108 protein-coding genes and 3 pseudogenes (1 of these 111 only partly in view) are annotated in these 111,679 nt (G+C 65.3%); 47 read left to right on the top strand and 64 right to left on the bottom strand.

The window, feature by feature from the left end; translation table 11 throughout:
• Positions 1-921, top strand: partial view of an IS110 family transposase gene (locus tag AB7M16_RS36380; RefSeq protein ID WP_453944235.1) — the 3' portion only. The gene continues 51 nt to the left of window position 1, outside the view; only the last 921 of its 972 coding nucleotides appear in the window; its start codon lies off the left edge, out of view; it ends in the stop codon at positions 919-921.
• 191 nt (positions 922-1,112) lie between these two features.
• Here the strand turns inward: AB7M16_RS36380 and AB7M16_RS36375 are convergent, their stop codons facing one another.
• The 8 genes from AB7M16_RS36375 to AB7M16_RS36340 form a co-directional block, all read right to left on the bottom strand.
• Entirely contained in the window at positions 1,113-2,369 is a 1,257-nt protein-coding gene (locus tag AB7M16_RS36375) for a TCR/Tet family MFS transporter (protein ID WP_453946956.1), read from the bottom strand.
• Positions 2,366-3,748, bottom strand: a complete 1,383-nt coding sequence (der, locus tag AB7M16_RS36370; RefSeq protein ID WP_453946954.1) for a ribosome biogenesis GTPase Der — start codon at positions 3,746-3,748, stop codon at positions 2,366-2,368. Before der ends, AB7M16_RS36375 begins: the two co-directional genes overlap by 4 nt.
• A gap of 51 nt (positions 3,749-3,799) precedes the next feature.
• Positions 3,800-4,339: a hypothetical protein gene (locus AB7M16_RS36365; RefSeq protein WP_439400721.1), complete on the bottom strand. Its 540-nt coding sequence runs from the start codon at positions 4,337-4,339 to the stop codon at positions 3,800-3,802.
• 31 nt (positions 4,340-4,370) lie between these two features.
• Positions 4,371-5,024, bottom strand: a complete 654-nt coding sequence (locus AB7M16_RS36360) for a tetratricopeptide repeat protein (RefSeq protein ID WP_453946951.1) — start codon at positions 5,022-5,024, stop codon at positions 4,371-4,373.
• 165 nt (positions 5,025-5,189) lie between these two features.
• A complete protein-coding gene (locus tag AB7M16_RS36355) occupies positions 5,190-6,782 on the bottom strand; it encodes a class I adenylate-forming enzyme family protein (RefSeq protein WP_453946949.1) in 1,593 nt (530 codons plus the stop codon).
• 143 nt (positions 6,783-6,925) lie between these two features.
• Positions 6,926-7,510: an NnrU family protein gene (locus AB7M16_RS36350; RefSeq protein ID WP_453946947.1), complete on the bottom strand. Its 585-nt coding sequence runs from the start codon at positions 7,508-7,510 to the stop codon at positions 6,926-6,928.
• 68 nt (positions 7,511-7,578) lie between these two features.
• On the bottom strand, positions 7,579-8,154 hold the full coding sequence (locus AB7M16_RS36345; protein ID WP_453947319.1) for a hypothetical protein: 576 nt from the start codon (positions 8,152-8,154) through the stop codon (positions 7,579-7,581).
• 249 nt (positions 8,155-8,403) lie between these two features.
• Positions 8,404-10,026: a peptide chain release factor 3 gene (locus tag AB7M16_RS36340; protein WP_172786423.1), complete on the bottom strand. Its 1,623-nt coding sequence runs from the start codon at positions 10,024-10,026 to the stop codon at positions 8,404-8,406.
• A gap of 174 nt (positions 10,027-10,200) precedes the next feature.
• On the opposite strand from AB7M16_RS36340, the pseudogene sugE reads away from it, so the two are divergent.
• Positions 10,201-10,514, top strand: a pseudogene (gene sugE, locus AB7M16_RS36335) (quaternary ammonium compound efflux SMR transporter SugE).
• Between the two features lie 45 nt (positions 10,515-10,559).
• Here the strand turns inward: sugE and AB7M16_RS36330 are convergent.
• The 8 genes from AB7M16_RS36330 to AB7M16_RS36295 form a co-directional block, all read right to left on the bottom strand.
• Positions 10,560-11,597, bottom strand: a complete 1,038-nt coding sequence (locus AB7M16_RS36330; protein ID WP_453946945.1) for a hypothetical protein — start codon at positions 11,595-11,597, stop codon at positions 10,560-10,562.
• Positions 11,598-11,672: 75 nt separating this feature from the next.
• Positions 11,673-12,677, bottom strand: coding sequence for an anion permease (locus AB7M16_RS36325; RefSeq protein ID WP_453946943.1), 1,005 nt, complete (start codon positions 12,675-12,677; stop codon positions 11,673-11,675).
• A 9-nt stretch (positions 12,678-12,686) separates the two neighbouring features.
• A complete protein-coding gene (locus AB7M16_RS36320) occupies positions 12,687-13,331 on the bottom strand; it encodes a DUF47 domain-containing protein (RefSeq protein WP_166816744.1) in 645 nt (214 codons plus the stop codon).
• A gap of 155 nt (positions 13,332-13,486) precedes the next feature.
• Complete coding sequence (locus AB7M16_RS36315) at positions 13,487-14,455, bottom strand: branched-chain amino acid ABC transporter permease (RefSeq protein ID WP_172786420.1); 969 nt, start codon at positions 14,453-14,455, stop codon at positions 13,487-13,489.
• A 1-nt stretch (position 14,456) separates the two neighbouring features.
• Positions 14,457-15,320, bottom strand: coding sequence for a branched-chain amino acid ABC transporter permease (locus AB7M16_RS36310; RefSeq protein WP_036000843.1), 864 nt, complete (start codon positions 15,318-15,320; stop codon positions 14,457-14,459).
• A gap of 75 nt (positions 15,321-15,395) precedes the next feature.
• Positions 15,396-16,616, bottom strand: a complete 1,221-nt coding sequence (locus AB7M16_RS36305) for an ABC transporter substrate-binding protein (RefSeq protein WP_260383390.1) — start codon at positions 16,614-16,616, stop codon at positions 15,396-15,398.
• Positions 16,617-16,671: 55 nt separating this feature from the next.
• Positions 16,672-17,418 carry an ABC transporter ATP-binding protein gene (locus AB7M16_RS36300; protein WP_212257518.1) on the bottom strand — a complete coding sequence of 249 codons (747 nt, stop codon included), beginning with the start codon at positions 17,416-17,418 and terminating at the stop codon, positions 16,672-16,674.
• Positions 17,411-18,166, bottom strand: coding sequence for an ABC transporter ATP-binding protein (locus AB7M16_RS36295; RefSeq protein WP_172786417.1), 756 nt, complete (start codon positions 18,164-18,166; stop codon positions 17,411-17,413). Before AB7M16_RS36295 ends, AB7M16_RS36300 begins: the two co-directional genes overlap by 8 nt.
• Positions 18,167-18,503: 337 nt before the next feature.
• Here AB7M16_RS36295 and AB7M16_RS36290 point away from each other — a divergent pair, with 337 nt between their 5' ends.
• Positions 18,504-19,151, top strand: coding sequence for a hypothetical protein (locus AB7M16_RS36290; RefSeq protein WP_453946941.1), 648 nt, complete (start codon positions 18,504-18,506; stop codon positions 19,149-19,151).
• A 3-nt stretch (positions 19,152-19,154) separates the two neighbouring features.
• Here AB7M16_RS36290 and AB7M16_RS36285 read toward each other — a convergent pair whose 3' ends face one another.
• A complete protein-coding gene (locus AB7M16_RS36285) occupies positions 19,155-19,514 on the bottom strand; it encodes an ArsC family reductase (protein WP_172786415.1) in 360 nt (119 codons plus the stop codon).
• Positions 19,515-19,620: 106 nt separating this feature from the next.
• Here AB7M16_RS36285 and AB7M16_RS36280 point away from each other — a divergent pair, with 106 nt between their 5' ends.
• Positions 19,621-19,992, top strand: a complete 372-nt coding sequence (locus tag AB7M16_RS36280; protein WP_453946939.1) for a tRNA-binding protein — start codon at positions 19,621-19,623, stop codon at positions 19,990-19,992.
• 7 nt (positions 19,993-19,999) lie between these two features.
• On the opposite strand, the gene AB7M16_RS36275 is transcribed toward AB7M16_RS36280, so the two are convergent.
• Together AB7M16_RS36275 and AB7M16_RS36270 are read right to left on the bottom strand one after the other, a co-directional pair.
• Positions 20,000-20,704, bottom strand: a complete 705-nt coding sequence (locus tag AB7M16_RS36275) for a glutathione S-transferase N-terminal domain-containing protein (protein ID WP_453946937.1) — start codon at positions 20,702-20,704, stop codon at positions 20,000-20,002.
• Between the two features lie 75 nt (positions 20,705-20,779).
• Positions 20,780-20,926, bottom strand: a complete 147-nt coding sequence (locus AB7M16_RS36270) for a hypothetical protein (protein WP_175424029.1) — start codon at positions 20,924-20,926, stop codon at positions 20,780-20,782.
• A gap of 164 nt (positions 20,927-21,090) precedes the next feature.
• Between AB7M16_RS36270 and AB7M16_RS36265 the strand changes: the two genes are divergently transcribed.
• Complete coding sequence (locus AB7M16_RS36265) at positions 21,091-21,294, top strand: hypothetical protein (RefSeq protein WP_453946935.1); 204 nt, start codon at positions 21,091-21,093, stop codon at positions 21,292-21,294.
• Between the two features lie 6 nt (positions 21,295-21,300).
• Here the strand turns inward: AB7M16_RS36265 and AB7M16_RS36260 are convergent, their stop codons facing one another.
• Entirely contained in the window at positions 21,301-21,972 is a 672-nt protein-coding gene (locus tag AB7M16_RS36260; protein WP_453946933.1) for a DUF429 domain-containing protein, read from the bottom strand.
• Positions 21,973-23,138: 1,166 nt separating this feature from the next.
• On the opposite strand from AB7M16_RS36260, the gene AB7M16_RS36255 reads away from it, so the two are divergent.
• Together AB7M16_RS36255 and AB7M16_RS36250 are read left to right on the top strand one after the other, a co-directional pair.
• Positions 23,139-24,464, top strand: coding sequence for a TROVE domain-containing protein (locus AB7M16_RS36255; RefSeq protein ID WP_453946930.1), 1,326 nt, complete (start codon positions 23,139-23,141; stop codon positions 24,462-24,464).
• Between the two features lie 108 nt (positions 24,465-24,572).
• A complete protein-coding gene (locus AB7M16_RS36250; protein ID WP_453946929.1) occupies positions 24,573-25,913 on the top strand; it encodes an RtcB family protein in 1,341 nt (446 codons plus the stop codon).
• Between the two features lie 228 nt (positions 25,914-26,141).
• Here the strand turns inward: AB7M16_RS36250 and AB7M16_RS36245 are convergent, their stop codons facing one another.
• From AB7M16_RS36245 to AB7M16_RS36230, 4 genes are all read right to left on the bottom strand, one after another.
• Complete coding sequence (locus AB7M16_RS36245; protein WP_453946926.1) at positions 26,142-26,834, bottom strand: GNAT family N-acetyltransferase; 693 nt, start codon at positions 26,832-26,834, stop codon at positions 26,142-26,144.
• A gap of 4 nt (positions 26,835-26,838) precedes the next feature.
• Positions 26,839-27,186 (bottom strand): Lin0512 family protein, encoded by a 348-nt coding sequence (locus AB7M16_RS36240; protein WP_172786405.1) that lies wholly within the window; start codon positions 27,184-27,186, stop codon positions 26,839-26,841.
• Positions 27,187-27,391: 205 nt separating this feature from the next.
• Complete coding sequence (locus AB7M16_RS36235; protein ID WP_453946924.1) at positions 27,392-29,056, bottom strand: acetolactate synthase large subunit; 1,665 nt, start codon at positions 29,054-29,056, stop codon at positions 27,392-27,394.
• 79 nt (positions 29,057-29,135) lie between these two features.
• Entirely contained in the window at positions 29,136-29,348 is a 213-nt protein-coding gene (locus AB7M16_RS36230) for a hypothetical protein (RefSeq protein WP_453946923.1), read from the bottom strand.
• A 58-nt stretch (positions 29,349-29,406) separates the two neighbouring features.
• Here AB7M16_RS36230 and AB7M16_RS36225 point away from each other — a divergent pair, with 58 nt between their 5' ends.
• The 5 genes from AB7M16_RS36225 to AB7M16_RS36205 are packed head-to-tail and all read left to right on the top strand — an operon-like array spanning position 29,407 to position 36,711.
• Positions 29,407-30,795: an SWIM zinc finger family protein gene (locus AB7M16_RS36225; RefSeq protein WP_453946921.1), complete on the top strand. Its 1,389-nt coding sequence runs from the start codon at positions 29,407-29,409 to the stop codon at positions 30,793-30,795.
• Positions 30,788-32,218: a DUF5691 domain-containing protein gene (locus AB7M16_RS36220; protein WP_453946919.1), complete on the top strand. Its 1,431-nt coding sequence runs from the start codon at positions 30,788-30,790 to the stop codon at positions 32,216-32,218. The genes AB7M16_RS36225 and AB7M16_RS36220 overlap by 8 nt, the downstream gene beginning before the upstream one ends.
• The gene (locus AB7M16_RS36215) at positions 32,215-33,291 is read left to right on the top strand and encodes an ATP-binding protein (protein WP_453946917.1); all 1,077 of its coding nucleotides are present in this window, start codon (positions 32,215-32,217) and stop codon (positions 33,289-33,291) included. The genes AB7M16_RS36220 and AB7M16_RS36215 overlap by 4 nt, the downstream gene beginning before the upstream one ends.
• Positions 33,292-33,307: 16 nt before the next feature.
• The gene (locus AB7M16_RS36210) at positions 33,308-35,533 is read left to right on the top strand and encodes a DUF5682 family protein (RefSeq protein WP_453946914.1); all 2,226 of its coding nucleotides are present in this window, start codon (positions 33,308-33,310) and stop codon (positions 35,531-35,533) included.
• Positions 35,530-36,711 (top strand): VWA domain-containing protein, encoded by a 1,182-nt coding sequence (locus AB7M16_RS36205; protein WP_453946912.1) that lies wholly within the window; start codon positions 35,530-35,532, stop codon positions 36,709-36,711. The genes AB7M16_RS36210 and AB7M16_RS36205 overlap by 4 nt, the downstream gene beginning before the upstream one ends.
• A 53-nt stretch (positions 36,712-36,764) precedes the next feature.
• Here AB7M16_RS36205 and AB7M16_RS36200 read toward each other — a convergent pair whose 3' ends face one another.
• Together AB7M16_RS36200 and AB7M16_RS36195 are read right to left on the bottom strand one after the other, a co-directional pair.
• On the bottom strand, positions 36,765-37,508 hold the full coding sequence (locus AB7M16_RS36200; protein ID WP_453946910.1) for a 2-keto-4-pentenoate hydratase: 744 nt from the start codon (positions 37,506-37,508) through the stop codon (positions 36,765-36,767).
• 80 nt (positions 37,509-37,588) lie between these two features.
• Positions 37,589-38,047 (bottom strand): MarR family winged helix-turn-helix transcriptional regulator, encoded by a 459-nt coding sequence (locus AB7M16_RS36195; RefSeq protein ID WP_212257500.1) that lies wholly within the window; start codon positions 38,045-38,047, stop codon positions 37,589-37,591.
• 147 nt (positions 38,048-38,194) lie between these two features.
• Here AB7M16_RS36195 and AB7M16_RS36190 point away from each other — a divergent pair, with 147 nt between their 5' ends.
• The 4 genes from AB7M16_RS36190 (at position 38,195) to AB7M16_RS36175 (ending at position 40,453) form a co-directional block, all read left to right on the top strand.
• Positions 38,195-38,596 (top strand): Ohr family peroxiredoxin, encoded by a 402-nt coding sequence (locus AB7M16_RS36190; RefSeq protein ID WP_453946909.1) that lies wholly within the window; start codon positions 38,195-38,197, stop codon positions 38,594-38,596.
• A gap of 77 nt (positions 38,597-38,673) precedes the next feature.
• Positions 38,674-39,087: a cupin domain-containing protein gene (locus AB7M16_RS36185; protein WP_453946907.1), complete on the top strand. Its 414-nt coding sequence runs from the start codon at positions 38,674-38,676 to the stop codon at positions 39,085-39,087.
• A 54-nt stretch (positions 39,088-39,141) separates the two neighbouring features.
• Complete coding sequence (locus AB7M16_RS36180; protein ID WP_453946905.1) at positions 39,142-40,014, top strand: bifunctional helix-turn-helix transcriptional regulator/GNAT family N-acetyltransferase; 873 nt, start codon at positions 39,142-39,144, stop codon at positions 40,012-40,014.
• Between the two features lie 52 nt (positions 40,015-40,066).
• On the top strand, positions 40,067-40,453 hold the full coding sequence (locus AB7M16_RS36175; protein ID WP_172786394.1) for an ester cyclase: 387 nt from the start codon (positions 40,067-40,069) through the stop codon (positions 40,451-40,453).
• A gap of 21 nt (positions 40,454-40,474) precedes the next feature.
• Here the strand turns inward: AB7M16_RS36175 and AB7M16_RS36170 are convergent, their stop codons facing one another.
• The 3 genes from AB7M16_RS36170 to AB7M16_RS36160 all read right to left on the bottom strand — a co-directional run bounded on the left by AB7M16_RS36170 (position 40,475) and on the right by AB7M16_RS36160 (position 42,694).
• Entirely contained in the window at positions 40,475-41,698 is a 1,224-nt protein-coding gene (locus AB7M16_RS36170) for an MFS transporter (protein WP_453946903.1), read from the bottom strand.
• Positions 41,699-41,978: 280 nt separating this feature from the next.
• Positions 41,979-42,410: a PIN domain-containing protein gene (locus AB7M16_RS36165; RefSeq protein WP_453947318.1), complete on the bottom strand. Its 432-nt coding sequence runs from the start codon at positions 42,408-42,410 to the stop codon at positions 41,979-41,981.
• The gene (locus tag AB7M16_RS36160) at positions 42,407-42,694 is read right to left on the bottom strand and encodes a hypothetical protein (protein ID WP_172786391.1); all 288 of its coding nucleotides are present in this window, start codon (positions 42,692-42,694) and stop codon (positions 42,407-42,409) included. Before AB7M16_RS36160 ends, AB7M16_RS36165 begins: the two co-directional genes overlap by 4 nt.
• A gap of 87 nt (positions 42,695-42,781) precedes the next feature.
• On the opposite strand from AB7M16_RS36160, the gene AB7M16_RS36155 reads away from it, so the two are divergent.
• Positions 42,782-43,237, top strand: a complete 456-nt coding sequence (locus tag AB7M16_RS36155; RefSeq protein ID WP_453946902.1) for a cupin domain-containing protein — start codon at positions 42,782-42,784, stop codon at positions 43,235-43,237.
• A 13-nt stretch (positions 43,238-43,250) separates the two neighbouring features.
• On the opposite strand, the gene AB7M16_RS36150 is transcribed toward AB7M16_RS36155, so the two are convergent.
• Positions 43,251-43,826 carry a DUF308 domain-containing protein gene (locus AB7M16_RS36150; RefSeq protein WP_453946901.1) on the bottom strand — a complete coding sequence of 192 codons (576 nt, stop codon included), beginning with the start codon at positions 43,824-43,826 and terminating at the stop codon, positions 43,251-43,253.
• A 78-nt stretch (positions 43,827-43,904) separates the two neighbouring features.
• Complete coding sequence (locus tag AB7M16_RS36145) at positions 43,905-44,489, bottom strand: TetR/AcrR family transcriptional regulator (RefSeq protein ID WP_453946899.1); 585 nt, start codon at positions 44,487-44,489, stop codon at positions 43,905-43,907.
• A 79-nt stretch (positions 44,490-44,568) separates the two neighbouring features.
• On the opposite strand from AB7M16_RS36145, the gene AB7M16_RS36140 reads away from it, so the two are divergent.
• Positions 44,569-45,069 (top strand): peptide deformylase, encoded by a 501-nt coding sequence (locus AB7M16_RS36140; RefSeq protein ID WP_453946898.1) that lies wholly within the window; start codon positions 44,569-44,571, stop codon positions 45,067-45,069.
• A 95-nt stretch (positions 45,070-45,164) separates the two neighbouring features.
• On the opposite strand, the gene AB7M16_RS36135 is transcribed toward AB7M16_RS36140, so the two are convergent.
• The 4 genes from AB7M16_RS36135 to AB7M16_RS36120 all read right to left on the bottom strand — a co-directional run bounded on the left by AB7M16_RS36135 (position 45,165) and on the right by AB7M16_RS36120 (position 49,385).
• Positions 45,165-46,493 carry an IS1182 family transposase gene (locus AB7M16_RS36135; protein WP_212257604.1) on the bottom strand — a complete coding sequence of 443 codons (1,329 nt, stop codon included), beginning with the start codon at positions 46,491-46,493 and terminating at the stop codon, positions 45,165-45,167.
• Positions 46,494-46,761: 268 nt separating this feature from the next.
• A complete protein-coding gene (locus AB7M16_RS36130; RefSeq protein ID WP_172789764.1) occupies positions 46,762-48,015 on the bottom strand; it encodes an IS110 family RNA-guided transposase in 1,254 nt (417 codons plus the stop codon).
• 345 nt (positions 48,016-48,360) lie between these two features.
• Positions 48,361-48,723 (bottom strand): ArsR/SmtB family transcription factor, encoded by a 363-nt coding sequence (locus tag AB7M16_RS36125; protein WP_453946896.1) that lies wholly within the window; start codon positions 48,721-48,723, stop codon positions 48,361-48,363.
• On the bottom strand, positions 48,723-49,385 hold the full coding sequence (locus tag AB7M16_RS36120) for an SRPBCC family protein (RefSeq protein ID WP_172786385.1): 663 nt from the start codon (positions 49,383-49,385) through the stop codon (positions 48,723-48,725). Before AB7M16_RS36120 ends, AB7M16_RS36125 begins: the two co-directional genes overlap by 1 nt.
• 186 nt (positions 49,386-49,571) lie before the next feature.
• Between AB7M16_RS36120 and AB7M16_RS36115 the strand changes: the two genes are divergently transcribed.
• Positions 49,572-49,922, top strand: a complete 351-nt coding sequence (locus AB7M16_RS36115; protein ID WP_172786384.1) for a cupin domain-containing protein — start codon at positions 49,572-49,574, stop codon at positions 49,920-49,922.
• 163 nt (positions 49,923-50,085) lie between these two features.
• On the opposite strand, the gene AB7M16_RS36110 is transcribed toward AB7M16_RS36115, so the two are convergent.
• The 4 genes from AB7M16_RS36110 to guaA form a co-directional block, all read right to left on the bottom strand.
• Entirely contained in the window at positions 50,086-51,336 is a 1,251-nt protein-coding gene (locus tag AB7M16_RS36110) for a serine hydrolase domain-containing protein (protein ID WP_453946893.1), read from the bottom strand.
• A 90-nt stretch (positions 51,337-51,426) separates the two neighbouring features.
• Positions 51,427-51,864, bottom strand: a complete 438-nt coding sequence (locus tag AB7M16_RS36105; RefSeq protein WP_172786383.1) for a type II toxin-antitoxin system VapC family toxin — start codon at positions 51,862-51,864, stop codon at positions 51,427-51,429.
• A 3-nt stretch (positions 51,865-51,867) separates the two neighbouring features.
• Positions 51,868-52,110 carry a type II toxin-antitoxin system Phd/YefM family antitoxin gene (locus AB7M16_RS36100; protein WP_172786382.1) on the bottom strand — a complete coding sequence of 81 codons (243 nt, stop codon included), beginning with the start codon at positions 52,108-52,110 and terminating at the stop codon, positions 51,868-51,870.
• Between the two features lie 305 nt (positions 52,111-52,415).
• Positions 52,416-54,014 carry a glutamine-hydrolyzing GMP synthase gene (guaA, locus tag AB7M16_RS36095; RefSeq protein WP_453946891.1) on the bottom strand — a complete coding sequence of 533 codons (1,599 nt, stop codon included), beginning with the start codon at positions 54,012-54,014 and terminating at the stop codon, positions 52,416-52,418.
• 147 nt (positions 54,015-54,161) lie between these two features.
• On the opposite strand from guaA, the gene AB7M16_RS36090 reads away from it, so the two are divergent.
• From AB7M16_RS36090 to AB7M16_RS36080, 3 genes are all read left to right on the top strand, one after another.
• On the top strand, positions 54,162-54,533 hold the full coding sequence (locus AB7M16_RS36090; RefSeq protein WP_453946889.1) for a nuclear transport factor 2 family protein: 372 nt from the start codon (positions 54,162-54,164) through the stop codon (positions 54,531-54,533).
• Between the two features lie 185 nt (positions 54,534-54,718).
• Positions 54,719-55,051, top strand: a complete 333-nt coding sequence (locus AB7M16_RS36085; protein WP_453946888.1) for a DHCW motif cupin fold protein — start codon at positions 54,719-54,721, stop codon at positions 55,049-55,051.
• 264 nt (positions 55,052-55,315) lie between these two features.
• Positions 55,316-55,525, top strand: coding sequence for a cold-shock protein (locus tag AB7M16_RS36080; RefSeq protein ID WP_008141931.1), 210 nt, complete (start codon positions 55,316-55,318; stop codon positions 55,523-55,525).
• Positions 55,526-55,734: 209 nt separating this feature from the next.
• Here the strand turns inward: AB7M16_RS36080 and AB7M16_RS36075 are convergent, their stop codons facing one another.
• The 3 genes from AB7M16_RS36075 to AB7M16_RS36065 are packed head-to-tail and all read right to left on the bottom strand — an operon-like array spanning position 55,735 to position 58,209.
• A complete protein-coding gene (locus tag AB7M16_RS36075) occupies positions 55,735-57,036 on the bottom strand; it encodes an RsmB/NOP family class I SAM-dependent RNA methyltransferase (protein WP_453946887.1) in 1,302 nt (433 codons plus the stop codon).
• Between the two features lie 35 nt (positions 57,037-57,071).
• A complete protein-coding gene (locus AB7M16_RS36070) occupies positions 57,072-57,494 on the bottom strand; it encodes an MAPEG family protein (protein WP_453946886.1) in 423 nt (140 codons plus the stop codon).
• Positions 57,495-57,543: 49 nt separating this feature from the next.
• The gene (locus AB7M16_RS36065) at positions 57,544-58,209 is read right to left on the bottom strand and encodes an NUDIX hydrolase (RefSeq protein ID WP_453946885.1); all 666 of its coding nucleotides are present in this window, start codon (positions 58,207-58,209) and stop codon (positions 57,544-57,546) included.
• Between the two features lie 130 nt (positions 58,210-58,339).
• Here AB7M16_RS36065 and AB7M16_RS36060 point away from each other — a divergent pair, with 130 nt between their 5' ends.
• The 11 genes from AB7M16_RS36060 (at position 58,340) to AB7M16_RS36010 (ending at position 68,131) form a co-directional block, all read left to right on the top strand.
• Positions 58,340-59,344: a radical SAM protein gene (locus AB7M16_RS36060; RefSeq protein WP_453946884.1), complete on the top strand. Its 1,005-nt coding sequence runs from the start codon at positions 58,340-58,342 to the stop codon at positions 59,342-59,344.
• Positions 59,345-59,500: 156 nt separating this feature from the next.
• Positions 59,501-60,115: an acriflavin resistance protein gene (locus AB7M16_RS36055; protein WP_453946883.1), complete on the top strand. Its 615-nt coding sequence runs from the start codon at positions 59,501-59,503 to the stop codon at positions 60,113-60,115.
• 69 nt (positions 60,116-60,184) lie between these two features.
• Positions 60,185-61,027, top strand: a complete 843-nt coding sequence (locus AB7M16_RS36050) for a metallophosphoesterase family protein (RefSeq protein WP_453946882.1) — start codon at positions 60,185-60,187, stop codon at positions 61,025-61,027.
• Between the two features lie 143 nt (positions 61,028-61,170).
• A complete protein-coding gene (locus AB7M16_RS36045; RefSeq protein WP_453946881.1) occupies positions 61,171-62,466 on the top strand; it encodes an alanine racemase in 1,296 nt (431 codons plus the stop codon).
• A 10-nt stretch (positions 62,467-62,476) separates the two neighbouring features.
• A complete protein-coding gene (locus tag AB7M16_RS36040) occupies positions 62,477-63,136 on the top strand; it encodes an amino acid ABC transporter permease (RefSeq protein ID WP_453946880.1) in 660 nt (219 codons plus the stop codon).
• An 11-nt stretch (positions 63,137-63,147) separates the two neighbouring features.
• Positions 63,148-63,798: an amino acid ABC transporter permease gene (locus AB7M16_RS36035; RefSeq protein WP_453946879.1), complete on the top strand. Its 651-nt coding sequence runs from the start codon at positions 63,148-63,150 to the stop codon at positions 63,796-63,798.
• The gene (locus AB7M16_RS36030) at positions 63,785-64,513 is read left to right on the top strand and encodes an amino acid ABC transporter ATP-binding protein (protein WP_453946878.1); all 729 of its coding nucleotides are present in this window, start codon (positions 63,785-63,787) and stop codon (positions 64,511-64,513) included. The genes AB7M16_RS36035 and AB7M16_RS36030 overlap by 14 nt, the downstream gene beginning before the upstream one ends.
• Before the next feature lie 26 nt (positions 64,514-64,539).
• Positions 64,540-65,337, top strand: coding sequence for a transporter substrate-binding domain-containing protein (locus AB7M16_RS36025; protein WP_453946877.1), 798 nt, complete (start codon positions 64,540-64,542; stop codon positions 65,335-65,337).
• A gap of 55 nt (positions 65,338-65,392) precedes the next feature.
• Entirely contained in the window at positions 65,393-65,737 is a 345-nt protein-coding gene (locus AB7M16_RS36020) for a RidA family protein (protein WP_212257473.1), read from the top strand.
• A 62-nt stretch (positions 65,738-65,799) separates the two neighbouring features.
• Complete coding sequence (locus AB7M16_RS36015; protein WP_453946876.1) at positions 65,800-66,828, top strand: succinylglutamate desuccinylase/aspartoacylase family protein; 1,029 nt, start codon at positions 65,800-65,802, stop codon at positions 66,826-66,828.
• A 238-nt stretch (positions 66,829-67,066) separates the two neighbouring features.
• Positions 67,067-68,131, top strand: coding sequence for a LacI family DNA-binding transcriptional regulator (locus AB7M16_RS36010; protein ID WP_453946875.1), 1,065 nt, complete (start codon positions 67,067-67,069; stop codon positions 68,129-68,131).
• A 10-nt stretch (positions 68,132-68,141) separates the two neighbouring features.
• Here AB7M16_RS36010 and AB7M16_RS36005 read toward each other — a convergent pair whose 3' ends face one another.
• From AB7M16_RS36005 to guaB, 3 genes are all read right to left on the bottom strand, one after another.
• The gene (locus AB7M16_RS36005; RefSeq protein WP_453946874.1) at positions 68,142-68,435 is read right to left on the bottom strand and encodes a hypothetical protein; all 294 of its coding nucleotides are present in this window, start codon (positions 68,433-68,435) and stop codon (positions 68,142-68,144) included.
• 170 nt (positions 68,436-68,605) lie between these two features.
• On the bottom strand, positions 68,606-69,628 hold the full coding sequence (locus tag AB7M16_RS36000) for an NADP-dependent oxidoreductase (protein WP_453946873.1): 1,023 nt from the start codon (positions 69,626-69,628) through the stop codon (positions 68,606-68,608).
• A gap of 280 nt (positions 69,629-69,908) precedes the next feature.
• A complete protein-coding gene (guaB, locus tag AB7M16_RS35995; RefSeq protein WP_172786362.1) occupies positions 69,909-71,402 on the bottom strand; it encodes an IMP dehydrogenase in 1,494 nt (497 codons plus the stop codon).
• A 450-nt stretch (positions 71,403-71,852) separates the two neighbouring features.
• Here guaB and AB7M16_RS35990 point away from each other — a divergent pair, with 450 nt between their 5' ends.
• Positions 71,853-73,343 carry a DHA2 family efflux MFS transporter permease subunit gene (locus AB7M16_RS35990; protein ID WP_453946872.1) on the top strand — a complete coding sequence of 497 codons (1,491 nt, stop codon included), beginning with the start codon at positions 71,853-71,855 and terminating at the stop codon, positions 73,341-73,343.
• A 102-nt stretch (positions 73,344-73,445) separates the two neighbouring features.
• Here the strand turns inward: AB7M16_RS35990 and AB7M16_RS35985 are convergent, their stop codons facing one another.
• Positions 73,446-74,132 (bottom strand): RlmE family RNA methyltransferase, encoded by a 687-nt coding sequence (locus tag AB7M16_RS35985; RefSeq protein ID WP_172786360.1) that lies wholly within the window; start codon positions 74,130-74,132, stop codon positions 73,446-73,448.
• Between the two features lie 2 nt (positions 74,133-74,134).
• The gene (locus AB7M16_RS35980) at positions 74,135-75,220 is read right to left on the bottom strand and encodes a Ppx/GppA phosphatase family protein (RefSeq protein ID WP_172786359.1); all 1,086 of its coding nucleotides are present in this window, start codon (positions 75,218-75,220) and stop codon (positions 74,135-74,137) included.
• A gap of 210 nt (positions 75,221-75,430) precedes the next feature.
• Here AB7M16_RS35980 and AB7M16_RS35975 point away from each other — a divergent pair, with 210 nt between their 5' ends.
• Complete coding sequence (locus tag AB7M16_RS35975) at positions 75,431-77,803, top strand: xanthine dehydrogenase family protein molybdopterin-binding subunit (protein ID WP_453946871.1); 2,373 nt, start codon at positions 75,431-75,433, stop codon at positions 77,801-77,803.
• 177 nt (positions 77,804-77,980) lie between these two features.
• On the opposite strand, the gene AB7M16_RS35970 is transcribed toward AB7M16_RS35975, so the two are convergent.
• Positions 77,981-78,781, bottom strand: a complete 801-nt coding sequence (locus AB7M16_RS35970; protein ID WP_260383343.1) for a hypothetical protein — start codon at positions 78,779-78,781, stop codon at positions 77,981-77,983.
• A gap of 106 nt (positions 78,782-78,887) precedes the next feature.
• On the opposite strand from AB7M16_RS35970, the gene AB7M16_RS35965 reads away from it, so the two are divergent.
• The 3 genes and pseudogenes from AB7M16_RS35965 to AB7M16_RS35955 all read left to right on the top strand — a co-directional run bounded on the left by AB7M16_RS35965 (position 78,888) and on the right by AB7M16_RS35955 (position 82,290).
• Entirely contained in the window at positions 78,888-79,391 is a 504-nt protein-coding gene (locus AB7M16_RS35965; RefSeq protein ID WP_453946870.1) for a YaiI/YqxD family protein, read from the top strand.
• Between the two features lie 3 nt (positions 79,392-79,394).
• Positions 79,395-81,207: pseudogene (locus tag AB7M16_RS35960) on the top strand (ABC-F family ATP-binding cassette domain-containing protein).
• A gap of 3 nt (positions 81,208-81,210) precedes the next feature.
• Positions 81,211-82,290: a D-TA family PLP-dependent enzyme gene (locus AB7M16_RS35955; protein WP_453946869.1), complete on the top strand. Its 1,080-nt coding sequence runs from the start codon at positions 81,211-81,213 to the stop codon at positions 82,288-82,290.
• A gap of 112 nt (positions 82,291-82,402) precedes the next feature.
• On the opposite strand, the gene AB7M16_RS35950 is transcribed toward AB7M16_RS35955, so the two are convergent.
• The 8 genes from AB7M16_RS35950 to AB7M16_RS35915 all read right to left on the bottom strand — a co-directional run bounded on the left by AB7M16_RS35950 (position 82,403) and on the right by AB7M16_RS35915 (position 91,705).
• Entirely contained in the window at positions 82,403-83,620 is a 1,218-nt protein-coding gene (locus AB7M16_RS35950; protein ID WP_453947316.1) for an NAD(P)/FAD-dependent oxidoreductase, read from the bottom strand.
• On the bottom strand, positions 83,617-84,534 hold the full coding sequence (locus tag AB7M16_RS35945) for an SDR family NAD(P)-dependent oxidoreductase (protein WP_453946868.1): 918 nt from the start codon (positions 84,532-84,534) through the stop codon (positions 83,617-83,619). Before AB7M16_RS35945 ends, AB7M16_RS35950 begins: the two co-directional genes overlap by 4 nt.
• 232 nt (positions 84,535-84,766) lie before the next feature.
• Entirely contained in the window at positions 84,767-85,246 is a 480-nt protein-coding gene (locus AB7M16_RS35940) for a MaoC family dehydratase (protein WP_453946867.1), read from the bottom strand.
• Positions 85,247-86,965 (bottom strand): AMP-binding protein, encoded by a 1,719-nt coding sequence (locus AB7M16_RS35935; RefSeq protein WP_453946866.1) that lies wholly within the window; start codon positions 86,963-86,965, stop codon positions 85,247-85,249.
• The gene (gene mmsB, locus AB7M16_RS35930; protein ID WP_453947315.1) at positions 86,965-87,885 is read right to left on the bottom strand and encodes a 3-hydroxyisobutyrate dehydrogenase; all 921 of its coding nucleotides are present in this window, start codon (positions 87,883-87,885) and stop codon (positions 86,965-86,967) included. Before mmsB ends, AB7M16_RS35935 begins: the two co-directional genes overlap by 1 nt.
• Positions 87,881-88,945: an enoyl-CoA hydratase/isomerase family protein gene (locus AB7M16_RS35925; protein WP_453946865.1), complete on the bottom strand. Its 1,065-nt coding sequence runs from the start codon at positions 88,943-88,945 to the stop codon at positions 87,881-87,883. Before AB7M16_RS35925 ends, mmsB begins: the two co-directional genes overlap by 5 nt.
• Positions 88,942-90,087, bottom strand: a complete 1,146-nt coding sequence (locus tag AB7M16_RS35920; RefSeq protein WP_453946864.1) for an isobutyryl-CoA dehydrogenase — start codon at positions 90,085-90,087, stop codon at positions 88,942-88,944. Before AB7M16_RS35920 ends, AB7M16_RS35925 begins: the two co-directional genes overlap by 4 nt.
• Before the next feature lie 121 nt (positions 90,088-90,208).
• Positions 90,209-91,705, bottom strand: a complete 1,497-nt coding sequence (locus AB7M16_RS35915) for a CoA-acylating methylmalonate-semialdehyde dehydrogenase (protein ID WP_453946863.1) — start codon at positions 91,703-91,705, stop codon at positions 90,209-90,211.
• A gap of 102 nt (positions 91,706-91,807) precedes the next feature.
• Here AB7M16_RS35915 and AB7M16_RS35910 point away from each other — a divergent pair, with 102 nt between their 5' ends.
• Positions 91,808-92,716 (top strand): LysR family transcriptional regulator, encoded by a 909-nt coding sequence (locus tag AB7M16_RS35910; protein ID WP_453946862.1) that lies wholly within the window; start codon positions 91,808-91,810, stop codon positions 92,714-92,716.
• A 207-nt stretch (positions 92,717-92,923) separates the two neighbouring features.
• Here AB7M16_RS35910 and AB7M16_RS35905 read toward each other — a convergent pair whose 3' ends face one another.
• The 3 genes from AB7M16_RS35905 to AB7M16_RS35895 all read right to left on the bottom strand — a co-directional run bounded on the left by AB7M16_RS35905 (position 92,924) and on the right by AB7M16_RS35895 (position 95,741).
• Positions 92,924-94,177: an IS110 family RNA-guided transposase gene (locus AB7M16_RS35905; RefSeq protein ID WP_172789764.1), complete on the bottom strand. Its 1,254-nt coding sequence runs from the start codon at positions 94,175-94,177 to the stop codon at positions 92,924-92,926.
• Positions 94,178-94,522: 345 nt separating this feature from the next.
• Positions 94,523-95,143: a TetR/AcrR family transcriptional regulator gene (locus AB7M16_RS35900; RefSeq protein WP_172786345.1), complete on the bottom strand. Its 621-nt coding sequence runs from the start codon at positions 95,141-95,143 to the stop codon at positions 94,523-94,525.
• Positions 95,144-95,207: 64 nt separating this feature from the next.
• On the bottom strand, positions 95,208-95,741 hold the full coding sequence (locus tag AB7M16_RS35895; protein ID WP_453946861.1) for a PaaI family thioesterase: 534 nt from the start codon (positions 95,739-95,741) through the stop codon (positions 95,208-95,210).
• Between the two features lie 154 nt (positions 95,742-95,895).
• Here AB7M16_RS35895 and AB7M16_RS35890 point away from each other — a divergent pair, with 154 nt between their 5' ends.
• The 4 genes from AB7M16_RS35890 (at position 95,896) to AB7M16_RS35875 (ending at position 101,168) form a co-directional block, all read left to right on the top strand.
• On the top strand, positions 95,896-96,666 hold the full coding sequence (locus AB7M16_RS35890) for an enoyl-CoA hydratase (protein ID WP_453946860.1): 771 nt from the start codon (positions 95,896-95,898) through the stop codon (positions 96,664-96,666).
• 262 nt (positions 96,667-96,928) lie between these two features.
• On the top strand, positions 96,929-98,125 hold the full coding sequence (locus AB7M16_RS35885; RefSeq protein WP_453946858.1) for an acetyl-CoA C-acyltransferase: 1,197 nt from the start codon (positions 96,929-96,931) through the stop codon (positions 98,123-98,125).
• Positions 98,126-98,237: 112 nt separating this feature from the next.
• Entirely contained in the window at positions 98,238-99,527 is a 1,290-nt protein-coding gene (locus AB7M16_RS35880; RefSeq protein WP_212257453.1) for an MFS transporter, read from the top strand.
• 165 nt (positions 99,528-99,692) lie between these two features.
• Entirely contained in the window at positions 99,693-101,168 is a 1,476-nt protein-coding gene (locus tag AB7M16_RS35875; protein WP_453946857.1) for an FAD-binding oxidoreductase, read from the top strand.
• Between the two features lie 96 nt (positions 101,169-101,264).
• Here AB7M16_RS35875 and AB7M16_RS35870 read toward each other — a convergent pair whose 3' ends face one another.
• The 3 genes from AB7M16_RS35870 to AB7M16_RS35860 form a co-directional block, all read right to left on the bottom strand.
• A complete protein-coding gene (locus tag AB7M16_RS35870; protein ID WP_172786339.1) occupies positions 101,265-101,858 on the bottom strand; it encodes a hypothetical protein in 594 nt (197 codons plus the stop codon).
• Between the two features lie 216 nt (positions 101,859-102,074).
• Entirely contained in the window at positions 102,075-103,634 is a 1,560-nt protein-coding gene (locus AB7M16_RS35865) for an acyl-CoA carboxylase subunit beta (RefSeq protein ID WP_260383329.1), read from the bottom strand.
• Complete coding sequence (locus tag AB7M16_RS35860; RefSeq protein ID WP_172786337.1) at positions 103,564-104,538, bottom strand: IclR family transcriptional regulator; 975 nt, start codon at positions 104,536-104,538, stop codon at positions 103,564-103,566. Before AB7M16_RS35860 ends, AB7M16_RS35865 begins: the two co-directional genes overlap by 71 nt.
• A gap of 95 nt (positions 104,539-104,633) precedes the next feature.
• On the opposite strand from AB7M16_RS35860, the gene AB7M16_RS35855 reads away from it, so the two are divergent.
• The 4 genes and pseudogenes from AB7M16_RS35855 (at position 104,634) to glsA (ending at position 110,512) form a co-directional block, all read left to right on the top strand.
• Positions 104,634-104,855, top strand: a complete 222-nt coding sequence (locus AB7M16_RS35855) for a biotin/lipoyl-containing protein (RefSeq protein WP_453946856.1) — start codon at positions 104,634-104,636, stop codon at positions 104,853-104,855.
• A 166-nt stretch (positions 104,856-105,021) separates the two neighbouring features.
• Positions 105,022-106,189, top strand: a pseudogene (locus AB7M16_RS35850) (TAXI family TRAP transporter solute-binding subunit).
• Between the two features lie 243 nt (positions 106,190-106,432).
• Complete coding sequence (locus AB7M16_RS35845; protein WP_453946855.1) at positions 106,433-108,643, top strand: TRAP transporter permease; 2,211 nt, start codon at positions 106,433-106,435, stop codon at positions 108,641-108,643.
• 21 nt (positions 108,644-108,664) lie between these two features.
• Positions 108,665-110,512 (top strand): glutaminase A, encoded by a 1,848-nt coding sequence (gene glsA / locus AB7M16_RS35840; RefSeq protein ID WP_453946854.1) that lies wholly within the window; start codon positions 108,665-108,667, stop codon positions 110,510-110,512.
• A gap of 134 nt (positions 110,513-110,646) precedes the next feature.
• On the opposite strand, the gene AB7M16_RS35835 is transcribed toward glsA, so the two are convergent.
• On the bottom strand, positions 110,647-110,949 hold the full coding sequence (locus AB7M16_RS35835) for a nucleoside triphosphate pyrophosphohydrolase family protein (RefSeq protein ID WP_172786333.1): 303 nt from the start codon (positions 110,947-110,949) through the stop codon (positions 110,647-110,649).
• Between the two features lie 26 nt (positions 110,950-110,975).
• A complete protein-coding gene (locus AB7M16_RS35830; protein ID WP_453946852.1) occupies positions 110,976-111,503 on the bottom strand; it encodes a carboxymuconolactone decarboxylase family protein in 528 nt (175 codons plus the stop codon).
• Between the last annotated feature and the right edge of the window lie 176 nt (positions 111,504-111,679).

Raw genomic sequence — 111,679 nt, 5'->3', positions numbered from 1 at the left:
CTCGACGTGGCGGTCGACGGCAGCTCGGAGCAATGGCAGGTCGACAACACGGTAGAAGGCCACCAGGCGCTGGTGGAGTGGCTGAAGCGCCGCAAGGTCAAGCGGATAGGGATCGAGGCCAGTGGAGGCTACGAGCAGGCGGTGGTCGCCGAGCTGCGGCGCAAGCGGTTCGTCGTCATCCTGTTTCAGCCGAAGCAGGTCTGTGCCTATGCCACGTTCCATCAGCTGCTGGCCAAGAACGACAAGATCGACGCGGCGCTGATCGCGATGTGCACTGCTGCGGTCAAGACGATCCATCCCGCTCCGGATCCGCGCCTGCAGCCCTTTGCCGAGCATCTGACGATGATCGACCAGATCACGGAGGACATCGCAAGACTGAAGAACCGGCTCGAGAGTTGCCGCGACACGCGGATTCAAGGGATTTGGAAGGCGCAGATCGCGCTCCTGGCCAAGTCCAAACGAGCCGAACTCAAAGCGCTGCTGGCGGCGATCCGCCAGCACCCTGATCTGGCCGCACGGCTCGATCTGATCTATAGCGTCGCCGGCTGCGGCCTGCCGACCGCCGTTGCCGTCCTGGTCAGGATGCCCGAGGTCGGCAACATCACGCGCGGGCCCGCTGCAGCTCTCGGCGGGCTGGCGCCTTATGACGACGACAGCGGCAATCACGCCGGCGCCCGTCACATCGAGGGTGGCCGCGAACGCCTGCGCCGGGCGCTCTACAACGCGGCTCTCGCGGCATCCTTCCGCTGGAATCCGCAGCTCAAGGCTCTGTACGCCCGCCTGATCGCAGCCGGCAAACGCCACAAATGCGCGCGCATCGCCTGCGCCAGAAAGCTGCTCGTCACCATCAACGCCGTCGTCGCCCGCGGAACTCCCTGGGTGGCCGAGGTGCCTCAACGCGCCAAGCTGCCCGCCGTCTGACCGCGTTTCTTTGTTCGATCAGGCGACCGTTTCTTCGTCCCGACCTGCCGCCACAACGACGCCGCGCGCAGCGGCCGTCAAGGCTGGCCGTCGCTCTGCTCTCGCCTCACACCCGCTGCTGAAAGGCCACGCCTTGACGGTCGCAAGCGCGGCGTCATGCTCAAGGCAATCGGGCGCCGCTTTAATGGTTGCTACGAGACCGTCTTCGTAACGCCCAGCGAGCGCACCGCGATCGCAACGCACACCACCATCAGCACCGCGGCGAGCAGGAACGGCGCGCCGGGCAGATGCAGCGGTGCGCTGGCGCCGATGAAGTAGGAAAACGTCAGCGTGAACAGGAACGGGCCGACGAGCTGCGACACGCTCTGCACGCTCGCGGTCGCGCCCTGCAGCTGGCCCTGCTGCTCCGGCGCGACGAGCCGCGTCATCAGCGCTTGCGAGGCGGCACCGGAGATGCCCCACAGCGCCAGAACGGGAATCCCGAGCCACGACAGCGGTCCGGTCGGCGCAGCGCCGAGCACCACGAAGCCGACCGCGCCACAGCAGAGGCCGAGCAGCAGCGCGTTCCGCTCGCCGAGCGCGCGCACGATGGGGCCGATCGCAAACCCCTGCACCACCATGGCGCAGATGCCGACCATGGCGAGCGTCAAGCCGACCGTCTTGGAATCCCAGCCATAGCGATAGGTCGCATAGAGCACGAAGGTCGAGGGCAGCACGACGTGGGCGACCTGCGCGATGAAGTTGACGATCGACAAGGCGGCCAGCACCGCGTTGGAGCGCAGCAGCTGCAGCGCCCCGAGCGGATTGGCGCTGCGCCAGTGGAACGGCGCGCGCTTGTCGGGCGCAAGCGACTCCGGCAGCACGAACAGGCCATAGAGCGCGTTGGCGAAGCTCAGGGCCGCCGAGGCCCAGAACGGCAGGCGCGGATCGATATCGCCGAGCAGGCCGCCAAGCGCCGGCCCTAAGATGAAGCCGGCGCCGAAGGCCGCCCCAATCCGGCCGAAGACCGCCGCACGCCGTTCCGGCGGCGTGATGTCGGCGATATAGGCGAAGGCGGTCGAGATGCTCGCCGAGGTGATGCCGGAGATGACGCGGCCGACGAACAGCCACGCAAGCGACGGCGCTAGCGCCATCAAGACGTAATCGGCCGCGAGCCCGAAATTCGACAGCAGCACCACCGGCCGCCGTCCGAAACGATCCGACAGCGCCCCTAACACCGGCGAGAACACGAACTGCATCAAGGCCCAAGCGGTGCCGAACACGCCGAATATGCGCGCGGCATGTGCGGTGTCGTTGTCGACGAAACTTTCGATCAGCTTCGGCAGGATCGGCATGATCACGCCGAGCGCGAGCATGTCGAGGAGGATGGTGACGAAGATGAAAGCGACGGCGCCGCCCCTGGCCGGCGCTGCGCCGTGCACCACCGCTTCGCCCGCGCCGTCGCTCACGACGGCCGCTTGCGCTTGTGCGCGAAGGGATTGGCCTTCTCGCGCAGCGTGATGCGCACCGGCGTGCCCGGCAGCTCGAAGGTCTCGCGCATCGAATTGGTGAGATAGCGCAAGTAGGATTGCGGCACGGCGTCCGCGCGCGAGCAGAACAGCACGAAGCTCGGCGGGCGCGCCTTGGTCTGGGTGATGTAGTTCAGCTTCAGCCTGCGGCCGGAGACCGCGGGCGGCGGGTTGGCCTGGATCGCCTGCTCGAACCAGCGATTGAGCGCTGAGGTCGGCACGCGCCGGTTCCAGATCGCATAGGCGTCCTGGATCGCCTGCATCAGGCGGTCGATGCCCTCGCCCATCAGGCCCGAGACGGCGACGATGGGCACGCCCTTGAGCTGCGGCAGCCAATGATCGGCATCGCGGCGCAGACCCGAGATCGCGCCGCCGCCCTTGGTCTCCATCAGATCCCATTTGTTGACGGCCAGCACCTCCGCCCGTCCCTCGCGCTCGATCAGGTCGGCGATGCGCAGGTCCTGCTCCTCGAAGCGGTTCTGCGAATCCATCATCAGCACGACGACTTCGGCAAAGCGCACCGCGCGCAAGGCATCGGCTACCGAGAGCTTTTCCAGCTTCTCCTCGATGCGCGAGCGCCGGCGCAGGCCCGCGGTGTCGAACACGCGGAAGTCGCGGCCCTTCCAGTTGATCTCGACGGCGATGGAGTCGCGCGTGGTGCCGGCCTCGGGGCTGGTCAGCAGGCGCTCCTCGCCGAGCAGATGGTTGATCAGCGTCGACTTGCCGGCATTGGGCCGGCCGACGATGGCGACCCGGATCGGGCGCGTCGCGGCCTCTTCCTCGGTGAGCGGCGCGTCGTCCTCATCCTCGTCTTCCTCGACGCGCTCCGGCATCAGCCCGGCGAGCGCGTCGTAGAGCTCACCCATGCCCTCGCCGTGCTCGGCCGAGATCTGGATGGGATCGCCGAGGCCGAGCGCGAACGCTTCCATCGCACCGGCATCACCGTGCTTGCCCTCGCTCTTGTTGGCGACGAGCAGCACCGGCTTGTTGGCCTTGCGGGCGAAATCGGCGAAGGCGCGATCGGTCGGCGTCAGGCCGATGCGGGCGTCGACGACGAAGAACAGCGCGTCGGCCTGCGCGATCGCGGTCTCGGTCTGCTCCTGCATGCGCGCCGTCAGCGAGCCCTTGGCGCCCTCGTCGAGGCCGGCGGTATCGATGATGGTGAAGCGGAGATCACCGAGCCTGGCCTCGCCTTCCCGGCGGTCGCGGGTGACGCCGGGCAGATCATCGACCAGCGCGAGCTTCTGCCCAACCAGGCGGTTGAACAGCGTCGATTTGCCGACATTGGGCCGGCCGATGATGGCGATCGTGAAGGACATCGGTCATTCGTGCGCTGCCGGGGCTGCGCCTGTCAATGCAACGGGAAAATATCAGCGCGAGAAGCTGCCGCTCGGCAGCGGCGCCGGGAAGGCGCTCTGCGATTGCTGCTGCGTGGCCGGGGCGGGTTGCGTCGGCTGCGCCGGCTGATCCGGCGCGGTGGTGCGCCTGCGGACGATCTTGTGCTTGGGCGGCGGAGCGGATGTCGCTGGCGCGGCCTCCGGCTGGGCCTCGCCATCGACCTCGCCGGCGGGTGCTGCGGCTGGCGCGGCCGCCGCGGCGGGCTGCTTGGTATGCTTTGCCTTGGCCCCCTTCGCCGGCTTGGCCGGCTCCGGCTCCGCGGGCAATGCCGCCACGGCAGGTGCGTTCGGGTCGGGTTGCTGCTGCTGCGCGCCCTTGTACAGATCCCTCGGCACGCCCTGCTCGAGCCCCGGCACGCCTTCGGGGAAGACCGGCTTGCGGTCGCCCGGCAGCTTCTTCTTGGTGTCGAGGAAGTCGAGCAGGTCGCTCGGATCGAAGCTGGAGCAGCCGCCCAGGGCGCCGGTGAAGGCGATCAGGACGGCGGCTGCGATCAAGCGGGGCGTGCGGCGCATCTTGGTGTCTCGTTACGTCAGAGAACCGTCGTCAGCTTTTGGCGACGGGTGGCAACAAAGCCTGGAGCGCCTCGGCGCGCGAGCGCAGGCCGGGCGGCGTTTCGCCGTCTCCGTCAATCGCCTCGAGCCATTTGCGGGCTGCGGTCATGTCGTTGTTGCGCCAGGCCGACAGCGCCAGCATCTCGCGGGCGCTGTGGCGGAAGGTCGATTTGGGCGCGGCGGAAGCTTCCAGCCGCTGCTGCATGTCGGCGTAGCTGGCGCTGTCGAGCACGAGGCCGGCGGCGCGGATCTTGGCCAGATCCTGCCACTCACCGCCAATGCTGCGGTCGGCGGCAATGTCGTCATACATCTTCGCGCCCGCCTTGGGATCGCGGCTCGCGGCCTCGGCCGCAGCGCGCAGCCGCGCCAAGGTGCGATAGCCGGACGGCGCCTTGGCAGCGAGCTCGGTGAACGCCTTCTCGGCGTCCTCGTGCTTGCCCTGCTCGGACAGCTCGACGGCCTTCTCGAAGACGGCGCCGGCCTCGGCGGCCTTCCTGGCCTCGAAATATTGATAGGCGCGCCAACCGCCGACGGCGGCCACGACCAGCACCATCAGGGCGATGAAGTAGATCGAATACCTGTCCCACAGCTTTTTGAGCTGTTCGCGACGTACTTCCTCGTCGACTTCGTTAACGAATTCAGACACTTATGCTAATCCCATGCCCGTCCGGGTGCGCGCGCCAAGGCGTTCGCGTCAGGAATCCCGTCCCCGCGTGGCGGCGAGGTAGCCTAACGATATGGCGGTGGCAAGGCAAAGCGAGCCCGATCAAGGCGTTAACCACCCGGGACAGCCCGGATGCCGCTGCCCGGCTCAAGCTCCCAGCAGCTCCCGCAGCTGCCGCTTCAGCACCTTGCCGTTGGCGTTGCGCGGCAGCGGGTCTGCCGTGATCGCGATGGTTTCGGGAACCTTGTAGTCGGACAGGCGCTCGGCGCACCAGGCGCGCAGGTCCGTATCGGCCACCGGCTGTCGCGTCACCACCACGGCGTGGACGCGCTCGCCCAGCACCGGGCAGGCCTTGGCGATGATCGCGCTCTCGACCACGGCGGGATGGCCGGCGAGCACGGATTCGACCTCGGCCGAATAGATCTTCAGGCCGCCGCGATTGATCATGTCCTTCTGCCGGTCGAACACGCGAACGAACCCTTCCGCATCGACCGAGCCGAGGTCGCCCGAATGCCAGAATCCGCCCGTGAAGCTTTCGGCGGTGGCCTTCGGATTATTCCAGTAGCCCCTGATGACGGAGGCGCTCTGGATCCAGAGCTCGCCGATCTCGCCGGGAGGCAGCTCGCGTCCGTCCGGGCCCATCACCACGATGCGCGCGCCGGGGCACGGCAGGCCGACGCTGTCGATGTGGCTCTCGGTCAGCTCGCCCGGCATGATCGTCGAGGGCGAGGTCGTCTCGGTCGCGCCGTAGCAGTTCATCAGCTTCAGGCCGGGAATGTTCGCCTTGAGCTTCTCGATGGTGGCGACCGGCATCGGTGCGCCGCCGAAGCCGCCGATGCGCCAGCTCGACAGATCGTAGCCGTCGAAATCGGGCTGGAGCAGGCAGAGATTGTACATCGCCGGCACCATCACCGTGTAGGTCACGCGCTCGCGCGCGGCGAGCTTGAGGTAATCGGTGGCCTTGAACTCGGGCATGATGATCAGCGTCCCGCCGCAGCGGATCATGGTGGTGATGTTGGCGACGACGCCCGTGACATGGCCGAGCGGCACCGCTGCGATCGAGCGATCGGCCTCCGTCAATTGCAGGCAGGACACGAACACCATGGAGGAATGGACGATGTTGCAATGGGCCAGCATCGCGCCCTTCGGCTTGCCCGTGGTGCCGGAGGTGTAGAGGATCATCGCGGTGTCCTCCTCGCCCACCTCGATCGGTGCCACGGCCGGCGGGTTGTCGGCGAGCCCTGCGAAACGCGACAGAGCCGGATCATCGGCGACGGCGATGCGATGGATCACATCGGGCACATCATGCGCATCGGGCAGCCGCTCGGCGAGCGCGGCTTCGTGGATCAGGATCTTGGCACCACAATCGGCGAGCACATAGGCGATCTCCGGCTTCTGCTGGCGTGTGCTGAGCAGCACGGTGACCAGCCCCTCATGCGCGGCGGCAAACAGCAGCAGCGGAAATTCGATGCGATTGCCGAGCAGGATCGCAACACGATCGCCGCGCTGCAATCCAAGCTTGCGAAATCCCGCAGCGATCCGCGCGGCCTGCTCCACCGCGTGGCCCCAGCTCAGGCGGACATTGCCGCAGATCAACGCTTCGCCCTCGGCATTGCGGGCGCAGGCGTCCGCGATCATCGCCCAGAGGCTCGATGGCCGATCGCAAAACGCCGGCACCACCCGATCGCCAAAGCGCGCCACGAGCCGCATCGGCGGGATCTGAGATTGCGACCAGTCCATCGGGATGCCCTCGGCTTGTTGCTCTTGTTATCTTCTTATCTTCCGCGCATGGACATCCGGGTTTCGTCTTGTGCTGACCAGCTGACTTAATTCTTGCGCATGATCTTATCGGAAAACCGCTGCACACTTTTCCGGATCATGCGCTAGACCCCGATCACGGGCACACCGATCACGACCGGATGGAACGCGAAGGCCAGGGCCAGATAGGCGACCACGCCGACCGCGACCGCGATCAGATCGTTGGTGACGCCGCCGACCGGAATCGGCGGGCCGCCGGCGTCGGTGCGAGCTTTAAGCGAGATGCGGTCATAGACCGCCCAGCCAAGGAACGAGCCGAACAGGATGATGGAGCCGAGATCGCCATTGGCCAAAAGATGCGCCGCGGCCCACAGCTTGATGCCGGCCAGCATTGGATGCTTCAGCGTCGCGTAGATGCGGCCACGCATGTAGGACGCCACCACGAGGATGACTGCAGGCAGCATCAAGGCCAGCGTGATGTGCTTCATCGCCTTCGGCGGATACCAGACGTCGATCCAGCCGGAGCTGCGGTAGTGGGCATAGCCCCAGATGATCAGCGCCAGCCCTGCCAGCGAGACCGCCGAATAGACCAGCTTGTAGGTCCCCTCGCCCAGCCTCGCGATCGCCTGCGCGCGTGACTCTCGTTTGGTTGTGAAAACATGGGATGCAAAAAACAGCACCAGCCCCAGGATCATGATCAGCAGACCCACGACACCCTCCCCGCAAAGCAGCCCCCGGCTCTGAGGTATCATCGATTGGCTGCCGCTCGCAACTCGCGCTACTTGCCGAGCTCCCGATTGTCGACATAACGGATGGCGATGGGTCGCCCGGCCAACGCCCCGCCAAGACCGCTCGTGAACTTCAGCGGCAGGCAGGCCTTCAGCGATGAATTGATCGCGTTGAGATAGGTGGTTCGGATATCCGCCGGCACACCCGCAGTCGCGTATGTGAGGCGCGGCGGGCCGATCAGGCCGCCGGCCTTGTTGAAGCTGAAACGCACCGACATCTGCATGCCCGTGCGCGCACGGTCCGGCGGCGACCAGCAGCTGCGCAGCGCGGCGAAGAGGTCGCCGATCGTATCGAGGTCGTGATCGGGCTTTTGATATTTGGCGCGATCAGCTTCCGCCGGCACGCTTTCGACGGTGAGTTGGAGGTTCTGGCCGTAAGGGTAATCGATCTCGGGAATGCATGGCCCGGGTTCGAGCGGGCTGCAATAGGACGGCGTGCAGGGCTCGCCGTCGAGCACGCTGCAAGGCTCGTGCGCGAACGGGATCGGATTGATCTGGCGCGGCCGTGCGTCGACGACGATCGTTGAGATCGTCAGCAGGATCAGAACGAGAATGCCGCGCCACATGGAGTGAGCTCGCAAGGTCACGAGAAAAGTGGCGCTGTCCATGAACGCGTCAAGTCCGCGCGCGTTCACATGCTCGCGTTCAGGCACGCTGTCGTCGCCCGGCTTGACCGGGCGACCCAGTACTCCGAGACGGTAGTGGCTGAATCGACAGGCCGCGGCGTACTGGATGCCCCGGTCAAGCCGGGGCATGACAGCGGAGGGTGTGCTTGCGCAGCGGGTATGTGGCCGCCCAGTGGAGGGCGCGCCGCCCTACCCCTTCTTCTTGACGTCCTTGACGTTGCTGAACTCGATGCCCTCGGCCCGCTCCCGGGTGTAGCCGAGATAGAACTCGTTGCGGGCGAGATAGACGGGATCGCCGTCGACGTCGTCGGCGATGCTCGAGGTGTTGGCGGCGATGAAGGTGTCGAGCTTCTTGCGGTCCTCCGAGGAGACCCAGCGCGCCAGCTGGAACTCGCTGACCTCGAACTCGACCGGCAGCGAATATTCCGCCTCGAGCCGCGCTTTGAGCACGTCGAGCTGCAGCGCGCCGACCACGCCGACCAGCGCCGGGGCGCCATCGCGGGGGCGGAACACCTGCACGACGCCCTCTTCCGACATCTGCTGCAGCGCTTCCTTCAGCTTCTTCGCCTTCATTGCGTCGGTGAGACGGACGCGGCGCACGATTTCCGGCGCAAAGCTCGGCACGCCGACGAAGTTGAATTCCTCGCCTTCCGTCAGCGTGTCGCCGATGCGCAGCGTGCCGTGGTTGGGAATGCCGACGACGTCGCCGGCGAAGGCCTCGTCCGCGACCGAGCGATCCTGCGCGAAGAAGAATTGCGGGCTCGACAGCGGCATGCTCTTGCCTGTGCGCACCAGCTTCGCCTTCATGCCGCGGCTGAGCTTGCCCGAGCAGAGGCGCGCAAACGCGATGCGGTCGCGGTGGTTGGGATCCATGTTGGCCTGGATCTTGAACACGAAGGCGCTCATGCGGGGATCGGTGGCCTCGACCTTGCGCTGGTCGCTGTCCTGCGCGCGCGGCTCGGGCGCGAACTTGCCGAGGCCTTCCAGGAGGTCGCCGACGCCGAAATTGCGCAGCGCACTGCCGAAATAGACCGGCGTCAGATGGCCCTCGCGAAACGCTTCCAGCTCGAACGGCTTCGACGCCGCGGTGACGAGCTCAAGCTCGTCCTTCACGGCGGAGACGTCGAGATTGGCGTTGAGCTTGGCCAATTCCTCGATCGCGATCTGCTGCGCCGCGCCGGTCTTGGCGCCGCCGCCTTCGAGCAGGCGCACGCCGCCATTGACGACGTCATAGGTGCCGAGGAAGTCGCGGCCGCGGCCGACCGGCCAGGTCATCGGCGTGGTGTCGAGCGCCAGCGTCTTCTCGATCTCGTCGAGCAGCTCGAACACGTCGCGGCTCTCGCGGTCCATCTTGTTGATGAAGGTGATGATCGGGATGTCGCGCAAGCGGCACACCTCGAACAGTTTTCGGGTGCGCGCCTCGATGCCCTTGGCGGCGTCGATCACCATCACCGCGGAATCGACCGCCGTCAGCGTGCGATAGGTGTCTTCCGAAAAGTCCTCGTGGCCCGGCGTGTCCAGAAGATTAAAGACGAGGCCTTCGAACTCGAAGGTCATCACCGAGGTCACGACCGAGATGCCGCGTTCGCGCTCGATCTTCATCCAGTCCGAACGCGTGTTGCGCCGCTCGCCCTTGGCCTTGACCTGGCCGGCGAGATTGATGGCGCCGCCGAACAGCAGCAGCTTTTCGGTCAGCGTGGTCTTGCCGGCGTCGGGGTGGGAGATGATCGCAAAGGTCCGCCGCCGCGCCACCTCAGCGGCAAGCGGGGAACGGGCCGGCGATTCGGCTGTGGTGGTGGCGATGTCGGACATGGCGGGAGCGTGTGGCAGGGAAAACGGGCCTGATCAAGCCTCATTTGGTGATTGCGGGGACTTCCGGCCAGCCCCATATCGACGCGTGGATATATCAGTCTTGGGGGAGGACGGCCTTCCCCGCCCATCAGCACCTCAGCCGCGGGGACGACCCTGCCTTGATGGAGGGTCGTCATGGCCTGGAGCATCCTATTCGTCGCCGGTCTTCTCGAGATCACCTGGGCGATCGGCCTGAAATACACCGAAGGTTTCAGCAAGCTTGTTCCGTCCGCGGTCACGCTGGCGGCCATGGCCGGTAGCGTCATCCTGCTCGGACTTGCGCTCAAATCGTGCCCGTCGGAACCGCCTATGCGGTCTGGACCGGCATCGGCGCGGTCGGCACGGCGACGCTCGGCATTGTCCTGTTCGGCGAGCCGGCCACGGCCTTCCGCCTCGCCAGCATCGGCCTGATCGTCGCCGGCATCGCGGGGCTGAGATACGTTACTTAGTCAAAAAGGCAAATCGGTCAAATAGTTACGTAACGACCTCGATTGCTAGCGAGGCAGTGTAACGACGAATTGCCAAATCTTTTCGTCCAGAAAATTAGTCGGGCCTTCCTTATCGGCAGCCAATTTCAGCATTTCGACCAAATCGTCGTTCGACAGCAGAAGTATGAGCTTTCCCGACTCGCGAAGAGCGCCTTGCGCGGCGCGCTTGCATCCTTCGTCCGGTCCCTTCCGTGACAGCAAGAAGCAGACGGTCCGCAGTGCGCCTGAGAACAGATATCTCTCAGTTGAATACACTTGATCCGCGGTTATCAGGTCTTCGTAGTCCTTGCACTCAAATAGGACCGATCTTGTTCGAAAGTCATTTCTAATAGAATCCCAAAACGAATTTCCCGATCTTATTCGACAAATGAAGTCGTAGCGATTGCCCCCATCCGACGTCTGCGCTTGCTTTTCGAAGCCATAGAGGTCCGGATCAAAGAGAAATGTGACGGTCTCCTGGCATAACTCCTCATATTCGCGAGGTGTCAGGCCTCCCTTTTCCTTATGACGCGCCAACTTGGCGATGAGTCGATCAGCCTCTGATTGACGCGTTACCGTAATTTGCAGGGATTCATCAGGCTCGTCGGTCGTGTCATTGCCTCTCGACGATTGGACTGCTCTCTGCTTCTCGCCGAGAAGTTTCTCGAGCCTCTTTGAGAGGTCTGGATGTGCTTGCGACTTCTGTCGCAGAACTTCCAAGTCCCATACGTTTGCTCCGAACACGTCCAACGCAAATTCTTTAGCCTGTGTTGTAGCTTTTCCGAGCACTGCGATAATAGGTTTGTCGTAGCTAGCCAACTCGACCAGCGGACGTAGGCGAACTATCTTTTGCTTGATCAAACTCAACGGAACCAATCGATCGTAAAACATAACTTCGACCGGAGCACTCACACCGTCACGTTCAATCGTAAGGTCAACCTGAACTCCAGCAATGAGAATGTTCTGACTGACGCTATATCCCAGGCGCCGAAACAGATCTGCGGTCCAATCTTCCGCGGGGAAACCGAGACGAGTCATGCTGCTCCATGCCGATGTCCTTGTCATCGCATCTCATCCTATAAATCGGTCGAGGACGATCTTACTTGGACTGTAAGCAACAAAGCACCGTTGCGATAGTTCTCACCGCAAGATCTGGACCACCCACCAGGTCAGCGCGGCCACGATGGCCGAGGCCGGGATCGTGATCACCCAGGCATAGACGATCGAGCTGGCGACGTTCCAGCGCACCGCCGAGACGCGGCGGGCGGCGCCGACGCCGACGATGGCGCCTGTGATGGTGTGGGTGGTCGAGACGGGAACCCCGAGATAGGTCGCCATGAACAGCGTCGCCGCGCCCCCGGTCTCGGCGCAAAAGCCCTGCATCGGCGTCAATTTCGTGATGCGCAGGCCCATGGTGCGGACGATGCGCCAGCCGCCCATCAGCGTGCCCAGCGCCATCGCCGCCTGGCAGGACAGCACCACCCAGAACGGCACCGAGAAGTCGCTGCCGAGATGGCCCTGCGAATAGAGCAGCACCGCGATGATGCCCATGGTCTTCTGCGCGTCGTTGCCGCCATGGCCGAGCGAATAGAGCGAGGCGGAGGCGAATTGCAGGATGCGGAAGGCGCGGTCGACCGCGAACGGCGTCGAGCGCACCGACGCCCAGGACACGATCGCCACCAGCAACATCGCGAGCAGGAAGCCGACCAGCGGCGACAGCACGATCGCCAGCACGGTCTTGGACAGGCCGCTCCACACCGCGGCGGAAATGCCGGCCTTGGCCATGCCGCCGCCGACCAGCCCGCCGATCAGCGCGTGCGAGGACGAGGACGGAATGCCGAGCGCCCAGGTCACGAGGTTCCAGACGATGGCGCCGACGAGCGCCGCGAAGATCACCTGGGCGTCGACGACCGCGGGATCGATGATGCCGGTGCCGATGGTCTGGGCGACGTGCAGCCCGAACACCAGGAAGGCGATGAAATTGAAGAAGGCGGCCCAGAACACCGCGAATTGCGGCCGCAGCACGCGGGTCGAGACGATGGTCGCGATCGAATTGGCGGCGTCGTGCAGGCCGTTCAGGAAGTCGAACAGCAGCGCGACGGCGATCAAGCCGACCAGGACGGGAAGACCCAACGCGGCATCCACGGCGAGGCCCTATACTTGCTCGATGACGATGCTGTTGATTTCGTTCGCAACGTCATCGAAGCGGTCGGCCACCTTCTCGAGATGATCGTAGATCTCGACCCCGACGATGAAATCCATCGCATTGCCGTCGCGATGCTTGAGGAACAGCTCCTTCAGGCCGATATCGTGGAGATCGTCGACCCGGCCCTCCAGCTTGCCGAGCTCTTCCGTGATCGCGGTCAGCATGGCGACGTTCGGACCGATCGACTGCATCAAAGGCAGCGCGCGTCCCACCAGATTGGCGCATTCGATCAGGAGTCCGCCGATCTCGCGCATCGGCGGCTCGAAGGCGCGCACCTCGAACAGCATCACGGCCTTGGCTGTCTGCTGCATCTGGTCGATGGCATCGTCCAGAGAGGTGATCAGGTTCTTGATGTCGCCGCGGTCGAACGGGGTGATGAAGGTGCGGCGCACCGCCGTCAGCACCTCGCGGGTGATGTTATCCGCGTCGTTCTCGAACTGGTTGACGCGCTGGCAATAGACCGGCGTCTCCTCACCTCCATTGAGCATGCCCTGCAGGGCGATTGCGCCCTGGATCACGGTCTGGGCATGTCGGTCGAACAGGTCGAAGAACCGTTCTTCCTTGGGCAGGAACGCACGAAACCATCGCATCATGGGGATTGGCTACCGGTTGAAAATGGTCAGGCCCGCGAGGGGCTGTCATAAAACTGTCATAGACCATTTTCGATCCGCGCGCGTCATCTCACGCCCGCGGAGCCGGATCATCCACCGCTTTCCTGCACCATTGAAATTGGTGCAATATCAGCCGCTTAGAGCGACCGCCGGAAGTAATGCGCGATTTCGCCGATGACGCCGCGGCGGAAGGTGAGCACGCAGACCACGAAGATCGCGCCCTGGATCACCGTCACCCACTGGCCGAAACCCGCCAGATATTGCTGCATGGCGATGATCACGAAGGCGCCGACCACGGGACCGAAAATGGTGCCGAGCCCCCCGACCAGGGTCATCAGCACGACCTCGCCCGACATCGACCAGTGCACGTCGGTGAGCGAGGCGTTCTGCGCCACGAACACCTTCAGCGCGCCGGCAAAGCCGGCGAGCGTCCCCGACAGGACGAAGGCCAGGAACTTGTACTGGTCGGTGCGGTAGCCGAGCGAGATCGCGCGCTGCTCGTTCTCGCGGATCGACTTCAGCACCTCGCCGAACGGCGAGTTGATGATGCGGAAGATCAGGAGGAAGCCGGCGAGGAAGCCGACCAGCACGACATAGTACAGCACCGTCGGCTTGGAGAGATCGAGCAGGCCGAACATGCGTCCTTGCGGGATGCCCTGGATGCCGTCCTCACCATGGGTGAACGGGGCCTGGAGATAGATGAAGTACAACAGCTGCGACAGCGCCAGCGTGATCATCGAGAAATAGATGCCCTGGCGGCGGATTGAGATGTAGCCCGTGATGATCGAGAGCACGAACGCCGCGGCCACGCCGACGAGAATGCCGAGCTCCGGCGGCAGCGCCCACACTTTCAGCGCATGCGCGCTGCAATAGCCGGCTGTCCCCAAGAACATGGCGTGGCCGAACGACAGCAGGCCGCCATAGCCGACCAGCAGGTTGAACGCGCAGGCGAGCAGCGCAAAGCACAGCGCCTGCATCACGAAGAACGGGTAGAGGCCCGTGAACGGCACCGCTGCCAGCAGCAGCGCCATCGCCACGAACACGGTCATCTCGTCGCGCATCGCGCGCGGGGTCGTCGGCAGCGTGTCGTCCGTCAGGGTTGTCATCTCAGGCCGCCCTTCCCGTCAATCCCGTTGGCTTCACCAGGAGCACCAGCACCATCAGCACGAACACGACGGTGTTGGAGGCCTCGGGGTAGAAATACTTGGTCAGGCCCTCGATCACACCGAGCGCGAAGCCGGTGATGATGGAGCCCATGATCGAACCCATGCCGCCGATCACGACCACCGCGAACACGACGATGATGAGGTCGGCGCCCATCAGCGGCCGCACCTGGTTGATCGGTGCCGAGAGCACGCCGGCGAGCGCGGCAAGACCGACGCCGAGACCGTAGGTGAGCGTGATCATGCGCGGCACGTTGATGCCAAAGGCGCGCACCAGCGTCGGATTTTCGGTGGCGGCGCGCAGGTAAGCGCCGAGCTGCGTCTTCTCGATCAGGAACCAGGTCGCGAGGCACACCGCCAGCGAGAACACGACGACCCAGCCGCGGTAGATCGGCAGGAACATGAAGCCGAGATTCATGCCGCCCCTGAGCTGGTCGGGAATGGCGTAAGGCAGACCCGAGGAGCCGAAATAGTTCTGGAACACGCCCTGCACGATCAGCGCGATGCCGAAGGTCAGGAGCAGGCCGTAGAGATGATCGAGCCCGGTCAGCCATTGCAGCATGGTCCGTTCCAGGATCATGCCGAAGATGCCGACGATTATCGGCGCCAGCAACAGCGCCCACCAATAATTGATGCCGCCGAGGTTCAACAGGAAATAGGCGACGAAGGCGCCCATCATGTAGAGCGCGCCGTGAGCGAAATTGATGATGTTGAGCATGCCGAAGATGACGGCAAGCCCGAGGCTGAGCAGCGCGTAAAACGAGCCGTTGATCAGTCCCACCAGTAGCTGAGCGTAAAGAGCCTGCATCGATCCCGCACCCGGTCCCTTTTATTCCTCAACAACAGGCCGGCGCCGTTGCGCACCGGCCTGCATCGTTCACCGTTACTTCTTCACCAGAGGACAGGCGCTTTCCGACAGCGGCCGGAAGGCCTGGTCGCCGGGGGTCGTGCCGATCAGCTTGTAATAGTCCCAGGGCGCCTTGGATTCCTCGGGCTTTTTGACCTCGAACAGATAGGCGGGATGTAGCTTGCGGCCGTCCGCACGGATCGTTCCCTTGCCGAACAGCGGATCCTCCGTCGGCATCTCCTTCATCTTGGCGACCACCTTGGCCCCGTCATGCGGGTTGCCGCCCATCGCCTCCAGCGCCTTGAAATAATGCAGCAGACCCGAGTAGACGCCGGCCTGCACCATCGAGGGCATCGCCTTGTTCTTCATGCGCTCGGAGAAGCGCTTGGAGAACGCGCGCGTACCGTCGTTCATGTCCCAATAGAAGGTCTCGGTGAAGTTCAGGCCCTGCGCCACCTTCAGACCGAGCGAGTGCACGTCGGTGATGAAGAGCAGCAGGCCCGCAAGCTTCTGGCCGCCGGAGACGATGCCGAACTCCGCTGCCTGCTTGATGGTGTTGGTGGTGTCGCCGCCGGCATTCGCCATGCCGATGATCTTGGCTTTGGAGGCCTGCGCCTGAAGCAGGAACGACGAGAAGTCGGCAGTATTCAGCGGATGCTTGACATTGCCGATCACCTTGCCGCCCGACTTCACCACGACCGCGGCGGTGTCGCGCTCGAGGGCATGGCCAAAGGCGTAGTCCGCGGTGAGGAAATACCAGGTGTCGCCGCCCGCCTTCACCAGCGCCTGCCCGGTGCTGTTGGCCAGCATATAGGTATCATAGACCCAGTGGACCGTGTTCGGCGAGCATTGCGCGTTGGTGAGATCCGACGTCGCCGCACCTGTGTTGATCAGGATGGAATTCTTCTCTTTGACGATGTTGTTCACCGCCAGCGCAACGCCGGAGTTCAGCACATCCATGAAGATGTCGACCTTCTCGACGTCGATCCATTGCCGGGCAATCGTGGAGCCGATGTCGGGCTTGTTCTGATGGTCGGCGGAGATCAGGTCGAGCTTCCAGCCCTTGGCAGCGAGCCCGGAATCCTCGATCGCCATCTGTGCGGCGACGGTCGAGCCAGCGCCACCGAGGTCGGCATAAAGTCCCGAATTGTCGGTCAGCACGCCGATCTTGATGTTCTTGTCCTGCGCGACCGCGCCACCTGCCGCGCCGAGCGCCAGGGCCGTCCCGAGCAACATTGCCGAAATGCCGTGCTTCATAATCAGCCTCCCAATATTCCTTTGATAGTTACTCTCGATCGTCCGCCCTGCTCGGCTACACACCGAGATAGGTGTGGAGCTTGTCCATGTTGGCGGCAAGCTCGGAATTGGAAAATCCGTCAATGATCTTGCCGTGCTCGACCACGTAATAGCGGTCGGCGACGGTGGAGGCGAAGCGGAAATTCTGCTCGACCAGAAGGATCGTGAAGCCCTCCTTCTTGAGCCGCGCAATGGTGTGGCCGATCTGCTGGATGATGACGGGCGCGAGGCCCTCGGTCGGCTCGTCCAGCATCAGGAAGCTCGCGCCGGTGCGCAGGATGCGCGCGATCGCGAGCATCTGCTGCTCGCCGCCCGAGAGCTTGGTGCCCTGGCTGTTCAGCCGCTCCTTCAGGTTCGGGAACAACTCGAAGATCTGCTCGAGCGACAATCCGCCTTCACGGATCACCGGCGGCAGCATCAAGTTCTCGCGGACGTCGAGACTGGAGAATATGCCCCGCTCTTCCGGGCAGAAGGCGATGCCCATACGCGCGATCCTGTCGGAGGTCGCGCGGATGATCTCCTGGTTGTTGAACTTCACCGAACCGGCACGCTTGCCGATGATGCCCATGATCGACTTCAGCGTGGTGGTCTTGCCGGCGCCGTTACGCCCGAGCAGGGTGACGACCTCGCCCGCATTCACGTCGAAATTGATCCCGTGCAGGATGTGGGACTCGCCGTACCAGGCTTCGAGGTTGCGGACTTGCAGGATGTTCCCGCCGGTCGCAGCCTTGGCCGGAGCCTCGGCGATCGCAGTGTCAGGCATGACCGGCTCCCAAGTAAGCTTCCTTGACGCGCTCGTCCTTGGTGAGCTCTGAGTAATGGCCCTGCGCGAGCACCTGCCCGCGCGTCAGCACGGTGATGATGTCGGAGAGGTTGGCCACGACGCTCAAGTTATGCTCGACCATCAGGATGGTGTATTTCGCGGAGATGCGCTTGATCAGCGCGGCGATCTTGTCGATGTCCTCGTGGCCCATGCCGGCCATCGGCTCGTCGAGCAGCATCATCTCCGGGTCGAGCGCGAGCGTGGTTGCGATCTCGAGCGCCCGCTTGCGCCCATAGGGCATCTCGACCGCGGGCGTATTGGCAAACTCGCTGAGGCCGACGTCGCTCAAAAGCTCGCGCGCGCGATCGTTGAAGCGGTTGAGCACCGACTTGGAGCGCCAGAAGTCGAACGAGGAGCCATGCTGGCGCTGCAGCGCGACGCGGACGTTCTCCAGCGCGGTGAGATGGGGAAACACCGCCGAAATCTGGAACGAACGGACCAGCCCCATGCGGGCCACATCCGCCGGCGCCATCGCGGTGATGTCCTGCCCCTTGTACAGGATTTTCCCGGCCGACGGCTTGAGGAACTTGGTCAAGAGATTGAAGCAGGTCGTCTTGCCGGCCCCGTTCGGGCCGATCAACGCATGAATGCTCCCACGGCGAACCTTGAGCGCAACGTCGCGGACGGCGAAGAAGCCCGCGAACTCCTTGGTCAAGCCTTCCGTTTCGAGAATGAACTCATCGGCCAAACAGTTTTCCCCCTGCCCGCGCGGCGCGTGGCTGTCCTTGTTGCTTCGGCTGTCCGGAGGACTTGCAGCCCACCGGGGCGCCGCCTCCGGGCGCGGAATATGCCGGAGGTGACGGGGGTTAGGCAAGGCGGAAAGCTGAGCAGGTCAGGCCTTCGGCTGGGATACAAATGCTCCCTTAGTCGCAGAGGTCGATGTCGTGCCTGCCCGGCCTTCCCGGTTCGCAAGGCACCGGCCATCAAGCCGTCGTTAACGGTCTTTCGTCTCCCGCGCCAGCCTTCATCAATAATTTCCCCGCAAGCCCGATCATGCGCGGGTTTTCACGTGCGGAGAAATTGCTTTGGATTTTGCAAGCGCGGCTCCCTCCGTCGTCAAGTCGATCCGGCAGCGCGATCTCCTGAACACGTGGCTGCGACTTTATGCGCGTCAGCAGATCGTTCCGGCGATCTGGGAGTATCAGCCCGCACGGCTCGAGGAGGAGCTGTCGGATCTGATCTACTATACGGTGGAGCTTTCGACGCCGACGCCGCGTCTCGTCATCCAGAGCGAAGGCACGCGCATCTCGCGCGCCTATGGGCATACCGGCAAGGGCGTTTCGCTCGATGACTATGTCGGACCTCGGCTCGCACCCTACGTGGTGCCGGTCTATCTCGAATGCGTCGCGCGCGCCCTTCCGGTCTACAGCGTTGCCGACGTCGACGACACCTATGGCCGCATCGTCGCGTATGAGCGGCTGCTGCTGCCGTTCCTGACCGACGGCAGAGTCAGCCACGTCATCGCGTCAGTGAAGACCTTCTGCGAGGACGGCGGCTTCGAGATCAAGAATCTGATGCGCGGAAATGACGCGCTGCCGCGCCCGAAGCTGCGGGCCGTGATCGACCGCGAGCTGTTTCATCGCGCCCCCGGCCGCATCGCACCCGCCGAGACGGTCGAGTTCGCGGACCAGCCGGGCCCCGCTATTTCCAACGAGATCATCGAGCTGAACTAGCCGTCAGCGCGCCTTGCCACCGACCTCCTTGGCATAGATATCCGGCTTGAAGCCGACCAGCAGCTTGCTGCCGATTTCGAGCACCGGCCGCTTGATCATCGATGGTTGCGCTAGCATCAATGCCAGCGCCTTCTTCTCGGTGAGGCCTTCCTTGTCGGAATCGGGGAGCTTCTTGAAGGTCGTCCCGGCGCGATTGAGCAGGGTCTCCCAACCGACCTTGTCGGTCCACTGCTCGAGCCTGTCCTTCTCCACACCCGCGGCCTTGTAGTCGTGAAACGCGTACGCCACGCCATGGGCATCGAGCCAGGCGCGGGCCTTCTTCATGGTGTCGCAGTTCTTGATGCCGTAGATGATGGTGGGCAAGACAGTCCTCGCGCATGGCGTATCGGTGATGTGCGTGGCGTTGTACGAAACTCCGCGTCGCGCGACAATATTGCGGCACGCGCCAACTCTTTAAACGGACATCACCATGCACGTCACCCACGATCCCGCCGCAGCCGCCGCACCGACCATCGATTTCGACACTTTTCTCGCGGTCGACGTCCGTGTCGGCACCATCGTCGACGCAAAACCGTTTCCGGAAGCGCGCAAGCCGGCGTGGCGGCTGTGGATCGATTTCGGCCCCGCCATCGGCGTGCGCAAGAGCTCGGCCCAGATCACTGAAAACCACCCGCTCGAAACCCTCGTGGGGCAACAGGTCGCGGCCGTCGTCAATTTCCCGCCGCGCCAGATCGGCCCGGTCGTCTCCGGGGTGCTGACGCTCGGCTTCCCCGATGCCAACGGCAAGGTCGTGCTGGTGCAGCCGAGCAAGCCGGTGCCGAACGGCGGGCGGCTGTTCTAGGGATGGCCTACGGCCGCTGCGGAATGTTCAATCCGCGTTGCACCGCCGGACGCGCAAGCCCGCGCTCGAGCCAGTCACCGACCGCCCTGAACTGGGTGAACTCGACGAGATCGCCGGCGCCATAAAAGCCGATGAGATTGCGCACCCAGCCGAGCATGGAGATGTCGGCGATGGTGTAGTCATCGTCCATGAACCATTGCCGGCCGGCGAGATGCACATCCATCACGCCGAGCAGGCGCTTGGCTTCGGCGACGTAGCGGTCGCGGGGCCGTTTGTCCTCGTAATCCTTGCCGGCGAATTTGTGGAAGAAGCCGACCTGGCCGAACATCGGCCCGACGCCGCCCATCTGGAAGTGCAGCCACTGGAGCGTCTGATAGCGCCGCGCGGCATCCTGCGGCAGCAGCTTTCCGGTCTTTTCGGCGAGGTATTGCAGGATCGCCCCGGATTCGAACAGCGGCAGCGGCCTGCCGCCGGGGCCGTTCGGATCGAGGATCGCCGGGATCTTGCCGTTCGGATTGAGCGAGAGGAATTCGGCCGTCTTCTGATCGTCCTTGCCGAAATCAATGAGGTGGACTTCGTAAGGAAGCCCGATCTCCTCCAGCATGATCGAGACCTTGACGCCGTTCGGCGTCGGCAACGAATAGAGCTGGAGTCGTTCGGGATGCTTGGCTGGCCAACGCTTGGTGATGGGGAAGACGGACAGATCGGACATCGGGACCTTTGCATGGACTGAGGCGTGCTCAATCTAGGCAAGATACCGCAGTGCGCAAGTGACTTCCGGCTGTGCTTAGGGCGGCAGCGTCGCCATCGCTACGATCGGGGGCTTTGCTTCACGCTGCAGCCGAGATTCGATGAACCGTTGACCCGTGATCAACAGCAGGGCCGTAAAGGCGATCGCGAGCATCGCGGTCGCCAATTGGCACACGTCGTACATGGCATGATGTCCCTCGACAGCCTCTGGCGTAGAACGTCGGCTCAGGCGCCACGTTCCAGGCGGCACTAATATATTGCTATTTTTTCCCGATCTCGCTGCGAAGCGATCGTGCTGTTCCGGCGGCTTGCGCAGGGACCAATGGCTCCCTCGCGCGTTGTCGCTCGATGAACATCGAGAAACGCGCCCTGCTCGACCACGCTGAACGCTGTCGCCGCGTCGCGAACGATCTCGAGCACAGCAAAGCCGCGCAACGGTTGCGGACGATGGCCGACGAGTACGAATCGCGAGCAACGAGACTGGACGACGAGGGCGGCTCATATCCAGACCCCGACAGCCGCGGTCACCTCGAAGGCGAGGTCGAGGGCTGATCGCCGTCAGAAGTTGATCTCCATCCGCAATCCGCGCGGATCGGTCCTGCCGTCGCCAACGGATTGCGCGCTGTCGCGCGCTGCGACGGCGCAGGCACAGGCGTCGATGAGGTCGTCGCGACCGATCCCGGTGCCGTGGCAAAGCGTGAGCCATCTCTCGACCTCAGTGAAGCCGCGGTCTCCCAGCAACGCGATACGCTGCTCTCGCCCCCGCGGCGAGGTCTTCGGTTCGAGCCGCACGCGCCCTGCCAGATTCCAGAAGATCAATTCCGGATGCGCTTCGCCGATCGTCGCCTGCCGCGCCGGCGTCATGGCCTCATCGACTTCCCTGATCTTGTCCCTGATATTCCAGAGCTGCGCCGACACGCCCCTGCCCTCGCCTTCGTGCTTCCAGTAATGGCGATTGGCCGCCGCCAGGTCCGGAAAGGTCCAGAGGTCGCGGCGCGCGCCCAGAAACACGGCAGGGCCGATCAGCTCCCGTGCGCGCAAATCGCAGGCACGATAGCCGCTCACGTTCAGTCCGATCGGCATGTCGATCATCGCGCGGGCGTGCGGCAATGCGAGCAGACGCGTCAGGCTAGGCGAATAATCGAAGCCGTGATCGCCGCGCGCGTCGATCCACGCTGCGACCCAGCCGAAACGAAATCCGTCGAGCCCCAAATAATTTTGGCAAGTCATGCGTCCGTCAATTTCAGTTTCCGCACGCGTCTCGCTTGACATCCGCAAGTTGCGGGCGTATGTCCCGCGCCCTCGCAAGCACTTCCGTTTGCGACAGACACCATGAACCGAGCGATGTCGTACCGCTACGAAAGAATTGTCCGCACGCCGAATAGCCACAAGCTATTCGATTGCGCATGCCCGGCTCATGGGAGCGATCTTGCCTGACCGCAAGATCGACAGTCCGCTTCTCACGGACCCTCCCGAGCCTGCCGCTCCGGAGGGTTTTTTGTTGCCCGCCGCGCGGCCCAACCGAACAACCCGGCAATGGCCGGAACGGGAGACCCGGATCCCGGGCTCGCGCTGAGAAGGCGCGTGTCCAAGTGCGCGGGGCCTGCCGGAGGGAACGAGGCGATGAGCCGGACACCGATGGCAGAGCGAACCCTTCAGGGTTCGCAACATGCGGCGCGTCGACAGCGCCGCGATCGAATTTTTGTAACTCGGTTTGCCGCGAGTGGTCGCGGCTCAACCGACGCTGGTGGTGAGGATATCGAATACTTCACACGATGGAAGAGCGGGCTCGAACTTCGCCTTTGACTTACGCGCTCTGCGCTATTGTCACAGGTGGAGGACACTTGGTTGCCATCCCAACAAGGCGATATCGCCCGTTCCCCAGCGTACCCATCAACGGCCGATGCGAAGGCGTCGGCCTGGCGGTGGTGAAGATGTCTGTTACTTCGTGGTGAAGGCGCGAAAGCGCCGAGCAGGTTCGAACCCTGCGCGCCGAAAGGCGGATCGCCCGCAAGGGCAGCAACAGCATCGCCCGTTCCCCGCCAACCCCATCACGGTCCGTGGTGAAGATTTCTGTTACTTTGCCTGCAACGCGAGAGGTCGCGGGTTCGAATCCCGCCCGGTGTTCCATGCACCGGTAGCTCAGAGGATAGAGCGCTTTCCGGCGAGCTTCGGCTCGCTGGGTACAGCAATCGCCTGTTCCCGGATCGTGTCCTTAGCCACCGCCGGTGGTGAAGAGTGCTGTTACTTCGTGATCACACTGTCGAAGGTTCGACTCCTTCCGGACGAAAGTCCGTAGCTCAGCGGTAGAGCATGTGGAGCCCCTCGTGGGCAGGACAGCCTCGCCTGTTCCCCGGCACCATTTCATGTCCCCGTCAACCCAAGAGGAGGCCGTCATGGTCAGGCTCAACAAGATCGTTCGCGCCTTCACGCGGGAGGGCGCGCGTGCAAGGCGCTTCACGCCCGAGATGGAGCTGAAGCGGGCACTGATGAACTGCCTCCTGTGGGAGGACCAGTTCTATGAGGACGGCGTTGCGATCGCCGACCGCATCAAGGCCCTCGTGCCAAAGGTCGCGCCGGAGCGCGTCGCGCAGCTTGCGATCGAGGCCCGCGAGGTGATGAAGCTGCGGCACGCACCGCTCCTCGTCATCCGCGAGATGGCGCGGAACGAGAAGCACCGCGGCCTCGTCGCGGACACGCTCGCTCAGGTGATCCAGCGTCCCGACGAGATGACAGAGCTGCTCGCGATCTACTGGGCCGATGCGCTGGGGCCGATGCAGCAGCGCAAGCGCCAGCCGGTCTCGGCGCAGGTCAAGAAGGGTCTTGCCCGCGCGTTGACCAAGTTCGACGCCTATCAGCTCGCCAAGTGGGACCGCGACGGCGCGGTGCGGATCAGGGACGTGCTGTTCCTGGTGCACGCCAAGCCGAAAGACGCCGAGCAGGCCAAGGTGTGGAAGCAGCTCGTCGATGGCGAGCTCGCCTCCCCCGACACCTGGGAAGTTTCGCTCTCGGCCGGCAAGGACAAGCGCGAGACCTTCGAGCGGCTGATCGCCGAGCGAAAGCTCGGCGGCCTCGCGCTGCTGCGCAATCTGCGGCTGATGCAGACTGCGCAGGTCCCGCGCGAGACCATCGCAGGCGCGATCGAGGCGATGCGGACGGATCGTATCCTTCCCTACCGCTTCATCACGGCGGCACGCTATGCGCCGGACTTCGAGCCCGAGCTCGAGGCAGCGATGCTCAAGTCGGTCAAGGACCATGTGCGGCTTCCGGGCCGTACCCGGCTCCTGATCGACGTGTCGGGCTCGATGTTCGCGACGCTCTCCGCGCAGTCGGAAATGACGCGCGCGGAGGCGGCGTGTGGCCTTGCGATCCTCGCGCGCGAGATCTGCGACGAGGTCGAGATCTTCACCTTCTCCGACGGGGTGGTGAAGGTCCCTCCCCGCCGCGGCTTCGCGCTTCGAGATGCGATCATCGACTCGCAGCCGCATAGCGGAACCTGGCTCGGCAAGGCGGTGGCGGAGATCGACCGCAAGGGCGATCGCCTGATCGTCTTCACCGACGAGCAGAGCCACGACCAGGTGCCCGAGCCCAAAGCGCGCGGCACGATGGTGAACGTGGCCTCGTATCAGCACGGTGTCGGCCACGGCGCCTGGACCCGCGTCAACGGCTTCTCTGAGGCCGTGGTCGCGTGGATCGCGGCGTCGGAGACGGCGTTGAACTGAGCGCAACGACAATGGCCCCGGACGCGAGCCGCGCCCGCGGCCAGCAAATCTCTGAAATGAACCGCCCGCCCCGTTATGGCGCGCGCGGAATGACAAGGACCTAGGACCATGCGACGACCCGATCCCTACATGGAACGCGCCCGCGAGCTCTGCCTCGCCGCCGGTGTCGATCCCGACTCGCGCGTCGGCGAAGGACGCGGCCAGCCGGCCTGGTGCCTGTACAAGGACGCCGCGCGCAAGGAGCATCTTGCCCGCGAGGCCAATGCGACCGCGAGCTCGATCGCCGAGTTCCGGACGCAGGACGCCCGCTTCCAGAACGCGCCCCTGAAGGTGTTCGGCCCGCACGAGGATGCGACGATCGCGCAGATGCGCAACTGCATGGCGATCGGCAACGTCGTCTCCGGCGTGATCTGCGCCGACGGCCATCTCGGCTACGCCCAGCCGGTCGGCGGGGTCATCGCCTACGAGAAGCAGATCAGCATCTCCGGCGTCGGCTTCGACATCGGCTGCGGCAACATGGCGGCCCGGCTCGACACCCGCTTCGACGACATTGCGGAGATCGCTCCCACGATCATCCGCGACGTCGCCAAGGTGATCTCGTTCGGCATCGGACGTGCCAACGCGGAACGGGCCGAGCACGACCTGTTCGACGACGGCGACGCCTGGCGCGAAAGCGACATGGAGGACTACCGTCAGAAGGCGGTGAAGCAGCTCGGCACGGTCGGATCGGGCAACCACTATGTCGACCTCATGCGCGACGAGGAAGGCTTCGTCTGGATCGGCGTCCATTTCGGCAGCCGCGGTCTCGGACACACCTCCGCGACGCGCTACCTCAAGGCCGCCGGCGGCAAGGACGGCATGAACGTCCCGCCCGCCGTAGTCGACGAGGACAGCGAGCTCGGCCGCCGCTACATCGCGGCGATGCAGCTCGCCGGGCGTTACGCCTATGCGGGCCGTGAGTGGGTCGTCGAGCGTGTCCGCCAGATCATCGGCGGCAGCGTCACCGAGAGCGTGCACAACCACCACAATTATGCCTGGCGTGAGACCCACGACGGCAAGGATTTGTGGGTGGTGCGCAAGGGCGCGACCCCGGCGTTTCCCGGCCAGAAGGGATTCGTCGGCGGCTCGATGGGCGACGACGCCGTCATCCTCGAAGGCGTCGACAGCCCGGAAGCCAAGGCTTCGCTCTACTCGACCGTGCACGGCGCCGGCCGCCTGTTCGGACGACGTGAGGCGAAGCGGCGCTTCTCGCGCGAGGAGATGGACCGTTGGCTGAACGAGCGCGGCGTCACCTTGATCGGTGCCGACCTCGACGAGAGCCCGATGGCCTATCGCCGCCTGCCGGACGTGCTCGCGCAGCACGCCGGCACCGTGCGGGTGCTGCACACGCTGCGGCCGTTCGCCGTCGCCATGGCCGGAGAAGGCGAGTTCGATCCGTGGAAGGATTGAAGCGAAACCGTGGGCGGGAGGCGATGTCTCCCCCCACGTCACTTCATAATTTTCTGAATTCGATCGTCTCTCAAGGACACGCCCGGGATGATCTCCTGATCGACGTAGCGTTGCATCGCCGTCCGTACGGCGGAAAAATCAGGCGTTCTGGCGTCCATGTGCTCCCCCCAATTGTGGTTGGAATCGATATAGCGCGATTTACCGGGATATGAAGCCCACCGCGCAGTCTCATCCCTGCTTCATCAGCACGGTGACGTGCAGGCGACGCCGAATCCGCATGCCCTGCCGCTGGTACAGCGCAATGGCAGACGTATTGTTCGAGAACACGTGCAGGAACGGAATTTCCCCGCGCGCCTCGATCTGGCGCGCGATGGCGGCGAGCAACGCCTGCGCGTAACCGCGACCGCGATGATCGGGATGCACGCAGACCGCCGTCATCTCGGTGAAATTGCCGGGCTTCATCCGCTCGCCGGCCATGGCGACCAGCTCGCCGTGCGCGCGGATGCCGAGGAAGGTGCCGAGCTCGTGTGTCCGCGCCGCGAACGGCCCGGGCTTGGTCAGCTCGATCAGCGCCATCATGGCGGGAACGTCGGCCGCGCCCAGGCGGACGATCTCGGCATCACGCAGCGACGTGTCGGCAGGCGAGCCGATCATCTGCTCGCCGGTCTCGGCGAGCAGCACCTTGAAGCCGGCGGGAATTTCGACCGGCTCGGGCGTGAACAGCACCGCGACTTGCGAGCCCGACATGAGTTCGCCGAGCGCCGCAAAGCTTGCGGCGGACATATCTGGCATATCGGCAAACGGCGTCATGTCCACGGGATAGCGCAGAGCCTGCGGGCCGCCCTCCGCCAGATGCTTGTGGCTCGTCGTCAACGCGCTCCAGATCGGGCGATCCAGCAGCGCCTCATTGCTCGCCGACATCGGCCTAGTCCCTGTCGAAGCTAACGATGACGGCGGCATTGGCAATGAGGATGGGATCGTTGGCCACTTCCGTGGCCGAGGGAATCTCCAGCCCGCCCTTGACCGCGGTCACGGTCACCGTGCCGTAAGGCAACTCCTTGGCGACAGCCTCCTTGTCGACGGCTTCTGGATTCGGAACCCCGATCGTGACGTCCACGAACATGTCGTTCGCGGTCTTGCCGATCATCCGGAAGAAGCCGAGGCTGGAATGCCTGATGGCATCCGACACCGCCCGCTTCGCCGCCTTGGTGGCGTCCCGGCCGTGGACGTCGACGCCCATGCCCATCTCGGTGACACAACGAATGCGGGTCATTTCATGGTCCTGTGGTTGGTGAATGATTGAGTGTCGGGGATCGGTATCCGCAGTACAAGTGCGGATCTCAGTTGGCTGGAGATACCGCCGATAGCGCCCGTCATTGCGAGCGCAGCGAAGCAATCCAGAATCTTTCCGCGGAGACAGTCTGGATTGCTTCGCTGCGCTCGCAATGACGATGTGGAAACAGTTTTGTCCTCATCAATCACCCCTTCGCCTTCTCATGCGCCCGCAGCTCGTCGACGAGCACCCGCACGTTCTCCGAATAGTCGACCGGGATCGAGACCAGATGCACGCCGCCTTCCCTAAAGGCGGCGTCGAGCGTCGGGCCAAAGCTGTCGATGCTCTCGATGCGATGTCCCTTCGCCCCGTAGGCCTTGGCGTAAAGCGCAAAGTCCGGATTGCCAAAAGTCATGCCGTAATCGGCGAAATGATCCACCGCCTGCTTCCAGCGGATCATGCCGTAGGCGTTGTCCTCCAGCACCAGCACGACCAAGTTGAGCTTGAGGCGGACCGCCGTCTCCATCTCCTGGCTGTTCATCATGAAGCCGCCGTCGCCGGCAACCGCAAGCACGCGGCGGTCGGGATAGAGCATCGCAGCCATCATCGCCGACGGCAGGCCGGCACCCATGGTCGCCAGTGCATTGTCGAGGAGCAGCGTGTTGGCGACGCGGGTGCGGTAATTGCGCGCGAACCAGATCTTGTACATGCCGTTGTCGAGCGCGACGATGCCGTTCTCGGGAATCACCTGGCGGATGTCGTGCACGATGCGCTGCGGCGTCGGCGGCCAGCGCGCCTCGGTGGCGCGGTCGGCGATGTGCTTCAGGATCTCTTCGCGCAGCGGGAGCAGCGCCGCGGCCTGCGGCAGCTTGCCTTCGAGCCGGTCCGCCAGCAGTTCCAGGCTCGGGCCGACGTCGCCGACGACCTCGGCATCGGGGAAATAGACCTGCTCGACGCTCGCCGGCGTGTAGCTGACGTGAATCACCTTTGGCCCTGAAGGCCCCATGATGAAAGGCGGCTTCTCGACCGGGTCGTGACCGATCGCGACAATCAGGTCGGCGGCATCGATCGCGTCGTGAACGTAATCGCGCTCCGACAGCGCCGCAGTGCCCATGTAGAGATTGGTGCCGCCGGGCACGGTCCCCTTCCCCATCTGCGTGGTGAAGAACGGAATGCCGGTCCGCCGCACGAAGCTTGCGATGCCATGCGTCGACCGCGGCCGGCTGGTCGCAGCGCCCATCATCACCAGCGGGCGCCTTGCGGCCATGATCATCTCGGCGGCGCGGTCGAGCGCGGCGCGATGGGCGACCGGGATTTCAATCGGGTGAACGGGGATCACCGGGACATCGGGCACCTCGTCGCCGGCGATGTCCTCGGGCAGCTCGAGATGCACCGGACCCGGACGCTCCTCCATCGCCGCGCGGAACGCATCGCGCACCACGGTCGGGATGCTCGAGGCGCTGACGATCTGCCGCGACAGTTTCGTGAGCGGCTTCATGGTCGCGACCACGTCCACGATCTGGAAGCGCGCCTGCCGGCTGCTCATGATCGGCTTCTGGCCGGTGATCAGGATCATCGGCATGGCACCGAGATGCGCATAGGCCGCGCCCGTGGACAGGTTGAGTGCACCGGGGCCGAGCGTCGACAGACAAACGCCGGGCTTGCCGGTCAGCCGCCCATGCGTGGCGGCCATGAAGGCGGCGGCCTGCTCGTGGCGGGTCAGGACCAGCTCGATCCTGGAGGCGCGCAGCGATTCGACCAGATCGAGATTCTCTTCGCCGGGAATGCCGAAGATGCGGTCGACGCCTTCATTCTCCAGTGCCGCGACGAACAGGTCCGATCCCTTCGCTTTGCGTTGCTGGCCGCTCATGTCGCCTCCGCTCGTTGTGCTTGGCTCTCGAGTTCCAGTAGAGCCGGCGCATGGTAGCGGTCCGCTGCTCCGGCACAACTCACAAAGAGCGGCAGCACATCAACTTCGCTGTTGCCATGCGAGCAACAGCACCCTGCCGGACGCCGAGCTCACGACCTAACTCATGCAGGCGCATGCGCTGATCGCGGCAAAGCTCTCGCGGAAGGTCCGCCATGAGCTTGAGCTCGACTTGGCGGAAGCCGAGCGACACGACCATCGCCGCGTGCAGCACCTGGATCGCTCGCGGCGACATTGAGCTTTCATCCTGTACCGATATACTGCCGCTCCTGGATTCGATTTGGGACAGCGGCGTGGCGATTGATCTGAAAGCGGTCGAGCAACTCGCTACCGATCAATCCTCGCTCAAGGCGGCGGCTGGCCTCGCCAAGCCCGCCAAATGGTCCGGCGTCGGCGCAAGCCAGGATGGCGCGCTGATCTGGGGCGAATGCGCGGGCTCCGGCGCCAATCCGTACCGCGTGATGGCCGACTTGCGCGATCTCGGCAACAAGTGCACCTGCCCTTCGCGCAAATTCCCCTGCAAGCACGTGCTCGGCCTGTTGTGGCTGAATGCAGAAGCGATCGTGCCGTTCGTGCCCGCGGAAACACCGGCCTGGGTCAGCGATTGGCTGGGCCGCCGGCGCGGCACGTCCGCGGCAAAGCCCGGGAGCAATGCGCCGCCCGCCGGCGACAAGGATTTGCGCGCCGCGCGCGCGGCCGAGCCCGAAGTGGCCGAGGATCCAAAGGATATAGCGCGGCGCGAGGCCCAAGCCGCCAGACGCAGCGAGGAGACCGAGCGGGCCATTCTCGACGCGCTGGATGCGCTCGAGCAATGGATCGGCGATCAATTGCGGCTGGGATTGTCGGGCTTCATCGACGATGCCACCGCGCGATGCCGGCGGATCGCGGCACGGCTGGTCGACGGCAAGGCCGCGGTGCTCGCCGGCCGGATCGACGAACTGCCGTCCCGCCTGCTCGCACTTGCCGCAGGCGACCGGCCACGTGCCGCCGTGGTCGAGCTCGGCAAGCTGGTCCTGCTCGCGCGCGCCTTCCGTGCCGCGCCGCGCGATGCCGAGATCAGGCGCGCCGTCGCCGCATCGGAAACGCGCGAGACCGTGCTGAGCGATCCGCAAGCGCTGCGGGTCGATGCGCGCTGGGAGGTCCTGGCCGAGCATGTGCAGACGCGCCGCGACGGATTGGTGTCGCAAACGACCTGGCTGCTCAATCTGGCTCCGAACGGTCCGCGCTTTGCGATGCTGCTCGACTTCTTCCCGGCGAGTGCCGGACGACGCGGCTCGGTCTTCACACCCGGCGACCGATTCCAGGCTGAGCTCGTCTTCTATCCGTCGCAGCAGCCGCTGCGCGCCCTGCTCGTGCGGCGCGATGCGAGCGAAGAGACACCTGCCTTGGAATGGCCGGCTGCAGACACCGCGCTCGGCGACGCCTTGACACGCCCCCTGCTCGCAGAGCCGTGGGTGATCGAAATGCCGCTGCTGCTGCCGCAGGGGCGGATCGCGCGCGAGGAGACAGGGGGTGCCTGGTGGCGCGCCGCCGACGGCACCGCCACGCTGCCCGTCGCCGGCAACACGGAGGGCCTGCTGGTCGGAACAGCGCTGATGCGCACAGCCGCGATCTGGTCGGGCAACCGGCTCACGATCCTGGCCGCACAGACCTCCTGGGGACGGATCAGCAGTGATGAGTGATGACATCAAGGCCGAGACGATCTACGACGCGATGGGTGCGGTGCTCACGCGCTGGACCATGGGATCACCAGCCGCGCCAGCAGCCTCGTTCTGGCGTGCCGAGCTCGGCGATGATGCGGTCGAGGCCGAGTTGCGGCTGCTTGCACTTTCGGGTCAGTTTCTCGGCACCGCGTTGACGATGGAGCCCTCCTCATCGCTTCGCATTCTGCCCGACATTCCCCCGCTTGCATTGCCGACTGTGCCCGAGACCTTGCGTCCGCTGGTGCGCCGGATCCTGACCACGAAGAAGCAGGGCAAGGTCAAGACCGACCTCGTCCACTTCCTCGCGGCGCGCGGCTGGACGATGCATCCTGCCGACTGGATGCCCCAAGCCGATGATGACGATGCGCCCGATCTCTATGCCGGGTGGCGCGACTGGGCGGCGATTGCAGCGTCCGATAGCGCCGCGCGGCGGCAGACGGATGACCGACTTAGCGCCGAGAATTGGGACGATTTCTGGCCAGCAGCGCGCAAGGTCGCGTTGGTCGAGCTCAGGAGGCGCGACCCGTCCGCGGCGCGCGCAGTGCTGGAGGCAAAGCTCGCCGGTGAGACGGCCGACACGCGGTGGCGCCTGTTGTCTTTGCTGACGGAACGCCTGTCCGATGAGGATCTCGCCTTTCTCGAAGACGTCGCGGCGAACGATCGTGCCCCCAAGGTCAAGGCGCTTGCGACCTCGCTGCTCGCACGCCTTGGTCGCGGCCCTGCTGCGGGCGAGGACACGGCGGAGCTCGCCGGATTTTTCGCGGTGAAGACCAAGGGCCTGTTGCGCCGCTCGCGCGTGGTCCAGGCCGAGCCACTCAAGACGGCGGCACAATCGCTGCGCCGAAAGGCGCTGTTCGATGACGCCGACCTCAAATCGTTCGCCGGCGCGCTGGGGCTTGCACCGCAGGAGCTGATCGCGGCCTGGGACTGGAACACAGACCAGACCGCCGATGCGGCGCTGGTCGATCTGATCGTGGCCACGGGAGCCGATGCGCAAGTCTCGCAAGCGGCCGACGCGGTCAGCGAACACGATGCGACTGGCCTCATCATATCGCTGGCTGCCCGGCTTGCGCCCGCCGAGCGCGCAAGGCACGCCGAGGCGGCCTTGAACGCGCGCGGCATCCGTTTCGAGCTGGCGCAACTGATCGCGGGAACGGCTGCGCGGCTCCGAGATCCACTGTCCGCACCTGCGGGCAAGACGCTGCTTGCGGCGCTCCAGCGGGACGATGCGAGGCCCTCCGACGACGCTGAGGAATTTCATGCGCTCGGCCTGATTGCCTCACGCGAGGGCGCGCGAGGCGCGCTGAATGGTCTAGCCGGTGCAGGCCTGCTGCAAGGCGACCCGCGCCTCGACATGCTGCGGCTCAACGCCGCGTTGGACGACAAGGGAGCAAAACCATGAGCGAGAAACTGCGCCTGCCCGCCGAGGAGAGCTATGCGGCGGAGCTGAAGGCGCTTGCGACGGGCGATCAGCATCGCCCACCGGGCTGGGCACTCGCACCGCGGCAGGTCGTAACCTATCTGATGGGCGGCAAGGCGGTTGATGGCACGGTGATCACGCCCAAGTATGTCGGAGACCGGCGTCTGATCGAGACCGCCGTTGCGACGCTCGCGACCGATCGCGCGCTGTTGCTGCTGGGCGTACCGGGCACGGCGAAGTCATGGGTCTCCGAGCACCTCGCCGCGGGCATCACCGGCGACTCCACCCTGGTGATCCAGTGCACGGCTGGCACTGACGAGAACCAGATCCGCTACGGCTGGAATTATGCTCAATTGCTCGCACACGGTCCGCGCCGCGAAGCCCTGGTGCCTACTCCGCTGATGCGCGCGATGGAGAGCGGCAAGCTTTGCCGTTTCGAAGAGCTGACGCGAATGGGCAGCGACGTGCAGGACACGCTGATCACGGTGCTGTCGGAAAAGATGATGCCAATCCCCGAGCTCAACACCGCCGTGTACGCCCAGCGCGGCTTCAACATCATCGCGACCGCGAACAACCGCGACAAGGGCGTCAATGAACTGTCCTCGGCGCTCAAGCGCCGCTTCAACGTCGTCGTGCTGCCCTTGCCAGACAGCGCCGAGGAGGAAGTGGCGATCATCGTCAAGCGCGTCGGCGAAATGGCGCAGACTCTCGACCTGCCGGCGCCGAAGAACGTCGCCGACGAGGTGGCGCGGGTGGTCTCGATCTTCCGCGAGCTGCGCTCGGGCTCGACCGAGGACGGCAAGGTCGCGCTGAAGTCGCCCTCGGGCGGCTTGTCGACGGCCGAGGCGATCGCGGTGATGATCGGCGGGATCAGCCAGGCGACCTTCTTCAATGACGGCAAGCTGACGCCCGAAACGCTCGCCAGCAACGTGATCGGCGCTGTGGTCAAGGACCCGGTGCAGGACACGGCTGTGCTCGGCGAATATCTCGAGACCGTGCTGAAGAAGCGACGCGGCTTCGAAGGCTATTACGCGTCGCTGACCGACTTGATCTGACGGAGCGGCGCGAGCGATGGCGGGCCAGGTCTCTCTCTTCGGCATCCGGCATCACGGCCCCGGCTCTGCGCGGCGGCTGGTGGAAGCGCTCGACGCGCTGAAACCGGTGGCGGTGCTGATCGAAGGCCCGGCGGATGCATCCGAGCTGCTGCCGATGCTCGCCGATCCCGACATGGTAACGCCGGTGGCCCTCCTCACCTATGCCGAGGACAATCCGGCGAATGCCAGCTTCTTTCCCTTTGCCGATTATTCGCCGGAATACCAGGCCGCACGCTGGGCGGTGCGTCACGGCGCGACCCTGCGCTTCATCGACCTGCCGGCATCGGACCGGCTGGGTGCCAGCGATGGCGATATCGCGGAGGAGATCGCAGCAAGGGCCGAGGCCGACCCGGTCAGCCACGATCCGATCGGCGCGCTCGCAACTGCCGCAGGCTATGACGATGGCGAATCCTGGTGGTCCGACGTCATCGAGGAGAATCCCGCAACGGGCCCGATCTTCACGGCCGTTGCCGATGCGATGACCGCGCTGCGTGCGGACGAAAAATCACTGTCGGCGCGCGAGGCCGCGCGCGAAGCCCATATGCGGATCGAGATCGCGAAGGCGGCCAAAGAATGCGACGGCGCCGTTGCGGTCGTCTGCGGCGCCTGGCACGTGCCGGCGCTCGCCGAGCGCCGCAGCCTTGCTGCGGATCGCGAATTGCTCAAGGGCCGGCCCAGGACCAAGATCAAGGCGACCTGGGCGCCATGGACCGCGCCGCGGCTGGCGCGCGCCAGCGGCTATGGCGCGGGCGTCGTGGCGCCGGGATGGTGCGCACATGTCTGGGACACGCGCGACCGCGATCGCGCTGCCGAGTGGCTTGCCAAGGTGACGCGCGCGCTGCGCGATCGCGGCCATTTCGTATCCACCGCCTCGGTGATCGAGGCGCAGCGGCTGGGGACGGCACTCGCGGCGCTGCGCGACCGGCCCGCGCCGGGCTTTGCAGAGCTGCGCGAGGCGGCGATCGCCTGCCTCTGCAACGGCGAGCGCGCCATGTGGGACGACATTTCGGCCGAACTCCTGATCGGCGCGGGCGTCGGTGCAATCCCAGCATCGACACCGCTCGCGCCGCTGCTCGAAGATCTCCAGCGTCAGCAGAAAGCGACGCGCCTCAAGCCGGAGGCGCTGGAGCGGGCGCTCACAATCGATCTGCGCAGCGAAAGCGGCTTGATGCGTTCCACGCTACTGCACCGGCTGAACGCGCTCGACGTGCCCTGGGGACGGTTGACGGATGCGGGGCGCAGCCGCGGGACGTTCCGCGAGAACTGGCAATTGCGCTGGGAGCCGGAATTCGCGGTCAGGCTGGTGGAAAATCTGCTCTACGGTTCGACCATCGCGGAAGCCGCGGGCGGGCGCCTGATGGAAGCGATGGGCAAGGAAGCCGAGCTTGGCCCGCTGGCGAGCCTGGTGCGCAATGCCATGATCGCCGACCTGGCGCGCGCCACCGAGTTCGGCATCGCCGCGCTGGAGACGAAGGCGGCACTGACGAGCGACGGCCCGTCGCTCCTTGCCGCACTGCCGCCGATGGCCGATATCCTGCGCTATGGCGAGGCGCGCACCGGCACGGTCGAGCATCTGACGGCGCTGATGCCGCGTATCGTGGTGCAGGCGGCACTTGCCTTGCCCTATGCTGCGCGCAATCTCGATGCGCCGGCGGCAGCCAAGCTGCGCGGTGCGCTCCTTGCGGCCGACGCCGCGATCCAGCTCGCCCAGATCGAGGCCTACATCGTGGCCGGCTGGCGCGATGCGCTGCGGGCACTGATGAATGACGATCACGCGACCCGCCTGATCGCCGGCACGGCCGCGCGGCTGCTCTACGAGGCCGAGCTGCTGACAGCCGATCATGCCGCGGACCTGCTGACCCGAATGCTCTCGCCCGGAACGCCGGTCGCGGAAGCGGCGGGATTCTTCGAAGGCTTCTTCGAGGGCGCCGGCCAACGGCTGATCCACGATGCGGCGCTACGGGGCGCGGTCGATGCCTGGTTGATGACGCTGGACGAGGAGGCCTTCACCGCCAGCCTGCCCTTGTTCCGCCGCGTCTTCTCGGCCCTGGACCGAACCGAGCGCCGGCGGCTGATGGATGCGCTCTTCGGGCGAAGCACCGGTGCCGCCAAAGGCTATCGGCTGATCGACGGCGCAAACGAGATCTGGCCGGCGCATCAGGTCCGCGTACTCGAACTTGTCAAGGCGGGAGCGGCGCGATGAGCGAGGCCGATGAACGCAGCCGCCGCTGGACGCTCGCCCTCGGCGTCGACCCCGAAGGCGCCGAGAACGGCCCTGCTCTGTCCGCCAGCGATCGCCGCATGTCCGAGGCGTTGACGGCGCTTTACGGCGACGGCGACGAAGCCCCGAAGAAAGGCCGCGGCGGGCTCGGCGGCTCGGCACCGCGCGTCGCAAAATGGCTCGGGGATATCAGGGAGTTCTTCCCCGCACCGGTGGTCCAGGTGATCCAAAAGGATGCCTTCGAGCGCAAGGGCCTGCGCCAGATGCTGGTCGAGCCCGAATTCCTCGCGACCGTCGAGGCCGATGTCACCCTCATCGCCGATCTGGTCGCGCTGCGCGGCGTGATGCCTGAGAAGACCAAGGACACCGCCCGCACTGTGATCGCCAAGGTGGTGGCCGAGCTGATGGAGCGGCTGGAGCGGCGCACCGCTGATGCGATCCGCGGCGCCCTGAACCGCTCGCTGCGCACCAACCGCCCGCGTTTTGCCGACATCGACTGGCCGCGCACCATCAAGGCCAATCTGCGCCACTATCAGGCGGAGCATCGCACGATCGTGCCCGAACGGCTGATCGGTTTCCTGCGCCAGCAGCGCCGCATCGTCGATCTCGACGAGGTGATCCTGTGTGTCGACCAATCGGGGTCGATGGCAACCTCCGTCGTCTATGCCTCGATCTTCGCGGCGGTGATGGCTTCCCTTCCGGTGGTCGCAACCAAGCTCGTCTGTTTCGACACCTCGATCGTCGACCTGACGGAGGAGCTCGCCGATCCCGTCGAGGTGCTGTTCGGCGTCCAGCTAGGCGGTGGCACCGACATCAACCGCGCCGTCGCCTATTGCGAGGAGCGCATCGAACGGCCGTCGAAAGCGCATCTGGTCCTGATCACCGACCTCTATGAGGGCGGCAATGCAAATGAGCTGGTCGACCGGCTGGCGCGGCTCGCAACGCGCGGAGTCAATGTGATCGTGCTGCTGGCACTGACCGACACAGGGCATCCCTCCTATGATCCTGCGTTGTCGGCAAAGGTCGCAAGTCTCGGCATCCCCGTCTTCGCCTGCACGCCGGATCAGTTTCCGGATCTGATGGCGACCGCGCTGAAGCGCGAGGACGTCGCCGCGTGGGCAGCCGATCAGGACATCAAGTTGATCCGCCCCCAAAGCTGAGCGTGATGCGGAAAGCGCGTCGCGGCTCGCCGAAGCGAAGCAAGCCTCGTTGCTCAGAAATCGACAGTAACTTCGCCGAAACCCACAAGGCGTGCACGGGCGCTGGTCCCCGCTTCTGCGAAGACCATGCCGGTGCACGAACCGGTCGTGACGATCTGGCCCGGCAAGAGAGGCAGACCCCGGTCCGCACAACGGCGGACGAGCCAGCGCAGCAGACGCCAGACGTCTCCTGCCGGATTGCCGCCAGTGGTTCGACGGCTAATGTCTTCACCGATCGAGAGATCCGCCTCGACGGCCCTCAGATCGATGGCAGCAGGGCTGACTGTCGAGGCTGCTCCGATCAGCAACGCGCCGTGGCTCTGCAAATCCGCGAGCTGGGCCAGGGCCACGCTGTTCGTCCAATCCTCGAGGCGCGTCTCGACCACCTCGATGGCGGGATAGACGGCGTCGAACGCGCGTGCCAGCTCGCGATCGGGCAATGCGGCGTCTTCAGCGGTGAGCGCGCGCCCGACCCGGAGCGCAACCTCCACCTCGACACCCCGCAGGCGGAATTCAGGACCGAGCCGCGCGCCGGAGGCAAGCAGGCCGGATGCCGGCAGCGGCGCGCAGACGGGCTCGGCATCCGGGCCCGACGCCCCGACCTTCCAGCCGCCGAGCGGACCGAGCCGGGCAAGCGTGGCATCCTGGATGGCGTAGGCGCCCGCACGATCCGAAGGAAGGATGTCACGCCAGCCGACCGATCCGCCTTTGCTTCGGGCTGCGATCAACCGGTCCGCCGCTTCACTCGCGTTGCTCACGATGTCCTCCCGTAATGGGGCCCGGCCTCGGCGACGGGCGTGCCGCGGCGGGGACTCCCGATCTGTCCTGTCTCGATGTGCTAGTCATCGGCCTTGGTCGCACGCAGCAGATTGTCGCGCAATCTGCTCACCGTCTTCTGCACCACCGGAAAATCGTCGCCAAGACCTGTCGCCTCAATCAGCGCCCCGCCGAGATCCTGCTCGATCAGCTTGCGCCCCGCGGGCGTCAGGCTCAGGCGCACCTGCCGCTCGTCGGCAGGATCGCGGTGGCGCTTGATCAGCCCCATCTGCTCGAGCTTCTTCAGGATCGGAGTCAGTGTGTTGGATTCCAGGAACAGCTTCTCGCCCAGTGTGCTGACGGTCTGCTCATCCTCGTCCGACAGCGCCACCAGGGCGATGTACTGGGTATAGGTCAGGCCGACCTTGTCCAGCAGGGGCTTATAGGCCCGGCCGAAAGCGAGATTGGCCGAATAGATCGCAAAGCAGAGGAAATTCGACAATTTCCGGTCTTTGCCGGCTGATTTGGGGGAACGGGCCACGGGAACCTCCGCAATTCGTGATCTGCCGACCAATATAAATCGTATCCGATTAAATCGGAAGAGCTTGACCGGTGGGTGCGGCGAGTATATTCCATGCGCATCCGATTAGATCGGATACGATCAATAATTCAACCGAAGGATACGACCATGACCTCCGCTGCAAAGGTTCTCTTCACCGGCAAGACCCACGTCACCTCGGGCGCCGACGGCACCGCGCACTCCAGTGACGGATTCCTGAACGTCAAGCTGGCCCAGCCGCACCCGGCGGCCGAAAACCTGTTCGCCGCCGCCTGGTCGGCCTGCTATCTCGGCGCGCTCGAGCTCGCCGCTGCCCAGCGCAAGGTCAAGCTGCCGAGCGAGCCGTCGGTCGACACCGCGATCGACCTGAACAACGCCGGCGGCGCCTTCTTCCTGCGTGCCCGTCTCGACGTCAGCGTTCCCGGCGTCGATCGCGCGGTGGCGCAGGAACTGATCGAGGCCGCACACGGCATCTGCCCCTACTCCAAGGCGGTGCACGGCAACATCGAGGTGACCACCACCCTCGTCTGAAGCGCCACGTCGCGGACCGGCCGGCATCGGCCGGGCCCGCGCGGCGCGGACAATCTAGCGACCACAAGGAGCCGACCATGAGCCATCGTCATCTGCGAACCCTCCGCGTGCTCACGAGCGCGGTCCTGCTCGCGGCAAACCTGTTCACATTGCCGGCCGCGGCGGCGCAGGCCGGCGTCACGCGCACCGACCTCCAGCGCCACGATCTCAGCACGCCCGGGCGCGAGGCTGTGCAGGTGCGCGTCGACCTTGCCCCGGGCGTGGCGTTCCGCCGGCACACCCATCCGGGCGAAGAGATCATCTACGTGCTGGCGGGTGCGATCGAATACGACGTCGAGGGCAAGCCGCCGGTGACGCTGAGAGCCGGCGACGTGCTGTTCATCCCTGCCGGCACGGTGCATGCGGCGAAGAACGTCGGCGGTGAGACCGCCAGCGAACTTGCCACCTATATCGTCGCCAAGGACAGGCCGCTGCTGACGCCGGCGAAGTGACGCCGGCGCTCCCCCGATTGACCTGCGCGTGATATCTGACTAAAGTCAGACATCATGCTCGACGCCGTCTCCCGCGTTCGCCGCTTCAACCGCGCCGTCACCTCGGCCGTCGGAGCACTCGATACGTCGTTTCTCGGGCGCGGTCGGCCGCTCGGCGCGGCGCGGGTACTCAATGCGATCGGGCACGGGCGTTCGGACGTCGCCGAGATCCGGGACTATCTCGGGCTCGATTCCGGGCTGATGAGCCGGCTGCTCCGCAGCCTCGAGGACGAGGGACTGGTCGAGACCACCGCGCATGCGGACGACGCCCGCCGCCGCGTGGCGCGGCTGACGCGCATGGGCCGGCGCGAGTTCGCAGCCTACGAGGCGCTCTCGAACGCGCAGGCCGAAGGCTTCCTCGCTCAGAATTCGCAAGCCGAGGCCTTGCTCGCGGCGATGGACCTGATCGCATCCGCATTGACGCGAGAGCGCGTTTCGCTGGATGAGATCGACCCTCAGTCCGAACCGGCACGCTATTGCCTCGGCAAGTACTATGCCGAGCTCGGCCGCCGCTTCAAACAAGGCTTTGACGTCTCGCTGTCGCGCGACCCCGACGCCAAGGACATGCGGCGGCCGCGCGGCACCTTCATCGTCGCGATGTCGGACACGCTGCCGATCGGGTGCGTGGGCTTGAAGGGAACCGATCACGGCTACGCCGAGATCAAGCGGCTCTGGGTCGCCCCGGCCGCGCGCGGGCTGCGGCTCGGCCGGCGCCTGATGGACGCGACCGAGGCCGCAGCACGCGAGCTCGGCATCACGCTGCTGCGGCTCGACACCAACAGCGCGCTGCCCGAGGCCGCCCAGCTCTACCGCACCAGCGGCTGGCGCGAGATTCCCCGCTTCAATGACGATCCCTACCCGGACCTGTTCTTCGAGAAGCGGCTCTGATGCCGGACCGGTTCGCGATCCTCGCGCGTTAGGTCGAAGTGGGAGCTTCGATATGACGAGAGACGACCTCGCCGACATCTACCGCGCCTACATCACCTGCCTGAATCGGCGGGATTGGCCGGCACTCGGACAATTCGTGCATGATGAGGTCGCTCACAACGCGCGGCCGCTTGGGCTTGAGGGCTATCGCGCGATGCTGGAGCAGGATGTTCGGCAGATACCCGACCTGCAGTTCCACATCGAGATGCTGATCTCAGATCCTCCCCGCATCGCCGCCCGATTGAAGTTTGACTGCACGCCGGCTGGACCGTTCCTTGGTCTTGCCGTCAACGGGCGGCGCGTGTCCTTCTGCGAAAACGTGTTCTACGAATTTCGCGACGGAAAGATCCGTCGGGTCTGGTCGGTCATCGACAAGGCCGCGATCGAGGCGCAGCTCTGACGCCGCGCCTCGATCGCGAATTCATGCCGCCGCCGGCGCCACCTCGCCTTGCGGCTTTGCGAACGGGCGGAACGTCATCGCCATCAGGAAGGCCCCTAGGCCCATCGCCCAGGAGGCGATGTAGAGCCAGGCATAGCTGGAGAAGGCATCGTAGATCAGGCCGCCGGCGAGCGGGCCGGTCGCCATGCCGAGGCTGCCGGCCATCGCCGTGCCGCCGATCACCGTGCCCATCATCTTGAGCGGGAAGTTCTCGCGGATGAGCACGGCGTAGAGCGGCATGGTGCCGGCATAGATGAAGCCGAAGATGGCGCCGACCGCATAGAACGTCGTGAGCTGTTGCGCGAAGACATAGGCGAGCGCACCGAAGGCCTGCAGCAGCAGGCCCGAGACCAGCACGCGCTTGGCGCCGAAGCGGTCGCCCATCAGGCCGAAGGCGATGCGCCCGCCGAGGCCGGCAAACCCCTCGATGCTGTAGATCGTCACCGCCGCGACCAGCGGGATGCCGCAGCTCACGGCATAGCTGACGGTGTGGATGATCGGGCCGGAATGCGTCGCGCAGCAGAAGAAGTTGGTGGCGAGCAGGATCAGGAATTGCGGCGAACGCAGCGCCTCACCCATCGACATCTCGTTTTGTCCGGCGGCGGCTTCGCCCACGGGCGCGGCCGGGCCTTGCGCGAGCGCCGGCGGACGGCGCACCAGGAACGAGACCGGGATCATGATGGCGCCGACCACGAGCGCAATGATCTGCATCGAGGTGCGCCAGTCGTGGCCGGAGACGAGCCAGGCCGCCAGCGGCGACATCGTCATCGGCGCCATGCCCATGCCGGCCGAGACCAGCGACACCGCAAGGCCGCGATTGGTATTGAACCAGCCGGTGACGGTCGCCATCATCGGCGCGAAGATCGCCGCGCAGGCGGCGCCGACCAACAGGCCGAACACGATCTGGAACACGATCAGCGAGGTGGCGAGGCTCGCCGCGAACAGGCTGAGCGCCAGCACGGTCGATCCGGTCAGCACCACCGGCAGCGGCCCGAACCGGTCCGTCAGCGTGCCCCAGGCCATGCTGGTGAAGGCCATCGCCAGAAAGCCGATCGTCATCGCGCTGGAGATGCCGGTCACCGACCAGCCGGTGTCCTTGGTGATCGGCTGCAGGAACACCGGCAGCGAAAACATGCCGCCGATCGCGACGCAGCCAAGCACGCCGCCGGCGGCGACGATCACCCAGCGATAGTTGGAAGCAGTCATTTCAGTCTCCCGTCAGCTCTGTCTCGCCTGGAAGACGAATGGGAACTGCGCCGGCCGACAGGGCGACGTCGCATTTGCCGCACGCTTTCGTGACCTGCCAACAAAACTCGAAAAACAACCCCATGCACAGTAGCCGGCGCCAGCGGGATCAATGACTTACGAGGACGGCCATTTGCAAGGTCGAGGCGCGGGTTGACCCGTCGGGCAAAACACCGGCATAACGGCATCATCCCCCCGTTCGAGAGCATCTCTGGGCCACGCATGCTGTGCGGTTCGATGCTCAGATCTCGCCAAGACCACGCACAAGATTGGGCGTTGACCACGTTGCCACGCCGGTTCCGGCGAAGTCGCGGTCGGTGGTCCAAACATCGGCCTCGACGCTCCCCGCGAGCGCGAGCACATGGGCATCGCGCACCGATCCATTGCGGCTCGGCACGGCATCGCGAAGGGTCTCCTCGCACCGGGCCATGACCGGCTCCAGCGACGCAACGGGAACGATCGTCAACAGCTCGGCGAGCTCGTCGAGCACATCGAGCAGTTCGGGGCGCTGCATGCCGAGCGCGATGCGCCGGCGTGCCTCCTGGACGACACGGTCCGTTGTCACGAAGACCACCTTCTCCGCGGCGGCCAAAAGCGCCCCGGAACTTCGACCGCGAACAGCGGCGACCAGAATGGCCGGATCGATGACGATTGTTGCCGACGGTGGTCTCACGTCTTCCGCTTGCGCGTCAGGGCTTTCACCGCAGCAATCGACCAATCGACCGGATCGACCTCGCCGAACTCGGCCAGCGCGGCATCATCCGCCGCCGCGTCGCGCCCTTTGGCCAGCCGCTCCGCGCGCGCCAGCACGGCAGCCAAGCGCTCCGGATCGGTCGCCTTGAGCGGGATGAGCAGCCCGACCGTTCGCTCACCCGATTTCACCGCCGTCGGGCCGGGCAATGCACCAATGGCTTCACCGGAAATCTTCTGTAGATCGCGGATGCTGATATGGGCCATGATGCTGACTTACATACGCCCTTATGTAACACATCGCAAGATGTTCGCGAATGCGCCGACCTCGGTAACCGACGATTGGAGTCCCTCATGCCAAAGATCGACGTCGCCAAAGTGCCGGCCCGCAAGGGCTCCGGCTATCCGGCGCCCTTCAGCGCGCCTTGCGCCGAGCGCATTCGCAAACGGCTCGGCGATGCCGGCGGCCTGTCGGATTTCGGCGTGAATCTGATGCGCCTGCCACCGGGCGGCTGGTCGAGCCAGCGGCATTGGCATTCGCACGAGGACGAGTTCGTCTACATTCTCGAAGGCGAAGTGACGCTGATCGAGGATGGCGGCGAAACCGTGCTGCGCGCCGGCGATTGCGCCGCCTTCCCCAAGGCCAGCGGCAACGGCCATCACATGATCAACCGCTCGGACGCCACCGCGGTCTACCTCGAGATCGGCTCGCGCTCGCCAGCCGACCTCATCACCTGCTCCGACATCGACATGATGAGCCCGGCATCGGACGGCCGCTTTCTGCACAAGGACGGCACGCCTTATCCGTAAGTGACATCGCGGCTCACAGGGTCGCGCTGCGGCGCCAGCTGCCGGCCGTGAGCCAGACCGCCGAGACCAGGAAGTAGATCGCGCCGACCGCGGCATAGCCCGCGACATTCGCAATCGACGGCACCGCGGGCATCGCGGCCTGAAAGATGAAGAAGCCGCCCGCCAGGGCCGACTGGCCGCCGCTGAGCACCATGGCCCATTGCGCGCCGAAACGTTTCCAGCGCCGCACGGCCGTACCGAGCTGGAGCAATCCGGACAGGATCGCCCAGGCCCCGAAGATTCCGAGCACCCAGTTCATGCTGACCTGCAAGGCCAGGATGACCGCAATGGTGGTCGCGAGGCTGACCAGCACGTTGAGGCCTTGCGTGCGGTTGTGGTTCAGCCCGCCACTGTTTAGGGCGTCGAGATAATTGGCCGCGGCGTCCCACGCGGGATAAGCGACGAGCAACGCCGCCGAGATCGCCGCCGACGAGGGCGCGAGCGCGAAGGCCGCAACAACCCAGGCGGCGGAGAACGCGGCACGCATGAAGTAGTACTGCTTCAGCCATTGCGCCTGATCGGCGCCCAAAGCCATCTCGCTGTTTCTCATAGCCTATCCCTTACCTACTAGTTGGTAGTTTTGGTGGAAGCGGAAAGGTTCGAACCGCCCTGGCCTGTGCCGATCACGTCAGTGCCTGGTGGAAAGCCGCTCCAGCAGCGGCCGGGTGATGGTCGCGAAGATTTTTGGATCGCCATAGGCCCGCGCGGACAGCATCGCGCCGTGAACGGTTGCCATGAATCCCTCCGCCTCGGCCCGCGCCGTGCCGGAGAGATGGAGCCGGCCTTGCCGCTTGCCGCGCTCCATCACCGCAGCCAGCCAGGACGAGAGGGAGCGGAAATGCGCGCGGACTTCGAGCGCCACCTCCTCGGGCAGGATCGGAAGCTCGCTGGCAAGGAGCGCGCAGATGCAGAACGGAGCCGTCGCATCCTTGATGCACGCCTCCCAATAGGCGACGTAGCTTTTGAGCTGCTCGGCGGGGTCGGCGACATTGCGTTCGAGCGCCGACAGTCCCGCCTGGGCCTCCTCGCGATAGCGCGCCACGAGGGTGCGGACCAGGTCGACCTTGCTGGCGAAATGGTGGTGGATGCTCGGCTTGCGGATGCCGACGACATCGGCGATGTCGGCGTAACTGAAGCCGTTGTAGCCGCCGGCGATGATCAGCGTGCGGGCGCAGGCAAGAATGTCGTCGGCAGTCGAGGAAACGGTACTCATGGCGCTTAGCTACCTTCCAGTAGGTAGACAGTCAAGCAGACATGCTTCAATGATCCGTGAGCGAGTGGTAGGAGCCTGCATGACCATTCGCCCGATCGTGCGCTACCCCGACCGCCGGCTTGCGCTGCCGGCCCGCCCAGTCACCGCGTTCGACGATGCCTTGCGCGAGCTCGCGCAGGATCTGCTCGACACCATGCGCGCCGCGCCCGGCATCGGCATCACTGCGCCGCATATCGGCGTGCCGCTGCGCGTCGTGGTGCTGGAGCTCGACGCGAAGGACGGCCCGCAGACCTACGTCAATCCGGAGATCACATGGGCCTCGCCGGAGATGATCATGCATCGCGAAGGCAGCGTCTCGATGCCCGGGGTCAACGACGAGGTGCAGCGCCATGCGCGGGTGCGGATCAGCTATTCTGATCTCGACGGCAACATGCACACCGAGGAATCGGATGGCTTGCGCGCGGTGTGCCATCAGCACGAGATCGACCAGCTCGACGGCGTGTTCTGGATCCAGCGGCTGTCGCGGCTGAAGCGGGAGCGGCTGGTGAAAAAGTACGAGAAGATGGCTCGGAATTCGTAGAGCCTGTGAGCCAATTCGTTTTGTTTCGGCTTCGGCATCAAGGGGTGGTATCGCCCCTTGATGGGGGAAGCCGGCGGCGTCAGGCTGTTGGTTATCTATGCTTTTGCGAGACGATGCCCTTGCAGGATGTTGTTGGTGAGGGCGTACCAGAGCACGACGGCACGGACCTTCTCGATGCCGCGCACGGTCAGTTGCCTGAGGTCCCAGTTGCGCCAGCGGGCATGGATGCATTCGCAGATGGTACGGGCCTGGTACTGTGCCTTGCCGGCTTCGCTGGCCATGCGAGCACGCCAGGCCGCTATGCCAGGACCGTCGCTGCTCCGGGGTAAGAAGGGATCGACACCGCTCCTGGATTGGGGCGGTGGACAGTAAACCTCGATGCCCTCGCCATGCGCCCATTCGATGTCGTCGCCAGTGCAGAACCCGCCATCGGCGAGGTAGCGGCGTGGCAAGCGCTTCAGCCGAGCGCGCGTTCGCTCCAGCATCGGGCGCATCAAGCCACGATCTGAGCCGCTGTTGTCGACATCGATCGCGACCACGATCAGTTCGCCAGCCGCGCTAGCCACCTGCACATTATAGGCCGGACGGAAGCCGGCATCGGCCATCTTCATCACCCTGGCCTGCGGGTCGGTGGTGGAGGCCCGAGGCTCCTTCGGCTTCTTGCCATTGCCGCCCTTGTCGTCGAGCTGTTTTCGCTTGCGCTTGATCTCGGCCAGCGCGGCCTGCGCGGCTTGCACCCGCTCGCTGCGTTCGCGCGCCGCCCGCTCTTTGGCGGCCCGGATCCGCCGATTGCTGGCTTCCGGGTCCGCATCGACCTCGCGCTTGAGCTCTTCCACAATGGCCTCGGCCTGCGCCATCTGCCGATCCAGCGTCGCCTCCCGCCGGAAAGATCCGGTCCCGGCATTCGCTCGTATCCGCACCCCGTCCTGGGTCAGCTTCTCCAGATCGACCAGCCCTGCCTCGTTCAGGGCCACCAGATGTTCAACCAGCAAACGGTCGAGCAAGTCGGCACAGCCGACCCGGAAGTCCGACAGCCCGTGATGGTTCAACGACACGCCACCGCAGAGCCAGCGGTAGACGTCGTGGCTGTCGCAGAGCCGGTCCAGCGCCCGCGCGCTGCCAACGGCATCGCTCGCGGCGTACAGCCAAAGCGCCAGCAACAACCGTGGCGATGGCGCCGGATGGCCCGGCCTGTTTTCCCGTGCCTTGACGCGATCTTCCAGCTCGCTCAGGTCCAGCCCTTCGACATAAGCCCAGATCACCCGCGCTGGATGATCCTGCCCGATCAGGCTGTCGATATCGACCGCTCGCAATTCGACCTGATTGCGCACAGGCTCGCGCAGCCGAGGTGCGCCTTGCGGCACCGCTTCGGTTCGTGCCGACTGCTCCGGCAATTCACCAAAAAGTCCGTCGTCAGCCATCATCCTCTCCAGCAGATCAGTCTGCCCAGAGAATCACATTCGTCTGACGCGCGGTACAAAAGATTCACAGTCTCGTAGGACCTCCTACCCTTGGTCAAGGGGAACGTCCTTATAGGGCAATATGGTAGCGCCGTGCTCGATGCAGTCCAGGACGCTGCGCGCCGGCTTTGCCGGTGCCTTCGGCATCCTGGACAGCATCTGCGGGCGGCGCTCTGGCGCTCGGCAGGTCGGGACGAAGGAATGGTCGCCCGGCCGAACAAAGGAATGGGGCTCACCCGTTCGCGGAGTTCTTTGTGCCGTTATGGTCCGCATCGTATGGGGTCTGTCGCTTGAGCGTCGTGCACAGGGCAAAAAGCAAGCGATCTCCCACGCTGCGCAGAGCCCGCGCGTGACCGTGTCCTTTTCTGCGCAAGGCATCATACCGTCGCCTGCTGGCAGCGTCGTGTTGGATGGCGACACGCGACCAGTGATGGACGGCGCTCTGTAGCCGCCTGTTGCAGGCGAGGCGGCGGATCACGAAGCGTTGTTTGCCGCTTTGCCGCGTCACCGGCGCAGCCCCTGCCAAGGCGCGCAGAGCATGGTAATCTCGTCTGCGCAGGGGCTCTGCGGCCTCGGCGAGCAGTGTGGCGAGATTGATCCTGCCGATTCCTGGCCAGGAGCGTAGGATCGTCACGTCGCACTGCTCCGAGCTCTGCCCCGACGGCTTCTCCTCTCCTTCGAACTCGGCACATAGCCGGTCCAGGTTCTGATGAGCCTCTTTGATCTGCCGATTGACCAGGTGCAGACGTGCCGCCAGGCTGCGGATGTGAGCGCAGGCTGCCTCCGTCGTGCCGGGGGCTACGAACAGCGGTGCCTCGCGCAAAGTCCCGAGCACCGTCGCCGCATTGAGACGGCGGATACGATAGTCCCTGAGAACACCTGCGATGGCCTTCTCGCTGGCCTTGACCGCACTGGCGGGGGTCGGCACCTTCTGCCAAAGCGCCAGGAACCATTCGTCGGCGACATCGTCGGTCAACTTGGTGGCCTGGGGATAATATCGCCACAACTGCTGACGCAAGCGGTTGGCAAGCCGCGTGCGTTCCTGCTGCAGTTCGTCCGCCAGGCGCGACCACTCCCGTAGCTCAATCATCGCCGCATCGTCTGCCACAAGCCGACGGAAAGCAGCACGGTCAGTGCGCAGCGAGGCGCCGAGCACATGAGCATCGCGGCGGTCGTCCTTGGCACCGGCCACCGTGAAGCGATCGCGGAAGCGATCCAGTTGCTTGGGATTGATGGCAAACACCGCAAACCCGTGCTCGAGCAGCATCTCCACCACCGGGCCGTGCGGCATCTCGATCGCCACGGCGATCTGTCCCGGTGCGGCCTTGGTCTTCTCCAGCAGCCAGTCACGCAACTCCGTCAGCCCGGCGCCGCCATGGTCGAACTCGTGCTGCGCAACCTGTCTTCCCGCGGCATCCAGCAGGCAAACGCTATGGCTCCGCGTTGCCCAGTCGATCCCGACGAACCAGCGTACATCTTCGATCATTGTTGAGACCTCCTTGCTCGCAAGGCGGGCCACCACGATCCTGATCAGTCCCTGTACCGGCGCTCTTGGCGCGACCTCCTACCGGATCTCGATCGCGGTCGCTCCGCCGGGGCGCGGTTCCTACGTCGGTGCTCGAGGCACAGGTGGACAAGGCTGCTCCCGGCGGATCGGCCCGGACGGCCAGTCTACATCCGAAGGCCGCCACGAACCCCACAAGGGTACAGGGTGGATTAGCGAAGCGTAATCCACCAATCTGAACATGACGAAACGAGGGAGATGGTGGATTACGCCGCCCGCCGCGCTCTGCGCAGCGGTCTGCTAATCCACCCTACGCGTTCTCTCTCCTCACGCCCTCTTCCCGCTCCGCTTGGCGATCGGTACCTTGCGACGCTCGCGCTTGCCGCGCGCGATCTCGGTTGCCAGCGCGTCCAGCTTCGGCTCCCAGAAATTCCTGAACTGGCCGACCCAGGCATCGACCGCTTGCAGCCCGGCCGCGTCGACCGAATAGAGCCGCCTTTGCGCCTCGGCCCGGACGCTCGCAAAGCCGCTCTCGCGCAGCACCTTGAGGTGCTGCGAGACCGCCGCCTGGGTGATGCCGAACTCGGCCCCGATGATTTCGACGACCTCGCCGGATGCCAACTCACCGGGCGCCAGTAGCTCGAGGATGCGGCGGCGCACGGGATCGGCGAGGACTTCGAAGGCGTGCATCAGCTTCCGGTGCCGGGATGAACGATGTCGGGCGGCATCTCGCCGCGATAGAACGCGATGGTTCGGTCCGAGCGCTCCTTCGCCGTGGCTGGATCGACCCCGCTTGCGACATGCGCCGCACGCCAATGCTCGCCGCTCATCGTCATGAAGTCCTTGCCCTCGGGCGAGACCATCCAGGCCTCCGCCGTCTCATGGTCGACCGATGCCCCGGTCGCAAGATAACGCTCCAGTCCCGCAAGCGCGAGGTCCCAACCGATACCGACCGCCCCCGGGCCGAACTGATTCCAATGATCCTCGATGATCGCTGTGTGCTCAAGCGTCAGGCGCGCCTGGCTTCGCTCGGCTGTCAGGCTGACGTCGATCCAGCTCGTGGCGCCGCCGAATTCCCACGTCGCGGCGAAATGGGTCGGCGGCGTACAGGCCGTGATGGTGCCGCCCGCATTGCCCTTGACCTGGTAGCGTCCCCCGAGCCGGAGGTCGCCCTCGACCGGCGCAAACCAGCGCGGGATCCGCTCCCTGCTGGTCACGGCGTCCCAGAGATCGTCGACGCCGGTGTCGTAGAGCCGCGTGAGGGTCACGATGCTCGCCGGTTTCCCATCCTTGGCGAAATTCCTCACCGAACGTGTGACGAGCCCGAGGACCCTGGCGACGTCGAATTCCATTGGCGCCTCTCCCTGTCGCTTTCGTGTGAGGCAATGAATATCGAACACCACTAATATAAGTCAATCCTTATATTCAGTGACGCTACTGCGTCAAACCGCCTCGCGCGCCGACGCGAACCAAACACCTGTCCAGGCGTCTATCGGTGCCCTGTTCCCACCAAGCCCCGCCTAGAACGGAAGGAATTCATGAAAGTTCGCAAATTCGCCATCGCCGATGCTTCGCTCGAACGCTCGCCGGGACAGGACGGCGATATCTTCGCCGGCAATGTGATCGACCAGCGTCACGGCGGACCGATCACCATCGGCTTCGGCCGCTACGCGCCGAACCAGAGCCTGAACGAGACGCTTGCAGTCGACGACGTCATGCTCGTCCTGGAAGGAAAGCTCTCGGTCACCAGCGCCGGCAGCACCGTCACCGCCGGTCCCGGCGAGATCGTCTACATGCCGAAGGGCGAGACGGTCACCATCCGCTCGCACGAGCAAGGCGCCCTCACCGCCTATGTCACCTATCCGCATTGGCAGGAGGCGCGCGAGTGAGGCGCGAGCCTCGCGATGCACTACCCGCCCGCCATCAGCGCCTTCGCCAGCTCGTAGGGCGGATTAGCCGAAAGCGTAATCCGCCATCTGGCAACACGGCGCGGCGAGAGATGGTGGATTACGCCGGCGGACTGCGCTTCGCGCAGCCGCAGGCTAATCCACCCTACCCGCCCGCCATCAACGCCTTCGCCAGCGCCCTGTAGGCCGGCAGCGTCACGGGGTCGTTGGCGGCGTTGCCCGCCATCGGATGCGAGGCGTAGCGGGCGATCACCATCTCGGCCTTGGGATCGATGTAGATGCCCTGGCCGTGGACGCCGCGCGCCATGTAGGCGCCGTGGTCGTTGTGCGTGACCCACCATTGATTGCGATAGGACGCACCCGGCAGCGTGGTGTAGCCGGCCGGCTTGAACTTTTCGGGATCGCCGCCGCGCGCGATGTCCTCGACCACCTGCGATGGCACGATCTGGCGGCCGTTGAAGCGGCCGTGATTGCGCATGGTCTCGCCGAAGCGGGCGAGATCGCGCAACGTCGTGGAGAGGCCGCCGCCGCCGCTTTCGGTGCCGATGCGGTCGACGTGATAATGCGCGTCCTCCTCCGCACCCATCGGCTGCCAGATCCGCTCGGACAAGAGATCGGACAGCGTCATGCCGCTGGCGCGCCTGATGATCCACGCCAGCACGTCGGTGTTGACGGTCTTGTAGGCAAAGGCCTTGCCGTGCTCGCCCTGCTTCTTCTGCGCGACGAGGAAATCGAAGATGGTGGTCGGGCCGTCATAGCCCGCCGGGATCGGCGCCATGCCGTTGGCGCGCCGCAGGCCCCACACGTCCGAATTCTTGTCGGTATAGACCTCGGTGTAGAGCAGCCCCGTGGTCATATCCATGACCTCGCGCACGCGCGCATCGCCGAACGCGCTGGCCTTCAGCTCCGGCACATAGTCCGTGACGGGCGCCTGCGGATCGATCCTGCCCCCGGCGACCAGAATCCCTGCGAGCACGCCGGTGAACGATTTCGTCACCGACATCGCGATATGCGGCTTGTGCGGCTTCAGCGCGCCGAAATAGCGCTCATAGATCAGCCTGCCCCGATGCAGCACGGCGATGCCATCGGTGTAGGTCTCCTCCAGCATCTTTGCGAAGGTCATGGGCCGGCCGTCCATCGTGGTCGAGGCGACCGCGCCGATGTCGTGATCCGCGCGCGGCAGAGGCGACGCTGGTCCAGCCCCGCGCCAGACATTCACCGTCGGCACCAGCTGGCGGATGTTGCTCCAGGCCCAGCGCAGTTCTGGGAAGCTACGGAACGAGCCGTCATGGAAGGCGATGGTGCGGTCGGGCGAAGGCGGGAAGCCGCGCATCCAGCCGAGGGGCTCGGGGTCGGTGGTGGTGGCAGGCTGAGTGGCGGCGGGCGCAATCGACATCAAGCTTGGCTCCGGAAAGGTGATGCAGATGTCGTATCATGGACCACCACAGCGCACACCCGACGCAAGCGCGCATCACCTGCGCAACAATCAGGAGAGCGGCAATTTAGTGAAGGGGTCGAGTACGGGCACGCCGAGTGGCTCGAAATGCCTGACGTTGCGGGACAGGATCATCAGCGCGTGCTGGCGCGCCGTCGCAGCAATGATGATGTCGGCAAATCCAGGCGCATGCCCTAGCCCGCGAGCCCGATCCGACAGCTGCCCCGCGAGCCGCGCGGTCGGCATGTCGAACGGCAGGATACGATCGCCGTAGAGGTGCAGCACGGCGTCAAGCCATTGCGCCAAGTCCTTACTCTTGCGTGTAGCCTTTTCGCGCCGCAGCTTTGCTATTCCATCCTCGACTTCTGCAATCGTCACCACCGACAAATAGAGGATGCCGGATTGCGCATCCATCCATTCGACCAGCGCCGCAGGTACTGGCCGGTTCGGCGACACCGCAGATATAATGTTTGTGTCAACGAGGTACACGTCTCAAAAATCGGTCTTGCGCAGCTTAGATCGATTCCGGGCCGGCAAATCGCCCGCACTCGTGGGGGCCGCCATCAGGAGCCGCCCGAAGCTTGGGACCTTCGACAGCCGTTGCCACTCCTCGTAGCCCAAGACCACTGCCTGCTTCTTGCCGTGACGCGTGATCACCGCAGGCTTGCCGTCGACCGCCTCATCGACGACTGCGGACAGGTTGGCCTTCGCATCACGAAGCTGAATTTCGCGCATGGGACACCTATATGACTACAGTAGTCATATAGGTAAACTGCCCGATTTTCAAGACGGCTTGGCCGTACCCGCCTCAGAGTGCTTTCCAGCCCGGCGCCCGCTTCGTTGCCTCAGTGAACGATCCCTGACGAAGCGAAGATATTAAACAAGTAGATCGTAGGAGGGGTGGAGCGAAGCGATACCCATCAAGTTCGTTTTGCAAACGCGATGGGTTTCGCTGCGCTCTACCCATCCTACCAACTGCGCTTTAATAGAGGTCGCCCTCGACGCGCAACGCTAGTCAATGTCTCAGATAAGCGACATCCTCACTCCCACTCAATCGTCCCAGGCGGCTTGCTGGTCACGTCGTACACCACCCGGTTCACGCCCTTCACCTCGTTGATGATGCGCGTGGCGGTCTCGCCCAAGAACTTCATGTCGAATTGGTAGAAGTCCGCGGTCATGCCGTCGGTGGAGGTGACGGCGCGGAGGCCAACCACATAGTCGTAGGTGCGGCCGTCGCCCATGACGCCGACGGTCTTGACCGGGAGCAGCACGGCAAAAGCCTGCCAGATCTCGTCGTAGAGGCCGTGCTTGCGGATCTGGTCGATGTAGACGGCGTCGGCCTTGCGCAGGATGTCGAGCTTGTCCCTGGTGATCTCGCCGGGGCAGCGGATAGCGAGGCCGGGGCCCGGGAACGGGTGGCGGCCGACGAAGATTTCGGGGAGGCCGAGCTCGCGGCCGAGCTTGCGCACCTCGTCCTTGAACAGCTCGCGCAGAGGCTCGACGAGCTTCATGTTCATGCGCTCGGGCAGACCGCCGACATTGTGGTGCGACTTGATGGTGACCGAGGGGCCGCCGGTGAAGGAGACGCTCTCGATCACATCGGGATAGAGCGTGCCTTGCGCGAGGAAATCGGCGCCGCCGATCTTCTTGGCCTCAGCTTCGAACACCTCGATGAAGAGGCGGCCGATGGTCTTGCGCTTGGCTTCGGGGTCGGTGACGCCTTCGAGCTCGCCGAGGAATTGCTTGGAGGCATCCACGTGCACGAGCGGGATGTTGTAGTGGTGGCGGAACAGGTCGACGACCTGCTCGGCCTCGTTGAGGCGCATCAATCCGTGATCGACGAAGACGCAAGTGAGCTGGTCGCCGATGGCCTCGTGGATCAGGACGGCCGCCACGGCCGAATCGACGCCGCCGGAGAGGCCGCAGATCACCCTGCCCTTGCCGACCTGCGCGCGGATCTTGGCGATCTCCTCGTCGCGGAAGGCGCGCATGGTCCAGTCGCCGGTGAGGCCGGCGATCTTGCGCACGAAGTTGCGGATGAGCTTTGCGCCGTCGGGCGTGTGCACCACTTCGGGGTGGAACATCAGGCCGTAATATTTGCGTTTCTCGTCCTGGATGATCGCGAACGGCGCGTTCGGCGAGGTGCCGGCGACGGAGAAGCCCGGCGGCATCTTGGTGATGCGGTCGCCATGGCTCATCCAGACCTGGTTCTTGCTGCCTGACGACCAGACGTCCGCGAACAGCTGGCTGTCGGCCTTGACCTCGACATCGGCGCGGCCGAACTCGCGGTGATGGCCGCCCTCGACCTCACCGCCGAGCTGCGCCGCCATGGTCATCTGGCCGTAGCAGATGCCCATCACCGGCACGCCGGAGGCGAAGATCAGCTGCGGGGCGCGGGGCGAGCCGGCTTCATGCACCGACTCGGGGCCGCCGGAGAGGATCACCGCTTTCGGCTTCATCTCCTCGAAGGCCTCTTCGGCCTTGTTGAACGGGACGATCTCGCAATAGACGCCGTCCTCGCGCACGCGACGCGCGATCAGCTGCGTCACCTGGCTGCCGAAGTCGACGATGAGAATCTTGTCGTGCGCCGAGGCCACCGAGGGCGTCGACGCGGAGCGGTCGTTCTGTGCTGCTGTCATGGCCAGCCAATACGCTGGCGGCGCGCGGGCCGCAACCACGGCAGCAGTGCGCCCACATGCTTCTTTGGGCATGGACAAAGGGGTATAGGTAAGTATTATTGACCTATTGTGCCCCATTTCAGAAAGGGGCCGATCAGGGAGAATGCCATGTCACAGCACCATCAGCCATCAACGCTTGCCGCGCTCGGCCGGACCTGGGTCGAGGCCTGGAATGCGCGCGATCTCGCGCGCGTGCTCATGCTCTACGACGAGGCAGCCGTGATGACCTCGGACCGCATCCCCGCGCTGGGGTTCGACCCCAGCGGCACGGTGCGCGGCAAGGATGCCCTTCGCGCCTATTGGGGCAAGGCGCTTCCCCTGGTGCCCAATCTGCATTTCTCGCTGATCGATCTGTTCGTCAGCCCTGACAGCCTCGTGGTGTTCTACGAGAACGAGCGGGGCAAGAAAATCTGCGAATATCTGCGGGTGAATGAGGCGGGGCTGATCGTGCAGGGCTCGGCGAACCATTTGGCGCATTGACTATCCCCGTCATTGCGAGGAGCCCGCGACAAAATTGCAAAGCAATTTTGCGCTGGTGCGACGAAGCAATCCAGACTGCCGCCGCGGATGCATCACTGGATTGCTTCGCTTCGCTCGCAATGACGGAGACTGCGGCACGCCTGTGCGCTAACACTGCGCCCGCCGGCTCCAAGACAGGATTCCCCATGAAACTCCCTGCCTCCCCCTTCACCGTCACCGACTGGAGCAAGGTCGAGCCGACCACGCATCCGGGTGAAACCGGAGAGGCCAAGTGGCGCACGCTCAACATCGGCGATCTCCGGGTGCGGATGGTGGAGTACTCGCCGGGCTATCTGGCCGATCATTGGTGCGATCGCGGCCACGTGCTCTACGTGCTGGAGGGCGAGCTCGACAGCGAGCTGCGCGACGGGCGCAAATTCAAGCTCACGGCGGGGATGAGCTACCAGGTGTCGGATTTCGGCGACGCCGCGCACCGATCCTCGACGGCCGTGGGGGCGACGCTTTTCATCGTCGACTGAGACGCGCCCGACGGTTAATTTGCACCGCAAAATAGCAAAGTCACGCGAGGTGCCGAGCCGCGGGTGGTGCCTTGAAGTGGCCCCAAATTCTCGCTATATTGTGATCATCGATACTTGGCCGAACGACTGGGCCGCTTCGCTTCGTTGCTGACGGGCGCGCACGCTTCAGATGAATTCTCCAAACATCGACTCATCAGGGACCATGGGCGCAATGCTGCGTACCGGTCTGCGTGCGTACCTCTCTAACTAAACAAGGAAATTCCCATGGCTATGGGCACCGTGAAGTGGTTCAACACCCAAAAGGGTTATGGTTTCATCCAGCCGGATGACGGCCAGAAGGACGTGTTCGTTCACATCAGCGCCGTCGAGCGCGCCGGCCTCTCCTCCCTCAACGAGGGTCAGAAGGTCTCGTTCGACATCGTCGCCGACCGCCGCAGCGGCAAGTCGTCGGCTGACAATCTCCGCGTCGGCTAACGCCGGCGCACCGTTCTGACCGCGGACGTACCGGCAGAACGTTGGAACTCGAAAGCCCCGCGACCGGGTTCGGTCTGCGGGGCTTTTGCTTGCCCCGGTCATTCCGGGGCTCGCGAAGCGAGAGCCCGGAATCCATTGAGCCGCAGACCCTGCCGCCCGATGGATTCCGGGCTCGCCCTGCGGGCGCCCCGGAATGACGGGGAGAGAAATCAGCCCGATTTCTTCAGCACCGAAACGAAAAACCCATCCGTCCCGGTGCGCCGCGGCGTCATCAGCCAGCCCTCGGCTGACTGCAGCGCGGCCTCGCCAAAAGCGTCTGCCTGGTCCCAGAGCACGCTCGCGGTCTGCTCGGGCGGGACGACCGTGAACTCGCCATGACGGCCGATGAAGGCCCTCACCTGCTCGCCGTTCTCTTCCGCCAGCACCGAGCAGGTGATGTAGGCGATGCGGCCACCCGGCTTGACCAGCGGAACCGCACGCTCCAGCACCTCGGCCTGGTCGCGCAGGCGGATCTCGAGCGCGCCGGGGCGCATGCGCCATTTGGCGTCGGGGTTGCGGCGCCAGGTGCCGGTTCCCGTGCAGGGCGCGTCGATCACGACGAGGTCGGCGGTGCTGCGGATGTCGGCAACCGGATCGGCCTCGCCCTTGGGCGTGCGGACATCGGCATTGTGGACGCCGGCGCGCGACAGCCGCTCATGGATCGGGGCGAGCTGGCGCTTGTCGCGGTCGGTCGCGATCAGCCGGCCCTTGCCCTGCATCAGGGCGGCGAGCGCCAGCGTCTTGCCGCCGGCGCCGGCGCAGAGATCGATCACCTGCTCGCCGGGTTTTGCCGCGGTGAGCTGGGCGGCAAGCTGCGATCCCTCATCCTGCACTTCAATGGCGCCCTTGATGAAATCCTCTTCCGCCTGGATGCCGGGGTTGCGCGCATCGGCGGAAAGCTCGATGCGCAGGCCGGTTGCGGACCAGGGCGTCGGTTTTGCATGAAGATGAGAAAGCGCCTTCAGCACCTTGTCGCGATTGGATTTTAGCGTGTTGACGCGCAAGTCCAGCGGCGCCCGGCTCGCCATCGCCGCGGCTTCCGCCGGGCGGGTCTCCCCGAACACCTTGGCAAGGTACGGGTCGAGCCATTCCGGGTAGTCGCCGGCGATCGCGGCCGGCGCGTCTTCGAGCGACCGCGAGGCGAGTGCGGCCTGCTCGGCCTCGGTCAGCGGCGCCGGCGCAAAGCGGCTGCCGTCGAACAAGGCGCCCATGGTCGCCATGTCCATGTTGCGCTCGAGGCGGAGCATGCCGATCAGCCGGGCCCGCGCGGTATCGGAATCCATCAGCCAGGCGCTCGAGGCGTAGCGGCGCAGCACGTCCCAGACGAGGCCGGCGATGGCCGCGCGGTCGCCCGAGCCGGCGAAGCGGTGCGCGGTGCCCCACTCCTTCAGCGCCTTCGCCGCGGGCACGCGGTCCCTCTCGATGGTGTCGATCACTTCAATGGCTGCGGACAGCCGGGCAGCGGGGGTCATTTCAGATCTTTCAGATTGGATCCGGCGCGTCAGGCTCAGATCAGCAGCAGCAGCTTCAGCGCGAAGTAGATCCACATCGCGAGCAGCACCAGCACGCCGGCGAGCCAGACCGTGGAGCGGCGGCCAAGATCGTTGGAGGAGACGAACACGCCGGCATGGGCAAAGCGCGTCACCACGAACACCCAGGACATCAGCACGATGAAGAGGTCGGCCCGGCGCAAGGGCAATGCCAGCGCGATCAAGACGTAGAACAGCACCGGCAGCTCGAACTGGTTGCGGTAGCAATTGGCGATTTGTGTGGCGCCCTTCGGCCAGTTCGGCTCGCCCAGGGCAATGTCGCGGATCTTGGTCTCGCCGGCGACCAGGGCCCTTCGGCGCGCCAGGACCATGCCGATCAGCAGCGCGAAGGTGAGAGCGATCTGCACGAAGACCGGCAGCAAGACCATTTGAACGGACATCGGAACTTTCCCGAACTGAGGCGCGAACGGCGGCTCGCGCAAACAACCGCTACACGGTGCGGTCGAATTCGACAACGTTCGCTTTCGTCAGGCGGAACAATTGCGCTGGTCGCGCCGTCGCCTTGCTGAGGGACCCCGTGACCGGCTCGATCATCCTGAGCTCGTCGATTTTGCGGCGAAAGGCGCTGTCGTTGAGGGAGCGGCCGAGCGCGGCCTCATAAGCGCGCCGCAGCGCCGGCAGCGTGAATTCCGGCAGCAACAGGAAGGCCGGCAGTGACGAATAGGCCGCGCGGCGCCGGCACCGCTGCATCGCGCCGGCCACGATCGCATCGTGGTCGAACGGCAGCCCCTTCGCTTCGGCAACCGGCAGCATCCTCAGCGAGGCATCGCCCCGCGCGGCGAAATCCTGGTGCGGCAACAGCGCATAATAGGCGACCGACGCCGACCAGCCGCGCGGATCGCGGCTTCCGCCGGAAAACGTCATCAACTGCTCGAGCACACGGACCGACAGGCCGGCCTTGCCTCGCAGCACGCGCGCCGCAGCGGCCTGCGTGGACGGATCTTCCTCCGGGTGAACATAGCCGCCGATCAGCGCGAACTGCCCGGCATGCGGCGCCTTTTCGCGCGCCTGGAGCACGACGTGGATGCGGTCGTCATGCAGGGTGAGAAGCACAACGTCGACAGTAAGGATCGGACGGATCAGCTCGGCGGCCATAAGCCCATGCTATCTCATACAAATAGCAAATTGCAAATAACAAGTTGCAAATAGAACCGCAGGGAGCTCAAGCTTGAACGAGGCGATGGCAATCATCGTCTGAGACAGTGAGGGCAAAGAGAGAGCCAACATGATCGTCGTCTGGCGTGTCGTGGACAGTTGCAACCTCGCCTGCGGGTTCTGCGCGTATGACAAGCGGCTCGGCTTTCCGCGCAGCCAGGCTGCGCCGGCGGACGTCCTGCGCTTCGCCGCGGTGCTGGCCGAGCATCAGGCGCAGACCGGCGACCGTGTGCTCCTGAGCTGGCTCGGCGGCGAGCCGCTGCGCTGGCAGCCGTTGCAAGCGCTGACCCACGCCGTACGCGGGCTCGGCCTCGAGGTGAGTGCGACCACCAACGGCACTACCCTCGGCAGCCCGGCCCTGCGCCAGCATCTGTGCGAGACCTACAAGGAGTTGACCATCAGCGTCGACGGCTTTGCCGCCTTCCATGATCCCTCGCGCGGCTGGGCCGGCGGCTTCGAGAAGCTGCGCCGCTGGGTCCCTCGGCTCAACACCGAGGCGCGCGTACGCGGCTCGAAGCTGAAGCTGCGCGCCAATGTCGTGCTGATGCACCAGAACGTCGGTCGCTTCGCCGCCCTGTGCGAAGAGCTCGCCGATTGGGGCATCGTCGAGATCACCTACAACCAGCTCGGCGGCCGCGACCGCCCGGAATTCTACCCGCAGCACCGCCTCACCCGCGCCGACGTCGACGCGCTGGAGCAGGAGCTGCCGGCGATCCGCAAAAGCCTCGCAGCACGCGGCGTCGTGCTGGTCGGCGGGGAGCAATATCTGGCGCGGATCCGGGCGAGCACGCTGGGCGAGCGGATGCCGGTGTCCGATTGCGACCCCGGCGAGAGCTTCCTCTTCATCGACGAGAAGGGCCGGGTCTCGCCCTGCAGCTTCACGACGGAAGACTACGGCATCGATATCGGCAGCCTGCGCAACGCCGCCGATCTCGCCGCCCTGCCCGGCCGCTTCCGCCTGTTGCAACAGGCCGCGCGTTCGCGGCAATGCGACGACTGCCTCAGCACGCAGGTGTGCGGCAAGTTCAACGCCGCGAGCCGCCGCCCGACCCCAGTGTTGGCTGCCGCGGAATAGCGTTTCAGATACCGCCGGCACGCAGCGGCGCCGGAATCTCGCGGGATTGCTGCCGTCGCCAGCGAGCGACTTGAACCGGCGTTCCCGCTCTTGCGACCAACCACAGATTGTTAAAGCGATTTCGGCCCCATTTCGGGCCCGAGGCGAGATACCGCCATGACGACCTTGTCCGGCCTCTTCACCGAATCCGCCGATGGCCAGCTCGGCATCCTGATGTCGGCCCTATCAGGGATCGCGGCAGCCCTCGCGGTCGCACTGGCCATGACGGTCTACTTCCGCCTGAGTTATCGGACCTGGCGCGACGTCGCCCGGCATGGGCTGGCTGCCTTGGCCGCGGTCGCCCTGTTCGCCTTCGCCGCCTACGACATGCGCCACGCTGCGCTTGCCTATCTCGGCCTCAATCCCTCCAAGCCTGCCGTCGAGTTCGAGATCCGCATGCCCCGGGAGATGCTGACGGCGGTGAGCGACAGCCAGATCGAGCTGCACACCGATCGCAATCAGACGCTGGCGCTGGTCGACGGCGTGCGCGATCTCGCGGACGGCCGGGCGGTGCTGCGCGGCGCAGTGGTGCTCAACCACCGCACGGCCGATCGTGTTCTGGTCGTGAACTTGTCCGGCAAGGGCATCTTCGAGTTCCGCCTCCGCCTGCCGGCCGAGCCGCATCGTTCCGTCGAGTTCGGCCCCTGGCACCTCGCCGACCGCATCGCCTCCCCGCTCGCCGGTGCCGTCGCCCCGCAGGACGGCTACACCATCCGCTACCGCGTGCTTTAAACTTTGTTCGGTGCGATCCATGCCCGGCCCGTCATCGTTCCGACGCGCGGCGACCGGTAGGATGATCGCATGTCCGAATTTCGTCTCACGCAGATTTCCGACACTCATCTCGGCCGGCGTTTCCCCGGCCTGATCGCCAACTTCCATTGCAGCAGCGAGCACATCGACGCCGGCAGGCCGGATCTCGTCGTCAACACCGGCGACGTCTCGTTCGACGGGCCGACCAGCCGCGACGACGTCGAATTCGCCAAAGGCCTGCACGACGCGCTGCCCGTCACCTGCCGCTATCTCCCCGGCAATCACGACATCGGCGACAATCCGACCGCGATCGGGCCGGCGCCGAAGCCGCCGGTCAGCGAGACGCAGCGCCGGCAGTTCTGCGACATCATCGGCGAAGACCATTGGTCGTTCGAAGCCGCGGGCTGGCGCTTCATCGGCCTCAATTCGCTGGTGATGAATTCGGGCCTCGCCTTCGAGGCCGAGCAGTTTGACTGGCTGTCTCAGGAAATCTCGCGCACGAACGGCAGGCCGGTCGCGCTGTTCCTGCACAAGCCGCTGTTTCTCAACCTGCCCGACGATGCCGAGACGCCGGAGACGTCGATCCGCTACGTGCCGCAGCCAGCGCGGGCGCGGCTGATCGAGTTGTTCGGCAATGTCGACCTGCGTCTTGTCGCCAGCGGCCACGTGCACCAGCGCCGCGACTTCACCTTTCGCCATACACGCCACGTCTGGGCGCCTTCAGCGGGTTTCGTCATCAACGATCAGCGCCAGGACCGGATCGCGATCAAGGAAGTCGGCCTCGTCGAATACCGCTTCCAGCCCGACAGTCTGGAGGTCCGTCACGTCAGGGCCGCCGGCCAGGTCGATGTCGACATCGAGGAGCTGCTCATCCAGATGGGCGGCGGGCATTAGCCTACTCCAGGGGCAGCGTACCTTACCTTGATACCTCATTGCATCGAATTTGGCCTCAGATTGGCTAAAATCCTCTAATGACAACGTTGTCATATGGCCGTATCGTTTCCTGGCAGCGGTCGAGGGCCGCTGAGGGAGCGATGATGCAGTTCTTGTCCCGGTGGGAGAACCAACGCCTTTCGGCGACCGTGCGGGGCATTCCCATGGTCGATGGCGTTGCCACTGCGGACATCGGCAACCAGCGCTGGTCGCCTGCACACGGCGATCTCGCCCTGCCCGTCCTCACCCTGGATGAAGCCGCCTTCGCGGCCAACCACGATCTCTTCCTGAAATGGTGCGCGAGTTCAGGCGTTGCCGTCGCGCCCCACGCCAAGACGCCGATGTCGCCGGAGCTCGCCCGCTCGCTGCGCGCCGCCGGCGCCTGGGGCACGACGGTTGCCAACGTCCAGCAGGCCGCCGTGCTGCTCGCAAGCGGCGAGCGACGCCTGCTGCTGGCCAACGAGATCGGCGGGCTTGCCGCCGGCCGCCGCCTTGGCACGCTGCTCAGCGCCTATCCCGACGTCGAATTTCACGCTTTTGCGGATTCACCGGCTGCGGTGGCAGCTCTCGCCGAGGCCGCGCGGATCGCGGGACGCAGTGAATTATCGGTGCTGGTCGAACTCGGCGCCGGCCGCACCGGCGCGCGCGACCGCGCCGCGGTCGAGGCAACGATCGCAGCCGTGCTCGCCGCCGACCGGCTCGTGCTCGGCGGCGTCGCCACTTACGAAGGCGCCGCTGCAACGTCCGATACCGACGAGACGATGCGCGCCATCGCGGTGCTGCTGGAGCGCACCATCGAGACATTTGCGTTGGTGCGCGCGGCCGCCCCGAAGCGGCCGTTGATCCTGAGTGCCGGCGGCTCGGCCTATTTCGATGTCGTCGCGCGGACGCTTGCGCCCGCGGCTCAGGCCGACGGCAACGCCAGTGTGATCCTGCGCTCGGGCGCACTGTTCTTCGCCGATCACGGCATCTATGCGCGCGCCTTCGCGGAAGTCGACCGGCGCGGCGGCCTCCTCATCGAAGGCCTGCACCACTCGGCCGTGGAGAGCTTTCGGCCCACGCTGACGCTCTGGGCCGAGGTGCTGTCGCGGCCCGAAGACGGACTTGCGATCGCCGGCTTCGGCATGCGCGATGCCTCCTTCGACCAGGGACTGCCCGTGCCGTTGCGCGTGTTCCGGGACGGCGTCGAGCAGCAAGGCCTTGCCGCGGCGCTCGCGGTGACCCGCCTCAACGACCAGCACGCGTTCCTCTCGGTCGCATCCAAAGCTGCGCTTGCGGTCGGCGACATCATCGCCTTCGGCATCTCGCATCCCTGCACCTGCCTCGACCGCTGGCGCGTGATCTTCGGCCTCGATGCCGACGGCGTCGTGGCGCGCGCCCTCCCCACCCAGTTCGGCTGAGAGCGGCGCGATGAACTTCCTGCCGCTCTGGCGCTATCAGAACCAGCTCATCGACGGCGCCATCGTCACGCTGGAGCTGACGGTGATCTCGGCGCTCGCCGGGCTCGTGATCGGCATCGCCGGCGCGGTCGCGCTGAAGGGGCGGATCACGTCGCTGCGCTGGCTGGTGCGCGGTTACATCGAGCTGTTCCGCAACACGCCCTCGCTGATCCAGATCTTCATCGTCTTCTTCGTGCTGCCGAACTTCGGCCTGAAGCTGCCCGCCTTCGAGGCCGCGGCCGTCGCGCTGTCACTCTATTTCGGCGCTTATTCCGTCGAGATCATCCGCGCCGGTCTCGATTCCATTCCGCGCAGCCAGGTCGAGGCCGGCCAGTGCTTGGGGTTGTCGGGCTGGCAGGTGTTTCGCCACATCATCCTGCCGCCGGCGCTGCGCAACGCCTATCCGGCCGTGACCAGCCAGTTCGTGCTTTTGCTGCTCGGCACCTCGCTCGCCTCGCAGGTCGCCACGGATGAGCTGTTCCACGTCGCCGGCTTCATCGAGAGCCGCACCTATCGCAGCTTCGAGGTCTATGCCGTGATCTGCGCGGTCTATTTCGCGATGGCGATGTCGTTCAAGGCGCTGTTCGCCGTGATCGGCCTGGCCGCCTTCCGCTGGCCGCGGCGGCGCTGAGGGGCGACACGATGCGATCCTTCTCCCTCATCGATTTCGTCTCGCTGTTCGCAGCGCTGCGCTGGACCGTCACCCTCGTCGTGCTCGCGCTCGCCTTCGGTGCGCCGCTGGCGCTCGGGCTTGCGCTCGGCCGCATCAGCCGGTTCGCAGGGCTGCGCTGGGCGATGGCGGCGTGCATCCAGGTGATCCAGAGCGTGCCGCTGCTCGGACTGTTGTTCTTCTTCTATTTCGGCATGCCGGTCTTCCTCGGCATCCAGGTGCCGGCGCTCATCGCCGTGACCGTCGCCTACACGCTCTACACCGCCGCCTTCCTCGGCGAGATCTGGCGCGGCGGCCTGGAGGCCGTAAAGCAGGCGCAATGGGAGGCCGGCGCCTGTCTCGGCCTCTCCGCCTGGCAGCAATTCCGCCACATCATCGCGCCGCAGGCGCTGCGGCTGTCGCTGCCGCCGACCGTCGGCTTCCTGGTGCAGCTCATCAAGGGCACCTCGCTCGCCTCGATCCTCGGCTTCGTCGAGCTCGCCCGCGCCGGCCAGGTGGTGAGCGCGGCGACGTTCCAGCCGCTGCTCACCTACGCGCTGGTCGCCGCGATCTATTTCGCGCTGTGCCTGCCGCTCACGCTCTGGTCCCGCTCCCTGGAGGCCCGCCTCGATGGCTCTCGTTGAAATCCGCGACGTGCGCAAGACATTCGGCAAGGTCGAGGTGCTCAAGGGCGTCTCGCTCGACGTCGAGGAAGGCGAGATCGTCACCATCATCGGCCGCTCCGGCTCGGGCAAGTCGACGCTGCTCCGCTGCATCAACGCGCTGGAGAGCGTCGATTCCGGCGAGATCCGGGTCGAGGGCCAGAAGGTCCACGCCAAAATGCCAGACCTGAAGAAATTCCGTCAGCGCGTCGGCATCGTGTTCCAGGCCTTCAATTTGTTTCCGCATCTGAAGGTCGAGCGCAACATCACGCTCGCCCCGCTCCTCACCGGCCGCATCGACAAGGCGAAAGCGCGTGCGCTGGCCGAGGACGTGCTGACCCGCGTCGGGCTCGCCGACAAGATCGACGCCTGGCCCGAGCAACTCTCCGGCGGCCAGCAGCAGCGCGTCGCCATCGCCCGCTGTCTCGCTATGGCGCCCCACCTCATGCTGTTCGACGAAGTGACCTCGGCGCTCGACCCCGAGCTCGTCGGCGAAGTCCTGAAGGTCATGGAAGCGATGGCGGAACAGGGCATGACCATGATCCTGGTCACCCACGAGATGGGCTTTGCCCGCAACGTCGCCGACCGCATCGTCTTCATGCATCAGGGCCGCGTCTGGGAACAGGGCCCACCGGCAAAACTGTTCGCCAGTCCTGAGACACCCGAGCTCGCAAGCTTCATCGCATCTGCCAAGTGAAAACCGTCCCCTTCAAGGAGAGAGTCATGAGAAAATTGAAGTCCCTCTTCACCATCGCAGCCGCGGCGCTTGCCGTTCTCGCCGCGCCGAACGTCGCCAACGCCGACAAGCTCCAGGACGTGCTCGGCGCCGGCAAGATTCGCGTCGGCATTCTCACCGATGCCGCGCCGTGGGGCTTCAAGGACGACAAGGGCGAGATCGCCGGCCTCGATGCCGACCTTGCCAAGCTGATCGCCGCCGACATGGGCGTAAAGCTCGAGCTCGTCCCGGTGACGGGTGCCGCGCGCATCCCGAGCCTGCTCTCGGACAAGATCGACATCTTGATCGCCGGGCTCGGCGCCACGCCCGAGCGCGCCCAACAGGTGATGTTCTCGCAGCCCTATGCCGTGGTGAATCTCGGCGTCTACGGCGCCAAGTCGCTGCCCTCCGCCGCCGGCAAGAAGCCGGACAATCTCGACGGCCGCAGCGTTGCGGTGTCCAAGGGCTCGACGCTCGACGTCTGGCTCACCGACAACGCGCCGAAGGTGAAGCTGGTGCGCTTTGAGGACACGCCGGCCGCGATTGCGGCCTATCTTGCCGGACAGGCCGATACGTTCGCGGAGAACAGCGCCATTGCACTGAAGGTGCAGGACCAGAACCCGACCAAGGAGGTCGAGCTGAAGTTCCTGATCCGCCAGTCGCCGGCCCATGTCGGCGTCCGCCAGGGCGAGCAGAACCTGCTCAACTGGATCAACACCGACATCTTCTTCAACAAGCTCAACGGCAAGCTCGGCGCACTTCAGCTGAAATGGTTCAAGGAAGAGCAGTCGTTGCCGACGCTGTGAGTTTTGGACGGGCTCTCGCATCATGTGAGAGCCCACCTTTACGAGGAGAATTGAGATGATCAAACGTTACGTCGTGGGATCGCGCATGAGCCAGGCCGTCGCCGCCGGCGGCATGGTGCACATCGCAGGCCAGGTTGCGGATGACCGCAAGGCCGGCATCGTGTCGCAGACGGAGCAGGTGCTCGCCAAGATCGACGCGCTGCTCAAGGAGGCCGGCTCCGACCGCTCCAAGCTGATCGCGGTCAACGTCTTCCTGCCGCATATCACCGACTTCGACACCATGAACTCGGTTTATGATTCCTGGATCGATCCAGCCAATCCGCCGGCGCGCGCCTGCGTCGAAGCCCGTCTCGCCGATCCCGATCTGCGCGTCGAGATGACCGCGGTCGCCTTGCTGTAACGACGCTGCTTTCTCTTCAAACTTCGGCCGGTGTCGGCGACGACGCGGCCTCGAGGCAAGCCATGCATACCGGACTTTTCCACGAGATCGATTTCGAGAAGGACCAGAAATGGTCCGGCCACCTCGGCATTCCCTTCTCGATCGATCGATCGCCCTACTACCAGCTCAAGATCCCGATCTTCCGGATCAAGAACGGCGCCGGGCCGAAACTGCTGCTGATGGCCGGCAATCACGGCGACGAATATGAGGGCGAAATCACACTGACGCGGCTGTATCGCCGGTTGGATGCGAAGGACATCAAGGGCGAGATCACCATCCTGCCCTTCGCCAACTGGCCGGCCGTGATGGCGGCGCGCCGCCGCTCGCCGCTCGACGAAGGCAATCTCAACCGCGCCTTCCCGGGCGATGCCGCGGGCACGCCGACCTTCCGCCTGGCGCATTTCCTCGAGCACGAGCTGTTTCCGCGCCACGACGTCGTCTTCGACATCCACTCCGGCGGCACGTCGATGGCGCACGTGCCCTGCGCGTTGATCGAGCGGCAGGGACCGCCAGAAATGTTCGGCCACGCGTTGCGCCTGATGGAAGGACTCGGCATGCCCTTCGCCTTCGTCGCCGAGAACGGCGCCACGGCGCCGACCTCGATGGCGGCGGCCGCGCGCGCCGGCGCGATCGGACTCTCCGGCGAATTCGGCGGCGGCGGCACGGTGACGCCGCAGACGATGGCATTCACCGCGCGCGCGGTCGACCGATTGCTGCTCGCGCTCGGCCTCGTCCAGGCGCCCGTGCTGGGGCCCCATGCGCCGATCGAGCGTGCCACCGAGCTGTTGGCGCTGCAGAGCCATGCCCAGGCGGTGTTCGCGACGCGCCGCGGCTGGTTCGAGCCCGCTGTCACCGTGGGTGCGCGGGTCAAGGCGGGCGATATCGCCGGCTGGTATCACGATTTCGAGCGCCCGGAGCTTGCCGAAGAGGTGCTGCGCTTCCCCGCCGACGGCATCGTGATCTCGCAGCGCCTGCACACCGACAGCCAGAGCGGCGACTGCCTGGTGCAGGTCGGCCGCGCCTTGAAGCTTGAGGAAGTTTTGGGACGGTGAGCTTCGGCCGCATGCTCGCTGCACCTCTCCCGCTTGCGGGAGAGGTCGGATCGCGAAAGCGATCCGGGTGAGGGCTTTCTCCTCTTGGGGATTTCGTCCGTAATCTTGGACGATCCCGACGTGGAGACACCCTCTCCCCAACCCTCCCCCGCAAGCGGGGGAGGGAGCGCAGTGCCAATGCGGTTGCAGTACGATCTGATCTCATGATGCTCTAACCTGACGTCTCTTCAGGGATTCGATGACCGATCCGGCCAAGCCGAACTATGACGATGTCGTGCGCATTCCGGCGCCGCCCGGCCGCAGCAACGCGACCGGGCGGCCGCCGCGCATCGAGGAAGTCGCAGAACGCGCCGGCGTGGCACCGATCACGGTGTCGCGGGTGCTGCGCCACCCCGAGAAAGTCAATCGCAAGACTCGCGAGCGCATCCTCGAGGTGATCGAGGCGACGGGCTATGCTTCCAACCCGCATGCGCGCGCGCTCCGCTCGGGCCGCTCCAACGTGGTCGTGGCCTTCGTCTCCAACATCCTCAGCCAGCAGTTTGGCCTTGCGGTGCGCAGCTTTGCCGCGACGCTCGAGCCGGAGGGTTTTGAGGTGCTGGTCGGCCAGACCTCCTACTCCTATGCCAAGGAGGTCGCGATGATCCAGTCGCTGCGCGGCATCCGCCCCGCGGCGGTGATGTTCACCGGCGTCATCGAGCTCGAGGAGAACCGCACGGCGCTGGCCGAGCTCGGCATTCCCGTGATCGAGACCTGGGCGTTTCCGCGCGACCCCATCGACATGCTGGTCGGCCTGCCCAATGCGGATGCCGGCGCGATGGCGGCGCGCCGGCTGGCGCAGGCGGGACATCGCCGCATCGCCTTCATCGGCCGCAGCAGCGGCCGCGGCGCACTCCGCCGCGACGGCTTTCGCGCCGCCGCCGCACAGCTCGGCCTCACGATCGTTCACGAAATCCTCGTTGGAGAGGTGACGGGGCTGGTCGACGGCCGTGCCGCCTTCACCGCCCTGCTCGAGCGCAGCGGCGACGTCGACGCCGTGTTCTGCGCCAACGACCTGCTCGCGACCGGTGCGCTGATCGAGGCTCGCGCCCGCGGCCTGTCGGTGCCGCGCGATCTGGCCGTGCTCGGCTTCGGTGACAACGACGTCGCCGATCAGATCACGCCCGGCCTCACGACCATTTCGTTCGATGCGGCGGCCGTGGGACGTCTCGCGGGCGAACTGCTTTTGGCGCGGCTCTCGGGCACGCCGCGCGCCGAGCAGCGGCTCGCGGTCGATCTGTTCCTGGTCGAGCGCGGCAGCGTCTGAGCGTTGCGGCTTACGCGACGCTCTTGAGATCCTGCTGGATGGCAGCGAGCAGCGATTGCAGCGCGGCGCTGTTCACCGGCTTGGCCTCGGTGCCGACCGGCTGAACAGAGGCGGGCTGCGCAGCTTTCACCGGGCGCTTCGGGAATGGCGGTGGCGCAGGCCTTGCGGCCGGCATGAAATCGCCCTCGTTCTCGGCGTGAACGAACTTGCCATGGATGACGTCGTCGCGACGGCCCATGATGAACATGGTCGCCCAATAGCCGGCGGCCAGGAGGATTACGCAGAAAATACCAATCTCTAACATCGCAGCACCTAAAATATGCGCGATGATTCAATGCCTTCCTCCGGCCGTCAATGAACAGGCGGTCACACCTGCGGCTTTTGCGGGCAGGTGTGACCATTTGGTGACTCTTTCTTAACTATCCCCACGCGGCGTGTGGCCGCTGGGCCACGTGAGTCCCATTCCCTGTCGCGCTAGGCCTTGTCCGGCCCGACCCGGACCAGCTGCTTGCCGAAATTGGCCCCCTTCAACAGGCCCATGAAGGCGCCGGGCGCGCTCTCGAGGCCCTCGGTGACGAACTCCTTGTACTTGACCTTGCCGTCGCGAACCCAGGCCGACATGTCGCGCAGGAAGTCGCCATGGCGGGCGGCGAAATCTGACACGATGAAGCCGCGGAAGGTCAGCCGCTTGGTCAGCGTCGCGCGCATCAGGCTGGCGGCCCATTTCGGCGGCTTGGCCTCGGTGTCGTTGTAGTGGGCGATCAGGCCGCAAACCGGCACGCGCGCAAACGGGTTGAGCAGCGGGAACACCGCCTCGAACACGGCACCGCCGACATTCTCGAAATAGACGTCGATGCCCCCAGGGCAGGCGTCCTTCAGCCTGGCGGCGAGATCGGGGTCGCGGTGATCGATGCAGGCATCGAAGCCGAGCTCCTTCACCACGTAGTCGCACTTGTCCTTGCCGCCAGCGATGCCGACCGCACGGGCGCCCTTGAGCTTGGCGATCTGCCCCACCGCCGAGCCGACCGCGCCGGACGCACCGGCAACGACGACGGTCTCGCCCGGTTGCGGCTTGCCGATGTCGAGCAGGCCCGTATAGGCGGTCATGCCGGGCATGCCGAGCACGCCGATCGAGGTCGAGATCGGACCCAGCTTGGGATCGACCTTCATCAGACCCTTGCCGTTCGAGATCGCGTGCGACTGCCAGCCGGAGCGGATGCGCACGATCTCGCCGACCGCGAAATCGGGATTGTTGGAGGCCGCGACCTCGCTGACCGCCTCGCCTTCCATCACGCCGCCGACGGGCACCGGAGCTGCGTAGGACGGCCCCTCGCTCATGCGCCCGCGCATATAGGGATCGAGCGACAGCCAGATCGTGCGCAGCAGGACTTCGCCCTGTCCTGGCGTCGGCACGGCGAATTCCTCCAGGCGAAAATCAGACGGCTTGGGTTCGCCGACGGGACGCGCAGCGAGAACGATGCGTTTGGCTTGGGCCATGGCTTCCTCCACTTTTCTGTCCTTGCAAGCGAAGCGAAGCAATCCAGCCGCGTCAACACAAAAGGACTGGATTGTTTCGTCACAAGAGCTCCTCGCAATGACGAGCTTGTGGACGCCGTGCATACAGTCCTCGTGTCCCGGACGCGCTGCAACGTGAAACGTTGCTGCGCAGAGCCGGGACCAAGAAGGCTACACGGGAGGATGCGGAGAGATGGGCCCCGGCTCTGCAGCGCATCACCGAAGAGGTGCTGCGCTGCGTCCGGGGCACGAAAGCGGGAAACTAACCCCCGCCCGGATAATTCGGGCTCTCGCGCGTGATCGTGACGTCGTGGACGTGGCTTTCGCGCAGGCCGGCGCCGGTGATGCGGACGAACTGGGCCTTGTCGTGCAGCTCCTTCATGTCGCGCGCGCCGACATAGCCCATCGCGGCGCGCAAGCCGCCGGCGAGCTGGTGCATGACATTGCCGACCGGGCCCTTGTAGGGCACCTGGCCCTCGATGCCTTCAGGCACGAGCTTGAGCGTATCCTTGATGTCCTGCTGGAAGTAGCGGTCGGCCGAGCCGCGCGCCATCGCGCCGACCGAGCCCATGCCGCGATAGGCCTTGTAGGACCTGCCCTGCCACAGGAACACTTCGCCGGGCGTCTCGTCGGTGCCGGCGAGCAGCGAGCCGACCATGGCGATGTCGGCGCCGGCCGCGAGTGCTTTCGCAAGATCACCGGAATACTTGATGCCGCCGTCGGCGATGACGGGGACGTCGGCCTTCTTCGCCGCGTCGACCGCATCCATGATCGCGGTGAGCTGGGGCACGCCGACGCCGGCGACGATGCGCGTGGTGCAGATCGAGCCCGGGCCGATGCCGACCTTGATGCAATCCGCGCCCGCGTCGATCAGCGCCTGCGCGCCTTCCGTGGTGGCGACGTTGCCGGCGACGACCTGCACCGAATTGGACAGGCGCTTGATGCGGTTCACCGCCTGCAGCACGTGACGGGAATGACCGTGCGCGGTGTCGACGACGACGAGGTCGACGCCGGCATCGATCAGCCGCTCGGTACGCTCGAAGCCGGTGTCGCCGACCGTGGTGGCGGCAGCGACGCGAAGGCGGCCCTGCCCATCCTTGCAGGCGAGCGGATGGGCGACCGCCTTCTCCATGTCCTTCACCGTGATGAGACCGACGCAGCGATATTGATCGTCGACCACCAGCAGCTTCTCGATGCGGTGCTGGTGCAGCATCCGCCGCGCCTCGTCCTGGCTGACATTCTCACGGACCGTGACGAGCCCTTCATGCGTCATCAGCTCGGAGACTTTTTGCCGGCGGTCGGTGGCAAAGCGCACGTCGCGGTTGGTGAGGATACCGACCAGCTTGCCGGGCGTGTTCTTGCCGGCGCCGGTGACGACGGGAATGCCGGAGATGCCGTGATCGCTCATCAGCTTGAGCGCATCGTCGAGCGTGGCGTCGGGGCTGATGGTGAGCGGGTTCACCACCATGCCGGACTCGTAGCGCTTGACCTGCCGCACCTGGGCGGCCTGCCCTTCGGGATCGAAATTGCGGTGGATGACGCCGAGGCCGCCGGCCTGCGCCATGGCGATCGCCATGCGGGCCTCGGTGACGGTGTCCATGGCCGAGGCCATGATCGGGATGTTGAGCGGGATGGCGCGGGTGACGCGGGAGCGGATGTCGACCTCGCCCGGCATGACGTCCGACAGGCCCGGCTTCAACAGCACGTCGTCGAACGTAAAGGCTTCGCGGATGCCCTGAAGTTGCACCGTGGCCATCTGCCAACTCCTTCCTGCGGCCTTGCCGCAAATGCTAATGGATGAGCGCCGCCCTCGGCGTCCCTTGCGGCAACGCCTTGAGAATCGGAGCCCATCGGTGGGGTTGACGCGGGTCGATAGCACGGCCGCGTGACGAATCAAAGCAATTCGGGCCGCTGGCCAGCCATGCACAGGCTTTTTTGGGCCGATTCAGCGGGGTCGGCTCCGTCCGCCGTCCCCTCCGGCGTCATTCCGGGGCACGACGAAGTCGCGAACCCGGAATCCATCGCGCAGCAACGCTGTGGCCCAATAGATTCCGGGCTCGCGCCACGGGGCGCGCCCCGGAATGACGAAAGACGGTCACACCGTTGTTACGCGGGACTTAGGTGCTATGCGCCGATCCGCAATGGTCGGCGGCGGACGGCGGTGATAAGCCGCAACTCCGCCCCTCCTTCAGCTTTCATTAATTTCATGGTCGACAAGCAACGCGTCATTCCGCTGATCGTGGCCACGGCTCTGTTCATGGAGAACATGGATTCGACCGTGATCGCCACCTCGCTGCCGGCGATCGCGGCCGACATCGGCACCAGCCCGCTGACGCTGAAGCTCGCGATCACCTCCTATCTGCTGTCGCTCGCGGTGTTCATCCCGGCGAGCGGCTGGACCGCCGACCGGTTCGGCGCGCGGATGGTATTCGCCATCGCGGTCGGCGTGTTCATGGTCGGCTCGGTCGGCTGCGCGCTCTCGACCTCGGTCACCGATTTCGTGTTCGCGCGCATTCTGCAAGGCATGGGCGGTGCGATGATGACGCCGGTCGGACGCCTCGTGCTGCTGCGCTCGGTCGACAAGAGCGCGCTGGTCAACGCCATGGCGTGGGTGACGGTCCCTGCCCTGATCGGCCCCGTGATCGGCCCGCCGCTCGGAGGCTTCATCACGACGTATGCGTCCTGGCACTGGATCTTCCTGATCAACATCCCGATCGGCCTGCTCGGCATCTTCATGGCGCTGCGCTTCATCGATCCCATCAAGAGCGAGGCGCAGGAGCCGTTCGATCTCTACGGCATGGTGCTCGCCGGCATCGGCCTTGCCGGGATCGCCTTTGGCCTTTCGGTCGCCGGGCTCAACTTGCTGCCATGGAGCACGGTGGCCGCGCTGGTCGTGGGCGGTGCGATCTCGATGACGCTCTACGTCATCCACGCGCGGCGGACCGGATCGCCGGTGCTGGACTTCTCGCTCCTGAGGCTGCCGACGCTGCGCGCAGCCGTGTTCGGCGGCTTCCTGTTCCGGCTCGGCATCGGCGCGCTGCCGTTCCTGCTGCCGCTCCTGATGCAGATCGGCTTCGGCCTGTCGCCGTTCCATTCCGGCCTCGTCACCTTTGCTTCCTCGCTCGGGGCCATGGGCATGAAGACGCTGGCGGCGCGGATCATCCGCACCTTCGGCTTCCGCAACCTGATGACGGTGAACGCGATCATCAGCGCGTTCTTTCTCGCCGTCTGCGCGCTGTTCACGGTGACGACGCCGCTGCTCATCATCATGGTCATCCTGGTGGTCGGCGGCTTCTTCCGCTCGCTGGAGTTCACCGCGATCAACACGGTCGCCTATGCCGACGTCGAAACCGCGCAGATGAGCCGGGCCACCACGCTCGTCAGCGTCAACCAGCAGCTCGCGGTCTCCGCCGGCGTCGCCGTCGGCGCGGCCTGCGTGGAAACGACGATGTGGTTCCACCATATCAGCGAGATCGACGCCACGGTGTTCGCGCCGGCCTTCGTCGTGGTGGCGTTGACCTCGGCGGCCTCGAGCTGGTTCTTCTGGCAGATGCCCGCGGATGCCGGCCACGAGATCTCCGGCCGCAAGGCGGTGGAGATCGCCAGCCGCAAGGGCGCGGGCAAGTGTGCGGAGAAGGCGGCGGTCAAGGCAGCGTCCGAGGATACGCAGGACGTAAGGGATCAGCGGCTGGGGTAGTCTTTCGTCATTGCGAGCGCAGCGAAGCAATCCAGAATGCCTCTGCGGAGACAGCCTGGATTGCTTCGTCGCAAGAGCTCCTCGCAATGAGGGGGTGCGAGGCTACGCCGTTCCCCCGCCCCGAAATCCCGTCGCCAGCACGTAGCGCTCCGAGGAATCCTGCCGGCTCGCGGCGGGCTTGACGTGACGCACGGTGGCAAAGTCGCGCTTGAGCTGGGCGAGCAGATCGGCATCGGCGCCGCTCTGGAACGTCTTGGCCAGAAACGCGCCGCCGGGTTTGAGCACGTCGCAGGCAAACGCCGCGGCGGTCTCGACCAGGCCGACGATGCGCAGCTGGTCGGTCTTGCGGTGGCCGGTGGTGTTGGCGGCCATGTCGGACATCACAACGTCGGCCTTGCCGCCGAGCATCGCGGTGAGCTTCTCGGGCGCGTCGTTGTCCATGAAGTCGAGTTGCGCGAAGTCGACGCCGGGAATCTCCGGCATCTCCAACAGATCGATGGCGACGACCTTGCCCTTGCCTTCGGTCGAGCCGACGCGCTTGGCCGCGATCTGGCTCCAGCCGCCGGGTGCCGCGCCGAGATCGACCACGGCCATGCCCGGCTTCAACAGCCGGAACTTGTCGTCCATCTCCAAGAGCTTGAACGCGGCGCGCGAGCGATAGCCCGCGGCCTTGGCTTTCGCCACATAGGGATCGTTGAGCTGCCGCTCCAGCCACAGCTTCGACGACAATTTGCGCTTGCCGCCGGTCTTGACCTGGACGTGCAAGCGGCCGGTGGTGTCCTTGGCCATACTCACCAGCTCCTGAGCGCGCCGTCCTCGCGCATCATCTCGACCAGCATGCCTTCGCGTAAGCCCCGGTCGGCGACGCGCAGGCGCGGCAGCGGAAAGGCGCGGCGGATAGCATCGAGAATGGCGCAGCCGGCGAGCACGAGATCGGCACGCTCGACGCTGATGCAGCTGTTGTTCGCGCGCTCCTCGTAGCTCATGCCGAGCAGCTTGTTGATGGTCGCGGTGATGTCGGCATCGTTCATCCAGATGCTGTCGATGCGGCGTCGGTCATAGCGCGCCAGATTGAGATGGATCCCGGCCAGCGTCGTCACCGTGCCCGACGTGCCGAGCAGATGCATGTCGGCGAGATCGCGGCCGTGCTCTTCCGCGAACGGCGCGACGTGGCTTGCGACCTCCTGCTCCATCGCAGCGTAGATCTCCGGCGTGACGTCGCGTCCGCCGAACTGCTCTGCGAGCGTGACCACGCCATAGGGGATCGACATCCAGGCTTTTATGCGCGGCTCCGGGTTTTCCGGGTCGCGCTCGATCCGCACCAGCTCGGTCGAGCCGCCGCCGATGTCGAACAGGATCGCGCCGCGCCCCCTCGGGTCGACCAGCGGCGAGCAGCCGAGCACGGCGAGCGTGGCCTCGGTCTCGCGGTCGATCACCTCGAGCTCGATGCCCGTCTCGGCCGCAACGCGGCTGCGAAAACCTTCCGCGTTCGAAGCCGCGCGGCAGGCTTCGGTCGCGATCAGCCGCAGCCGCCGCGCCTTCCGTAAGTTGATCTTGTCCCGGCAGATGCTGAGCGCGGCGATGGCACGCTCGATCGCGGCGTCGCTGATGCAACCTGTCGCCGAGACGCCCTCCCCGAGCCGGATGATGCGCGAGAAGGAATCGACCACGCGAAAGCCGTCCTGGGTCGGACAGGCGATCAGCAGCCTGCAATTGTTGGTGCCGAGGTCCAGCGCCGCATAGACGCCGGTTCCCGGCGCTTGCGCGCCGACGGCCGGATCGGTGGCCAACGCCACCGCCGCCATCGACCCATTCAGCTCACCGTGCGGCCCATGTTGGCTAACATGGCCGTCGCGGAGCCGCGTGTGGTCATTCATACAAACTGTCTTTCCGCGGCCGGTCGGGCCGGTCTGGAATTGATTATTCGCCTGAAACATTAGCAGCGCGGCAGGCCTGCGCAACAACGCATCACATGGGACCATGCCCAATCGTGCGTTGTCGTGAACGGGGGTGGTGGGTTATCTCAAGGGAGTCCGGTGCTCCGCTGCCGCGAAAATGCGCAAATGCCGGCTTTTCAGGTCAATTCCATGCAAGAACACACCAAATCGTCCACGCTCGAGAACGCTATTGCACTGCAAAAATATGGCGTCGGGCAACCGGTCCGCCGCAAGGAGGACGACACCCTGGTGCGCGGCAAGGGCCGCTACACCGACGATTTCAACCTGCCCGGCCAGGCCTATGCCGTGGTCGTCCGTTCCACCCATGCCCATGGCATCATCCGTGGCATTGGCCTCGATGCCGCCAAGGCGATGCCGGGCGTGCTGGGGGTGTGGACCGGCAAGGACCTCGATGCCGCCGGCTATGGCCCCTTCACCTGCGGCCTGCCGCTGAAGAGCCGTGACGGCTCGCCCCTGCTCCAGACCAACCGCCTGCCGCTGGCGACCGACAAGGTCCGCTTCGTCGGCGATCCCGTCGCCTTCGTGGTGGCGGAGACGCTGGCGCAGGCGCGCGACGCGGCCGAAGCGGTCGAGCTCGACATCGAGCCGCTGCCGGCGGTGACGGATCCCGAGGAAGCCGCCAAGCCCGGCGCGCCGCAGCTCTATGACCACATCCCGAACAACGTCGCGCTCGACTACCACTATGGCGACATGGACAAGGTCAACGCGGCCTTCGCCAGCGCCGCTCATGTGACCAGGCTCGACATCGAGAACACCCGCGTCGCCGTGGTCTCGATGGAGCCGCGCGTCGGGCTTGCCTCCTACGATAAGAAGACCGAGCGCTACACGCTTCAGGTGCCGACCCAGGGCGTCGCCGGCAATCGCGCCAATCTCGCCAAGAACCTGAAGGTGCCGAACGAGAAGGTGCGCATTCTCACCGCCAATGTCGGCGGCTCCTTCGGCATGAAGAACATCAACTATCCCGAGTACATGTGCATCCTGTATGCGGCGAAGGCGCTGGAACGGCCGGTGAAGTGGCTGGACGAGCGCTCCACCAGCTTTCTCTCCGACAGCCACGGCCGCGCGCAGAAGATCCATGCCGAGCTCGCGCTCGATGCCGAGGGGCACTTCCTCGCGGCAAAGCTGTCCGGCTATGGCAATCTCGGCGCCTACATCACCGGCGTCGCGCCGGGGCCGCTTTCGCTCAACACCGGCAAGAACTTCTCCAGCGTCTATCGCACGCCGCTGATGGCGGTCGACATCAAGACGGTGCTCACCAACACCACGCTGATGGGCGCCTATCGCGGTGCCGGCCGGCCCGAGGCGAACTATTACATGGAGCGGCTGATCGACCGCGCCGCCGACGAGATGGGCATCAACCGGCTGACCTTGCGCAAGCGCAACTTCATCAAGCCAAACCAGATCCCGTTCGCGGCCTCCTCCGGCGTCACCTATGACAGCGGCGACTTCCAGGCCGTATTCAACAAGGCGCTCGAAATCTCCGACCACGAGAACTTCGCCAAGCGCAAGAAGGAGAGCAAGAAGGCCGGCAAGCTGCGCGGCATCGCGGTCGGCTCCTATCTCGAGGTCACGGCGCCGCCGAGCCCCGAGCTCGGCAAGATCGTGTTCGATGCTGACGGCACCGTGCAGCTCATCACCGGCACGCTCGATTACGGCCAGGGCCATGCCACGCCGTTCGCGCAGGTGCTGTCCGAGCAGCTCGGCGTCCCCTTCGAGAGCGTGAAGCTCGTGCAGGGCGACAGCGATATCGTCCACACCGGCAACGGCACCGGCGGCTCGCGCTCGATCACCGCGACCGGCCAAGCCATCGTGGGGGCCGCAAAGCTCGTCATCGAGAAGGGCAAGCGCGCCGCCGCGCATATGCTGGAAGCGTCCGAGGCCGATATCGAGTTTGCTGACGGCAGCTTTACGATCGCCGGCACCGATCGCAGCATCGACATCATGGAGCTCGCGAAGAAGCTGCATGACGGCAAGGTGCCGGAGGGCGTGCCTGATACGCTCGACGTCGATCACACCAGCGATCCGGTCGCCTCGGCGTTCCCGAATGGCTGCCACGTCGCCGAGGTCGAGATCGATCCGGACACCGGCGTGGTGCAGATCGTGCGCTACAGCGCGGTCAACGATTTCGGCACGGTGATCAACCCGATGCTGGTCGCGGGCCAGCTCCATGGCGGCGTGGTCCAGGGCATCGGCCAGGCGCTGATGGAGCACATCCGCTACGACGAGAGCGGCCAGCCGATCACGGGCTCGCTGATGGACTACGCCCTGCCGCGTGCCGAGGACGTCCCCAACATGACGGTCGGCGATCATCCGGTGCCCGCCACCACCAATCCGCTCGGCAGCAAGGGCTGCGGCGAAGCAGGCTGCGCCGGCAGTCTCTCGACGGTGGTGAACGCGGTGCTCGATGCGCTGTCGGATTACGGCATCAAGCACATCGACATGCCGCTGACCCCGGAGCGGGTGTGGCGCGCGATCCAGGAGGCGAAGGCCAAGGCGGCGTAAGAGGCTCTATCGCAGAAGGTCATTCGCCGCGTCCACACGCACAGCTGTCATCGCCCGACTTGATCGGGCGATCCAGTACTCCGAGGCAATCGTGATTCACGGATGGGCCGCGGCGTACTGGATGCCCCGGTCAAGCCGGGGCATGACACCGCGTTTGTGGTGACAGGCTTGCCTCCGCTACGCCGCCGCCTGCTCGCGCGGCTGGTAGATTGCGGTGTGCAGGCAGTGGGCGAGCGGCATCGTGCCGTTGGCGACGACCAGCGCGTCGAGCTCGACGAAGCGGTGGCCCTTCTTCTCGTAGTTCGCGGTGACCTTGGCCCGCGCCGTGATCTCGTCACCGGCGCGCGCGGCGGACAGCAGCTGCATGCGGCTGCCGACATGGATCCAGGGCCCCAGAATGGTGTTGTCGACGAGGACGCGGTTCATGACCCGCTGGATCAGGCCGGGATGGCCGAGGCTCTCGCGCGCGAAGATCGGATCCTTCTCCCTGACATCCGTGAGATAGTCGGCCGCGTCCTGCCCGGCCCAGCGGCGCGGCGTCGTGCCCAGCCACTTGCCCAGTTCGAACGTCGCAGGACTGACCGGCTTGCGCTCGGCGACAGCGGGGACTTCGACATAGTCGCTCAATGCTACCACTGGCGCCTCCGCCGGCAGCGACGCCGTTCCGGTCGCGCAGAGCTCGGTACGGCTGAACACCTCGATGGTCAGCAGGCCGTTGTGCTCGGTCGCGTCGACGTCGGCAGTCTCGCCGTCATAGACCGGCTTGATGAAGCGCGCCTCGACCAGCCCACGGGAAAGGAAATCGCGGCCCCAGCGCGCGATCGGCACGTGCATCATGTAAGCGAAGACGTCGACGCCCGGGACCAGCCCGCCTTCAAAGCCGAAGCGGCGCGCCACATTGTCGTCGTGCATCTTGTTTTCGGATTGCTTGGCGGTGTTGTAGGCCTCGACGCGGTAGGTTTCGAGCCGGTTCGGCATGGGGTCATCTTCCCTGTTCTTGTTGTTTCAGGGCTGATCGTAGGGCCCAGGGAACATCGGTCAATCCCCTCGCCTTTGCAGCCCGAATGGGGTACCACGCGGCGGAATGACCGACGCTCTCACCCGCATCTATGTCGACGCCGACGCCTGTCCGGTGAAGGACGAGATCTACCGCGTGGCGCTCCGGCACGGCGTGCCCGTGAGCGTCGTCGCCGGCAATTTTATTCGCGTGCCGCAGGACCCGCTGATCGAGCGCATCGCCGCGGGTGCCGGCATGGACGCGGCCGACGACTGGATTGCCGAACGGGCCAGGGCCGGCGACGTCGTCGTGACATCGGACATTCCGCTGGCGAGCCGCTGCGTCAAGGCCGGCGCCGACGTGATCGCCCCGAACGGCAAGCCCTTCACTGAGGAGTCCATCGGCATGACCCTGGCGGTGCGCAATCTGATGACGGATCTGCGCTCCGCAGGCGAAGTCACCGGCGGCCCGCGCTCGTTCGCGCCGCGCGATCGCTCCGCGTTCCTTTCGGCCCTGGACCAGACGCTGCGCCGGATCCAGCGCCGCCGCACTGACGCTGCCGCAACGAGCCAGAATTCGGGTCAAGGCTGATTCATGGCGCCGCCGCTGATCCAACTGAAAGACATCCGGCTGACTTTTGGCGGCACGCCGCTGCTGTCGGGCGTCGAGCTCAATGTCGCGCCGGGCGAGCGCGTCTGCCTGATCGGCCGCAACGGCTCGGGCAAGTCGACGCTGCTCAGAATCGCGGCGGGCCTTGTCGAGCCCGACAGCGGCACGCGCTTCGTGCAGCCGGGCGCGACCGTGCGCTATCTGCCGCAGGAGCCGGATTTCGGCGAGCACAAGACCACGCTCGCCTATGTCGAGGCGGGGCTCGCGCCGGGCGACGACCATCACCAGGCGCGCTACCTCCTCGAGCAGCTTGGCCTCACCGGCGACGAGAACCCGCACAATCTCTCCGGCGGCGAGGCGCGTCGCGCCGCGCTCGCCTGTGTGCTGGCGCCCTCGCCCGACATATTGCTGCTGGACGAGCCCACCAACCATCTCGACCTCTCCACCATCGAGTGGCTGGAGCAGGAGCTCGACAGCCGCCGCGGGGCGCTGGTGATCATCAGTCATGACCGCCGCTTCCTGACAAATCTGTCGCGCTCCACGGCATGGCTCGACCGCGGCAAGATCAAGCAGATCGACCGCGGCTTTGCCTCGTTCGAGACCTGGCGCGACGAGGTGCTCGCGGAAGAAGAGCGCGACCAGCACAAGCTCGACCGCAAGATCGTCGACGAGGGAGCATTGGCTGCGCCACGGCGTCTCCGGACGGCGCAAACGCAACGTCAAGCGCCTCGCCAATCTTCACGCGCTGCGCGACCAGCGCCGCAACTATCGCGGCACGGCGGGCACCGCGAGTCTCGCTGCGGCGGAAGCCGAACAATCCGGCAAGCTGGTGATCGAGGCCAAGGGCATCACCAAGGCCTATGGCGAGAGAAAAATCGTCGAGAACTTCTCGACGCGCATCCAGCGCGGCGACCGGCTCGGCATCATCGGCCCGAACGGCGCCGGCAAGACCACCCTGGTCAATCTGCTCACCGGCGGCGGGCAACCCGATTCCGGCATCGTACGGCTGGGTGCCAATCTGGAAACGGCCACGCTCGATCAGCACCGCGAAAGCCTCGATCCCAAATCGACACTGGCAGAAGCCCTCACCGGCGGCCGCGGCGATCAGATCATGGTCGGCGGCAAGCCGAAGCACGTCGTCGGCTACATGAAGGACTTCCTGTTCGCCCAGGAGCAGCGGGGCACTCCGGTGGAGGTACTCTCCGGCGGCGAGCGCGGCCGGCTGATGCTGGCGCGGGCGCTCGCAAAACCGTCGAACCTGCTGGTGCTGGACGAGCCGACCAACGATCTCGATCTCGAGACCCTCGACGTGCTCGAGGAGATGCTCGGCGATTACGATGGCACAGTCATCCTGATCAGCCACGACCGCGACTTCCTCGACCGCGTCGTCACCTCCGTGATCGCGCCGGACGGTAACGGCAAGTGGATCGAATATGCCGGCGGCTACAGCGACATGCTGAGCCAGCGCGGCGCGGACCTCAAGCGCGAGACGGCGAAGACGCAAGCGCCAGTGGAGAAGAAAGAGGAGCGCGCCGCCGCTCCCTCGTCGGCCCCCAAGCGGAAGCTGAGCTTCAACGAGAAGCACGCGCTGGAAACGTTGCCGAAGAAGATGGAGACGTTGCACGCGGATATTGCCAAGCTGCAGGGCGTGCTTGATGATCCCAATCTCTATGCGAAAGATCGCAAGAAATTCGACGACACCTCGGCCGCCATCGCCAAGGCGCATGAAGAACTGTCGGCCGCTGAAGAGCGCTGGCTCGAACTCGAAATGCTCCGTGAAGAGATTGAACAGGCATAACTTATGACAACAACTCTCGCCGCAAAAGTCGCCCGCGAATACGGCACGCCCTGCGCCGTCATCGACATGGACAGGGTCGAGCGCAACATCGCGCGGATCCAGAAAGCCTGCGACGATGCCGGCATCGCCAATCGTCCGCACATCAAGACGCACAAGAACCCGACCATCGCCAAGATGCAGGTCGCGGCTGGAGCGAAAGGCATCACCTGCCAGAAGATCGGCGAGGCCGAGATCATGGCCAATGCCGGCATCGACGACATCCTGATCAGCTACAATCTCTTGGGCGAAGAGAAGATGGCGCGGCTCGGCGCGCTAAATGCCAAGACCAAGATGACGGTGGCGGCCGATAACTCGACAGTCGTCGCGGGCTTGCCGAAGGCCGCCGCGGCCTCGGGCCGTCCGCTCTCGGTCGTGGTCGAATGCGACACGGGGCGCAAGCGCGCGGGCGTCGAGACGCCCGCGGAGGCGATCGCGCTGGCGCGCGAGATCGCCGCGTCCAAGGGATTGGAGTTTGCCGGCTTCATGCTCTACCCGACCGAGACCGGCTGGGCTGACGCGCAAAAATTCTACGACGAGGCGCTGGCCGGCGTGCGCGCGCACGGGCTCGATGCAAAAATCGTCTCGACCGGCGGCACGCCGAACCTCGTCAACATTGGCAAGCTCAAAGGCGGCACCGAGCATCGCTTCGGCACCTACATCTATAACGACCGCATGCAGGTCGCGGCCGGCTCGGCCACGTGGGACGATTGCGCGCTGCACATCTATTCGACGGTGGTGAGCCGCGCCGCGCCCGAGCGCGGTATTTTGGACGCCGGCTCGAAGACGCTGACCACGGATACCGGCGGGCTCGACGGTCACGGCCTGATCCTGGAGCATCCCGAGGCGAAGATCGCCAAGTTCGCCGAGGAGCACGGCTTCCTCGATCTCTCCCGCAGCAACACAAGGCCGAATGTCGGCGACGTCGTCCGCATCGTACCGAACCACGTCTGCGTCGTCGTCAACATGATGGACGAGGTCGTAATGGTCCGCGGCGAGGAGATCATCGGCACGCTGCCGGTCGCGGCGCGGGGGAAGCTGCGGTAGGGTTCGCGCCGTTCCCACGGCCGTCATTGCGAGGAGCTCTTGCGACGAAGCAATCCAGACTACGTCCGAGGAGGGATTCTGGATTGCTTCGCTGCGCTCGCAATGACGGTGGTTAGCGACTGAGCCACTCCAGCACACCCCTGCCCGCCGCGGCCCCCGTCGCAAACGAAGCCTGCAACAGATAGCCGCCGGTTGGTGCTTCCCAATCGAGCATCTCGCCCGCGGCGAACACTCCGGGCAGCTTACGCAGCATGAAGTGTGCGTCGAGCTCGTCGAAGGTGATCCCGCCCGCCGTCGAGATCGCCCGATCGATCGGAGCCACGCCGGTGAGCTGAAGCGCAATGGCGTTGACCAGCTGCGCCAGCTCGGCCGGCGAGAACGCGGCCAGCGGCCGGCCAGAGGCGATGGCCGCTTCCTGCATCACGCCGATGCCGGCCGGCGACAATTGCGCGGCCTTGCGCAGGAAGTTCGCCAGCGATTGCTTGCCGCGCACGCCCGACAGCCGCGTGGTCAGCGCCGCGGCGTCGAGGTCGGGCCGCAACGCGATCATCAGCGTCGCCTGCCCGAGACTCAGCACCGCCTCGCGCAGCTCTGACGAGAGCGCATAGATCGCGCCGCCTTCGATTCCGCTGCGGGTGATCATGGCTTCTCCGCGCACCGTGTGTGCGCCGATCGTCAGCGCCACGCCCTTGAGCGGCTGGCCCTCGAAACGGTCGCGGAACACTTTGGACCAAGCGACCGTGAAGCCGGAATTGGCGGGCCGCAACTTCGAGACGGCAACGCCTCTTGCGGTGAGGATCTCGACCCAGCTTCCGTCCGATCCGAGCCGCGGCCAGCTTGCGCCGCCAAGGGCGAGCAGCGTGGCGTTCGCTTCGATGGCGGAGACACCTTTCGGCGTCTGAAAGATCAGCCGTCCCTCGCCGTCCCAGCCGATCCAGCGATGGCGAAAAGCAAAGCCGACACCGCCGGCATCGAGCCGCCGCAGCCAGGCGCGTAGCAAGGGCGAAGCCTTGAAGGCCTTGGGAAACACGCGTCCGCTGCTGCCGACGAAGGTCGGCTCGCCCAGCGCTTCGCACCAGGCCCGGAGCGCATCGGGTGAAAACGCGTCGATCGCCGCTTGCAGCTTCGGTGCGGCCTCGCGGTAGCGCGCCGTGAACTGCGGCAGCGGTTCGCTGTGGGTGAGATTGAGCCCACCGCGGCCCGCCATCAGGAACTTGCGCCCCGCAGACGGCATCGCGTCGTAGACCGTGACGCGCGCGCCTCCTGACGCCAGCACCTCCGCCGCCATCAGGCCGGCGGGACCTGCGCCGATGACGGCGACGGCCGTCAGAGCTTGATCCCCGCCCGCGCCGCGGCCTGCGCGACGTATTTCTGCGTCTGCTCGAACGCGCCCTGCAGCGCTCTGGCCTTCGACATGTCGCTGATCTCGGCGAAATGCGCGGCAATCGCATCGGGCGTCCACTCGCTCTCCGGCAGGTTGATGCCTTCGCTCTCCAAAATCTTGATCACCGCAAACGAGCCGGCACCGGCGCCCATGATGGTGCGGGTCGGGGCATCCTCGCTCAGCATGTACTCGACCGCGGGCGTGATCGCGTTCGGCTTCATCAGCTGCAACGCCTGCGGCGGCAGCAGCTCTTCGGTCATGCGCGTCGCCGCCGTCGGCGAGATGATGTTGACGCGGATGTCGTTCTTGCGACCTTCCTCGGCGAGCACGTTCATCAGGCCAACCATGCCGGTTTTGGCGGCGCCGTAATTGGCCTGGCCGAAATTGCCGTAGAGGCCGGAGGACGACGTCGTCAGCACGATGCGACCGTAATTGCGGTCACGCATGCCGGCCCAGGCCGCCTTGCAGCAATAGAAGGTGCCAACGAGATGCACGTCGAGCACCTTCTGGAAATCGGCGACTTCCATCTTGCCGAACGACTTGTCGCGCAGGATGCCGGCATTGGCGCACAGAAGATCGACGCTGCCCCACTCCCTGGTGGCGCGCTCGACCATGGCGGTGACCTGCTCGAAATTGGAGACGTCGGCGCCGTCGGCCATCGCGGTGCCGCCCGCTTTGCGGATCTCCTCGACCACCGCTTCGGCCGGCGACAGCGAGCCGCCGGTGCCGTCGCGCGCGCCGCCGAAATCGTTGACCACGACCTTGGCGCCGCGGCTGGCCAGCCCCAGCGCATGCGCGCGTCCGAGACCATTGCCCGCGCCGGTGACGATGGCGACGCGTCCGTCGAACCTGATTGCCATAGTGCTTCCTTTCTTCCTTCGCCCCTTGTGGGAGAAGGTGGCGCGCAAGCGCCGGATGAGGGGTTGTCTCGGCAGATGAGCGTGTGGAGAGAGACCCCTCACCCGGCTTCATCTCGCTCCGCTCGATTTCGCCACCCTCTCCCACAAGGGGAGAGGGTGCACCGAGCACGAATTGACAGCTTTTTGAGCAGCGATGGGTTGCCGGGTCAAGGCCGGCAACGGCGGCACGGGCCTATTCGAAATAGATCAGGCCGAGCCAGTCGGCGACCAGCGCCGGCTTGTCCTCGCCCTCGATCTCGACCGTGACGTTGGTGCGGGACTGCAATTCGTTCGGCTTGCGGAGCTTGGCTTCCGCCAGCACGAAGCGGCCGCGCACGCGCTTGCCGGAGCGCACCGGCGAGATGAAGCGCAGCTTGTCGAAGCCGTAATTCACGCCCATCGTGGTGCCGGCGATGACAGGCATCACCTCGTAGGACATGACCGACAGCAGCGACATCGTGAGAAAGCCGTGCGCGATGGTGGTGCCGAAGGCGGTCTCCTTCTTCGCGCGGTCGGGATCGACGTGGATGAACTGGTGATCCTCGATCACGTCGGCATAGGTGTCGATGCGGGGCTGATCGATCAGATGCCATGAGGACACGCCGATCTCCTTGCCGACGATGGCCTGATAGGCTTCGAGCGTTACAGGTGGTTTCTTCCAGACTTCGTTCACTTAGGTCTCACTCCGTGTCTTCGCCAGCTCCGGAAACTCCTCCTCACGGAATTCCCGGCCGCGCAAGGGATCGCTCCGATCATCGTCGCGTTCGAGCCGTCGTAGCTGGACGCGGCGGATCTTTCCAGAGATCGTCTTCGGGAGCTCGGTGACGATTTCGAGGCGGCGGATGCGCTTGAACGGCGCCAGACGCGCGTGCAGGTGCTTGAAGATGGAGAGCGCGGTTTCCGGCGTCCGCTCCGCGCCCGCGGTCAGCAGCACGAAGGCTTTGGGGATCGCAAGCCGGATCGGGTCCGGGCTCGGCACCACCGCAGCTTCCGCAACGAGCTCGTGCTCGAGCAGGACGCTCTCCAGCTCGAACGGGCTGATGCGATAGTCGGAGGATTTGAACACGTCGTCGGAACGGCCGACGAAGGTGAGATAGCCGTCCTCATCCGCAAACACCACGTCGCCGCTGCGATAGAGCGCGCCTTCGGCGCCGGACAATTTGCCGTCGTCACCCTGATAGCCCTGCATCAGGCCGGCCGGGCGGTCATCACCCAGCACCAGCGTCACGTCGCCCTCCCTTGCGGGATTGCCGTCGGCATCGCTGATCTGCACGCGATAGCCCGGCAGCGGACGGCCCATCGAGCCGATCTTGATGGGCTGCCCCGGCGAGTTGCCGGCGAGCGCGGTGGTCTCGGTCTGGCCGTAGCCGTCACGGATGGTGAGGCCCCAGGCGACCTGCACCTGATCGATCACTTCAGGATTGAGCGGCTCACCGGCGCCGCAGACCTCGCGAAGCGCCACCTTGAACGCGGCGAGGTTCTCCTGGATGAACAGCCGCCACACCGTCGGCGGCGCGCACAGCGTGGTGACGCCGCAGCGGCCGATGGTGGCGAGCAGCGCCTTGGCGTCGAAGCGCGGCTGGTTGACCACGAACACGGTCGCACCGGCATTCCACGGCGCGAAGAAGCAGCTCCAGGCATGCTTGGCCCAGCCGGGCGAAGAGATGTTGAGATGGACGTCGCCGGGCTTCAGGCCGATCCAGTACATGGTCGAGAGATGGCCGACGGGGTAGCTGCGCTGGCTGTGCCGCACCAGCTTTGGTTTTGCTGTCGTGCCCGAGGTGAAATAGAGCAGCATCGGGTCGTCGGCATGGGTCGGACCATCAGGCGCAAAACTCTCGGAGGCCTTTGCCGCCTCGTCATAGGCAAGCCAACCGTCGGAGTCCGCGCCGACGACGATGCGGACGACATTCTCCGCGCCCAAGCTCGCGAACTTTGCGACCTGGTCCTGCGCCGCGATCACCGCCCTCGCCTTGCCGCGATCGAGCCGGTCGCGCAGCTCGTCGGCGGTCAGCAGCGTCGTGGCGGGAATGACGACCACGCCGAGCTTCATCGCGGCGAGCATCGTCTCCCACAGCGGTACCACATTGCCGAGCAGCAGCAGGAGATGATCGCCGCGCTTCAAACCCTGCGCGCGAAGGAAGTTCGCGACCTGGTTGGAGCGACGCGACAGCGCCGCGAAAGACAGCTTTGTCTGCTTGTCCTGGGCGGCGTCGACGATCCAGAGCGCGGGCCGATCCTTGCTGTCCGCATTGGCCGCGAGCTCAGCGTCGAACCAGTCGAGCGCCCAGTTGAAAGGAACCGGATCAGGCCAGCGGAAACCTTTGACCGCTGCGTCGTAATCCGTGCGGTGTTGCAGAAGGAACGCGCGTGCTTCCTGGAATGTGGTCATCAAGCTTTCCCGGCCAAACTCCTAACGTGCTTGATAATTCCGGAAAAATCCACCCCGCCCTGGCCGGCTGCGTCGAAAGACTGATAGATCTCCTGCGCATGCTTGCCGAGCGGCGTCGCCGCGCCCGCAGCTTTCGCCGCATCCTGCGCCAGGGTGAGGTCCTTCACCATCAGCGCCGAGGCAAAGCCCGGCTTGTAATCGTTGTTGGCCGGCGAGGTCGGCACCGGGCCGGGCACCGGGCAATAGGTCGTCAGCGACCAGCACTGGCCGGACGAGGTCGAGGCGACGTCGAACAGCGCCTGATGCGAGAGCCCGAGCTTCTCACCGAGCGCAAAGGCTTCGCTCACCGCGATCATGGAAATGCCGAGGATCATGTTGTTGCAGATTTTCGCGGCCTGGCCGGCACCGGCCCCGCCGCAATGCACGATCTTCTTGCCCATGTTCTCGAGCACGGGCTTTGCCGCGGCAAATGCCTTCTCCTCGCCGCCGCACATGAAGGTGAGCGTTGCGCCCTTGGCGCCGCCGGTGCCGCCGGAGACCGGCGCATCGACCGAGAGCACGCCGTGCTTGGCGGCGAGCGCATGCGCGGCCCGCGCGCTCTCGACGTCGATGGTGGAGCTGTCGATGATCAGCGTCCCCTTGGTCATGACAGGCACGACCTCGTTCCAGACGCCGAGCACGTGCTTGCCTGCGGGGAGCATGGTGACCACGACATCGGCGCCCTTCACCGCGGCGGGCGCGCTGTCGGCAATGCTGGCGCCATCGGCCCTGGCCTGATTGCGCGAGGCTTCGACGAGATCGAACGCCACCACCTTGTGGCCGGCCTTGACGAGGTTGGCCGCCATCGGGCCGCCCATGTTGCCGAGACCGATGAATGCGATCGTGGCCATTGTCGTTTCCTCCGCTGTCGCGTTGTTAATTGAACTTCAATTCGTCCGCGCCGATCTCGGCGAGATAGGGCGCCAGCATCTCAGGCGTCACATCCTCGATTGCTCGCGGCGACCAGGTCGGGTTGCGATCCTTGTCGATCACGGCGGCGCGCACGCCTTCGCGAAAATCATCGCTCCGAAACACTTCCAGTGCGGCGCGGTATTCGCGCACCAGGCACTCTTCCAGGCTCGATCCGCGCGCAAGCCGCAGCAGTTTGAGCGTCACCACCATGCCGCGCGGCGATTTTTCGCTCAGCGTCTTCAGCGTGGCCAGCGCGAACTCGGAACCATCGCGCTTCAGCGCAGCGAAAATGTCCTCCATGCGGTCGAAGCCGAACAACGCATCGATGATCGGCTCCCTGGCGGCGACCGGCCCCGCAGTCTCGCCCGTCGCAAAGCCGCTGATGAGCTTGCCGACATCGTCAGCGGTCGCACCAAGGCGCAGCTTGGTCAGCGCCTCGCGCAGCTCCGGCAATCTCGCCGCCGGCACGACCCAATCGGCAAACTTCGCATGGATCGCGTCAGGCCCGTTCATGGTCTGGCCGGTCAGCCCGAAATAGGTGCCGATCTCGCCCGGCGCATGCGACAGCAGATAGGTGCCGCCGACATCGGGGAAGAAGCCGAGGCCGACTTCGGGCATCGCGAGCTTCGTGCGATCGGTGACGACGCGGTGGCTGGCATGCGCGGAAAGCCCGACGCCGCCGCCCATGACAATGCCGTCCATGAAGGCGACATAGGGTTTTGGAAACTTCTTGATTCGGGCATTGAGGATATACTCCTCCCGCCACAGGATCTTGCCGAGATCGCCACCAGCCTTCGAGCTTTCCCAGAGCGTGCGGATGTCGCCGCCGGCGCAGAGGCCACGCTCGCCGGCGCCTTCAAGCAGGATCACGGCAACGGCAGGATCAGCCTCGAAGCGGTCGAGCGCCTTGTCGATGTCGCGAAACATCTCCAGCGTGACGGCGTTGATCGCCTTGGGGCGGTTGAGCCTGATGATGCCGGCGGCGCCCTCGACGCGGGCGACGAGATCGCCCTCTTCTGCTGCCGTCATCGCGCGCCCTCGATCAATTTGCGCGCCACGATGAGCCGCATGATTTCATTGGTGCCTTCGAGGATCTGGTGCACACGTAAGTCGCGCACGATCTTCTCGATGCCGTACTCGCTGAGGTAACCGTAGCCGCCGTGAAGCTGCAGCGCATGGTTGGCGACCTCAAAGCCGACATCGGTGCCGAAGCGTTTCGCCATGGCGCATAGCATGGTGGCGTCAGCGTCCTTGCGGTCGAGCGCCGCCGCAGCACGCCACAGGAAGGTGCGCGCGGCCTCGAGCTCGATCGCCATGTCGGCAAGACGGAATTGCAGCGCCTGGAATTCGTCCAGCCGCTTTCCGAACGCCTTGCGATCCTTCATGTAGGCGCGTGCCTTATCGAGCGCGGCCTGCGCGCCGCCGAGCGAGCACGCAGTAATGTTGAGACGGCCGCCGTCGAGGCCGGCCATCGCGATCTTGAACCCTGTGCCCTCCTCGCTCAGGCGGTTGGAAACCGGCACGCGGGCGTTCTCGAATATCACCGCCCTAGTCGGCTGCGCGTTCCAGCCCATCTTGCGCTCATTGGCGCCGAAGGAGACGCCGGGTGTCTTGCCGTCGATGACGAGGGTCGAGATGCCGCCGGGACCATCGCCGCCGGTCCTGACCATCGCGACCAGAACGTCGGTGCCGCCGGCGCCGGAGATGAACTGCTTCTGGCCGTTGAGGACGTAATGATCGCCGTCGCGTACCGCGCGGGTGCGCAGCGCTGCCGCGTCCGAGCCGGCGCCCGGCTCGGTCAGGCAGTAGCTCGCGATCAGCTCCATGGTGCAGAGCTTTGGCAGCCATTGATGGCGCTGGGTGTCGCTGCCGAAGGCATCGATCATCCAGCTCGCCATGTTGTGGATGGAGATGAAGGCCGAGGTGGTCGGACAGCCCGTCGCCAGCGCCTCGAAGATCAGCGCCGCGTCGAACCGCGTCATGGCGGAGCCGCCGACATCCTCGCGGATGTAGATGCCGCCCATGCCGAGCGTAGCCGCCTCGCGCATCACGTCGACGGGGAAATGCTTCTCCTCGTCCCAGCGCAGCGCATGCGGCGCGATCTTCTCCGCCGCAAACGCCAGCGCCATGTCGCGAAGGACGACCTGATCCTCGTTCAGAGCGAATTGCATGCTGGGCTCCTCACCTTCCTCGTCATTGCGAGGAGCAGAGCGACGAAGCAATCCAGACTGTCTCTGCGGAAAGATTCTGGATTGCTTCGCTGCGCTCGCAATGACGGGCTGGGCTACAGCCTTACTTCATCAGCGGGATCGAGAACTCCGCACCCTCCTTGACGCCGGACGGCCAGCGCGAGGTCACCGTCTTGGTCTTGGTGTAGAAGCGGACCGAATCCGGACCGTGCTGGTTGAGATCGCCGAAGCCCGACTTCTTCCAGCCGCCGAAGGTGTAATAGGCGATCGGCACCGGGATCGGCACGTTGATGCCGACCATGCCGACATTGACCTTGGCCGCGAAGTCGCGCGCGGCATCGCCGTCGCGGGTGAAGATGGCAACGCCGTTGCCGTAGTCGTGGTCGGACGGCAGCGCCAGCGCTTCCTTGTAGTCATGCGCGCGCACGACCGAGAGCACCGGGCCGAAGATCTCTTCCTTGTAGATCCGCATGTCCTTGGTGACGTTGTCGAACAGCGAGCCGCCGAGATAGAAGCCGTTCTCGTAGCCCTGCATCTTGAAGCCGCGGCCGTCGACCGCCAGCGTCGCGCCTTCCTTGATGCCGATGTCGATGTAGCTCTTGACCTTCTCGACCGCCTCACGCGTCACCAGCGGACCGTAATCGGCCGACGGATCGATCGAAGTGCCGATCTTCAAGGATTCCACGCGCGGGATCAACTTTTCCATCAGGCGGTCGGCGGTGGACTTGCCGACGGGGACGGCGACCGAGACAGCCATGCAGCGCTCGCCGGCTGAGCCGTAGCCGGCGCCGATCAGCGCGTCGACGGCCTGGTCCATGTCGGCATCGGGCATGACGATGGCGTGGTTCTTGGCGCCGCCGAAGCACTGGCAGCGCTTGCCGGTCTGGGCCGCGCGCTCATAGATGTACTGCGCGATCGGCGTGGAGCCGACGAAGCCGACGGCCTTGATATCGGGATCGTCGAGGATGGCGTCGACCGCTTCCTTGTCACCATTGACGACATTGAGGATGCCGGCCGGCAGGCCCGCCTCGATCATCAGCTCGGCGAGCAGCATCGGCACGCCGGGATCGCGCTCCGACGGCTTCAGGATGAAGGCGTTGCCGCAGGCGATCGCGGGGGCGAACTTCCACATCGGGATCATCGCCGGGAAGTTGAACGGCGTGATGCCGGCAACGACGCCGAGCGGCTGGCGCATCGAATAGATGTCGATGCCGGGACCGGCGCCTTCGGTGTATTCGCCCTTCATCAGATGCGGAATGCCGCAGGCGAATTCCGCGACTTCGAGGCCGCGCTGAATGTCGCCCTTGGCGTCCGGCACGGTCTTGCCATGCTCACGCGCCAGCAGCTCGGCGAGCTTGTCGTAGTCGCGCTGCACCAGCTCGACGAACTTCGACATGACGCGGGCGCGGCGCTGCGGGTTGGTCGCGGCCCATTCCGGCTGCGCGGCGCGCGCGTTCTCGACGGCGGCGCGAACCTCGGCCTTGGACGCCAGCGCGACCTTGGCCTGTACGTCGCCGGTCATCGGCTCGAAGATGTCGGCAGTGCGGCCCGAGGTGCCCTTAACTTCCTTGCCACCGATGAAATGTCCGACTGAACGCATGGAATGATCTCCTTGAGGTCGAGCTTGAACGCTTTGACAAATCCTATCGACCTGCATTTATTGGGATTCAAGTCTGAGATAATGCACCATAGATGTGCGAAAATGCTGGATCAAGGTACCATCGACTGGGACGACTTTCGCTTCGTGCTGGCCATCGTGCGGGGCGGCTCGGTGTCGGCTGCGGCAAAACAGCTGGGGGTCGACCATGCCACGGTGATCCGCCGCGTCGACCGGCTGGAGAAGCACCTCTCGGCCAAGCTGTTTGACCGGCGCAAGACCGGCTACCTCCTCACCGAGGCCGGCCAACGCGTCGCCGACAGCGCCGAAGCCATGGAATCCACCATCGTCGCCAACCAGGAGCAGGTCGGTGGCTCGGTCGCGCGGCTGACCGGAACGGTGCGGATCGGCGCACCCGACGGGTTCGGCACCGCCTTCCTGGCGCCGCGGCTGGCGCCGTTCGCGGACCGCTATCCCGATCTGGATCTGCAACTTGTGGCCACGGCGCGGCTGTTCAGCCTCTCCAAGCGCGAGGCCGATATCGCCATCAGCCTGACCATGCCGAAGGAAGGTCGCATCGTCGGGCGCAAGCTGCTCGACTACCGGCTTGGACTCTATGCGGCCCCCGCCTATCTCGACCGCTTCCCAAAAATCGCCTCGCGGCAGGACCTGACGCAGCACCGCTTCGTCGGCTATATCGAGGAACTCTTGTTCACGCCGGAGCTCGATTATCTGCCGCAGGTGTCGCCGCGGATCTCGGCGCGCTTTCGCAGCGCCAATCTGATCGCGCAGCTCAACGCCACGCTCTCAGGCTTCGGCATCGCCGTCCTGCCCCACTTCATGACGAGCGATTATCCGCAGCTGGTGGCCGTGCTGCCGGAGGAGATTTCGATCACGCGGACATTCTGGATGCTGATGCACGCCGACAGCAAGGACCTGGCGCGGATCAGGGCCGTGGCGGATTACATTTCGGAGATTGTCGAGCGCGAGCGGGCGTTGTTTGCAGGGCGGTAGCACCGCTGCCGTAGGACCTCCTACCCTTGGTCAAGGGGAACGTCCTTATAGGGCAATATGGTAGCGCCGTGCTCGATGCAGTCCAGGACGCTGCGCGCCGGCTTTGCCGGTGCCTTCGGCATCCTGGACAGCATCTGCGGGCGGCGCTCTGGCGCTCGGCAGGTCGGGACGAAGGAATGGTCGCCCGGCCGAACAAAGGAATGGGGCTCACCCGTTCGCGGAGTTCTTTGTGCCGTTATGGTCCGCATCGTATGGGGTCTGTCGCTTGAGCGTCGTGCACAGGGCAAAAAGCAAGCGATCTCCCACGCTGCGCAGAGCCCGCGCGTGACCGTGTCCTTTTCTGCGCAAGGCATCATACCGTCGCCTGCTGGCAGCGTCGTGTTGGATGGCGACACGCGACCAGTGATGGACGGCGCTCTGTAGCCGCCTGTTGCAGGCGAGGCGGCGGATCACGAAGCGTTGTTTGCCGCTTTGCCGCGTCACCGGCGCAGCCCCTGCCAAGGCGCGCAGAGCATGGTAATCTCGTCTGCGCAGGGGCTCTGCGGCCTCGGCGAGCAGTGTGGCGAGATTGATCCTGCCGATTCCTGGCCAGGAGCGTAGGATCGTCACGTCGCACTGCTCCGAGCTCTGCCCCGACGGCTTCTCCTCTCCTTCGAACTCGGCACATAGCCGGTCCAGGTTCTGATGAGCCTCTTTGATCTGCCGATTGACCAGGTGCAGACGTGCCGCCAGGCTGCGGATGTGAGCGCAGGCTGCCTCCGTCGTGCCGGGGGCTACGAACAGCGGTGCCTCGCGCAAAGTCCCGAGCACCGTCGCCGCATTGAGACGGCGGATACGATAGTCCCTGAGAACACCTGCGATGGCCTTCTCGCTGGCCTTGACCGCACTGGCGGGGGTCGGCACCTTCTGCCAAAGCGCCAGGAACCATTCGTCGGCGACATCGTCGGTCAACTTGGTGGCCTGGGGATAATATCGCCACAACTGCTGACGCAAGCGGTTGGCAAGCCGCGTGCGTTCCTGCTGCAGTTCGTCCGCCAGGCGCGACCACTCCCGTAGCTCAATCATCGCCGCATCGTCTGCCACAAGCCGACGGAAAGCAGCACGGTCAGTGCGCAGCGAGGCGCCGAGCACATGAGCATCGCGGCGGTCGTCCTTGGCACCGGCCACCGTGAAGCGATCGCGGAAGCGATCCAGTTGCTTGGGATTGATGGCAAACACCGCAAACCCGTGCTCGAGCAGCATCTCCACCACCGGGCCGTGCGGCATCTCGATCGCCACGGCGATCTGTCCCGGTGCGGCCTTGGTCTTCTCCAGCAGCCAGTCACGCAACTCCGTCAGCCCGGCGCCGCCATGGTCGAACTCGTGCTGCGCAACCTGTCTTCCCGCGGCATCCAGCAGGCAAACGCTATGGCTCCGCGTTGCCCAGTCGATCCCGACGAACCAGCGTACATCTTCGATCATTGTTGAGACCTCCTTGCTCGCAAGGCGGGCCACCACGATCCTGATCAGTCCCTGTACCGGCGCTCTTGGCGCGACCTCCTACCGGATCTCGATCGCGGTCGCTCCGCCGGGGCGCGGTTCCTACGTCGGTGCTCGAGGCACAGGTGGACAAGGCTGCTCCCGGCGGATCGGCCCGGACGGCCAGTCTACATCCGAAGGCCGCCACGAACCCCACAAGGGTACAGGGTGGGTTAGCCGAAGGCGTAACCCACCTCTTCTGTCTCCGCGGACAGACACAGTGGTGGGTTACGCCAAGCGAATGCGCTTCGCGCAATCGCATGGCTAACCCACCCTACGGCACCTCGCCTAGTTCTGCTTCGCCTTCTTCGCCGCCGCCCCCTTCGGCTCACGCTTCGCGCCCTCGAGCGCGTGGTCCCGACCCGCCTTCAGCACCTCGTCGGACAATTCGCTCGAGCCGGCGATGCGCGCCAGCAGCATGGTACCGGCCATCGTCGCCAGCGTCGCGATCGCCTGCTTGCGGGCTGCCTTGCGCGGCGCGTTCGGAATGTAGTCGGTCATCAGCTCGATCATCTCGTCGAGCTTGCCGGCGAAGGCCTTTCTGGTCTTCGGGCTCTCACGAGCGATCTCGGCGCCGAGCGAAGGGATCGAACAGCCGTGGCCGGGATTGTCGCGGTGCAGCGCCGAGAGATAGGCCTCGGCGATCAGCGCCAGCCGCTTCTCCGGCGAGGCCTCGCCGGTGAGCTTGCGCCAGTGTTCCATTGAGCGGTCCATGGCGTAGGCAAAGGCTTCGATCACCAGCGCCTCACGAGAGTCGAAATGCGCGTAAAAGCCGCCGTGGGTCAGGCCCGCCTCCTTCATGAGGTCGGCGACGCCGATGCCATGGGCACCCTTCTCCCGCAGCCGCACCGAGGCCTTCTTCACGATGCGGTCGTGGGTTTCCTGCTTGTGTTCCCGGGAATAGCGCATGCGGAGCTCATTGGATGTCGGAGATCATCTCATAACACGCAAATGACGAAATGGGTGCATTAATTCATGTTAAGTTGCTTCCGATCATGGAGAACGTTGCAGTTGCGCGCACCGCGAGGGCCCCCTTGCCGTCCCGGACGAAACCTTCGGTATAGCTGGTCTGGCGCCCGAGCTTGATGATCTTGCCCTCGGCCGAGATCAGCCCCGAGCGAACCGATAGCGGGCGCAGATAGGTCAGCTTCAGATCGAGGGTCACCGAGCTTTGTCCGGCCTCGAGTCGGGTCGAGATGGCACATCCCATGGCGGTATCGAGCAGCGCCGCGGCGGTCGCGCCGTGCAGAAGACCGATGGTGTTTTCCAGATCCTCGCGCGGCTCCAGTTCCATGACGATCCGGCCCGGCTCGACCACGGCCATGATGAACCCGATCAGCTTTGCGAAGGGCGGCGGCGGCAGCCGGCCGTCACGGATGCCCAGCATGGCCTCCATGCCCGACAGACCCATGGCCACCTTGGCGACCGGCGCAGGCACCTGCCAGTCCACCACGCGTTCGCGCCGCTGCTCCGGCGAAAACAGGTCGAGTCGATCATTACCGGTCATGGCAGCCTCTTTAGATGATATGCATCATACTATGCCACGGACTTCACGCTGGCAACTCCGCTGCCCTGCCCGCTTGACAAGCCGGGGGTTTCGGCCCGGAAGTGATCCCGACCGGCGCACCTTGCGCATGTCCACGAAACCTCGAGACTCCACGATGGAAATGCTCAACAACCACTGCGGCGTGACGCGCGATGTGCGCGGCGTCGTTCACGTCGCCATCTGCAACGCCGGCCCGCTCAACATTCTCGGCTCGCCGGTGACCGACGCCGTGCGCGAAGGCCTGCAGCAGCTAAGCTCCGACCGCAGCATCCGCGTCGTGGTGCTGCGCGGCCAGAGCGAGAAGAGCCTGATCGGCGGGGCCGACATCAAGGAGATGGCCGGGCTCGACCAGAGATCCGCGGAAGCCTTCATCAGCCGCCTGCGCGATCTCTGCGAGGCGGTGCGCCAGTTCCCGGCTCCGGTCATCGCACGCATGCCGGGGTGGTGCCTCGGCGGCGGGCTCGAAGTGGCAGCGGCCTGCGACTTCCGCATCGCCGCGCACGACGCCCATTTCGGCATGCCCGAGGTGCGCGTCGGCATCCCCTCGGTGATTCACGCCGCGCTGTTGCCGCGCCTGATCGGCTGGGCCCGCGCGCGCTGGCTGGTGATGACGGCGGAGAACATAGATGCAGCCACTGCGCTCGCCTGGGGGCTGATCGACAAGGTCGCGCCGGAGGGCGGGCTGGATGCGGAGATCGAGCACCTGGTGAAGGCCTTGCTCGAATGCGGCCCCGAGGCGCTGCGGTCGCAGAAGGCGCTGCTGCGGCAGTGGGAAGAGCTGCCTCTGACCGAGTCGGTGAATTTGAGCGTGAAAGTGTTCGGCGAGTCGTTCCTGACGGATGAGCCAACGCGGTTGATGGGCGCGTTTGTGAACCGGAAGCGGTAAACCCTTCGATACCGGTGTCATGCCCCGCGAAGGCGGGGCATCCAGTACGCCGCGCCTTCTCGGTTCTAACCGCGTCGTCCCTGGAATACTGGATCACCCGCCTTCGCGGGTGATGACAGTGTACGGTCGATTGACACCTTCCCGATCGAACGACCAAATCTCATCCGGCCCACGACATTTTCTCATCCCTGCCGCGGTTGCATTTTTTGCGCCGCATCATATGATGATCGTCATCTTACCTATCATCGCCAGGGAGCCCATCATGGCCGAAGCCGCCGATCCCGTCGTCATCGTCTCCGCCGCACGTACCCCGCTCGGCCGCTTCATGGGCGAATTGTCGCCGCTCCCCGCGCACAAGCTCGGCTCACACGTGATCGGTGCGGCGCTGGAGCGCGCCAAGCTTGCGCCCGAGAAGGTCGACGAGGTCTTCATGGGCTGCGTGCTGCCGGCCGGTCAGGGCCAGGCGCCGGCGCGGCAGGCGGCGCGCAGCGCGGGTCTGCCTGACGCGACCGGTGCCACCACCGTCAACAAGGTCTGCGGCTCCGGCATGAAAGCGACCATGCTGGCGCACGACATCATCCGCGCCGGCTCGGCCGACATCGTCGTCTCCGGCGGCATGGAGAGCATGAGCAACGCGCCCTACCTGCTGGCCAAGGCGCGCGGCGGCTATCGCTTCGGCCATGACCGCATCATCGACCACATGATGATGGACGGCCTGGAGGACGCCTACGAGACCGGCCGGTCCATGGGCGATTTCGGCGAGGCCACGGCGGAGGCTTACCAGTTCACTCGCAAGGACCAGGACGCCTATGCGATGGAGACGCTGAGCCGCGCCCGCAAGGCCGTCGAGGGCGGCGCATTCAAGGCTGAGATCGCGCCGATCACGCTGACCGAAAAGGCCGGACCGCGCGTGATCGCCAACGACGAGCATCCGCTGAAGGTCGACCCCGCCAAGATCCCCGGATTGAAGCCGGCATTCCGCGCCAACGGCACGATCACGCCGGCCGCCTCCTCCGCCAATGCCGACGGCGCCGCCGCGCTGGTTCTGACCAAGCGCTCGCTTGCTGACCGGGGCGGCCTGCCCGTTCTCGCCGAGATCAAGGGCCACGCCACCCACAGCCAGGAGCCGCAATGGTTCACCACAGCGCCGATCCCGGCGATCCGCAAGCTGCTCGACAAGATCGGCTGGGCTGCGTCCGATGTCGACCTGTTCGAGATCAACGAGGCTTTCGCCGTGGTGGCGATGGCGGCGCAGCGCGATCTCGGCATTCCCCGCGAGAAGCTCAACATCAACGGCGGCGCCTGCGCTCTGGGCCACCCGATCGGCGCCACCGGGGCGCGGCTGATCGTGACGCTGCTGCATGCGCTGGAGGCCAACAACCTCAAGCGCGGTATCGCGGCGCTGTGCATTGGCGGCGGCGAAGCCACCGCAATCGCAGTCGAACGGTCAGCTCGCTGACCGCGAATGTCCGAAATTGAGGGAAGTCGGGCATTTTAGACTTTCCTTGTCTGTGCCAGATTGCAACGATGATGCGGGTCTCTCTGGGGCCCGCCAACCAAATTGAGGCCCGATGATCTCGAACTGGCTCGCGGCAGCACTGTCCCGCCGCAACATCCATTACGGCTGGGTGATGGTCGGCGTGACATTTCTCGCCGCGCTGATCAGCGCCGGCACGGTGGGCGCGCCCGGCGTGTTCATCGTGCCCCTGCAGAAGGAGTTCGGCTGGAGCACGGCGGAGATTTCCTCCGCGTTGTCGATCCGCTTCATCCTGTTCGGGCTGATGGCGCCGTTCGCGGCCGCCCTGCTCAACCGCTATGGCCTGCGCAACGTCACGCTGGCCGCTCAGCTGATCGTGGTCTCGGCGCTCGTGCTCTCGCTCGGCATGACCGAGGTCTGGCAGCTCATTGCTCTCTGGGGCGTGGTGATCGGGATCGGCACCGGCATGACGGCCTTGGTGCTCGGCGCGACCATCGCCACGCGCTGGTTCGCGGCAAGGCGCGGCCTCGTCGTCGGCATCATGACCGCGAGCGTCGCCACCGGCCAGCTTGTGTTCCTGCCGCTGCTCGCAAGCCTCACCGAACGTTTCGGCTGGCGGCTCGCGCTCGGCTTCGTCTGTATCATGCTCGGCGTTTCCGCCCTGGCCGTGCTGCTCGCGATGCGCGACCGCCCCAGCGACGTCGGGCTGCGGCCGTTCGGCGACGAAGGCACCGAGCCGCTGCCCGCGCCGCCGGTCAGCCACGGCTCGATTACGGGCGTTGCGCTCGGCACGTTGCGCGACGCCTCGACATCGACGGCGTTCTGGATCCTGTTCGCGACCTTCTTCGTCTGCGGCGCCTCCACCAACGGCCTCGTGCAAGTGCACCTGATCCCGATGTGCCTCGATTTCGGCATCCCGCAGGTGCAGGCGGCGAGCCTGCTCGCCGCGATGGGCATCTTCGATTTCTTCGGCACGATCATGTCGGGCTGGCTGTCGGACCGTTACGACAACCGCTGGCTCCTGTTCTGGTACTACGGCCTGCGCGGGCTCTCGCTGATCTTCCTGCCGTTCAGCGATTTCTCGTTCTACGGCCTCTCGGTCTTCGCAATGTTCTATGGTCTCGACTGGATCGCAACGGTGCCGCCGACGGTGCGGCTCACTGCGCAAAAATTCGGGCCCGAGCGCGCCAATCTGGTGTTCGGCTGGATCTTCGCCGGCCATCAGCTCGGCGCCGGCACCGCGGCGTTCGGCGCAGGCTTCTCGCGCACGGTCTACCAGAGCTACCTGCCCGCCTTCTTCATCGCCGGTGCGCTCTGCGTGTTCGCGGCCTTGATCGTGCTGGCGCTGTCGCGGCAGCCGAAACTGCAGCCGGCGACGGCCTGAAGCCGGCTGACGACCCGATCGTGATGGTGACGCCGGACCCGGCGGCGTCACCATCCGCAAGACGCGCTCGGCCACATTCCCGTTAGACTCCTCGCGCCAAACGTGGACAATGCCCTCTGCACGTCACCGTGCGCAGTGCACACCAAGATGCGCCAGAGGAAACAAATGCCGGCTGCCTTCCCGTCGTCCCCACCCGCCATCCCAACCGCCCCCTTGACCGCCGAGATGCGCGATGCGTTGCGCGCGATCGTCGGCGAGAAGGGCCTGATCGAGGACGAGCACGGCAAGCACCCGTTCGTGACGGATTGGCGGGGATTGCTGGTCGGCAGCGCCGGCGCCGTCGTTCGTCCTGGGAGCACCGAGGAGGTCTCGAAAGTGGTCCGGCTCTGCCATGAGCACGGCGTCGCGATCGTGCCGCAGGGCGGCAACACCGGCCTGATGGGCGGGGCGACGCCCTGGCCTGCGCACACCGGCATCGTGCTGTCGCTCGGCCGCATGAACCGTGTGCTGGAGATCGATCCCGTCGGCTATTCGATGACGGTCGAGGCCGGCTGCGTGTTGCAGACGCTTCAGGAGACCGCAAGCCAGCACGACCGCTTCCTGCCGCTCAGCCTCGGTGCTCAGGGCTCCTGCATGATCGGCGGCAATCTCTCCACCAACGCCGGCGGCGTGCAGGTGCTGCGCTACGGCAATGCCCGCAATCTCGTGCTGGGGCTCGAGGTCGTTCTGCCGAGCGGCGAGGTCTGGGACGGATTGCGCGCGCTCAAGAAGGACAACACCGGCTACGACCTCAAGCACCTGTTCATGGGCGCCGAGGGAACGCTGGGCATCATCACCAAGGCCGTGCTCAAGCTGTGGCCGGCGCCCAAGGACGTCTGCACGGCGTGGCTGGCGGTCCGCGATCCCCGCGCGGCGCTGGAAATCCTGTCCGAGGCGCACGCGGCATCGGAGGACAATGTCGGCTCCTGCGAGCTGCTCAGCCGGGCCGCCATTGACCTTTCCCTGCGCCACATTCCCGGCACGCAGGATCCGCTGAAGGCGGACACGCCCTGGTATCTGCTGCTGGAATGGTCGTCGGCGCGCCCGCGCCAGGACGGAACCGAGGGCATGTCCGGCAAGATGGAACAGTTTCTCGCCGATCAACTCGAAGCCGGTCGCGTGCTGGATGCTGTGATCGCGCACACATTCGCTCAATCGCGCAACATGTGGCGCATCCGAGAAGCCATGGCGGAGGCTTCACGCGCCGAAGGACCGGGGATCAGTTTCGACGTGTCGGTTGCGATCTCCAGGATTCCGGAGTTCATCGACAAGGGCCTCAGGGCCGTGCTCGACATTCTCCCGACCATCCGGCCCTATCCGCTCGGGCACATCGGCGACGGCAATCTGCACTTTTCGTTCATGGGGCCGAAGGGCATGGACCAGCAGACGCTGAACCAATACACGGCCGCCATCACGCGGGCCGTGAACGATCTCGTCACCTCCATGGGCGGCTCGATCTCGGCGGAGCACGGCATCGGGATCGACAAGCTCGACGAGCTCAGCCACTACCGCTCCAAGACCGAGCTCGACATCATGCGCAGCATCAAGCGCGCGCTCGATCCTGAGAACATCATGAATCCCGGCAAGGTGCTCCGGCTGTGATCGACTGCGAGGCCGGCGCCAACAATTGGTTCGGCGTTGCCGGGTCGCAAAGATGTTGCGACCCGCCCGCGATTCCCGGAATGCTATCCGCTGTCCTCAAGCCACCGAGCCGCCGCGCGGATTGACAACCGTATACCCTCGCAACGAGCGCGCGTGGATTCGCGTCGTGCGCCCGCCCGAGTTGGCGTCATAGGCCATCCAGACGTCGCCTCCGAGGTGCTGCTCAAGGACGAAAACGTGTCCTCGTCGCGCAGCAACCATTCCCGGTGCGGGTGATGTCCTGGGAAAGCGGAGCCAGTTGGACGCAAGATTCAATTCCGGCACGATGCGGCCGAACACGCGCAGAGCCGCGCCGCAGCCGCAGAACGACGAGGGGCAACCGGCCGGACGGCCGCCGACGACGCGAGCGCCGTGAGCACCGGAGACCGTCGCCGGCGTGGTCGTGCCCCCAGCATCAGTCACTGTCAGTTGTGCGGAGCGGTACGCTTGCAGCGTGGGGCTGGAAACCGGCGAAGATCTGGAAGCCAGTGAGGGCCTGGAAGCCCGCTCGCGTCGCGTCTGCGAAAACGAGAAGTCGCAGGGCATGGTGACGTTGCATTCAGGAGCTTGATGAGTTCGGTAAGGGCGCGCTTCCGAAGCGACAGAACCCAAGGCAACGAAGACGCACGCAGAAAATACTCGCTTGAACATTGCAGGACTCCAAATGAGAGACCCTGCCCCGGGCAACGAGAAACCAATAACAGTTTGGCTGAAATGGGCCTAAACAGCGGCTGAAAGTGGCTGCGCTTGCGCGCAACAACTGCAAGATTTCATAGCCTACACGTAGCGCTGGAGATGATTAACTCGCAGCGCACGAATGCTCGATCAGCGCGTCAAGCCCGCGGCATGCAACCAATTCGATCAATGCTACGGCCGGATCGTCATGTTCTCCGGCGGCCCCACTTTGCGTAGCGGCTCGGCGAGGCGGGCGAACTCGCACAACAGCGAGCGCGTCTTCCTGGGATCAATGATCTCCTCGACCCAGAATTTTTCGGCCGAGCGGAACGGCGAGCGGAGCTTGTTGAGGCGCTCCTCGATCTCCTTCAGCTTGGCCGCCTTGTCTTCCGCCGCGTCGATGTCGGCGCGGTAGGCGGCTTCGATGCCGCCTTCGAGCGGCAGCGAGCCCCAATAGGCTGACGGCCATGCGTAGCGGATCGAGAAGCGGTCGGCCGGCTGATGCACGACGCCGGCAACGCCGAAGGCATTGCGCAGGATCACGGTACACCAGGGCACGGTGGTCTGGTTGACCGCGGCCATGGCGCGGACGCCGTGGCGGATGGTGGCGGCCTTCTCGGCATCGAGACCGATCATGAAGCCCGGGCAGTCCATGAGATAGACCACCGGCAGGTGGAAGGTCTCGGCGAAGTCGACCCAGCGCACCACCTTCTGGCAGGCATCGGCCGTCCAGGAGCCGCCATAGTGGAAGCTGTCGCTGGCGAGCAGCAGCACCGCCCGGCCCTCGAGCCGCGCGAGGCCCACGATGATCGGCTTGCCGAAGTTCTTCCCGACCTCGAAGAACGAGCCCTTGTCGACGACGGACTCGATGATGGGCCGCATCTTGTAGACCTGCTTGCGGTTGCGCGGCACCGCGTTCATCAACGCTTCGTCGCTACGCTCGGGGTTGTCGGTGCAGGGCAAGGTCGGCGGCAGCTCGTAGACGGAAGACGGCAGGTAGGAAAGAAAGCGCCGCGCGCAGGCGAACGCCTCCTCCTCGGTGTCGACGGCATGATCGACCGCGCCGGCGCGGGTCTGGATATCGGCGCCGCCGAGCTCCTCCTTGGTTAGATCCTGCCCCAGCGCCTTCACCACCGGCGGGCCTGCGACGAACATCGCGGACTTCCGGGTCATGATGGAATAGTGGCTGGCGGCAAGACGCGCGGCCCCCAAGCCCGCCACCGAGCCGAGGCCGAGCGCGACCACCGGCACGCGCGAGAGGTTCTCCGTCGTGAAGCGATACCAGCGCGTGCCGCCAATGCCGCCAGGCAGATTGGCCGCGCCCTTGGTCTCGATGGTCTTGACCGATCCGCCGCCGCCGGAGCCCTCGATGATGCGGACGATGGGCAGACGGAAATCGTGCGCCATCTCCTCCGCCATGAGCGGCTTGGCCGAGATCGACGCATCCGCCGAGCCGCCGCGCACGGTGAAATCGTCACCGACCACGACCAACGTGCGGCCGTCGACGCGCGCGCGGCCGAACACGCAATTGGCCGGCGTGAGCTTCTTCAGATCGCCGCTGGAATCGTACTCGCCGATTCCGGAGACGGCACCGATCTCGTGAAAGCTGCCTTTGTCGATCAGCTTGTCGATACGCTCCCGAACAGTCAGCCGGCCCTGGTCATGCTGTCGCTTGACCTTGTCAACGCCGCCCATCTCCCGCGCGAAGGCTTCGCGCCGGGCGAGCTCGTCGAGTTCCGGCTTCCAGTTCATTCACTCCCTCCGAATGGATCGGCTTGTTATTGTTGTGCACGGCCATGGCGACCGGCTTACGCGAGATACGGTTGTTGAAGGCGTCGCCCTCCGCGCCTTCCATCAGGCTGCCGAGCGAGCGGCCAAGCTGGAGCATCAGCGGCGCGACTTCGTCGTGCAGACGCTGCTCGTCATACATCGCCGACAGAAGACCGATCGTGATGACGACGAAGGTCTGGTATTGCGGCGACCAGATCGGCACCGCGAGGCCGTTGATGTGCGGGCTCCAGAGGCCGCAGGCCACGACATAGCCGCGCTCGCGCAGCATCTGCCGGTTGGCCTCGATGCGGGGCTTGAGAATCTTGGCAGCCTCGGGGGCTTCGCGCTCCATGTCTGCGACGAAGGCATCGCCGACTTCCGGCGCCAGGGCCGCGGTGTAGGCCGCGCCTGCGGCGGTCGAGGCCATCGAGATGCGGCTGCCGGTACCCTCGTGCAAGCCGAGCGCGGTCGGCGAACGCGCGAATTGGAGATAGACGAGATGGAAGCGGTCGGGGACGACGAATCCGACCGTACCCGGCAACTGCTCGGCGACTTCCTGCAGCCGCTGGCGAATCATGCTGCGCAGCTGCGCGCCCTTCATCATCGATGCGCTCATCGCCACCGCGCTCGGGCCGATGCGATACTTCTGATCGCGCGGGAGATACACGAGCTGACCCATGCGGGTCAGCGTGTGCGTGAGCCGCGATACTGTCGAGCGCGGCAGACCGCAGCGATTTGAAATCTCGAGATTGCCGAGTCGCGCCTCGTGGCCCTCGAAGCATCGCAACACGTCGAACGCGCGCGACACCACCTGGATCACATCACCCTCACCGGCTTCACCAGCGAGCGCACCTTGCCTGCTCAACCGCTCCGAACGTCGTCCCATGATCCCTACCGTTATGTTCCGCTCTGCGGAATTAAATTCCACTTGCAGACGACGCTACCTCAGGCATTTTGCGACGACAACAAAAAGGCGATGGCATGCCAGAAATTAAGATCGTCACGGAGGTCGCGGGACGCATCTGCGCAACTCCCGTGCAAGTTGGAGGAACCGTCGCGGATGGTGATGACGTTGTGGTGGTCGAAGCGATGAAGATGGAGATCCCGGTGCCCTCACCCGCGAACGGCACGATCAAATCGCTTCTGGTCAAGGTCGACGACGTCGTTGCCGAGGGACAGGCGATCGCGATCGTCGCGAGTTAAACACGTTGTCCTTCGTTTCCGCGACAATCTGTCAGTCGCATTCCTGCGTGCGCGGTGCGGCGTTGCCATCGCTTGATCGCGGTGACATGATCGGTTTCAAACAAAACGTTGTTTCAAACAAAGAACGAAAATCCTCGCGCCAAAGCGAGGATCATTGGAGGGAAACATGCTTCGTGGGCTGCTCGTGCTCGCACCTGCCTTGGTGGCGGGCATTTCTTTTGCGTCTACACGCTATTCGTTTGCCGAAGACACCAAGCTGCCGGCGACATTGACGTTCACCGCCTATGACACCGGCACCGCCGGCTTCAACATCGCGGTCGGCGTCGGCAAGATGATGAAGGACAAATACGGCACCGACGTCCGCGTGCTGCCCGCAGGCAACGACGTTGCCCGCCTCGCGCCGCTGCGCGCCAAGCGCGCGGCTTCCGCAGCGATGGGATCGGGCACCTATTTCGCGCAGGAAGGCGTGTTCGAGTTCGGCTCGAAGGAATGGGGTCCGCAGCCGCTGCAGATCCTGCTCTCGTCCGTCGACTGCAATTGCGGCTCGCTCGCGGTCGCCGCCGACACCGGCGTGAAGGAGCTGAAGGACCTCAAGGGCAAGCGCGTCGGCTTCGTGGTCGGCTCGCCTGCGCTGAACCAGAACTCGCTCGCGGTGCTCGCCTTCGCCGGGCTGACCAAGAACGACGTCAAGGCCGTCGAGTTCGCGAGCTACGGCGCGATGTGGAAGAGGCCTGATCAACAACGACGTCGACGCCGCCTTCGGCACCACCATCACCGGTCCCGCCAAGGAGGCCGAGACCTCGCCGCGCGGCCTGACCTGGCCGCCGCTGCCCGCCAAGGACAAGGAAGGCTGGGCGCGGATGCAGAAGGTCGGCTCGTTCTTCTTCCCGCAGCTTGCCACCTGCGGCGCCGGCATCTCGCCGGAGAAGCCGGTCGAGCTCGGCAACTACCCTTACCCGATCTTCGTCGCCTATGCCTCGCAACCGGCCGACCAGGTCTACGCCATCACCAAGGCGATGATCGTCAACTACGACGCCTTCAAGGATTCCGCGCCCGGCGCCGGCGGGCTCGCGGCCGACCGCCAGACCAAGAACTGGGTGGTGCCGGTGCATCCCGGTGCGGTGAAAGCGCTGAAGGAAGCCGGACAATGGAGCGATGCGCAGGAGGCGCACAACAACCAGCTGATCAAGCGCCAGGAAGTGCTCGGCGCAGCCTGGAGCGAATACGGCAAGTCCAATCCGCCGTCGGACGACAAGGCGTTCCTCGACGGCTGGATGAAGGCCCGCGCGGCGGCGCTGGCGAAAGCCGGCATGCCGAATGGGTTCGAGGAATAGAGCGAGATGCTGTCGGGCTTGATCGCTGCCCCGCGAGAAGTGCGCCCCTTCTCCCGCGTGCGAGAGAGGGTTGGGGAAAGGGTGTCTCCACGGTGGGATTCCCCCAGAGGAGAAAGCCCTCACCCGGCGCTGCGCGCCAACCTCTCCCGCACGCGGGAGAGGTTGATGAGCCTGCGGCGCGACCGCTTCAACCAACAATCGTTCGCCTAGTCGCGACTTTGCAGCCCACGTCCGGGATCGATCATGTCTGCTTCAATCTCCAGCGGCCCCCAGGACGAAGCCAGGCGCGTCGAATTCGCAGATCCGCATCTCGGCGCCGCCGCTGACTTGCAGGAGGCGGAGGTCACGCGCGTGCGCACCCTGAAGGGCGCGTGGCGCTGGGTGCTGATGGCGGCCACGGCGGCCACCATTCTGTTGTGTGTGAACCAGCAATTCTCGCTGCGGTTCTTCATCGACTACACCCAGCTCAACACCGAATATTTCTATCTGTTGATCGCGTTGATGCTGCCGTTCACCTTCCTGATCTTCCCGGGGTCGGACAAGGCGCCGCTCGACCGCATCCCCTGGCATGACCTTGCGCTGTTCGCGGCGACCTTCGGCTCGGCGATCTGGCTGATGCTCAATATCCGCAAGGCGGCGCAGCTCGGCTGGGAGTTCGACGGCGCGCCCACCAACGTCATCGCGGCCGGGCTCGTGATGTGGTTCGTGCTGATGGAGGCGCTGCGGCGCACCGGCGGCTGGAGCCTGCTGCTCAGCGTGCTGCCCTTCACGCTCTATCCGCTGTTTGCGGATTCGAGCTGGCTCGGGCCGTTCCGCGGCACGCAATCGACGCTGCAGCAGACGACCTCCTATCACATGCTCTCAGGCGAGAGCCTGCTCGGCATTCCCATTCAGGCCTTCGCCGATACCGTGATCGGCTTTTTGGTGTTCGGCACCGCGCTGATGATGACGGGCGCCGGAAAATTCTTCATCAATATCGCGTTCGCGATGTGCGGCACCTTCCGCGGCGGCGCGGCAAAGGTCTGTGTGTTCGCATCCGGCCTGCTCGGCACCGTCGGCGGCAGCATCGTCTCCAACGTGCTGACCGCCGGCACGATGACGATCCCCGCGATGAAGAAGACCGGCTTCACGCCGTCCTATTCCGGCGCGATCGAGGCCTGTGCCTCGACCGGCGCGGTGCTGGCGCCACCGGTGCTGGGCGCCACGGCTTTCGTCATGGCGCAGTTCATGAACACAGGCTATGCCGACGTCGCGCTCGCCGCGACCATTCCCTCGATCCTCTATTATGTCGGCCTGTTCGCGCAGGTCGACGCCTATGCCGCCCGCCACAAGCTGAAGGGCCTGCCGCGCGCCGAGCTGCCGCGGTTCTGGGATGCGTTCAAGGAGGGCTGGTACTATCTCTTCGTGATCGTCGTGCTCGTGGTGATGCTGCTCTACTTCAAGCGCGAGAGCCATGCGCCGTTCTATGCCTCCGTGCTGCTGGTGATCCTGCACCAATGGTCGGGTCCGGCGCGCTGGAAGCTCGGAAACACGCTCGTCCTCGCCGGCTCGATCGCGGCGACGGCCGCAATGTTCTGGTATGGCGTGCTCAACGCTGCGCTGTGGGGCATGTGCCTGCTGGCGGCGCTGAACGAATTCTTCCCCGGCAAGAATTGGGGCGGCGCTCGCTGGTTGCAATTCCTCGAGCTCAACGGCAAGACGTTCGTCGAGCTGATCGCGATCCTCGCCGGCTGCGGCCTGTTGATCGGTGCCTTCTCGCTGACCGGCGTGATCTCGAGCCTTGCCAACGATTTGCTCAGCATCGCGGGCGGCGATGCCTTCCTGCTGCTGATCATGTGCGCAATCACCAGCCTGATCCTCGGGCTCGGGCTGACCACGACCTCCTGCTACATTTTCCTCGCCATCCTGGTCGCGCCCGCACTGGAGAAGCTCGGGCTGAACAAGATGGCGGTGCACATGTTCATCTTCTACTGGGGCATGCTGTCCTCGATCACCCCGCCGGTGGCGATCGCCTCTTTCGCCGCGGCCGGCATCGCCGGTGCGCCGGCGATGAAGACGGGCTGGGAGAGCATGTGGGTGGGCAGCATCATCTACTTCATCCCGTTCTTCTTCGTGCTCAACCCGGCGCTGCTGCTCCAGGGCAGCAATCCTTATCTGGAGGCGCTTGGACTCACGGGACTTGCCTGTTTCGGCATCCTCTTCATCTGCGGCGGCATCCAGGGCTACCAGTCCTTCGTCGGCGACTTGCGCCGCGCCGGGATACTGGAATGGCCGATCCGCGTGCTGCTCGTGATCGGCGGCTTCGTGGTCGCCACACCCGGCGGCGGCATCATGCCGTTGTCGCAGATGCAGGTGACGCTGCTGGGCCTTAGCATCCTGCTGCCGACGATCCTGATCGCGCTTCTCCTGGTCCGGCGCCAGCCTGTGATGCCGGACGGGTTGCGCGTGCCCTGATTGCGTTGCACAAGGGAGGCGATGAAACCGCTCTCGCCTCTCGCCACCGCCTGGACCCGTTCGAAGCCGCCCTTGCTGCGGTTTCTGGACAATTGCCTTAGCGAATTCTCGGCCGAGACGTCAGGCCATGTCGCCGATTACATCCCCGAGCTCGGCAAGGCCGATCCTGCCTATTTCGGCATCAGTCTGGCGACGCTGGACGGCCACGTCTATGAAGTCGGCGACAGCCGGGTGCCCTTCACCATCCAGTCGATGTCGAAGCCCTTCGTGTTCGCGCTGGCGCTGGACCTGCTCGGCGCCGGCAAGGTCGAAGGCGCGATCGGCGTCGAGCCCTCCGGCGATCCCTTCAACTCGATCCGGCTGAATTCCGAGAACCATCCGTTCAATCCGATGGTCAATGCCGGCGCGATCGCCTGCACCGGGCTGATCTACGACAGCAAGGGTACCGACGCCTTCGAGCAGATTCGCCTTGCGCTCAGCCGTTTTGCGGGACGCGATCTCTCTGTCGACGAAGCGGTCTATGCTTCCGAAAGCCAGACCGGCGACCGTAACCGAGCCATCGGCTATCTGCTCAAGACCAACGCGGTGATCTCGGACAATGTCGCGGGCGTGCTCGACGTCTATTTCCGCCAATGCGCCGTGCTGGTCACCGCGCGCGACATCGCGGTGATGGCGGCGACGCTCGCCAATCGCGGCATCAATCCCGTCACCGGCGAGCAGGTGCTGAGCGCTTACGCGATCTCGCGTACCCTTTCCGTGATGACGTCCTCGGGCATGTACGACTATGCCGGCGAATGGATCTACCGCATCGGCATCCCCGCCAAGAGCGGTGTCGGCGGCGGCATCCTGGCGGCGCTCCCTGCCCGCCTCGGCCTCGGCAGCTATTCACCGAAGCTCGACAAGCACGGCAACAGCGTGCGCGGCATCAAGGTCTGCGAGGCGCTGTCCTCGCATTACGACCTGCACATGCTCAACCGCAGCGACGACGCGCGCAACGCCGTCATCGCGGACTACGATATCGGCAGGAGCCCGTCACGCCGCGTGCGCCGCCCGCAGGAGCGCGAGATCCTGGCGGCCCACGAGCAGGAGGTCCGGATCATCGAGCTGGTCGGCACGCTGTCGCTGTCGGCGGTCGATTACGTCTCGCGCCGGCTTGCCGGACGACCGCGGCCGCAATTCGTGATCTTCGATCTTCACCGCGTGACCTCAACTACACGCGCCGGCGCACGGCTGGTGGCCGAAGCGTTCGAGGAGCTTGCCGCACTGAACGTGACCGTCGTGCTGTCAGGCGTCCGGCGCGCCTCCAAGGAATGGAACAGCTTGCGGGAATGGACCGCCGAACTGAAGAACGTCCGCGACTTCTATTTGCTCGACACGGCGATCGAATGGGCCGAAGACCAGATCGTCTATCGCTACGGCGGCTCGATCGATTTTCACGAGACCACCGAGCTTGCCGAGCAGCCCCTGTTGAGCGGGCTGAGCGAGGAAGAGCTGACCGATCTCGCCTCGCTCTGCACCATCAGGACCTATCAATCCGGCGCGAAGATTCTCACGGCCGGCGAACCCGCCGACGCCCTTTACTTCCTGCGCAGCGGCGCCGTGCATGTCACGCTGCCCGACGGCGTCAGGCTGGCGACGCTCACCGCCGGCATGGCGTTCGGCGAGATGGCGCTGCTGGAGCAGACCCGCTCCGCCGACGTGTTCGCCGACATGGCCGCGACGGCATGCGAGGTGCCGCTGAAGGATTTCGAGCGCTTCCGCAAGCAGCACCCCCGCGCCAGCGAATGTATCATGCGCAACCTGGCCCAGCTCCTGGCCGACCGCCTGATCGTCGCCAACGCCAAGGTGGATATTCTGACCTCGACGTAATGAACGCCGACGTTGCTCCCCAAGAAGTCGTCATGCCCGGGCTTGTCCCGGGCATCCACGTTCTTCGTACCGCTTGGCAAGACGTGGATGGCCGGGACAAGCCCGGCCATGACGCCGGAGTTCCCAGCTCACGCTTACCGGCTCGCCGCTTCGCTGATACGTCGCTTGATCTTGGCGGCACTGGCATCGAGCAGCGCGGATGGCTGCTGGCCGGTGGCGGCGCACAGGCAGGCCCAGTAGTAGACGACATCGCCGAGCTCTTCGACGAGACCCGCCTTGTCGAGCCAATCGTCACGCAAGAGCTTCTTGATGTGCTCGGCGACTTCGCCCGCCTCACCGGCAAGGCCGAGGCCGAGGTAGGACAGCCGCTCGTTGGACGGATGCTCTTCGACTTTGGCAATGGTTGCGGCCCAGGCCGCATATTCATCGATCGTCATCGGCATTCCCCGCCGCTTGCGTCGATTCAGCCCACCACCTCGGTGACGGGCTGGAGATCGATCTCGAAGGTCTCCAGGAACTTTGACGTCATGATGTAGAAGCCGACCGAGAGCTGGAGCTCGACCAGCGCGGCTGGCGTCAGCTTCGATGCGATCGCCCTGAAGGTCGCATCCGTCGGTTTCTTCAGATTCACGATCTCGTCGGTGAAGGCGAGCGCGGCGCGCTGCACCTCGTTGAAGCAGGATGCTGCCTGCCAGTTCTCGAGCGCCTCGTTCTGCTCGTCGGTGACGCCGACATTCTTGCCGATGCGCTTGTGCGCGACGATCTCATAGGGTGCCTCGCACAGGATGCCGGTGCGGGTGATCGCAAGCTCGCGCACGATCGGATCGAGCTCGCCCTTGTGGCGGACGGCGCCGCCGAGGCGGCAATATTGCTCAAAGTAGCTCGGCGAATGCGCCATCATCCGGAAGATGTTGGCATGACGGTTCTTGTCGAGGATTTCGCGGGTGCGGTCGGATGCCTTGGACGGGTCGCTGTACTGAATGCGGGCCATGATTTTCCTGAAGTTTTCCCTGATCTTTTGATGCTTCTTGTCGCCACCGGCGCAGGTTTCCGCAGACTCTATTCGCGGGTGGACGCAGGAGCAACATCATCGAGTCAAATTGCCGCCGCATTGCTGATCGACCCTGACACAGTCGATATTCGCCGCGTGGGGACAAATCGCGGCGG

Source organism: Bradyrhizobium sp. USDA 372 (assembly GCF_053629095.1).
The sequence above is the reverse complement of the archived record's forward strand: the minus strand, read 5'-3'. Positions and strand labels throughout refer to the sequence as shown.

What these genes read in the sequence shown, in the direction of transcription:
- glsA (WP_453946854.1), top strand. Translation starts at nt 108,665, where the DNA reads ATGAAACCGCTCTCGCCTCTCGCCACCGCCTGGACCCGTTCGAAGCCG.
- AB7M16_RS36315 (WP_172786420.1), bottom strand. Translation starts at nt 14,455, where the DNA reads ATGACAACCCTGACGGACGACACGCTGCCGACGACCCCGCGCGCGATG.
- AB7M16_RS36160 (WP_172786391.1), bottom strand. Translation starts at nt 42,694, where the DNA reads ATGGCCCATATCAGCATCCGCGATCTACAGAAGATTTCCGGTGAAGCC.
- AB7M16_RS35835 (WP_172786333.1), bottom strand. Translation starts at nt 110,949, where the DNA reads ATGACGATCGATGAATATGCGGCCTGGGCCGCAACCATTGCCAAAGTC.
- AB7M16_RS36085 (WP_453946888.1), top strand. Translation starts at nt 54,719, where the DNA reads ATGAAACTCCCTGCCTCCCCCTTCACCGTCACCGACTGGAGCAAGGTC.
- AB7M16_RS35925 (WP_453946865.1), bottom strand. Translation starts at nt 88,945, where the DNA reads ATGACGGCAGCAGAAGAGGGCGATCTCGTCGCCCGCGTCGAGGGCGCC.
- AB7M16_RS35910 (WP_453946862.1), top strand. Translation starts at nt 91,808, where the DNA reads ATGCTGGATCAAGGTACCATCGACTGGGACGACTTTCGCTTCGTGCTG.
- AB7M16_RS36065 (WP_453946885.1), bottom strand. Translation starts at nt 58,209, where the DNA reads ATGGCCGCCGAGCTGATCCGTCCGATCCTTACTGTCGACGTTGTGCTT.
- AB7M16_RS36145 (WP_453946899.1), bottom strand. Translation starts at nt 44,489, where the DNA reads ATGAGTACCGTTTCCTCGACTGCCGACGACATTCTTGCCTGCGCCCGC.
- AB7M16_RS36115 (WP_172786384.1), top strand. Translation starts at nt 49,572, where the DNA reads ATGAAAGTTCGCAAATTCGCCATCGCCGATGCTTCGCTCGAACGCTCG.
- AB7M16_RS36230 (WP_453946923.1), bottom strand. Translation starts at nt 29,348, where the DNA reads ATGTCGCCGCGAGCGATCCAGGTGCTGCACGCGGCGATGGTCGTGTCG.
- AB7M16_RS35975 (WP_453946871.1), top strand. Translation starts at nt 75,431, where the DNA reads ATGCAAGAACACACCAAATCGTCCACGCTCGAGAACGCTATTGCACTG.
- AB7M16_RS35905 (WP_172789764.1), bottom strand. Translation starts at nt 94,177, where the DNA reads ATGATCGAAGATGTACGCTGGTTCGTCGGGATCGACTGGGCAACGCGG.
- AB7M16_RS36150 (WP_453946901.1), bottom strand. Translation starts at nt 43,826, where the DNA reads ATGAGAAACAGCGAGATGGCTTTGGGCGCCGATCAGGCGCAATGGCTG.
- AB7M16_RS35965 (WP_453946870.1), top strand. Translation starts at nt 78,888, where the DNA reads ATGACCGACGCTCTCACCCGCATCTATGTCGACGCCGACGCCTGTCCG.
- AB7M16_RS36205 (WP_453946912.1), top strand. Translation starts at nt 35,530, where the DNA reads ATGAGCGAGGCCGATGAACGCAGCCGCCGCTGGACGCTCGCCCTCGGC.
- AB7M16_RS35845 (WP_453946855.1), top strand. Translation starts at nt 106,433, where the DNA reads ATGTCTGCTTCAATCTCCAGCGGCCCCCAGGACGAAGCCAGGCGCGTC.
- AB7M16_RS36235 (WP_453946924.1), bottom strand. Translation starts at nt 29,056, where the DNA reads ATGAGCGGCCAGCAACGCAAAGCGAAGGGATCGGACCTGTTCGTCGCG.
- AB7M16_RS35880 (WP_212257453.1), top strand. Translation starts at nt 98,238, where the DNA reads ATGATCTCGAACTGGCTCGCGGCAGCACTGTCCCGCCGCAACATCCAT.
- AB7M16_RS35885 (WP_453946858.1), top strand. Translation starts at nt 96,929, where the DNA reads ATGGCCGAAGCCGCCGATCCCGTCGTCATCGTCTCCGCCGCACGTACC.
- AB7M16_RS36175 (WP_172786394.1), top strand. Translation starts at nt 40,067, where the DNA reads ATGACGAGAGACGACCTCGCCGACATCTACCGCGCCTACATCACCTGC.
- AB7M16_RS36340 (WP_172786423.1), bottom strand. Translation starts at nt 10,026, where the DNA reads ATGTCCGACATCGCCACCACCACAGCCGAATCGCCGGCCCGTTCCCCG.
- der (WP_453946954.1), bottom strand. Translation starts at nt 3,748, where the DNA reads ATGTCCTTCACGATCGCCATCATCGGCCGGCCCAATGTCGGCAAATCG.
- guaB (WP_172786362.1), bottom strand. Translation starts at nt 71,402, where the DNA reads ATGGCCACGGTGCAACTTCAGGGCATCCGCGAAGCCTTTACGTTCGAC.
- AB7M16_RS36005 (WP_453946874.1), bottom strand. Translation starts at nt 68,435, where the DNA reads ATGTTAGAGATTGGTATTTTCTGCGTAATCCTCCTGGCCGCCGGCTAT.
- AB7M16_RS36125 (WP_453946896.1), bottom strand. Translation starts at nt 48,723, where the DNA reads ATGCACGCCTTCGAAGTCCTCGCCGATCCCGTGCGCCGCCGCATCCTC.
- AB7M16_RS36040 (WP_453946880.1), top strand. Translation starts at nt 62,477, where the DNA reads ATGAACTTCCTGCCGCTCTGGCGCTATCAGAACCAGCTCATCGACGGC.
- AB7M16_RS36130 (WP_172789764.1), bottom strand. Translation starts at nt 48,015, where the DNA reads ATGATCGAAGATGTACGCTGGTTCGTCGGGATCGACTGGGCAACGCGG.
- AB7M16_RS35945 (WP_453946868.1), bottom strand. Translation starts at nt 84,534, where the DNA reads ATGGCAATCAGGTTCGACGGACGCGTCGCCATCGTCACCGGCGCGGGC.
- AB7M16_RS36240 (WP_172786405.1), bottom strand. Translation starts at nt 27,186, where the DNA reads ATGACCCGCATTCGTTGTGTCACCGAGATGGGCATGGGCGTCGACGTC.
- AB7M16_RS35875 (WP_453946857.1), top strand. Translation starts at nt 99,693, where the DNA reads ATGCCGGCTGCCTTCCCGTCGTCCCCACCCGCCATCCCAACCGCCCCC.
- AB7M16_RS35915 (WP_453946863.1), bottom strand. Translation starts at nt 91,705, where the DNA reads ATGCGTTCAGTCGGACATTTCATCGGTGGCAAGGAAGTTAAGGGCACC.
- AB7M16_RS36180 (WP_453946905.1), top strand. Translation starts at nt 39,142, where the DNA reads ATGCTCGACGCCGTCTCCCGCGTTCGCCGCTTCAACCGCGCCGTCACC.
- AB7M16_RS35830 (WP_453946852.1), bottom strand. Translation starts at nt 111,503, where the DNA reads ATGGCCCGCATTCAGTACAGCGACCCGTCCAAGGCATCCGACCGCACC.
- AB7M16_RS36050 (WP_453946882.1), top strand. Translation starts at nt 60,185, where the DNA reads ATGTCCGAATTTCGTCTCACGCAGATTTCCGACACTCATCTCGGCCGG.
- AB7M16_RS36140 (WP_453946898.1), top strand. Translation starts at nt 44,569, where the DNA reads ATGACCATTCGCCCGATCGTGCGCTACCCCGACCGCCGGCTTGCGCTG.
- AB7M16_RS36100 (WP_172786382.1), bottom strand. Translation starts at nt 52,110, where the DNA reads ATGCGCGAAATTCAGCTTCGTGATGCGAAGGCCAACCTGTCCGCAGTC.
- AB7M16_RS36080 (WP_008141931.1), top strand. Translation starts at nt 55,316, where the DNA reads ATGGCTATGGGCACCGTGAAGTGGTTCAACACCCAAAAGGGTTATGGT.
- AB7M16_RS35895 (WP_453946861.1), bottom strand. Translation starts at nt 95,741, where the DNA reads ATGACCGGTAATGATCGACTCGACCTGTTTTCGCCGGAGCAGCGGCGC.
- AB7M16_RS36170 (WP_453946903.1), bottom strand. Translation starts at nt 41,698, where the DNA reads ATGACTGCTTCCAACTATCGCTGGGTGATCGTCGCCGCCGGCGGCGTG.
- AB7M16_RS35870 (WP_172786339.1), bottom strand. Translation starts at nt 101,858, where the DNA reads ATGTTCAAGCGAGTATTTTCTGCGTGCGTCTTCGTTGCCTTGGGTTCT.
- AB7M16_RS36045 (WP_453946881.1), top strand. Translation starts at nt 61,171, where the DNA reads ATGCAGTTCTTGTCCCGGTGGGAGAACCAACGCCTTTCGGCGACCGTG.
- AB7M16_RS36020 (WP_212257473.1), top strand. Translation starts at nt 65,393, where the DNA reads ATGATCAAACGTTACGTCGTGGGATCGCGCATGAGCCAGGCCGTCGCC.
- AB7M16_RS36155 (WP_453946902.1), top strand. Translation starts at nt 42,782, where the DNA reads ATGCCAAAGATCGACGTCGCCAAAGTGCCGGCCCGCAAGGGCTCCGGC.
- AB7M16_RS36310 (WP_036000843.1), bottom strand. Translation starts at nt 15,320, where the DNA reads ATGCAGGCTCTTTACGCTCAGCTACTGGTGGGACTGATCAACGGCTCG.
- AB7M16_RS36320 (WP_166816744.1), bottom strand. Translation starts at nt 13,331, where the DNA reads ATGATGCGATGGTTTCGTGCGTTCCTGCCCAAGGAAGAACGGTTCTTC.
- AB7M16_RS36265 (WP_453946935.1), top strand. Translation starts at nt 21,091, where the DNA reads ATGAACATCGAGAAACGCGCCCTGCTCGACCACGCTGAACGCTGTCGC.
- AB7M16_RS36055 (WP_453946883.1), top strand. Translation starts at nt 59,501, where the DNA reads ATGACGACCTTGTCCGGCCTCTTCACCGAATCCGCCGATGGCCAGCTC.
- AB7M16_RS36270 (WP_175424029.1), bottom strand. Translation starts at nt 20,926, where the DNA reads ATGTACGACGTGTGCCAATTGGCGACCGCGATGCTCGCGATCGCCTTT.
- AB7M16_RS36015 (WP_453946876.1), top strand. Translation starts at nt 65,800, where the DNA reads ATGCATACCGGACTTTTCCACGAGATCGATTTCGAGAAGGACCAGAAA.
- AB7M16_RS36280 (WP_453946939.1), top strand. Translation starts at nt 19,621, where the DNA reads ATGCACGTCACCCACGATCCCGCCGCAGCCGCCGCACCGACCATCGAT.
- AB7M16_RS36220 (WP_453946919.1), top strand. Translation starts at nt 30,788, where the DNA reads ATGAGTGATGACATCAAGGCCGAGACGATCTACGACGCGATGGGTGCG.
- AB7M16_RS36300 (WP_212257518.1), bottom strand. Translation starts at nt 17,418, where the DNA reads ATGCCTGACACTGCGATCGCCGAGGCTCCGGCCAAGGCTGCGACCGGC.
- AB7M16_RS35970 (WP_260383343.1), bottom strand. Translation starts at nt 78,781, where the DNA reads ATGCCGAACCGGCTCGAAACCTACCGCGTCGAGGCCTACAACACCGCC.
- AB7M16_RS36215 (WP_453946917.1), top strand. Translation starts at nt 32,215, where the DNA reads ATGAGCGAGAAACTGCGCCTGCCCGCCGAGGAGAGCTATGCGGCGGAG.
- AB7M16_RS36305 (WP_260383390.1), bottom strand. Translation starts at nt 16,616, where the DNA reads ATGAAGCACGGCATTTCGGCAATGTTGCTCGGGACGGCCCTGGCGCTC.
- AB7M16_RS36365 (WP_439400721.1), bottom strand. Translation starts at nt 4,339, where the DNA reads ATGCGCCGCACGCCCCGCTTGATCGCAGCCGCCGTCCTGATCGCCTTC.
- AB7M16_RS36345 (WP_453947319.1), bottom strand. Translation starts at nt 8,154, where the DNA reads ATGTGGCGCGGCATTCTCGTTCTGATCCTGCTGACGATCTCAACGATC.
- AB7M16_RS35920 (WP_453946864.1), bottom strand. Translation starts at nt 90,087, where the DNA reads ATGCAATTCGCTCTGAACGAGGATCAGGTCGTCCTTCGCGACATGGCG.
- AB7M16_RS36120 (WP_172786385.1), bottom strand. Translation starts at nt 49,385, where the DNA reads ATGGAATTCGACGTCGCCAGGGTCCTCGGGCTCGTCACACGTTCGGTG.
- AB7M16_RS36060 (WP_453946884.1), top strand. Translation starts at nt 58,340, where the DNA reads ATGATCGTCGTCTGGCGTGTCGTGGACAGTTGCAACCTCGCCTGCGGG.
- AB7M16_RS36010 (WP_453946875.1), top strand. Translation starts at nt 67,067, where the DNA reads ATGACCGATCCGGCCAAGCCGAACTATGACGATGTCGTGCGCATTCCG.
- AB7M16_RS35860 (WP_172786337.1), bottom strand. Translation starts at nt 104,538, where the DNA reads ATGGGACGACGTTCGGAGCGGTTGAGCAGGCAAGGTGCGCTCGCTGGT.
- AB7M16_RS36210 (WP_453946914.1), top strand. Translation starts at nt 33,308, where the DNA reads ATGGCGGGCCAGGTCTCTCTCTTCGGCATCCGGCATCACGGCCCCGGC.
- AB7M16_RS36030 (WP_453946878.1), top strand. Translation starts at nt 63,785, where the DNA reads ATGGCTCTCGTTGAAATCCGCGACGTGCGCAAGACATTCGGCAAGGTC.
- AB7M16_RS36245 (WP_453946926.1), bottom strand. Translation starts at nt 26,834, where the DNA reads ATGTCGGCGAGCAATGAGGCGCTGCTGGATCGCCCGATCTGGAGCGCG.
- AB7M16_RS36330 (WP_453946945.1), bottom strand. Translation starts at nt 11,597, where the DNA reads ATGACAAGGACATCGGCATGGAGCAGCATGACTCGTCTCGGTTTCCCC.
- AB7M16_RS36355 (WP_453946949.1), bottom strand. Translation starts at nt 6,782, where the DNA reads ATGGACTGGTCGCAATCTCAGATCCCGCCGATGCGGCTCGTGGCGCGC.
- AB7M16_RS36075 (WP_453946887.1), bottom strand. Translation starts at nt 57,036, where the DNA reads ATGACCCCCGCTGCCCGGCTGTCCGCAGCCATTGAAGTGATCGACACC.
- AB7M16_RS35890 (WP_453946860.1), top strand. Translation starts at nt 95,896, where the DNA reads ATGGAAATGCTCAACAACCACTGCGGCGTGACGCGCGATGTGCGCGGC.
- AB7M16_RS36190 (WP_453946909.1), top strand. Translation starts at nt 38,195, where the DNA reads ATGACCTCCGCTGCAAAGGTTCTCTTCACCGGCAAGACCCACGTCACC.
- AB7M16_RS36250 (WP_453946929.1), top strand. Translation starts at nt 24,573, where the DNA reads ATGCGACGACCCGATCCCTACATGGAACGCGCCCGCGAGCTCTGCCTC.
- AB7M16_RS35935 (WP_453946866.1), bottom strand. Translation starts at nt 86,965, where the DNA reads ATGACCACATTCCAGGAAGCACGCGCGTTCCTTCTGCAACACCGCACG.
- AB7M16_RS36275 (WP_453946937.1), bottom strand. Translation starts at nt 20,704, where the DNA reads ATGTCCGATCTGTCCGTCTTCCCCATCACCAAGCGTTGGCCAGCCAAG.
- AB7M16_RS36070 (WP_453946886.1), bottom strand. Translation starts at nt 57,494, where the DNA reads ATGTCCGTTCAAATGGTCTTGCTGCCGGTCTTCGTGCAGATCGCTCTC.
- AB7M16_RS36255 (WP_453946930.1), top strand. Translation starts at nt 23,139, where the DNA reads ATGGTCAGGCTCAACAAGATCGTTCGCGCCTTCACGCGGGAGGGCGCG.
- AB7M16_RS35980 (WP_172786359.1), bottom strand. Translation starts at nt 75,220, where the DNA reads ATGAATGACCACACGCGGCTCCGCGACGGCCATGTTAGCCAACATGGG.
- AB7M16_RS36025 (WP_453946877.1), top strand. Translation starts at nt 64,540, where the DNA reads ATGAGAAAATTGAAGTCCCTCTTCACCATCGCAGCCGCGGCGCTTGCC.
- AB7M16_RS36000 (WP_453946873.1), bottom strand. Translation starts at nt 69,628, where the DNA reads ATGGCCCAAGCCAAACGCATCGTTCTCGCTGCGCGTCCCGTCGGCGAA.
- AB7M16_RS35985 (WP_172786360.1), bottom strand. Translation starts at nt 74,132, where the DNA reads ATGGCCAAGGACACCACCGGCCGCTTGCACGTCCAGGTCAAGACCGGC.
- AB7M16_RS36185 (WP_453946907.1), top strand. Translation starts at nt 38,674, where the DNA reads ATGAGCCATCGTCATCTGCGAACCCTCCGCGTGCTCACGAGCGCGGTC.
- AB7M16_RS35855 (WP_453946856.1), top strand. Translation starts at nt 104,634, where the DNA reads ATGCCAGAAATTAAGATCGTCACGGAGGTCGCGGGACGCATCTGCGCA.
- AB7M16_RS35865 (WP_260383329.1), bottom strand. Translation starts at nt 103,634, where the DNA reads ATGAACTGGAAGCCGGAACTCGACGAGCTCGCCCGGCGCGAAGCCTTC.
- AB7M16_RS36090 (WP_453946889.1), top strand. Translation starts at nt 54,162, where the DNA reads ATGTCACAGCACCATCAGCCATCAACGCTTGCCGCGCTCGGCCGGACC.
- AB7M16_RS36035 (WP_453946879.1), top strand. Translation starts at nt 63,148, where the DNA reads ATGCGATCCTTCTCCCTCATCGATTTCGTCTCGCTGTTCGCAGCGCTG.
- AB7M16_RS36260 (WP_453946933.1), bottom strand. Translation starts at nt 21,972, where the DNA reads ATGACTTGCCAAAATTATTTGGGGCTCGACGGATTTCGTTTCGGCTGG.
- guaA (WP_453946891.1), bottom strand. Translation starts at nt 54,014, where the DNA reads ATGACAGCAGCACAGAACGACCGCTCCGCGTCGACGCCCTCGGTGGCC.
- AB7M16_RS35990 (WP_453946872.1), top strand. Translation starts at nt 71,853, where the DNA reads ATGGTCGACAAGCAACGCGTCATTCCGCTGATCGTGGCCACGGCTCTG.
- AB7M16_RS35900 (WP_172786345.1), bottom strand. Translation starts at nt 95,143, where the DNA reads ATGCGCTATTCCCGGGAACACAAGCAGGAAACCCACGACCGCATCGTG.
- AB7M16_RS36110 (WP_453946893.1), bottom strand. Translation starts at nt 51,336, where the DNA reads ATGTCGATTGCGCCCGCCGCCACTCAGCCTGCCACCACCACCGACCCC.
- AB7M16_RS35955 (WP_453946869.1), top strand. Translation starts at nt 81,211, where the DNA reads ATGACAACAACTCTCGCCGCAAAAGTCGCCCGCGAATACGGCACGCCC.
- AB7M16_RS36135 (WP_212257604.1), bottom strand. Translation starts at nt 46,493, where the DNA reads ATGATGGCTGACGACGGACTTTTTGGTGAATTGCCGGAGCAGTCGGCA.